General features: G+C 68.0%; 109 protein-coding genes (1 of these 109 cut by a window edge). 58 read left to right on the top strand and 51 right to left on the bottom strand.

The annotated features are described in order from the left end of the window. The 3 genes in view from bchB to bchF are tightly spaced (at most 4 nt apart) and all read right to left on the bottom strand, a layout consistent with a single transcriptional unit that may run on beyond the window. A protein-coding gene (gene bchB, locus CRT23_RS11740; protein ID WP_103709825.1) for a ferredoxin:protochlorophyllide reductase (ATP-dependent) subunit B crosses the window boundary here: on the bottom strand, positions 1-1453 show its 5' portion. 89 nt of this gene lie to the left of the window's left edge; the window shows 1453 of its 1542 coding nt (coding positions 1-1453); it begins with the start codon at positions 1451-1453; the stop codon falls past the left edge of the window. Between the two features lie 4 nt (positions 1454-1457). Beyond that, positions 1458-2750 carry a ferredoxin:protochlorophyllide reductase (ATP-dependent) subunit N gene (locus tag CRT23_RS11735; protein ID WP_055956080.1) on the bottom strand — a complete coding sequence of 431 codons (1293 nt, stop codon included), beginning with the start codon at positions 2748-2750 and terminating at the stop codon, positions 1458-1460. Beyond that, the gene (gene bchF / locus CRT23_RS11730; RefSeq protein ID WP_103709824.1) at positions 2747-3250 is read right to left on the bottom strand and encodes a 2-vinyl bacteriochlorophyllide hydratase; all 504 of its coding nucleotides are present in this window, start codon (positions 3248-3250) and stop codon (positions 2747-2749) included. Before bchF ends, CRT23_RS11735 begins: the two co-directional genes overlap by 4 nt. A 309-nt stretch (positions 3251-3559) precedes the next feature. Here bchF and CRT23_RS11725 point away from each other — a divergent pair, with 309 nt between their 5' ends. The 8 genes from CRT23_RS11725 (at position 3560) to CRT23_RS11690 (ending at position 11962) form a co-directional block, all read left to right on the top strand. Continuing rightward, positions 3560-4444, top strand: a complete 885-nt coding sequence (locus tag CRT23_RS11725; RefSeq protein ID WP_103709823.1) for a cobalamin B12-binding domain-containing protein — start codon at positions 3560-3562, stop codon at positions 4442-4444. 69 nt (positions 4445-4513) lie between these two features. Beyond that, entirely contained in the window at positions 4514-5959 is a 1446-nt protein-coding gene (ppsR, locus tag CRT23_RS11720; protein WP_103709822.1) for a transcriptional regulator PpsR, read from the top strand. A gap of 132 nt (positions 5960-6091) precedes the next feature. Next, complete coding sequence (chlG, locus tag CRT23_RS11715) at positions 6092-6976, top strand: chlorophyll synthase ChlG (RefSeq protein WP_103709821.1); 885 nt, start codon at positions 6092-6094, stop codon at positions 6974-6976. After that, on the top strand, positions 6976-8319 hold the full coding sequence (locus CRT23_RS11710) for a BCD family MFS transporter (RefSeq protein WP_103709820.1): 1344 nt from the start codon (positions 6976-6978) through the stop codon (positions 8317-8319). The genes chlG and CRT23_RS11710 overlap by 1 nt, the downstream gene beginning before the upstream one ends. A 4-nt stretch (positions 8320-8323) precedes the next feature. Then, the gene (locus CRT23_RS11705; RefSeq protein WP_103709819.1) at positions 8324-9520 is read left to right on the top strand and encodes a geranylgeranyl diphosphate reductase; all 1197 of its coding nucleotides are present in this window, start codon (positions 8324-8326) and stop codon (positions 9518-9520) included. 32 nt (positions 9521-9552) lie between these two features. After that, entirely contained in the window at positions 9553-10050 is a 498-nt protein-coding gene (locus CRT23_RS11700; RefSeq protein ID WP_103709818.1) for a TspO/MBR family protein, read from the top strand. 3 nt (positions 10051-10053) lie between these two features. Then, positions 10054-10362 (top strand): hypothetical protein, encoded by a 309-nt coding sequence (locus CRT23_RS11695; RefSeq protein WP_181017324.1) that lies wholly within the window; start codon positions 10054-10056, stop codon positions 10360-10362. A 34-nt stretch (positions 10363-10396) separates the two neighbouring features. Continuing rightward, positions 10397-11962 carry a cytochrome c gene (locus CRT23_RS11690; RefSeq protein ID WP_103709817.1) on the top strand — a complete coding sequence of 522 codons (1566 nt, stop codon included), beginning with the start codon at positions 10397-10399 and terminating at the stop codon, positions 11960-11962. Between the two features lie 104 nt (positions 11963-12066). Here CRT23_RS11690 and map read toward each other — a convergent pair whose 3' ends face one another. Next, the gene (map, locus tag CRT23_RS11685) at positions 12067-12816 is read right to left on the bottom strand and encodes a type I methionyl aminopeptidase (RefSeq protein WP_103709816.1); all 750 of its coding nucleotides are present in this window, start codon (positions 12814-12816) and stop codon (positions 12067-12069) included. A 177-nt stretch (positions 12817-12993) separates the two neighbouring features. On the opposite strand from map, the gene hrpB reads away from it, so the two are divergent. After that, positions 12994-15498 carry an ATP-dependent helicase HrpB gene (hrpB, locus tag CRT23_RS11680; RefSeq protein ID WP_103709878.1) on the top strand — a complete coding sequence of 835 codons (2505 nt, stop codon included), beginning with the start codon at positions 12994-12996 and terminating at the stop codon, positions 15496-15498. Beyond that, complete coding sequence (locus CRT23_RS11675) at positions 15495-15938, top strand: DUF805 domain-containing protein (RefSeq protein ID WP_103709815.1); 444 nt, start codon at positions 15495-15497, stop codon at positions 15936-15938. The genes hrpB and CRT23_RS11675 overlap by 4 nt, the downstream gene beginning before the upstream one ends. A 4-nt stretch (positions 15939-15942) precedes the next feature. Here the strand turns inward: CRT23_RS11675 and lpxB are convergent, their stop codons facing one another. The 4 genes from lpxB to fabZ are packed head-to-tail and all read right to left on the bottom strand — an operon-like array spanning position 15943 to position 19296. Further along, positions 15943-17115 carry a lipid-A-disaccharide synthase gene (gene lpxB, locus CRT23_RS11670; RefSeq protein WP_103709814.1) on the bottom strand — a complete coding sequence of 391 codons (1173 nt, stop codon included), beginning with the start codon at positions 17113-17115 and terminating at the stop codon, positions 15943-15945. After that, on the bottom strand, positions 17112-18026 hold the full coding sequence (lpxI, locus tag CRT23_RS11665; protein ID WP_181017323.1) for a UDP-2,3-diacylglucosamine diphosphatase LpxI: 915 nt from the start codon (positions 18024-18026) through the stop codon (positions 17112-17114). The genes lpxB and lpxI overlap by 4 nt, the downstream gene beginning before the upstream one ends. Then, the gene (lpxA, locus tag CRT23_RS11660; RefSeq protein WP_103709813.1) at positions 18023-18835 is read right to left on the bottom strand and encodes an acyl-ACP--UDP-N-acetylglucosamine O-acyltransferase; all 813 of its coding nucleotides are present in this window, start codon (positions 18833-18835) and stop codon (positions 18023-18025) included. The genes lpxI and lpxA overlap by 4 nt, the downstream gene beginning before the upstream one ends. Beyond that, positions 18832-19296 (bottom strand): 3-hydroxyacyl-ACP dehydratase FabZ, encoded by a 465-nt coding sequence (gene fabZ / locus CRT23_RS11655; RefSeq protein ID WP_055956113.1) that lies wholly within the window; start codon positions 19294-19296, stop codon positions 18832-18834. The genes lpxA and fabZ overlap by 4 nt, the downstream gene beginning before the upstream one ends. 463 nt (positions 19297-19759) lie before the next feature. Here fabZ and CRT23_RS11650 point away from each other — a divergent pair, with 463 nt between their 5' ends. Continuing rightward, positions 19760-21022, top strand: coding sequence for a helix-turn-helix domain-containing protein (locus tag CRT23_RS11650; RefSeq protein ID WP_181017322.1), 1263 nt, complete (start codon positions 19760-19762; stop codon positions 21020-21022). A 3-nt stretch (positions 21023-21025) separates the two neighbouring features. On the opposite strand, the gene lpxD is transcribed toward CRT23_RS11650, so the two are convergent. From lpxD to CRT23_RS11625, 5 genes are all read right to left on the bottom strand, one after another. Further along, positions 21026-22084: a UDP-3-O-(3-hydroxymyristoyl)glucosamine N-acyltransferase gene (lpxD, locus tag CRT23_RS11645; RefSeq protein WP_103709811.1), complete on the bottom strand. Its 1059-nt coding sequence runs from the start codon at positions 22082-22084 to the stop codon at positions 21026-21028. Between the two features lie 45 nt (positions 22085-22129). Continuing rightward, the gene (gene bamA, locus CRT23_RS11640; protein ID WP_103709810.1) at positions 22130-24691 is read right to left on the bottom strand and encodes an outer membrane protein assembly factor BamA; all 2562 of its coding nucleotides are present in this window, start codon (positions 24689-24691) and stop codon (positions 22130-22132) included. 335 nt (positions 24692-25026) lie between these two features. Beyond that, complete coding sequence (rseP, locus tag CRT23_RS11635) at positions 25027-26187, bottom strand: RIP metalloprotease RseP (protein WP_103709809.1); 1161 nt, start codon at positions 26185-26187, stop codon at positions 25027-25029. A gap of 185 nt (positions 26188-26372) precedes the next feature. Beyond that, a complete protein-coding gene (locus CRT23_RS11630) occupies positions 26373-27953 on the bottom strand; it encodes a DHA2 family efflux MFS transporter permease subunit (RefSeq protein WP_103709808.1) in 1581 nt (526 codons plus the stop codon). Between the two features lie 9 nt (positions 27954-27962). Continuing rightward, on the bottom strand, positions 27963-29198 hold the full coding sequence (locus CRT23_RS11625; RefSeq protein WP_103709807.1) for an HlyD family secretion protein: 1236 nt from the start codon (positions 29196-29198) through the stop codon (positions 27963-27965). Between the two features lie 171 nt (positions 29199-29369). Between CRT23_RS11625 and CRT23_RS11620 the strand changes: the two genes are divergently transcribed. Continuing rightward, positions 29370-30014, top strand: coding sequence for a TetR/AcrR family transcriptional regulator (locus CRT23_RS11620; RefSeq protein ID WP_103709806.1), 645 nt, complete (start codon positions 29370-29372; stop codon positions 30012-30014). An 8-nt stretch (positions 30015-30022) separates the two neighbouring features. On the opposite strand, the gene dxr is transcribed toward CRT23_RS11620, so the two are convergent. The 9 genes from dxr to CRT23_RS11575 form a co-directional block, all read right to left on the bottom strand. After that, the gene (dxr, locus tag CRT23_RS11615; RefSeq protein WP_103709805.1) at positions 30023-31186 is read right to left on the bottom strand and encodes a 1-deoxy-D-xylulose-5-phosphate reductoisomerase; all 1164 of its coding nucleotides are present in this window, start codon (positions 31184-31186) and stop codon (positions 30023-30025) included. 12 nt (positions 31187-31198) lie between these two features. After that, positions 31199-32062 (bottom strand): phosphatidate cytidylyltransferase, encoded by an 864-nt coding sequence (locus tag CRT23_RS11610; protein ID WP_103709804.1) that lies wholly within the window; start codon positions 32060-32062, stop codon positions 31199-31201. Between the two features lie 2 nt (positions 32063-32064). Further along, complete coding sequence (locus tag CRT23_RS11605; RefSeq protein WP_244477410.1) at positions 32065-32790, bottom strand: isoprenyl transferase; 726 nt, start codon at positions 32788-32790, stop codon at positions 32065-32067. Positions 32791-32961: 171 nt separating this feature from the next. Then, entirely contained in the window at positions 32962-33528 is a 567-nt protein-coding gene (gene frr / locus CRT23_RS11600) for a ribosome recycling factor (protein WP_055956140.1), read from the bottom strand. Between the two features lie 149 nt (positions 33529-33677). Then, positions 33678-34154: a BLUF domain-containing protein gene (locus CRT23_RS11595; protein WP_103709803.1), complete on the bottom strand. Its 477-nt coding sequence runs from the start codon at positions 34152-34154 to the stop codon at positions 33678-33680. A 153-nt stretch (positions 34155-34307) separates the two neighbouring features. Then, complete coding sequence (pyrH, locus tag CRT23_RS11590; protein WP_055956146.1) at positions 34308-35030, bottom strand: UMP kinase; 723 nt, start codon at positions 35028-35030, stop codon at positions 34308-34310. A gap of 172 nt (positions 35031-35202) precedes the next feature. Then, entirely contained in the window at positions 35203-36123 is a 921-nt protein-coding gene (gene tsf, locus CRT23_RS11585; protein WP_055956149.1) for a translation elongation factor Ts, read from the bottom strand. A gap of 185 nt (positions 36124-36308) precedes the next feature. Further along, on the bottom strand, positions 36309-37376 hold the full coding sequence (locus CRT23_RS11580; protein WP_055956152.1) for a 30S ribosomal protein S2: 1068 nt from the start codon (positions 37374-37376) through the stop codon (positions 36309-36311). 167 nt (positions 37377-37543) lie between these two features. Continuing rightward, positions 37544-37918 carry a PH domain-containing protein gene (locus CRT23_RS11575; RefSeq protein WP_103709802.1) on the bottom strand — a complete coding sequence of 125 codons (375 nt, stop codon included), beginning with the start codon at positions 37916-37918 and terminating at the stop codon, positions 37544-37546. 108 nt (positions 37919-38026) lie between these two features. On the opposite strand from CRT23_RS11575, the gene CRT23_RS11570 reads away from it, so the two are divergent. From CRT23_RS11570 to CRT23_RS11470, 21 genes are all read left to right on the top strand, one after another. Further along, positions 38027-38788, top strand: a complete 762-nt coding sequence (locus CRT23_RS11570; protein ID WP_055956158.1) for a pyridoxine 5'-phosphate synthase — start codon at positions 38027-38029, stop codon at positions 38786-38788. Further along, complete coding sequence (gene acpS / locus CRT23_RS11565; protein WP_055956162.1) at positions 38785-39198, top strand: holo-ACP synthase; 414 nt, start codon at positions 38785-38787, stop codon at positions 39196-39198. The genes CRT23_RS11570 and acpS overlap by 4 nt, the downstream gene beginning before the upstream one ends. Positions 39199-39315: 117 nt before the next feature. Further along, a complete protein-coding gene (gene lepB, locus CRT23_RS11560) occupies positions 39316-40116 on the top strand; it encodes a signal peptidase I (protein ID WP_055956165.1) in 801 nt (266 codons plus the stop codon). Between the two features lie 13 nt (positions 40117-40129). Further along, complete coding sequence (gene rnc, locus CRT23_RS11555) at positions 40130-40954, top strand: ribonuclease III (protein WP_103709801.1); 825 nt, start codon at positions 40130-40132, stop codon at positions 40952-40954. Positions 40955-41033: 79 nt separating this feature from the next. After that, on the top strand, positions 41034-41936 hold the full coding sequence (gene era, locus CRT23_RS11550; RefSeq protein ID WP_156375807.1) for a GTPase Era: 903 nt from the start codon (positions 41034-41036) through the stop codon (positions 41934-41936). A 127-nt stretch (positions 41937-42063) separates the two neighbouring features. Next, a complete protein-coding gene (locus CRT23_RS11545) occupies positions 42064-42984 on the top strand; it encodes a methyltransferase (protein WP_103709799.1) in 921 nt (306 codons plus the stop codon). Positions 42985-42998: 14 nt separating this feature from the next. Then, a complete protein-coding gene (locus CRT23_RS11540) occupies positions 42999-43736 on the top strand; it encodes a pseudouridine synthase (protein WP_103709876.1) in 738 nt (245 codons plus the stop codon). A 60-nt stretch (positions 43737-43796) separates the two neighbouring features. After that, positions 43797-44273 carry a PepSY domain-containing protein gene (locus CRT23_RS29740; protein ID WP_103709798.1) on the top strand — a complete coding sequence of 159 codons (477 nt, stop codon included), beginning with the start codon at positions 43797-43799 and terminating at the stop codon, positions 44271-44273. Positions 44274-44481: 208 nt separating this feature from the next. After that, positions 44482-44958 (top strand): 30S ribosomal protein S6, encoded by a 477-nt coding sequence (gene rpsF, locus CRT23_RS11530; protein WP_055956175.1) that lies wholly within the window; start codon positions 44482-44484, stop codon positions 44956-44958. 3 nt (positions 44959-44961) lie between these two features. Further along, on the top strand, positions 44962-45255 hold the full coding sequence (rpsR, locus tag CRT23_RS11525; protein ID WP_055956178.1) for a 30S ribosomal protein S18: 294 nt from the start codon (positions 44962-44964) through the stop codon (positions 45253-45255). 164 nt (positions 45256-45419) lie between these two features. Continuing rightward, entirely contained in the window at positions 45420-46454 is a 1035-nt protein-coding gene (locus CRT23_RS11520) for a DUF2232 domain-containing protein (protein ID WP_103709797.1), read from the top strand. A gap of 28 nt (positions 46455-46482) precedes the next feature. Next, entirely contained in the window at positions 46483-47046 is a 564-nt protein-coding gene (gene rplI / locus CRT23_RS11515; protein WP_103709796.1) for a 50S ribosomal protein L9, read from the top strand. 291 nt (positions 47047-47337) lie between these two features. Further along, the gene (locus CRT23_RS11510; protein ID WP_055956187.1) at positions 47338-48825 is read left to right on the top strand and encodes a replicative DNA helicase; all 1488 of its coding nucleotides are present in this window, start codon (positions 47338-47340) and stop codon (positions 48823-48825) included. 117 nt (positions 48826-48942) lie between these two features. Continuing rightward, positions 48943-49449, top strand: coding sequence for a DUF29 domain-containing protein (locus CRT23_RS11505; RefSeq protein WP_103709795.1), 507 nt, complete (start codon positions 48943-48945; stop codon positions 49447-49449). A gap of 20 nt (positions 49450-49469) precedes the next feature. After that, complete coding sequence (gene alr / locus CRT23_RS11500; protein ID WP_103709794.1) at positions 49470-50567, top strand: alanine racemase; 1098 nt, start codon at positions 49470-49472, stop codon at positions 50565-50567. 64 nt (positions 50568-50631) lie between these two features. After that, the gene (gene radA / locus CRT23_RS11495) at positions 50632-52068 is read left to right on the top strand and encodes a DNA repair protein RadA (protein ID WP_103709793.1); all 1437 of its coding nucleotides are present in this window, start codon (positions 50632-50634) and stop codon (positions 52066-52068) included. A gap of 395 nt (positions 52069-52463) precedes the next feature. Then, positions 52464-53069 (top strand): CvpA family protein, encoded by a 606-nt coding sequence (locus CRT23_RS11490; protein WP_103709792.1) that lies wholly within the window; start codon positions 52464-52466, stop codon positions 53067-53069. Between the two features lie 107 nt (positions 53070-53176). Further along, on the top strand, positions 53177-54667 hold the full coding sequence (gene purF, locus CRT23_RS11485) for an amidophosphoribosyltransferase (RefSeq protein ID WP_055956201.1): 1491 nt from the start codon (positions 53177-53179) through the stop codon (positions 54665-54667). 7 nt (positions 54668-54674) lie between these two features. Beyond that, complete coding sequence (locus CRT23_RS11480) at positions 54675-55424, top strand: SDR family NAD(P)-dependent oxidoreductase (RefSeq protein ID WP_103709791.1); 750 nt, start codon at positions 54675-54677, stop codon at positions 55422-55424. Between the two features lie 38 nt (positions 55425-55462). Then, entirely contained in the window at positions 55463-55870 is a 408-nt protein-coding gene (locus CRT23_RS11475; protein ID WP_103709790.1) for a dihydrofolate reductase, read from the top strand. A gap of 56 nt (positions 55871-55926) precedes the next feature. Further along, a complete protein-coding gene (locus tag CRT23_RS11470) occupies positions 55927-57054 on the top strand; it encodes a carboxylate-amine ligase (protein WP_103709789.1) in 1128 nt (375 codons plus the stop codon). A 9-nt stretch (positions 57055-57063) separates the two neighbouring features. Here the strand turns inward: CRT23_RS11470 and der are convergent, their stop codons facing one another. The 3 genes from der to CRT23_RS11455 all read right to left on the bottom strand — a co-directional run bounded on the left by der (position 57064) and on the right by CRT23_RS11455 (position 59993). Continuing rightward, entirely contained in the window at positions 57064-58422 is a 1359-nt protein-coding gene (der, locus tag CRT23_RS11465) for a ribosome biogenesis GTPase Der (RefSeq protein WP_055956212.1), read from the bottom strand. A gap of 46 nt (positions 58423-58468) precedes the next feature. After that, entirely contained in the window at positions 58469-59182 is a 714-nt protein-coding gene (locus CRT23_RS11460; RefSeq protein ID WP_103709788.1) for a tetratricopeptide repeat protein, read from the bottom strand. Between the two features lie 202 nt (positions 59183-59384). Next, complete coding sequence (locus CRT23_RS11455; RefSeq protein WP_055956218.1) at positions 59385-59993, bottom strand: NnrU family protein; 609 nt, start codon at positions 59991-59993, stop codon at positions 59385-59387. A 119-nt stretch (positions 59994-60112) separates the two neighbouring features. Between CRT23_RS11455 and CRT23_RS11450 the strand changes: the two genes are divergently transcribed. Beyond that, positions 60113-61297 (top strand): hypothetical protein, encoded by a 1185-nt coding sequence (locus CRT23_RS11450; protein ID WP_103709787.1) that lies wholly within the window; start codon positions 60113-60115, stop codon positions 61295-61297. Here the strand turns inward: CRT23_RS11450 and CRT23_RS11445 are convergent. Beyond that, positions 61281-62192: a LysR family transcriptional regulator gene (locus CRT23_RS11445; protein WP_103709786.1), complete on the bottom strand. Its 912-nt coding sequence runs from the start codon at positions 62190-62192 to the stop codon at positions 61281-61283. The two genes, CRT23_RS11450 and CRT23_RS11445, sit on opposite strands and share 17 nt — an antisense overlap. Positions 62193-62292: 100 nt before the next feature. Here CRT23_RS11445 and CRT23_RS11440 point away from each other — a divergent pair, with 100 nt between their 5' ends. Further along, a complete protein-coding gene (locus CRT23_RS11440) occupies positions 62293-63291 on the top strand; it encodes an aldo/keto reductase (protein ID WP_103709785.1) in 999 nt (332 codons plus the stop codon). A gap of 9 nt (positions 63292-63300) precedes the next feature. Here CRT23_RS11440 and CRT23_RS11435 read toward each other — a convergent pair whose 3' ends face one another. Together CRT23_RS11435 and CRT23_RS11430 are read right to left on the bottom strand one after the other, a co-directional pair. After that, entirely contained in the window at positions 63301-65877 is a 2577-nt protein-coding gene (locus CRT23_RS11435) for an ABC transporter permease (RefSeq protein WP_103709784.1), read from the bottom strand. 4 nt (positions 65878-65881) lie between these two features. Next, the gene (locus tag CRT23_RS11430) at positions 65882-66595 is read right to left on the bottom strand and encodes an ABC transporter ATP-binding protein (RefSeq protein WP_245436147.1); all 714 of its coding nucleotides are present in this window, start codon (positions 66593-66595) and stop codon (positions 65882-65884) included. 161 nt (positions 66596-66756) lie between these two features. Here CRT23_RS11430 and CRT23_RS11425 point away from each other — a divergent pair, with 161 nt between their 5' ends. Together CRT23_RS11425 and thpR are read left to right on the top strand one after the other, a co-directional pair. After that, a complete protein-coding gene (locus CRT23_RS11425; protein WP_103709874.1) occupies positions 66757-67386 on the top strand; it encodes an arylesterase in 630 nt (209 codons plus the stop codon). Positions 67387-67390: 4 nt separating this feature from the next. After that, positions 67391-67930: an RNA 2',3'-cyclic phosphodiesterase gene (gene thpR, locus CRT23_RS11420; RefSeq protein ID WP_103709783.1), complete on the top strand. Its 540-nt coding sequence runs from the start codon at positions 67391-67393 to the stop codon at positions 67928-67930. A gap of 20 nt (positions 67931-67950) precedes the next feature. On the opposite strand, the gene coaA is transcribed toward thpR, so the two are convergent. The 11 genes from coaA to petA form a co-directional block, all read right to left on the bottom strand. Further along, positions 67951-68949, bottom strand: coding sequence for a type I pantothenate kinase (coaA, locus tag CRT23_RS11415; protein WP_055956579.1), 999 nt, complete (start codon positions 68947-68949; stop codon positions 67951-67953). A gap of 20 nt (positions 68950-68969) precedes the next feature. After that, positions 68970-69293 carry a phosphoribosyl-ATP diphosphatase gene (locus CRT23_RS11410; RefSeq protein WP_103709782.1) on the bottom strand — a complete coding sequence of 108 codons (324 nt, stop codon included), beginning with the start codon at positions 69291-69293 and terminating at the stop codon, positions 68970-68972. Positions 69294-69385: 92 nt separating this feature from the next. After that, the gene (hisF, locus tag CRT23_RS11405) at positions 69386-70162 is read right to left on the bottom strand and encodes an imidazole glycerol phosphate synthase subunit HisF (RefSeq protein WP_103709781.1); all 777 of its coding nucleotides are present in this window, start codon (positions 70160-70162) and stop codon (positions 69386-69388) included. A gap of 17 nt (positions 70163-70179) precedes the next feature. Further along, positions 70180-70938 (bottom strand): 1-(5-phosphoribosyl)-5-[(5-phosphoribosylamino)methylideneamino]imidazole-4-carboxamide isomerase, encoded by a 759-nt coding sequence (hisA, locus tag CRT23_RS11400; protein WP_103709780.1) that lies wholly within the window; start codon positions 70936-70938, stop codon positions 70180-70182. Between the two features lie 48 nt (positions 70939-70986). Then, entirely contained in the window at positions 70987-71649 is a 663-nt protein-coding gene (gene hisH, locus CRT23_RS11395; protein ID WP_103709779.1) for an imidazole glycerol phosphate synthase subunit HisH, read from the bottom strand. Next, on the bottom strand, positions 71646-72131 hold the full coding sequence (locus CRT23_RS11390; protein WP_055956250.1) for a DUF2628 domain-containing protein: 486 nt from the start codon (positions 72129-72131) through the stop codon (positions 71646-71648). Before CRT23_RS11390 ends, hisH begins: the two co-directional genes overlap by 4 nt. 37 nt (positions 72132-72168) lie before the next feature. After that, positions 72169-72771 carry an imidazoleglycerol-phosphate dehydratase HisB gene (gene hisB / locus CRT23_RS11385; RefSeq protein ID WP_103709778.1) on the bottom strand — a complete coding sequence of 201 codons (603 nt, stop codon included), beginning with the start codon at positions 72769-72771 and terminating at the stop codon, positions 72169-72171. Between the two features lie 97 nt (positions 72772-72868). Beyond that, the gene (locus CRT23_RS11380) at positions 72869-73744 is read right to left on the bottom strand and encodes an S-methyl-5'-thioadenosine phosphorylase (protein ID WP_103709777.1); all 876 of its coding nucleotides are present in this window, start codon (positions 73742-73744) and stop codon (positions 72869-72871) included. A 102-nt stretch (positions 73745-73846) separates the two neighbouring features. Continuing rightward, positions 73847-74737 (bottom strand): cytochrome c1, encoded by an 891-nt coding sequence (locus CRT23_RS11375; RefSeq protein WP_103709776.1) that lies wholly within the window; start codon positions 74735-74737, stop codon positions 73847-73849. Between the two features lie 22 nt (positions 74738-74759). Next, entirely contained in the window at positions 74760-76046 is a 1287-nt protein-coding gene (locus CRT23_RS11370; protein WP_055956262.1) for a cytochrome b N-terminal domain-containing protein, read from the bottom strand. A gap of 33 nt (positions 76047-76079) precedes the next feature. Continuing rightward, positions 76080-76655: a ubiquinol-cytochrome c reductase iron-sulfur subunit gene (gene petA / locus CRT23_RS11365; RefSeq protein WP_103709775.1), complete on the bottom strand. Its 576-nt coding sequence runs from the start codon at positions 76653-76655 to the stop codon at positions 76080-76082. Positions 76656-77474: 819 nt separating this feature from the next. Here petA and CRT23_RS27780 point away from each other — a divergent pair. Both CRT23_RS27780 and CRT23_RS11355 read left to right on the top strand, forming a co-directional pair. After that, positions 77475-77747, top strand: coding sequence for a hypothetical protein (locus CRT23_RS27780; RefSeq protein WP_146056365.1), 273 nt, complete (start codon positions 77475-77477; stop codon positions 77745-77747). Positions 77748-78406: 659 nt separating this feature from the next. After that, the gene (locus CRT23_RS11355; RefSeq protein ID WP_245436145.1) at positions 78407-80017 is read left to right on the top strand and encodes an ATP-binding protein; all 1611 of its coding nucleotides are present in this window, start codon (positions 78407-78409) and stop codon (positions 80015-80017) included. A 40-nt stretch (positions 80018-80057) separates the two neighbouring features. Here the strand turns inward: CRT23_RS11355 and CRT23_RS11350 are convergent, their stop codons facing one another. The 7 genes from CRT23_RS11350 to CRT23_RS11320 all read right to left on the bottom strand — a co-directional run bounded on the left by CRT23_RS11350 (position 80058) and on the right by CRT23_RS11320 (position 90172). Beyond that, positions 80058-80987 (bottom strand): amino acid ABC transporter substrate-binding protein, encoded by a 930-nt coding sequence (locus CRT23_RS11350; protein WP_055956274.1) that lies wholly within the window; start codon positions 80985-80987, stop codon positions 80058-80060. 309 nt (positions 80988-81296) lie between these two features. Then, a complete protein-coding gene (locus CRT23_RS11345; protein WP_103709772.1) occupies positions 81297-82964 on the bottom strand; it encodes a porin in 1668 nt (555 codons plus the stop codon). A 577-nt stretch (positions 82965-83541) separates the two neighbouring features. Further along, entirely contained in the window at positions 83542-84444 is a 903-nt protein-coding gene (locus CRT23_RS11340) for an amino acid ABC transporter substrate-binding protein (RefSeq protein WP_103709771.1), read from the bottom strand. Positions 84445-84513: 69 nt separating this feature from the next. After that, positions 84514-85791, bottom strand: a complete 1278-nt coding sequence (locus CRT23_RS11335) for a dicarboxylate/amino acid:cation symporter (RefSeq protein WP_103709770.1) — start codon at positions 85789-85791, stop codon at positions 84514-84516. 227 nt (positions 85792-86018) lie between these two features. Continuing rightward, positions 86019-86636, bottom strand: a complete 618-nt coding sequence (eda, locus tag CRT23_RS11330) for a bifunctional 4-hydroxy-2-oxoglutarate aldolase/2-dehydro-3-deoxy-phosphogluconate aldolase (protein WP_103709769.1) — start codon at positions 86634-86636, stop codon at positions 86019-86021. 32 nt (positions 86637-86668) lie between these two features. Further along, positions 86669-88492 (bottom strand): phosphogluconate dehydratase, encoded by a 1824-nt coding sequence (gene edd, locus CRT23_RS11325; RefSeq protein WP_103709768.1) that lies wholly within the window; start codon positions 88490-88492, stop codon positions 86669-86671. Between the two features lie 201 nt (positions 88493-88693). Continuing rightward, positions 88694-90172 carry a SulP family inorganic anion transporter gene (locus CRT23_RS11320; protein WP_103709767.1) on the bottom strand — a complete coding sequence of 493 codons (1479 nt, stop codon included), beginning with the start codon at positions 90170-90172 and terminating at the stop codon, positions 88694-88696. 339 nt (positions 90173-90511) lie between these two features. On the opposite strand from CRT23_RS11320, the gene CRT23_RS11315 reads away from it, so the two are divergent. Then, entirely contained in the window at positions 90512-91762 is a 1251-nt protein-coding gene (locus CRT23_RS11315; protein ID WP_103709766.1) for a diguanylate cyclase, read from the top strand. A 41-nt stretch (positions 91763-91803) separates the two neighbouring features. Here CRT23_RS11315 and CRT23_RS11310 read toward each other — a convergent pair whose 3' ends face one another. Then, complete coding sequence (locus CRT23_RS11310) at positions 91804-92430, bottom strand: L,D-transpeptidase (protein ID WP_103709765.1); 627 nt, start codon at positions 92428-92430, stop codon at positions 91804-91806. Between the two features lie 75 nt (positions 92431-92505). Further along, the gene (locus CRT23_RS11305; RefSeq protein ID WP_103709764.1) at positions 92506-92943 is read right to left on the bottom strand and encodes a globin family protein; all 438 of its coding nucleotides are present in this window, start codon (positions 92941-92943) and stop codon (positions 92506-92508) included. Between the two features lie 883 nt (positions 92944-93826). On the opposite strand from CRT23_RS11305, the gene CRT23_RS27775 reads away from it, so the two are divergent. The 12 genes from CRT23_RS27775 to CRT23_RS11245 all read left to right on the top strand — a co-directional run bounded on the left by CRT23_RS27775 (position 93827) and on the right by CRT23_RS11245 (position 104347). Next, on the top strand, positions 93827-94036 hold the full coding sequence (locus CRT23_RS27775) for a hypothetical protein (protein ID WP_146056364.1): 210 nt from the start codon (positions 93827-93829) through the stop codon (positions 94034-94036). Positions 94037-94325: 289 nt separating this feature from the next. Beyond that, positions 94326-95195: a DUF4336 domain-containing protein gene (locus CRT23_RS11295; protein ID WP_103709872.1), complete on the top strand. Its 870-nt coding sequence runs from the start codon at positions 94326-94328 to the stop codon at positions 95193-95195. A 270-nt stretch (positions 95196-95465) separates the two neighbouring features. Further along, positions 95466-96641: a site-specific integrase gene (locus tag CRT23_RS11290; protein ID WP_103709763.1), complete on the top strand. Its 1176-nt coding sequence runs from the start codon at positions 95466-95468 to the stop codon at positions 96639-96641. Between the two features lie 883 nt (positions 96642-97524). Continuing rightward, entirely contained in the window at positions 97525-97731 is a 207-nt protein-coding gene (locus CRT23_RS11285; protein WP_103709762.1) for a helix-turn-helix domain-containing protein, read from the top strand. A 205-nt stretch (positions 97732-97936) separates the two neighbouring features. Then, positions 97937-98317 (top strand): hypothetical protein, encoded by a 381-nt coding sequence (locus CRT23_RS11275; RefSeq protein WP_103709760.1) that lies wholly within the window; start codon positions 97937-97939, stop codon positions 98315-98317. Beyond that, positions 98314-100935, top strand: a complete 2622-nt coding sequence (locus CRT23_RS11270; RefSeq protein ID WP_103709759.1) for a PriCT-2 domain-containing protein — start codon at positions 98314-98316, stop codon at positions 100933-100935. The genes CRT23_RS11275 and CRT23_RS11270 overlap by 4 nt, the downstream gene beginning before the upstream one ends. Before the next feature lie 348 nt (positions 100936-101283). Next, positions 101284-101592 carry a hypothetical protein gene (locus tag CRT23_RS11265; RefSeq protein WP_146056363.1) on the top strand — a complete coding sequence of 103 codons (309 nt, stop codon included), beginning with the start codon at positions 101284-101286 and terminating at the stop codon, positions 101590-101592. Continuing rightward, the gene (locus CRT23_RS27770; protein ID WP_146056362.1) at positions 101585-101926 is read left to right on the top strand and encodes a hypothetical protein; all 342 of its coding nucleotides are present in this window, start codon (positions 101585-101587) and stop codon (positions 101924-101926) included. Before CRT23_RS11265 ends, CRT23_RS27770 begins: the two co-directional genes overlap by 8 nt. 195 nt (positions 101927-102121) lie before the next feature. Beyond that, positions 102122-102883, top strand: a complete 762-nt coding sequence (locus CRT23_RS11260; protein ID WP_146056361.1) for a hypothetical protein — start codon at positions 102122-102124, stop codon at positions 102881-102883. 11 nt (positions 102884-102894) lie between these two features. Then, entirely contained in the window at positions 102895-103170 is a 276-nt protein-coding gene (locus CRT23_RS11255; protein ID WP_146056360.1) for a hypothetical protein, read from the top strand. A gap of 14 nt (positions 103171-103184) precedes the next feature. After that, positions 103185-104078: a hypothetical protein gene (locus CRT23_RS27765; RefSeq protein ID WP_146056359.1), complete on the top strand. Its 894-nt coding sequence runs from the start codon at positions 103185-103187 to the stop codon at positions 104076-104078. Between the two features lie 11 nt (positions 104079-104089). Continuing rightward, on the top strand, positions 104090-104347 hold the full coding sequence (locus tag CRT23_RS11245; RefSeq protein ID WP_103709754.1) for a hypothetical protein: 258 nt from the start codon (positions 104090-104092) through the stop codon (positions 104345-104347). Between the two features lie 71 nt (positions 104348-104418). Here the strand turns inward: CRT23_RS11245 and CRT23_RS11240 are convergent, their stop codons facing one another. Beyond that, the gene (locus CRT23_RS11240; RefSeq protein ID WP_103709753.1) at positions 104419-104628 is read right to left on the bottom strand and encodes a hypothetical protein; all 210 of its coding nucleotides are present in this window, start codon (positions 104626-104628) and stop codon (positions 104419-104421) included. 261 nt (positions 104629-104889) lie between these two features. Then, positions 104890-105261 (bottom strand): hypothetical protein, encoded by a 372-nt coding sequence (locus CRT23_RS11235; RefSeq protein WP_181017321.1) that lies wholly within the window; start codon positions 105259-105261, stop codon positions 104890-104892. Between the two features lie 397 nt (positions 105262-105658). Here CRT23_RS11235 and CRT23_RS11230 point away from each other — a divergent pair, with 397 nt between their 5' ends. Genes CRT23_RS11230 through CRT23_RS11220 form a run of 3 tightly spaced genes read left to right on the top strand, consistent with a single transcriptional unit; the run spans position 105659 to position 107543 of the window. Further along, positions 105659-106219: a terminase small subunit gene (locus CRT23_RS11230; protein ID WP_103709752.1), complete on the top strand. Its 561-nt coding sequence runs from the start codon at positions 105659-105661 to the stop codon at positions 106217-106219. Beyond that, a complete protein-coding gene (locus tag CRT23_RS11225; RefSeq protein ID WP_103709751.1) occupies positions 106212-106406 on the top strand; it encodes a hypothetical protein in 195 nt (64 codons plus the stop codon). The genes CRT23_RS11230 and CRT23_RS11225 overlap by 8 nt, the downstream gene beginning before the upstream one ends. A gap of 24 nt (positions 106407-106430) precedes the next feature. Then, positions 106431-107543: a hypothetical protein gene (locus tag CRT23_RS11220; protein ID WP_103709750.1), complete on the top strand. Its 1113-nt coding sequence runs from the start codon at positions 106431-106433 to the stop codon at positions 107541-107543. A 487-nt stretch (positions 107544-108030) separates the two neighbouring features. Here the strand turns inward: CRT23_RS11220 and CRT23_RS11215 are convergent, their stop codons facing one another. Further along, complete coding sequence (locus tag CRT23_RS11215; RefSeq protein ID WP_245436157.1) at positions 108031-108597, bottom strand: response regulator transcription factor; 567 nt, start codon at positions 108595-108597, stop codon at positions 108031-108033. 400 nt (positions 108598-108997) lie between these two features. Here CRT23_RS11215 and CRT23_RS11210 point away from each other — a divergent pair, with 400 nt between their 5' ends. Genes CRT23_RS11210 through CRT23_RS11200 form a run of 3 tightly spaced genes read left to right on the top strand, consistent with a single transcriptional unit; the run spans position 108998 to position 109860 of the window. After that, positions 108998-109378, top strand: a complete 381-nt coding sequence (locus CRT23_RS11210; RefSeq protein ID WP_103709748.1) for a hypothetical protein — start codon at positions 108998-109000, stop codon at positions 109376-109378. A gap of 30 nt (positions 109379-109408) precedes the next feature. Continuing rightward, complete coding sequence (locus CRT23_RS11205; protein ID WP_103709747.1) at positions 109409-109672, top strand: hypothetical protein; 264 nt, start codon at positions 109409-109411, stop codon at positions 109670-109672. 2 nt (positions 109673-109674) lie between these two features. Next, entirely contained in the window at positions 109675-109860 is a 186-nt protein-coding gene (locus CRT23_RS11200; protein ID WP_103709746.1) for a hypothetical protein, read from the top strand. Positions 109861-111508: the final 1648 nt, after the last annotated feature.

The raw sequence follows: 111508 nt of genomic DNA, 5'->3' as shown, positions 1-111508 counted from the left end.
CGCGGGCCTTGCCCCGCACGAAGAACGGGATCTTCTTCAGTTCCTTCTCGGCCTCGGTCGCCCAGGTGACGCTGATCGGTTCGGCCTGCGCGGGCAGCGCCTCCGTGTGGGCTGCGGCCGGGGCAGTGCCATGCCGGGGCAGGTGCGAGGGCGCGGCCGCCCCGTGGAACTCGGCATCCTCGCGGAACATGCCGAGCAGGTGCTCCTCCAGGCCCATCATCAGGGGATGGACCCAGGTGTCGAACAGGACGTTGGCGCCCTCGAACCCCATCTGCGGCGCGTGCCGCGCGGGGAAATCCTGGACGTGGATCGGGGCCGAGATCACCGCGCAGGGCAGTCCGAGGCGTTTGGCGATGTGGCGCTCCATCTGGGTCCCGAGCACGAGCTCGGGACCCGCGGCCTGGATCGCCGCCTCGACGTTGAGATAGTCGTCGGTGATCGTGGCCTCGATGCCGTGCAGGGCCGCCTCGGCGCGGACCTCGCGGGCGAATTCGCGGGTGTAGGTGCCCAGACCCACCACCCGGAAGCCGAGCTCCGTGGCGGCGACCCGGGCGGCGGCCAGCGCGTGGGTGGCATCGCCGAAGATGAAGACCCGCTTGTCGGTGAGGTAGGTCGAATCGACCGAGCGCGCGTACCAGGGCAGGCGCGAGGGCGCGCCGGCGAGGACGGGGGCCGGGTCGACCCCGGCGGCGGCGGCCACCGCCTCGACGAAGCGGATGGTGGCCTGGACGCCGATCGGGACGATCTCGACCATCGGCTGACCGAAGGTCTTCTGCAGGTGCTGGCCGGCGGCGCGGGCGATCTCGGGATAGAGCACGACGTTGAAATCGGCCTCGCCCAGGCGTCCGAGATCGGCCGGCGTGGCGCCGAGCGGGGCGACCACGTTCACGTCGATGCCCAGCGCCCCGAGGATCTTGGTGATCTCGACGAGGTCGTCGCGGTGGCGGAACCCCAGGGCCGTGGGGCCGAGGACGTTGCAGAGGGGGCGGCGCCCGGCGCGCGGCGCAGCGGTGCCGCCGGCCAGCGCCCGGACCAGGCGGTAGAAGGTCTCCGAGGCCCCCCAGTTCTCCTTCTTCTGGTAGGCCGGGAGCTCCAGGGGAATGACCGGGATCGGCAGGTCGAGGGCGCGGGCGAGGCCGCCCGGATCGTCCTGGATCAGCTCGGCGGTGCAGGAGGCGCCGACGATCATCGCCTGCGGACGGAAGCGGGCGTAGGCGTGCGCCACGGCATCCTGGAAGATCGCGGCCGTGTCGGCACCGAGGTCCCGGGCCTGGAACGTGGTGTAGGTCACCGGCGGGCGGGCGTCCCGCCGCTCGATCATGGTGAACAGCAGGTCCGCATAGGTGTCGCCCTGCGGCGCGTGCAGCACGTAGTGCAGGCCCCGCATGGCGGTGGCGATCCGCATGGCGCCGATATGCGGGGGGCCCTCGTAGGTCCAGAGCGTGAGCTGCATCGCCTCAGACCTCCAGCCGGGCGCGGCGCTTCAGCGGGCGCGCGAAGAGTTCGGCGAGGTCTCCGGCCTGGTCGTAGCCCTGGATCGGGGTGAACAGCAGCTCGATCGACCACTTGGTCGCCAGCCCCTCCGCCTCCAGCGGGTTGGCGAGGCCGAGACCGCAGACCGTGAGGTCGGGCTTTTCCGCGCGGCAGCGATCCATCTGGGCGTCGAGGTTCTGGCCCTCCACCACCCGGGTACCGGCGGGCAAAAGCGCGAGTTCCGGGGCGAGGTGCTGGCGATGCAGGTAGGGCGTCCCGACCTCGATCAACTCCGCCCCCATCTCGCGGGCGAGGAAGCGGGCGAGCGGCAGCTCGAGCTGGGAATCGGGGAAGAAGAACACCCGTCTTCCGGTCAAGCGCTCGCGGTAGAGGTCGAGGGCGATGGCGGCGCGGGCGCGACCCGGCGCGGTGACGCGGGCGAAGCGCTCGGGCGACACGTCGAAGGTCTCGGCGGCGGCGGCGAGCCAGCCCGTCGTGCCCTCGGCCCCGAGGGGGAACGGCGCCGCAATCCGCTTCGCACCCCGGGCCTCGAGGGCGCGGGCGGTGTCGGCGAGGAAGGGCTGGGCGAGGAGGAAGCGGGTGTTGGGTCCGACCGCCGGCAGCGCCCCGGCGCGCCGGGCCGGCAGGAAGGCCACCGCGGCGAGGCCGAGATCCGCGAACAGCCGGGCGAACTGGTCCTCGACCACATCGGCCAGGGCGCCGACCACCAGGAGTGCGGGCGCCTCGGCCTCCGGCGCGCGGGGCATCTCGGGGACGAGGGCCGCCAGGCAGGCATCCTCACCCTGCGTGAAGGTGGTCTCGATGCCGCTGCCCGAGTAGCTCAGCACCCGCACGTCGGGGTGGAAGGTGTGCGAGAGGCGCTGCGCCGCCCGCGACAGGTCGAGCTTGATCACCTCCGAGGGGCAGGAGCCGACGAGGAACAGCAGGCGGATGTCGGGGCGGCGCTCGATGAGGCGGCGGACCACCCGGTCGAGCTCCTCGTTCGCGTCGGCGAGGCCCGCGAGGTCGCGCTCGTCGATGATGGCGGTGGCGAAGCGCGGCTCGGCGAAGATCATCACACCGGCGGCGGACTGGATGAGGTGCGCGCAGGTGCGCGAGCCGACCACGAGGAAGAAGGCGTCCTGGATCTTGCGGTGCAGCCAGACGATGCCGGTGAGCCCGCAGAACACCGCGCGCTGGCCGCGCTCCTGGCGGATGTCGCAGCCCGTCTCGAGAACGGGGGCGGTGAGATCGGAAACCGGCGCGTGGGCGTTCATCGGGCGGCCTCCGCGACGAGGCCGGACGGCAGCGCCTGGAGGCGGGCGGCCCGCAGCTTCAGCACGAACTGCGCCGCGTTGACGGCGTAGGAGGCGTAGGCGGCCAGGGCGAGGCCCATCAGGCCGGCGGTGTCGAGGACGCCCGCGGCCAGGGCCACGAGGTAGGCCGTGTGCAGGGCCAGCACGAGCATGCTGACCATGTCCTCCCAGTAGAAGGCCGGTGCGAACAGGTAGCGGCCGAAGACGGCCTTCTCCCAGATCGAGCCCGTGATCATGATCGCGTAGAGCAGCAGGGTCTTCAGCACCACGGACGCGTTGGCGACGGCTGCGTCCTCGCCTGTCCACAGGGTGCGGAGGACGAGGCCCAGGCTGACGGCGAACACGAGGAATTGAAGGGGGGCCAGAACACCCTGGACCAGGGTCCAGCGGGTGGCGTCGCGACGGGCGCGCTGATCGGCGTCGTAGAGAGGTCGTCTGGGCCTGTCCGCTCTCCCGATCATGCTGTCCGCCCCCTTGCGGAGACCCCTTGCGACCAGGTCGCCGGGCCTCGTTGAAGGGAGGTTAGGAAGGCGGCCCCGGAGTGTCAAGCCAGCTTTACGTCAAAAGCGAATGACAGATTGAATGCAAAATAGTTATAGGTCGAGTATTGATAAAGCGAGTTTCGGGCGTATCGTGCAGCCTCGTTGCAGGTGCCGGCCAAGCTGGCCCACCCCGGCACCGGGATATTGCGGTGCACGCTCAAAAGTCCCGGAATTCGACGCGCAAGATCGAGCCGACACACAGGCCGTCAGACACATTGGGAGGGACCAATGGATGATGTGAGGCAGTTCGGTGATCGCTTGCGCTACGAACCATCCAGCCGGGATGTTACGGACCTGTGCGAGTCGGAAATCAGTGCGCAGCTCGCGGTCTTCGGACAGGCGATCCGGCTGCAGCGAGACTTGGCCCGCGTCGTCGAAGCCGAGATCATTCCCCGCCTGATGCTGGCGCACCGGATCGAACCGGTCCCGGACCCGACGGACGTACTGCCGAGCGAGGAGCAGATCGCGGCCTTCACGGCCCTCATGCTCGACCCGGCCGGCGACGACGTGGAGGGCCGGCTCGCCGAACTCCTGGCGAGTGGCCTCGGGACCGACAGCCTCCTCCTGGACCTCCTCGCCCCGACGGCCCGGCACCTCGGCATCCTGTGGGAGGAGGACCTCTGCGACTTCGTCGAGGTGACCCGCGCCATGGGACGGCTGCAGCGGATCATGCGCGAGATCACCGGCCGCTTTCGTAGCGAGCCCGCGGCGCCCCCCGTGAACCGGAAGATCCTGCTGCTGCCCTGTCCGGGAGATTCCCACAGGTTTGGCCTGACCCTGGTCGAGCAGTTCTTTCGGGAAGCCGGCTGGTCGGTGACCTCGACGGTCACGCAGCCGGAGATGGACAGCCTCCGCTGCGTCCGGGAGGAGTGGTTCGACGTCGTGGGCCTCTCCCTCGCCTGCGAGGCCCTGCTTCCCGCGATGACCGAGACCGTCGCGGCGCTGCGCCGGAATTCGCGGAACGATGCGCTGCGGGTCCTGGTTGGAGGTCCGGCCTTTGCCGCCAATCCCGACAGCTTCCGGCGCGTCGGGGCCGACGCGAGCGCCGGTGACGCCCGCATGGCCCTGTCCGTTGCCGAATGCTTGCTTGATCTGCCGGTCAGACCCTGCTGAAAGAAGTCCCGATCGACAAACACGCCCTCCCGATCCGACCTGCCCGACCCCATTCCGACCTGGTGATCCGTGACCAGCCTGGCGCTTCCTGCCGCGAGCCATGCGCTTGCGGCGCTTCAAAAGTCCCTCGGACCCCTCGACGCGCAGGCGGCGGGATTGCTGGTGGCTGCCGCGACGGACCTGTCGCTGGTCATCGACGGCGAAGGCGTCATCCGGGAAGCGACCTTCGGCAGCGCCGATCTCGCGGATGAGGGCTGCGACACCTGGCTGGGTCGTCCCTGGGTCGATACCGTGACGGTCGAGAGCCGCCCGAAGATCGCCGCGCTCCTCAAGGACGCCGCGCCCGGCGCCGTCACGCGCTGGCGCCAGGTGAACCACGTCTCGCCCACCGGCACGGACCTGCCCGTGCGCTACGCCGCCATGCGGCTGGCCAAGGACGGCCAGATCCTCGTCCTCGGGCGAAACCTGCGCGCCATGGCCTCGCTGCAGCGGACGCTCGCCGAGACGCAGCAGGCCCTGGAACGCGACTACCTGCGCATGCGCGGCGCCGAGACCCGGTACCGCCTGCTGTTCCAGCTCGGCTCCGAGCCCGTCCTCGTGGTCGATGCCGCGACCCGGCGGGTGACCGAGGTGAACCCCGCCGCTTCCCGGCTGATCGGCCGGGCCGAGAAGCGCATCGTCGGGCAGGACGCGGTCGACCTGTTCGACGGCGCCTGTGCCCGCGACCTCGAATCACTCTTCGCCGGCCTCCGGATGACCGGGCAGGCGGCCGACCTGGAGGCCCGGCTCGGGCATGGCCGCGGTGCCGTGCGGGTCGCCGCCTCGCTGTTCCGTCAGGAGAACGCCACCAGCATCCTGCTGCGGCTGGCTTCCCCCGAGCCCGTTGAGACGAGCGCGGCCCGGACCGGTGCCGGCGCCCTCGACGTCGTGAGGAATATGCCCGAAGGCTTCGTGGTCACCGACCCGGCCCGGCGGGTGCTGACGGCGAATCCCGCCTTCCTGGACCTCGTCCAGCTCGCCACGGAGGAGCAGGTTCGCGGACAGCCCCTCGACAACTGGATCGGGCGGGAGGAATCCGAGGCTGCGGCCCTGTTCGCGACGCTGGCGCAGCATGGCTCCGTCCGCCACTTCCCCACGCAGATCCGCGGCGCCTACGGCAGCGTCGAGGACGTGGAGGTCGCCGCCGTCTCGGTCGCCGGGGGCAGCCAGCCCTGCATCGGCTTCACCCTCCGCGCGACGCCCCGGCGCGCGGCGGCGGTCGCGGGCGGGCGCGAGCTGCCCCGCTCCGTCGAGCAGATGACGGAGCTCGTCGGGCGTGTCTCGATGAAGAACCTGGTGCGCGAATCGACCGATCTCATCGAGCGGCTGTGCATCGAGGCCGCCCTGCGCATCACCCGCGACAACCGGGCCTCCGCCGCCGAGATGCTGGGCCTGAGTCGCCAGGGCCTCTACGCCAAGATGCACCGCTACGGCATCGGCGATCTCGAAGGCCGCGACGCCCCCGACGAAGCCTGACGCCCCCCCGGATACCCGCTCGCGCGCCGGTACTTGCGCGCGATCCGAGACGACGTCGCGCCGGCCCGAACTCACGACAATCTTGTAAATCAAACTTGACACTCGTGGGCGTTAAAATCTAGCGTCATCCCCATGGCAATGCCAGCACCCAGCGCCCTCATCGAGCTCCTGAAGCCGATCACATGGTTCGCGCCGATGTGGGCCTTCACCTGCGGCGTGGTCTCCTCCGGCGCCTCGCCCACCGGGCAATGGCCGGTGATCGCCGCGGGCGTGATCCTGGCGGGTCCCCTGGTCTGCGCCACCTCGCAGGCGGTGAACGACTGGTACGATCGCCACGTCGACGCCATCAACGAGCCGCACCGGCCGATCCCCTCGGGTCGAATGCCCGGGCGCTGGGGCCTCTACGTCGCCGCCGGCTGGACCGTGCTGTCGCTCCTCGTCGCCGCCGCCCTCGGCCCCTGGATCCTCGGTGCCGCCCTGTTCGGCCTCGTCCTGGCCTGGATCTACAGCGCCCCGCCCCTGCGCCTGAAGCGCAACGGATGGTGGGGCAATTCGGCGGTGGCGATCTGCTACGAAGGGCTGCCCTGGTTCACCGGCGCGGCGGTGATGGCGGCGGCCGTACCGGACGGACGCGTGCTGCTGGTCGCCCTGCTGTATTCCATCGGCGCGCACGGCATCATGACCCTGAACGACTTCAAGTCGGTGGAGGGCGACGGCCGGACCGGCATCCGGTCCCTGCCCGTGCAGCTCGGAACCCTCGGGGCCGCCCGCCTCGCCTGCCTCGTCATGGCCGTCCCCCAGATAGCCGTCATACTCGGCCTGTTCGCCTGGAACCGGCCCTGGCACGGAACGGTCATCGGCGTCCTGCTGCTCGGTCAGTTCGTCCTGATGCGCCGGCTCCTGACCGCGCCCCGCGAGCGGGCGGCCTGGTACAACGGCACCGGCACCACCCTCTACGTGCTCGGCATGCTGGTGGCGGCCTTCGCCCTGCGGCCCCTGGTCCAGGGAGGTCCGTGATGGCGAACCCGACCTTCGGATGGCGCGCCATCGTCCGGCTCGGCCTCGTGCAGACCGCCCTCGGCGCCGTCGTGGTGCTGATGACCTCGACCATCAACCGCGTGATGGTGGTGGAGCTCGCCCTCCCGGCGATCGTGCCCGGCGGGCTCATCGCCCTGCACTACGCCGTTCAGGTCCTGCGCCCGCGCTGGGGCTACGGCTCGGATCGCACCGGCCGGCGCACGCCCTGGATCATCGGCGGCATGGCGGCCCTGGCCCTCGGCGGATTCGGCGCGGCCGTGGCCACCGCCCTCGCCGAGACGCACCAGGCCGCCGGCCTCGCGCTGGCGGTGGTCTCGTTCCTCACGGTCGGCATGGGCGCGGGGGCCGCCGGAACCTCGCTCCTCGTGCTCCTTGCCACCGGCGTGGACGCCCGCCGCCGCGGCGCCGCCGCCACGGTGGTCTGGGTCATGATGATCGCGGGCTTCGCCATCACCGCGCCGCTGGCCGGGCACTTCCTCGATCCCTTCTCGGGCGCACGGTTGATCGCCGTCTCCGGCACGGTCTCGCTCGTCGCCTTCGCGATGGCGTTCCTGGCTCTGCGCGGTGTCGAGCCCGCGGCCGGGCCGTCCGCCGGCGCCGAGGCGGCGGAGAAGCGTCCGTTCCGCGTGGTGCTGGCGCGGGTCTGGGCCGAGCCGGAATCCCGGCGCTTCACGGTCTTCATCTTCATGGCGATGCTGGCCTACAGCGCGCAGGAACTCATCCTCGAACCCTTCGCCGGCCTCGTCTTCGCGATGACGCCCGGGGTGACCACCAAGCTCGCGGGCCTGCAGCACGGCGGCGTCCTCGCCGGCATGTTGACCGTGGCCGGCCTCACCATGGGCATCGGCGGCCCGGTGCTGGGCTCCCTGAAAGTCTGGACCACGCTGGGCTGCCTCGGCTCGGCCCTGGCCCTCTTCGCCATCGCGGCCGCTGGCCTCGCGGGCGCCGACTTCCCCCTGCGGGTGCCGGTCTTCGCCCTCGGCCTGTTCAACGGCATCTTCGCGGTGGCGGCGATCGGTTCGATGATGGCGCTGGCCGGGGCCGGCGGCGAGGCCGAACGGGGCACGCGGATGGGCGTCTGGGGCGCGGCTCAGGGCGTGGCCTTCGGAGCCGGCGGCTTCCTCGGCACCGTCGCGGTGGACCTGGCCCGCCTGGTCACGCCGCGGGTGGTCGACGCCTATGCCGGCGTCTTCGCCGCCGAGGCGCTGCTCTTCGTCCTCGCCGCCGCCCTTGCGCTGCGCATCGCGCACGCGCCAGCGACCCCCGTGCCGCGGGGCCTGCGTCGTCGAACACCGTTCGAGGCAACGCTTTCCACGAGGTGAGATTATGGCTGCCGTGCGGGACACCGACCTCGAAACCTACGATGTGGTGGTGGTGGGCGGTGGCCCGGCGGGTGCGACCGCGGCCACCGACCTGGCCCGCAGCGGGCGGCGCGTGCTGCTCCTCGACAAGCCCGGACGGATCAAGCCCTGCGGCGGCGCCATTCCCCCGCGCCTGATCCGCGATTTCGCCATTCCCGACCATCTCCTCGTCGCCCGCATCCGCTCGGCCCGGATGGTCTCGCCCCGGGACCAGCGCGTGGACATGCCTATCGGCGACGGCTTCGTCGGCATGGTCGACCGGGCCGACTTCGATCCCTGGCTGCGGGAGCGCGCCGCGGCCGCGGGCGCGGTGCTCCAGCCCGCCACCTTCCGGCACATCGAGCGTGACGCGGAGGGGGCCGCCGTCCACTATCTCCAGGACGGTTTTCCCCGTGCCGCCCGGGCCCGCCTCGTCATCGGCGCCGACGGCGCGAGTTCCGCCGTCGGCCGGGCCGAGATCCCCGGCCACGCCGCCATGCGCCAGGTCTTCGCCTATCACGAGATCGTCCGCCTGCCCGAGGGCGGTGCGCACGACGTCGAGGCCACCCGCTGCGACGTCTATTACCAGGGCAAGCTCTCGCCGGACTTCTACGCCTGGGTCTTCCCGCACGGCGACACGGTGAGCATCGGCACCGGAAGCGCCCGCAAGGGCTTCTCCCTGCGCGGAGCCATCCGCTCCCTGCGCGCCTCCACCGGCCTCGCGGCGGGCGAGACCGTCCGGCGCGAGGGCGCCCCCCTGCCCCTGAAGCCCCTGCGCCGCTGGGACAACGGCCGCGACGTCCTCCTGACCGGGGACGCGGCCGGCATCGTCGCACCGGCCTCCGGCGAGGGCATCTACTACGCCATGCTCGGCGGGCGCCTCGCCGCCGAGGCCGCGCAGGCCTTCCTCGCCACCGGGCAGGTCCGGGCGCTGGCCGGGGCGCGACGCAACTTCATGCGGCTGCACGGGCGCGTCTTCCTGATCCTGCGGATCATGCAGGCGGTCTGGTACCGCAACGACGGCTTGCGCGAGCGCTTCGTGTCGATCTGCCGGGATCGCGACGTGCAGCAGCTGACCTGGGATTCCTACATGAACAAGGAGCTGGTCCGGGCCAAGCCCGCGGCCCATGCGCGAATCTTCTTCAAGGACCTCGCGCACCTGTTCCGCTGGGTCTCGCCGTGAGTCTCGCCGGGGATCTCGCCGGGGATCTCGCGATGGGTCTCGACGGGGCGGGCGGCTGGGGGCCGGCCGGAATCGCTGCGGGCGCGGCGATCCTGGTGGCGCTGGCGGGCGGCCTCCTGACCACGACGTGGCCCTGGTACCAGGCCCTCCGGCGTCCCGCGTGGAAGCCGCCGGACTGGGCCTTCGGCCCGGTCTGGACCACGATCTTCACGCTGACGGCGATCTCGGCCGTCCTCGCCTGGAACGCCGATGCAAGCCCCGCAGCCCGCGCGTCGCTGGTGGCCGCCTACGCCGTGAACGCCGTGCTGAACATCGCCTGGAGCGGCCTGTTCTTCCGCCTGCGCCGGCCGGACTGGGCCTTCGTCGAGGTGCTGTTCCTCTGGCTCTCCATCGGCGTGCTCATCGTCGTCACAGGGCGCGTGCACGGGATGGCTGCCCTTCTGCTGCTGCCCTACCTCCTCTGGGTCGGGGTCGCCGCCTGCCTGAACCGGGCGATCGTTCGCCTCAACGGTCCATTCCGGAGCGCGTGAGCGATGGAGGCACTTCTCGCCAGCGGTCACCTCGTGGACGCGATCCTGCTCCTCGTCGCCGGCGAGGCGCTGGGCCTGATCCTGTGGACTCGTCGGACGCAGGGCGCCTGGCCGCTCGCGCTCCTGTGCAACCTGACCTCCGGCGCGGCCCTGATGCTGGCACTGCGCGGCGCCCTCACCGGTGCCGGCTGGCCCGTGATCGCCGGATGCCTCGCCCTGGCCGGCCTGGCGCACCTCGCCGAGATGGCGCTGCGCCTCGGCCTCCTCCCTCCGCCCGTCCGCCTTCGCGATCCCCACGACGGGCGCGCCTGACCACCCCCCGACACCACAGCTCCGGAGAGACGCCATGGATTACCGCCGCACCGCTCTCCGACTGGGGACCGGCCTCGTCGTGGGTTTGGCCGCCCAGGGCGCCTCGGCGCAGGATGCCGAGCTGATCAAGCGGGGCGAGTACCTGGCGACCGCCGGGGACTGCGTGGCCTGCCACACGGCGCCGGACGGCAAGCCCTTCGCCGGCAACTACGTGCTCAACACGCCGATCGGGAAGATCCGTACGCCGAACCTGACCCCGGACCCCGAGACCGGCCTCGGCACGTGGAGCGCGGACGACTTCTACCGCGCCTTCCACGAGGGCATCACCAAGGACGGCTCCTACCTCTACCCGGCCTTTCCCTTCGCCTGGTACACGAAGGTCACCCGCGCCGATTCCGACGCGATCTTCGCTTATCTGAAGTCGCTGCCGGCGGTGCGCGAGCCGCGCAAGCCCTCCGAGATCCCCTTCCCGTTCAACATCCGCACCGCGCTCATCACCTGGCGCACCGCCTTCTTCACCGCCGGTGAATTCCAGCCGGACCCGCAGGCGAGCGCCGAGGTCAACCGCGGCGGCTACCTCGTCGAGGGGCTCGGCCATTGCGGCATGTGTCACAACGCCAACAAGATCGTGGGCAACAGCGGCCTGGCCGGCAAGCTCGGCGGCGGCGTCATCGACGGCTGGTACGCCCCCAACATCACCCCCGACGACCATACCGGCATCGGTGGCTGGAGCGACGATCAGGTCGTGACCTACCTGAAGACCGGCGCCGCCCCGGGGAACCAGCCCGGCGTCGCGGCGGGCCCGATGCGCCAGACCATCCAGGAATCCCTGTCGAAGATGACCGACGCCGACTTGAAGGCGATGGTGGCCTACCTGCGCACGCAGAAGGCCAAGGAGAGTTACAAGGTCAAGGACATCCAGGCCTTCAACCAGGCCGACGCCCCCGGCGCGGCGACCTATCTCAGCTACTGCTCCTCCTGTCACAAGCCGGACGGCAGGGGCGTCGAGGGCGCGATCCCGGCGCTCGCCGGCAACACCTCGGTGCAGGCGCAAGGCCCCGAGACGGTGATCCGCGTGATTCTCGGCGGCCTCTCGGCCCAGAACGGCTACGCGCCGATGCCGGCCATCGGCGCCGGCATGACCGACCAGGAGGTGGCCGACGTCACCGACTACGTCCGCAACGCCTGGGGCAATGCCGCTCCGGTGATCAGCGAGCGCGGCGTCGTCGCCACCGCGCGCAAGGCCACGGAGACGATGCTGGCGGGCACCGCGCCCTGCGCGGAGATCGCCCAGCCGGACATCGCCAAGGCCGTGGCCGAGTCGGGCGCGGCCCAGAGCCTCGCCGGGCTCGAACCCGAGAACTTCATCCCGATCGTCAACGCGCTCCTGCCGAAGATCAAGGCGGCGGTTCCCGACGCCAAGGGCGACGACATCGTCAACGGCCTGACGACGGCCTTCTGCAAGGCCGGGCGGAACGACACGCGCTACGACAAGGCCGGGTGGCACGCGGTGATCGGCAGCTTCGCCAGCGTCACCTATGCCCAGCTGAAGAATCCCGAGCTGAAGGCCTCGACCATGGGCACGACGCCCACGCCCTGACGCAATCGCCGCGAGCGGGGCGGGTCGTGGGGCCGTGGCCTGCGGATCCTGACGCGACGGATCAGCCCGCACGGGACCCCGCCGATGCGCCGCCGGCGCAGCCCTCAGCTCGCCATGGTGATAATGAGCGGGCCGTTGCGGGTGGCGACCACCGTGTGTTCGTACTGGACCGTGAGCGCCTGCGGCCGGCTGTAGAGGGTCCAGGGATCGTCGCCATCCTCGGCGAACTCGGCCCCGAGGGACAGGAAGGGTTCGACGGTGAACACCAGGCCGTCCGTGGCGACCCGGCGCTCGGAGGCGTCGGGCCAGGTGGCGATCTCGGTGGGCTCCTCGTGGAGGGAGTGACCGACGCCGTGGCTGGCGAGGTTGCGCACCAGGGTGTAGCCGTTCCGGCGCGCGAAGGCCCCGACCGCCTGGCCGATGGCGGCGATCGGCTTGCCGGTCCCGACCTGCCGCAGGCCGGTCCACATCGCCCGGCGGCCATCCTTGCACAGCCGCTCCACCGCGCGGGTCACGGGCGGCACGGGAAACGAGGCCCCGGTATCGGCGAAGTAGCCGTCCTTCGCCGCGGAGACGTCGATATTGACGAGGTCGCCCGGGTTGATCCGGCGGGCCCCCGGAATGCCGTGCGCGACCTCCTCGTTGACGCTGATGCAGGTGGCGCCGGGAAAGCCGTAGGCCAGCTCCGGCGCCGGCTGGGCACCGGCCGCCTCCAGCAGACGGCGTCCGACGAGGTCGAGCTCCGCCGTCGTCATCCCGGGTTCGATCGCCTTCCCCATCGCTTCCAACGTCTGGGCGACGATGCGCCCGATCCGCTTCAACGCCGCCAGATCGTCGTCGCTCGATACCGTCATGTCGCTGTCCCTCGGGGCCGCCCGGATGGCTGGCCGCTCGCATCGCCGCCCGTCGGGGCATACCCATAGCGGACCTCCGGCTCCGGGACGACGGCCGGTTCGGCATGGCGGCCCTCAGCCCGCACAGGACGATCCCCCGGCTTGCGGATCGCGCCGGATCGCGTCACCAGCACCGGGATGGCCCACCCAAGCTCCGCCAACGCCGTATCGGACCTGCCGATCGAGGACGCCCTTCCGGCCCTGCGCGACGCCCTCGCCGGGGGGTCGGCCGCGGTCCTGGTTGCGCCGCCCGGCGCGGGCAAGACCACCCGGGTGCCGCTGGCCCTTCTCGACGCGCCCTGGCTGCGCCCCGCCGACAAGATCATCCTGCTGGAGCCGCGCCGCCTGGCCGCCCGCGGAGCGGCCGAGCGCATGGCCGCCACCCTCGGCGAGCGCGTCGGCGACACGGTCGGCCTCCGGGTCCGCCTCGGCTCGAAGATCTCCGGCCGCACCCGGATCGAGGTCGTCACCGAGGGCGTCTTCACCCGCATGATCCTCGACGATCCGGAACTCACCGGAATCGGTGCGGTCCTCTTCGACGAGTTCCACGAGCGCTCCCTCGACGCGGATCTCGGCCTCGCCCTGGCCCTCGACACCCAGGGCGCCCTCCGCGAGGACCTGCGAATCCTGGTCATGTCGGCGACCCTCGACGGCGCCAGGGTCGCCGGGCTGCTCGGCACCGCGCCGGTGATCGAATCGGAGGGGCGCGCCTACCCGGTCGAGACGCGGTACTGGGACCGCGACCCGAATCGCCGGATCGAGGACGTCGTGGCGGAGGCCATCCTGCGCGCCCTGCGGGCCGATTCGGGCTCGGTCCTGGCCTTCCTGCCGGGCCAGGGCGAGATCCGCCGGGTCGCGACACTGCTGGCCGACAAGGTCGACGCCGTCACGGAGATCGCACCCCTCTACGGGGCGCTGACGCCCGCCGAGCAGGACCGCGCCGTGGCGCCCGCGCCGCCGGGCCGGCGCAAGGTGGTGCTCGCCACCAGCATCGCCGAGACCTCGCTGACCATCCAGGGCGTGCGCATCATCGTCGATTCCGGCCTGTCGCGCGTGCCCGTCTACGAGCCCGGCCTCGGACTGACCCGGCTCGTCACCGCGCGGGCGTCGCGCGCCTCCGTCGACCAGCGCCGGGGGCGTGCGGGCCGCACCGAGCCGGGCATCTGCCACCGTCTCTGGGCGGAAGCCGCCACCAACGCCCTGGAGCCCTTCACCCGCCCGGAGATCCTCGCCGCCGACCTCTCGGGCCTGGTGCTCGACTGCGCCGCCTGGGGCGTCGCCGATCCCGCGACCCTCGCCTTCCTCGACCCGCCACCCGCCCCCGCCCTGGCCGAGGCGCGGGCGATGCTGCGGGACCTCGGGGCGATCGAGGCCGAAGGCCGTCTCACCGAGACCGGCCGGGCCCTGCGCGCCCTGCCGCTGCCGCCGCGCCTCGCCCGCATGGTGGTCGGCGCGGCAGGGTACGGCACGGCCCGCGCGGCGGCGGATCTCGCGGCGGTGCTGGTCGAGCGCGGCCTCGGCGGGGACGACACCGACGTGACCCATCGGGCCGAGCGCTTCGTCCGCGACCGCGCTCAGCGGGCCGCGGACATGCGCCGCCTCGCCCAGGGCTGGGCCCGGCAGGCGGAGAGCTTCGCCGGGGCCCGGGCCGGCGCAGCCGGGGGCCTCGACATGAGCGAGGCCGGGCCGCTCCTCGCCCTGGCCTATCCCGATCGCGTCGCACGCGCCCGCGGCCGCGACGGCGAGTTCGTGATGGCCAACGGCCGGGCCGGCCGCGTCGATGCGGCCTCCGCCCTGGCCCGCGCGCCGTTCGTCGTGGTGGCCGAGCTGACCGGCACCGCCGCCCAGGGGCGCATCCTCGCGGCAGCGCCGATCACCCTGGAGGCGATCGAGGCCCTGTTCGGATCGACCATCGCGGCGACGACACAGGTCACCTTCGATCGGAGTGCCCGCGCGTTGCGGGCCCGCTCCCTGCGGCGCCTCGGAGCGCTCACGCTGGGCGAGCGCACCCTGCCGGTGCCGGCCGACCTTGCCGCGGCAGAGATCCTGGCGCGGGGCGTTGCCGAGATCGGCCTCCCGGCCCTGCCGTGGACGCCGGCGCTGACGCAGTGGCGGGCCCGCCTGCAGTTCCTGCGGGCGGCCGATCCCGGGACCTGGCCCGACCTGTCCGACGCCCACCTCCTGGACACGATCGAGGCCTGGCTGGCGCCCGAGATCGTCGGGCGCACCAGCCTCGATGCGGTCGGCGCCGACGATCTCGCGCGCGCCCTGCAGGCGTTGCTGCCCTGGACTCTGCGCGCGCGCCTCGACGCCGAGGCCCCGACCCATGTCGAGGTGCCCACCGGCTCGCGCATCGCCCTCGATTACGAGGCCGAGGGCGGGCCAGTGCTCGCCGTCCGGGTGCAGGAGCTGTTCGGGCTCGAGCGCCATCCGAGCATCGCCGGGGGCCGTATTCCCCTGGTCCTGCACCTGCTCTCACCGGCCTCGCGGCCGATCCAGATCACGCGCGATCTGCCGGGTTTCTGGCGCGGGTCGTGGAGCGCCGTGCGTTCGGAGATGCGCGGGCGCTATCCGCGCCATCCCTGGCCCGAGGACCCGGTCGCGGAACCGCCGACCCGGCGGGTGAAGCCGAGGGGCACGTGACCGAACGCCTTCGCGCCACCCTCGCCCTCTACGATCCGCGCGGGCGGCTCGCGGCCCCGGCCTACCGGCACCTGCTGATCCGCACGCTGCTCCTCGGTTTTGGGCTGCTCTGCCTCGGGATCTGGCTCGCCAGCCTCGGCCTGCGCTGGGCCGGGGTCCTGGCGGTCGCCGGCATCCTGCCGGTGATCGGGGCGACGGCGATCCAGACGGTCCGGCGCCTGCACGACCGGAACCGCAGCGGCGGCTGGTTCGGCCTGTATGTCCTGGCCGAAACGGTCGGCGTCCTGCCCCTGGAGCGGGCCGTCGACGCCCATCCGCTCCCGGTCATCGCGCTGGTTCTGGCGATGCTCGGCTTCTTCCTCTGGTTCTTCGTCGAGACGGTGTTCCGGGCGGGGAGCCCGGGGGCCAACCGCTACGGCCCGGTCCCCGCAGAGGCGTGAGCGCTCAGGCCGCCCGGCGGGCGGCGAGGACGATGCGGGCGGCGCTCCGGCTCGGCGGGTCGTCGTCCGGCAGGCGCATCAGGCTGTCGATGCGGGCAAGCGCGGCCACCTGCGCATCCCGTGCCGGCTCTCCCGCCAGGAGCGGTGCCACCGCGTCGGCGAGGCGCGGAGCGGTGCATTCGGCCTGGATGAATTCCGGCATTGCATTCTGTCCGAGGATCAGATTCGGCAGCACGATCGTGGGCACCTGGATGAGGCGGCGGGCCACCGCCTCCTCGATCCGCGAGACCTTGTAGGCGACCACCATCGGCACGCCGGCCAGGGCCAGTTCCAGGGTGACGGTGCCGGAGGCCGCGAGCGCCGCCCGGGCCCGGCGGAAGGTGGCGTGCTTGGCCGCCTCGCCGTGAACGAGGGTGACCGGATTGTCCCAGGCCAGCGCCAGACGCTCGATCAGGGCCCTGTGCCGGGTCACCGCCGGCAGCACCGCCTCGATCGGTCCGAAGCGCGCCGTGAGCCGCGCCAGGGTGGCGCCGAAGACCGGCATCAGCCGCTCGATCTCCGAGCGGCGCGAACCCGGCAGGATCGCCAGGACCGGCCGCCCCGTCATGCGGGCTTCGGCCTCGGCGGCCCCGGGCCGCAGCTCGCCGAGCCGCTCGATCAGCGGGTGGCCGACATAGGTGCAGGCCGGGCCGTTCAAGCGCCGATGGGCCTCCGGCTCGAACGGCAGGAGGGCGAGGACGTGGTCGATGAAGGGGCGCATCTTCGCCGCCCGCCAGGGGCGCCAGGCCCAGACGCTGGGGGAGACGTAGTCGACGATGGGCAGGTCCGGCATCCGCTTGCGCACCCGCGCGGCGACCGCGTGGGTGAAGCCGGGGCTATCGATGATGACGAGGACGTCCGGCCGGGCCTCGACCACGTCGCGCACGGTCTGGCGGATGCGCCGCAGCAGGGTGCGCAGCCGGGCAGCGACGGGCAGGTAGCCCATCACCGCCACGTCGTCGATGGGAAACAGCGAGGCGAAGCCCTCCGCCGCCATGGCCTCGCCGCCGACCCCGCCGAAGCGGATCGGGCGATCCGAAAGCTCGCGCAGGCCGCGCATCAGCTTGGCCCCGAGTTGATCCCCGGAATCCTCGCCGGCCACCAGCCAGATCGTCCGCTCGCTGCGCGGTTCGCTCATGATCCCGATCCCGTTCTGGTCTCCGGACCGCCGACGTCGGCGCCCAGGCCGAGGAGAAAGAGGCCCGCCCGATCCGCCGCCGCGATCGTCGCCGGACGGTCGATGATCAGGGTGAAGCCCGCCTGGACGGCCAAACCGGCGCAGCCCGCCGCCGCCGCGTTCGCCACCGTGCGGGGGCCGATCGCCGGCAGGTCGACGCGCAGGTCCTGGCCGGTCTTGGCGCATTTCACCAGCACGGTGCCGGGCTGTGCGCTGCCGTAGCCGAAGGGCCGGCGTCCGAGCATCCGGGCCCGGGCCAGCATCCGGTCGGTCCCCTCCGGACCCTCGACGGTCAGGGCCCGCTGTCCGACGACGACGGTGGCCTGGCCGACGTCGAAATCCGACAGGGCCGCCAGCAGGGCGCGGCCGGTGGCGATGGAGTCCCGCGCCGCGGCATCGGGGGCGTGCCGGCCGAGCAGGCCCTCGGGACTGAGCAGATCCGGGGCGACCTCGTGGACGCCGACCACGCCGTGGCCGTGCTCCTCCAGGAGCGCCAGGGCGCCGCGCAGCAGGCGGTCGTCGCCGCCGTCGGAGATCGCCTTCAGGGCGTCTCGGTTGCGCAGGGCCGCGGCGGCGTTGAGGATCGCGGCCGGGTTCGGCCGGGACACGCCGCCGGCCGGCACCACGGTGACCGGCCCCCAGGCCTTGAGGATCGCCAGGATGCCGGCAATGTCGAGGAGGTCGACGGTGGCGGCCGCGCGGGCGCGCATCGCCCGCTCGGCGAACCCCCGGATGGCCAGGACGCGGAACGGCCGCCCCGCCCGGTCGAGGGAGGCGGCCACGAGTTCCGGCAGGCGGCCGGCGCCCGCCACCAGGACCAGCGCCGCCGGTGCGGGCGCGATGCGCGCGGCCGGCGCCGGGTTCGCGCTCAAGCGGCGCTCGGCGTCTCGCGCGGTGTGCAGAGCGAACGCTTGCCGCCGGCGCGGATGAAGGCGACGATCTCGGCCACGGCGCGATGGGTCTCGAACTCGGCGGCGACGTCTTCGAGGCGCTCCATCAGCGTGCCCTCGTTGGCGAAGAGCAGCCGATAGGCCCGCCGCAGGGTGTGGATGTCCTCCCGGGCAAAGCCCCGCCGCTGCAGGCCGATGATGTTCAGGCCCGACAGGTAGGCGCGGTTGCCGAGGGCCATCCCGTACGGGATGCAGTCGTTCTCGAGGCCGGACAGGCCGCCGACGAAGGCGTGCGCCCCGACGCGCGCGAACTGGATCACGGCCGCGCCGCCCCCGATGATGACGTAGTCGCCGACGCTGCAATGGCCGGCGAGCATGACGTTGTTCGAGAACACGACGCCGTCGCCGACCCGGCAATCGTGGCCGACATGCGCGTTGGCGAGGAAGGTGCAGTTGTCGCCGACCGTCGTCTCGAGGCCGCCCCCAGCCGTACCGGGATTCATGGTCACGCCCTCGCGGATCAGGCAGTCGGCGCCCACCGTGAGGGTCGAGGTCTCGCCCCTGAACTTCAGGTCCTGCGGCGGATGGCCGATGGAGGCGAAGGGGAAGATCCGGGTCCGGGGGCCGATCGTGGTCCGGCCGGCCACCACCACGTGGCTGACCAGCTCGCAGCCCGCCCCGAGGGTCACGGACGGACCCACATGGCAGAACGGACCGACCCGGACGCCCTCGCCCAGGGTCGCGCCGTCCTCGACCACCGCGCTCGGGTGGATCTCCGCGGCGGCGCTCACTCGGTCACCAGCATGGCGCCGATCTCGGCCTCGGCGACCAGGACGCCGTCGACCCGCGCCTCGCCGCGGAACCACCACATGGTCCGGCGGTGGTTGGTCTTGGTCATGTGGTAGCGCACGGTGTCGCCGGGGACGACGGGCTTGCGGAACTTGCACTTGTCGATGGTCATGAAGAACACCTGCTTGGTGCGCAGCTCGTCGCTCATGATGTGGCGGCAGCAGATGGCGCCCGCGGTCTGTGCCATGCCCTCGATCAGCAGGACGCCGGGAAACACCGGCAGGCCGGGGAAATGCCCGGTGAATTGCGGCTCGTTGATCGTGACGTTCTTGATCCCGACACAGCTTCGGTCGCCGTCGATCTCGACGATCCGGTCGATCATCAGGAAGGGATAGCGGTGCGGCAGGAGTTCCAGAACCTTCTGGATATCAGCCGAGCCAAGTTCACGCGGCATGTCGCTCATCGATTGTCTGATCCTACTGCGCGTCGGCGCCCCGCCGTCCCGCCTCGTTCCCGTTCGCCGCCAGATCTGGAGGAAGCGCCTTCATTCGGCAGATGGACCGCGGATGCAAGCCCTCAGGGCCGAAAGCTGCGGTCGCCCGGCCAGCGGAGCAACGCTCCGGGGCGACCGATCGCCACGTTGTCATTCCAGGGCGGAGGCTAACGTTTGAGTAGAAGTTTCCCGATCTTGACGTCGCCTTCGCGAGCCCCAGAATCCATGAGGGCCGACCCAGAAACGGCGGTTGTCCGAAGACCTCCCTTTCCGAGGACAAGACCTGATGGTTTCACCCGATAAGGATCGGTCCCCTCAAAGCGGGGCAGTGAGACCAGGGAACATCGAAGTTTCAGCGAGCAACAACGTTCAGGCGCTCCGTCCTGGAGACGTCGTCATCTCCGCCGACCTGGCGCATCGCCCCGTTCGGGCGATGGATCTCGCCGGCACGGCCGCGGCCCTCGGCGCGGTCGCCGCGCACTTGGTGCCGGACCCGGCCGCGGCCGGCCAGGCGATCCTCGACGCGATCCTCCGGCTCTGCGGATGCGGCTCGGCAGGGCTCTCCCTGCGCGACGTCGAGGCGGACACGCTGGTCTGGAGCCGCGTCGCCGGCCGGCTCGCCGACCAGGCCGGCCTGCGGTTTCCGCCCGATGGCGATGCGCAGCGTCACTGTGTGGAGACGGGAGAGACCATCCTCGTCAGTCGCCCGTTCGCCGGCCTCGCCGACGAGGCGGGCGCGCCCCTGCTCGAGGGCCTGTTCACGCCCGTGCGGGACACCGCCGGGCGGGTGCTCGGCGTGCTCTGGGCCATCCACCACGACGTGACCGCGCGGTTCGATGCGGAAGACGCCCGGATCCTGCAGCAATTCGCAGGGCTGTTCGTGCTGGCCCTGAAGGGGTCCGGCAACGCGGCACCGGAGCCCGGGGCGAAGCCCGCTCGCGCGGCCCACCGCACCCCGCCGGCGCTGGCCGACGCGAACCCGTTCATTCGTAAGCTGCACGGCTTCGTTCCGCTCACCTCGGCGGATCGGGAGCGCCTGCAGCGCCTGACGGACGAGGCCGTCGCCGTGCCGGCCCGGATCGATCTGATCCGCGAGGGCGATCGCCCCGGAGGCGTCTTCCTGATGCTGGAGGGAATGGCCTGTCGCTACAGGCGGGTCGGTCCGGATCGGCGCCAGATCACCGCCTACCTGCTCCCGGGCGATGTCTGCGACCTCGACGTCGCCCTGCTGAGCCGAATGGATCACACCATCATGACCCTGACGGACAGTCGGGTGGCCCGGCTCGACCGGACGACCGTGCTCGACCTGATCCGCAGCCATCCCAATATCGCGGCGGCCCTGCGCAAGACCACCCTCGTCGACGAGGCGACCCTGCGCGAATGGCTGGTCGGTCTCGGGTCGCGCGGGCCGCTCCAGCGGGTCGCCCATCTCTTCTGCGAGTTGCAGGCCCGGTTCGAGGTCGTCGGGCTGGCGGGTCCACGGGGTTTCCCGCTGCCCCAGTCGCAGTCGGACCTCGCGGACGCGACCGCCCTCTCCGGCGTGCACGTGACCCGGGCGATCCAGGACCTCACGGGCCGCGGTCTCGTCGCCCTGGCCGACGGGATGCTCCTTATCCGCGATCCCGGCGGGTTGAGGGCGCTCGCCGGATTCGGCGGCGACTACCTCCACCTCGAGGATCGGCACCCGCGCGGCTGAGGCTCAGGGCTTGGGCTCGTCCCCGCCGCTGGAACGCTCGGCCAGGCGCGCGAGCGTGGTCAACTCGCGGAACCAGGCTCTCACGGGCTTGGCCGGCGTCCCGCCCCATCGGCTGCCCGGAGGCACGTCGCGGTTCACGTTCGACGACCCGGCGATCTGCGATCCCATGCCGATGCGCAGGTGGCCGACGACGCCGACCTGACCACCCAGGACGACGTAGTCCTCGAGGGTGGTCGACCCGGAGATCCCAACGCCTGAAACGATCACGCAGTGACGTCCGATGACCACGTTGTGGGCGATCTGCACGAGGTTATCGATCTTGGTGCCCTCACCGATGATCGTGTCGCGGCTGGCGCCGCGATCGATCGTGGTGTTGGCGCCGATCTCGACATCGTCCTGAACGATGACCCGGCCGATCTGCGGTACCTTCAGGTGACCCCCCGGCCCCATGGCGAAGCCGAAACCGTCCTGGCCGAGGCGCGCGCCCGGATGGATGATGACCCGGTTGCCGAGAAGCGCATGAGTCAGGGTGGCCCCGGCTCCGACCGCGCAGTCGCGCCCGATCCGGACTCGGGGGCCGATGCTGGCATTCGGGCCGATGACCGTGCCGGAGCCGATCTCGGCACCCGGGCCGATGACGGCGCCCGGATCGACCTGCACGCCGGGTTCGAGGCGCGCCTCGGGATGGATATGGGCTCCCGGGGCGACGCCGGCCGAGCCGAAGAGCGAGGCGGGCCGCATCGCCTCCGGATGGAGCCGCGCCAGCAGGCCGGCGTAGAGCCGGTAGGGATCCCGCAGGACGAGGGCTACGGTCTCGGCCGGGACCCGTGGGGCGAAGCGGGGCGAGACGAGGCAGAGCCCTGCCCGGGTCGCCGCGAGCGCGTCGCCGTAGCGGGCGTTGTCCATGTAGGCGACGTCGGTCGGCGTGGCGGATTCCAGCGGCGCGGCGCCGGTGATCACGCCGTCCGGGTTCGTGCCCTCGGGCAGCGAAACGCCAGCAGCCTCGGCGATGGCGCCGAGGCTGAGGGTGGTGGTCGCGGAGAAGAAGATCGGATCTGACATGCCGTCACAACGCGCTGCCTCCCCGAAAGGAGGCAGCGCTCCGGGTCAGAACCGCGAGCCGCCGGAGAACCGGAAGGCCTGCAGCTGATCCTTGCCGACGCGGCCGAGGTAGTTGCCGGTCGCATCGTAGGCCTTCACGCCTTCATCCTTCGAGAGGGCGTAGGCGTAGTCGAAGCGGATCGGGCCCAGCGGCGAGTTCCAGAGGATCGACGCACCGACCGAGGACCGGATCGTCATCTTGTCGCGCACGTTCACGCACTCGGGTTCGACGCCGATGGTGTTCTGGTTGAAGTTACAGGCGCCGCCCGGTGCGATACCGTTGATGAAGGCATCGCCGTTCACGTTGAACTGCGTCCGGCCGTTATAGCCGAACAGCGTACCGGCATCGGCGAACACCGCGCCCTTCAGGCCCAGATCCCGCGGCACGCCGGGGAGCGGGAACTGAACTTCGACGGTTCCGCCGAAGTAGGTCGAGCCGCCGATGGCGTTCGAACGGCTGTCGCTGATGCCGACGTCGCGCGGACCGATACCGTTGGGCGCGAAGCCGCGGACCAGCGATGGGCCGAGGAAGAACTGATCGGTGATGCGCAGGGGCTGATCGTTCAGGGCCGTGATGTGACCGCCCTGGAAGCGGACGAAGCCGACCACGTCCTCGTAGAGCTCCTTGTAGTACCGGGCATCGCCGGTCACGCGGAAGAACTTCGAGTCGCCGCCGAGGCCGGCGACGTCAGGCTTCAGCTCGGCGTAGAGGCCGTTGCGGGGCGAGCCGAGGTTGTCGAGGGTCGAGTAGGCGAGCGTCAGGCCGGCGAGCGAGGTCAGCGTGTTGCCCTGCGACCCCTTGAGCGCGATCGAGGCTTCGCCGTCGAGGGCACAGGCGGGGTAGGAAGCCTGCTCACCCGGCGCGCCGGTCGCGAGGCCACCCGTCGTGATATTCGTATAACCGACGATCGGGTTCGAACAGTCGTTGTACGGACGCTTGATCGTGTTCGGAACCTTCAGCTCGGTGTTGTAGAGCGAGTACCGCATCGTGATGCCGAACTCTTCGGTGATCGGCAGGCCGACGCGGAGCTGGCCACCATAGACCGTGGTCTCGTAGCGCGAGTAGCGGGTCTGGTCGCTGTACTTGTAGAAGGCGTCGAAGCCGGCGGCGAGACGGTAGCCGAGGAAGTACGGCTCGGTGAACGAGAAGTCGAGGCCGCGGGAGTACTGGCCGCCGGTGCCCGCCACGCGGACGTACTGGCCGCGACCGAGGAAGTTCGACTCCGAGATCGAGACTTCACCGATGATGCCGTCCTGGGTGGAGTAGCCGCCCGCCACCGAGAACGAACCCGTGGGCTGATCCTCGACATCGATGTTGATGATCACGCGGTCGGCCGAGGAGCCCGGCTCGTTGGAGAAGCGCACCTTCTTGAAGAAGCCGAGGCCGTTCAGGCGCCGCTCGGCCCGGTCGGTCAGCACCCGGTTGTAGGCGTCGCCCTCGGTGATATCGAGCTCGCGCCGGATGACGTAGTCGCGGGTGCGGGTGTTGCCGCGGATGTTGATGCGCTCGACGTAGACGCGCGGGCCGTCCTCGACCACGAAGCCCAGGGCCACGGTGTGGGTGGCGCGGTCGCGCTGGCCGGTGGGACGCACCTGGGCGAAGGGGTAGCCCTGACGACCGACCTGGTTGGTGACGCCGTTGAGGGTGCGCTCCACGTCCTCGGCGTTGTAGACGTCGCCGACCTGGGCGCGGATCTCGCCGTCGAGGACCTGGGTGTCGAGGCCCGGCAGGCGGGAATCGATCGCGACCGCGCCGACGCGGTACTGCTCGCCCTCTTCAACGGTGACGGTGACGACCCAGCCGGCATCGCCCTCGCCCTCGACGTAGCGGGCATCGGCATTGATCACGCGGAAGTCGGCGTAGCCGTTCTTGAGGTAGTAGCGCCGGACGATGTCGAGGTCGTTGGTGATGCGATCCGGATCGTAGACATCGGAGGTCTTGATGAAGCTGAGGAAGTTCATCTCCGAAGAGGACATCAGCTCGCGCAGCTTGGACGACGAGTAGGCATTGTTGCCCACGAAGTTGATCGCCTTGATGCCGGTCTTGTCGCCTTCCTCGATCACGTAGATGACGTCGAGGCGGCCGTTCGGCAGGTCTACCGTCCGGAAGGTGACCTTGGCCGTTCCGCGGCCGGCGCGGCGGTAGACTTCCTTAATGCGCTGGATGTCGGCCTGAACCACGGCCTCGCTGAAGGCGCCGCGCGCCTTGGCCTCGACCTCGCCCTCGAGGGTGGCCTTCTCGATCTTCTTGTTGCCCTCGAACACCACCCGGTTGATCAGGTTGTTCTCGCGGACGCTGACGACGGTGCTGGCACCGCTGCGGGAGACCTTGACGTCGGAGAACATGCCGCTCGCCAGCAGGTTGCGGCGGGCTTCCTCGGGCGATCCGGAGGCGGTGCCAGTCACGTAGGACCGGATGGTGTCGGCATCGACACGCTTGTTACCCTGGACGACGATCTGCTGCGCCTGAGCGGCTCCACCGAGAACGAGGCCAGCGGCCGCCGCGGCGACTAGGACGATGGTCTGTTCCGCCGACTTACGCCGGCGCTTCCCCGTCATCGACATCATGTAATCGCCCGTCTCTTTATATCTTCAGCGCGAGTTTGCACCCGCAATCAGGCGCCCGTTTTCCGGGCGTCCTGACACCTGGTCCCAAGCTCAGCTTCTATCGGGATTCCGGCGTTAAGCAAACGCCGGGGGGTCCCGCTCACTGGGGATTTTGGGGAGACGTGGCCTTCCGGTCACTTAACGCCCCGGGCCGATCGTCGAACAGGGTCAACAAACGGTTGCGCGCGAAACCCGGAGGTTCCGCGCGCGAGGGGGATTGTGGTTAAGATCGAGGCGTTTGCATGTCCCGGAACGGGACCGGACGGCGCGTGCCGACCGGTCCCGCTCACGCCCGGTCAGGTTCCGCGGGCGCCCCATGAGGCGCCGAGATTGAGGATATCGTTCCAGGCGGCGAACAGCATGAGGAACAAGACCAGGGCGAGCCCGATGCGGAAGCCGATCTCCTGTGCCCGCTCGCTCAGGGGCCGGCCGCGAACGGCCTCGAAGGCGTAGAACAACAGGTGGCCCCCATCCAGCAGGGGCACGGGGAAGAGGTTGAGGAGGCCGATCGAGACCGAGAGCAACGCGATCAGCCCGACCAGGCCGGCAAGGCCGCCGCTCTGGGCCACGGCACCGGAGACGCGGGCGATGCCGATCGGTCCGGACAGCTGATCGGGGGATTCCCGGCCGGTGGCCAGCTTGCCGATGTAGTCGATCGTCCGGTCGACCACGAAGTAGGTCTCGTAGGTCCCCAGGCCGAGGGACTGGAGCGGGCCGTAATGCACGAGCTTGGCCTCGCTCGCCTTCGGACCCTGGATTCCCAAACGGCCGAAGCGGTGACGTCCGAAGGGGGTCACATCCTCCTTGCGCTCCGGCACGGCCACGAGCTCGCGGGTCTCGCCGCCGCGCTCGACCGTGAAGGTCAGGCTGGAGCCGGCCGCCCCCGACACCGTCCGCTGCATGTCGGTAAAGCTGTTGACCCGCGACCCGCCGATGGCGCGGATCACGTCGCCGGGCTCGAAGCCGGCGCGGGCCGCGGCGCTGTCGGGCATCACGGCCTCGACGCGGGCCGGCGTCTCGTAACGGCCGCCGACATAGATGGCGCCAGAGAACAGCGCGATGGCGAGGATGAAGTTGGCGATCGGCCCGGCGGCCACGATGGCGGCGCGCTTCGGGAGGGACTGCGTCGGGAAGCTCGTGGCCCGCTCCTGCGGGGACATCCGGGCGACGGCCTCGGGGTCCGGAACGCTGGCGCCGTTGGCGTCGCCGTGGAACTTCACGTAGCCGCCGAGGGGGATCGCCGAGAGCTTCCAGCGCGTTCCGTACCGGTCGTTGAAGCCGAAGAGTTCCGGTCCGAAACCGAGGGAGAAGGCGTGCACGCCGACGCCGCACCAACGCCCCACCAGGAAGTGCCCCATCTCGTGCACGAACACGACGATGCTCAGCACGATCAGGAAGGGGATCACGGCGCCGAAGAATCCGCTCGCCGTGCCGCCCATGGCGTTCAGGAAGTCCATTGGTCGATCCTCTCGGCCTCCCCCGGGGCCGTCGCTCCGCTGTAGCAGATCGGATGTGTTGAACGCGAACGCAAACCTTTCGACCGGGTTTTGCGGTCGCAGGGGGGTCGGCGGGCCGGACTATCCCCGCATTCCCGAGGTCACGGTAAAGAACCACGGCGGCTTCGAAGCAGCCAGCAAAGTCCTCAGTGACCGCCACCGGCGCCGGCCGCGGCCCGGGGCCGCCGGATGAAGGGCACGGCGCAGGCCATGGCCACGAACAGGAAGGTCAGGACCAGGAACACGTCGGTGAAACCCATCACCAAGCCCTGAAGGCGCACGGTGTTCATCAAGGCCTTCAGCGCCATCGCGTCGGCATTGCCGCCGAGCAGTTCGAACTGCCGGCGGGTCATCTCCAGGCGCTCGAGGACGGCGGTGTTGGTCCAGGTGAAGCGCTCGTGCAGGCGGGCGAGGTGCAGGTCCCAGCGGTCGTTCAGGACGGTGTTGATCAGCGCGAGCCCGACGGCACCGCCGAGGTTGCGGGTGAGGTTGTAGAGGCCGGAGGCGTTCTTCATGCGCGCCGGCGGCAAGGTGCCGAGGGCGATGTTGTTGATCGGGATCATGCACAGCATCAGCGAACAGCCACGCAGGATCTGCGGCACCAGGAGTTCCCAAAAGTCCCAGTCCTTGGTCAGGCCGGTGACCATCCAGGTGCCGGTGGCGAACCCGAGGAAGCCGAGCCCCATCATCAGGCGCGGGTCGACCTTGCCCGAGAAGCGCCCGGCGATCGGCGCGGTGGCGAACATGCAGAGGCCGGAAACGAACATCGTCTCGCCGATCTGGAGCGCCGAGTAGCCGCGCACGCGCCCGAGATAGACCGGGTAGAGGTAGGTCAGGCCGTAGAGGCCGATGCCGAGGACGAAGCTGAAGATGCAGCCGGCCGTGAAGTTGCGGTCGGAGAAGGCGCGCAGGTCGACGATGGGCTCGGCGGCCGTGAAGGCCCGCCAGAAGAAGGCGGGTCCGGCGGTCAGGCAGATCACCGCGCAGGCGAAGACCGCCTCGTCGGCGAGCCAATCGTGGTTCGGCCCTTCCTCCAGCACGTATTCGAGACAGCCGAGCATCAGGGCCATGAACACGAGGCCGAACCAGTCGAAGCGCTTGAACAGGGCCAGGTTCGGCTCGTCGAAATCGACCAGCAGGTAGGTCGACACCGTCACGAAGATGCCCGGCACGACGTTGACGAGGAACAGCCAGTGCCAGTCGAACAGGTCGGTGAGGTATCCGCCGACGGTGGGCCCGATGGTGGGCGCGAGCGTCGCCACGAGGCCGATCATCGGCGAGACGATGGAGCGCTTCGAGGGCGGGAAGATCGTGAAGGCGGAGGCGAAGACCGTCGGGATCATGCCGCCGCCGATGAAGCCCTGCGCCGCCCGCCAGAGGATCATCTCGTTGATCGAGGTGGAGGTGGCGCACATCAGGCTCATCAGCGTGAAGCCGCCGGCCGAGATCACGAACATCCAGCGCGTTGAGACGACCCGCGACAGGAAGCCGGACAACGGGATCGAGATCACCTCGGCGATGAGGTAGCTGGTCTGCACCCAGGGGATCTCGTCGCCCGAGGCCGACAGGCCGGCCTGGATCTCGGCCAGCGAGGCCGAGACGATCTGGATGTCCAGGATCGCCATGAACATCCCGAACACCATGCAGACGAACGCCACCATGCGGCGGCGGTCCAGCGGCGGCTCGGCGGCCGGTGGGGCCGATGCCAGGGTGGCGGTCGCGGCCATCGGCGGCGCCTAGTGCCGGGAGGCCGTGCGGAGCCGGTCGTCCCCGGCCGCGGTCTCGGCGCTATCGCGTGTGTCCACCCGGACGGTCACCGAAAGGCCGGGCCGCAGGATGCCCTCGCGGGCGACATCGGCCGGCACGTGCACCCGCACCGGCAGACGCTGAACGATCTTGGTGAAGTTGCCGGTGGCGTTGTCGGGCGGCAGCAGGCTGAAGACCGAGCCGGACGCGGGGGAGAGCGACTCGACCTCGCCGACGATGTCGCGGTCCGGGTAGGCGTCCACCGCGATGTGCACGCGCTGGCCCGGATGCATGCGCTCGACCTGGGTCTCCTTGAAGTTTGCGTCGATGCGGACGCTCTCCAGGGGGACCAGGGCGGCGATGCGCGAACCCGGGGAGACATAGGCGCCGGCCTCCGCGGCCTTGTTGCCGATCACGCCGTCGAAGGGCGCCCGGATCGTGGTGAAGTCCAGGTCGCGCGCGGCCCTGGCCTCGGCGGTGCGCAGTTCGGCGGCGAGGCCCTCCGCCTCCTTGCCCTGCGCCCGCAGCACCTCGACATTGGCCCGCATGGCCACGAGGGAGGCCTCAGCCCCCTTCACCGCGGCCTCCGTCCGGTCGCGGTCCGCCCGCGCCTGCTCGATGCGCGCCTTGGCGACGAAATCGACCTTCTCGAGTTGCTGCTGGCGGGCATAATCGGCCGCGGCGCGGACCGCATCGGCCCGGTTGGCGTCGATCTGGGCCGAGGCCTGCAGCATCTGCGCCTGCGCGGCCTCGACCTGCCGGGCGATGCGGGCGATGGCCGCCTGCTGCGTCTCCAGCTTGTCGTGGGCGGCCTGCGCGGCGAGGCGATAATCGCCGTCGTCGATCCGGGCGATCACGTCGCCCTTGTGCATCGCCTGCCCATTCACGACCGGAACCGCCGCGAGATAGCCGGGGATCTTGGCGGCCAGGACCGAGATGTCGGCCTGGACATAGGCGTCGTCGGTGCTGACGAAGAAGCGTCCGACGGTCCACCAGGCATGCGCCTTGTAGGCGCCGCCGCCGAGGGCGGCGAGGAGCAGCGTCGCCAGGACGAACTTGCGCGTCCGCCGGGGTTTGACGCGCGCCTCGCCCAGCGGAGGCACGATGACCGCCGGCGCCATCGCCTGGGCAGGGACGGCCGCCGGAGGCGTCGCCACCGTCCGTGTCTCGACAGCGTCGACCGGAACCGGCTCGGCTCGAAAGCCGTCGTCCTCGCGCAAGCTCATGACTTCGATCTCATGGACGACGTTCTCATGGACTTCGATCTCAAGGCATCGACCCGGTTCTTCGAAGGGGTTGACCGAACCGTTCGGTCATTTTCAGGGCCGTGTGCGCTGGCGCGGCCCGGGGCATTCAGATATTATGACCGAACCGTTCGGTCAATGAGGATCCACACCATGGCGACCGCAGATGCCGCGCTTGATGCGCGGGAACGCACACCGGGCGAGACCGACAAGCGTCGCCAGATCCTCGACGGCGCGCGCGCGGTCTTCATGGCCTCCGGCTTCGACGGCGCGAGCATGGGCGAGATCGCCAAGGCGGCGGGCGTCTCGAAGGGGACCCTCTACGTCTACTTCGACAGCAAGGAAGCCTTGTTCGAGGATCTGGCGCTGTCCGAGAAGCGGGGTCTCGCCGAGGTGCTGTTCCGCCTCGACGCCGACGATCCCGACGTGCGCAGTGTCCTCACCCGGCTCGGGCGGAGCTACCTCGCCGAGATGATCCGGCCGGAGCACGTCACGGTGATTCGGATGGTCATCGGCGCCTGCGAGAAGTTCCCGCGCCTGGGCCAAGCCTTCTTCGAGGCCGGGCCGGTGCAGGGCACGACGCGGCTGGCCGCCTATCTCGACGCGCAGGTGGCTGCGTCGCGCCTGCGCCCGGCCGATACGAATCTCGCCGCGCGCCAGTTCCTGCAGATCTGCCAGGCCGGATTGCTGACGCGCCTGCTCTTCAACGCCGGCGACGGCGTCTCCCAGGCGGAGATCGAGCACAACGTCAGCGAGGCCGTGCGCGTGTTCCTGGCCGGCTACAGCCCCGAAGCTTGAGGCCCGGGTCAGGCCGCCGTGAGGGCCTGGCTGCTCCAGCGACGAACCTCGGCATCGATGGCCAGGGCCTCGTCGACATCCGCGGGCGCGGTCCGGTACGGGCCGGCGAAGTGCGCGCAGGCGCGCTCGACCAGGTCGGCGATGCCGTAGAAGCCGATCGCCCCCTTGATGAAGGCCGCGACCGCGATCTCGTTGGCCGCGTTCATCACCGTGGGCGCGGCGCCTCCGGCGGCGAGCGCCGCCCGGGCGATGCGCAGGCAGGGGAAGCGCGCCTCATCGGCGGCCTCGAAGGTCAGGCTTCCGGCAGCGGCGAGGTCGAGGTGGCGGCCACGGGCGATCGTCAGGCGCTCGCCGAGACCCAGGCAATGCGCGATCGGCACCCGCATGTCCGGCATGGCGAGGCCCGCCGTGACCGCGCCGTCACGCCAGTAGACGAGGCCGTGCACGATCGATTGCGGATGGACGATGACGTCGAGGCGCTCGGGTTCGAGGGCGAACAGGTGGTGCGCCTCGATCAGCTCCAGCCCCTTGTTCATCAGGGAGGCCGAATCGATGTTGATCTTCATGCCCATCGACCAGGTCGGGTGGGCGGCGGCTTCCGTGGGCGAAGCGGCGGCGATGCGCTCGCGGGTCCAGGTGCGGAACGGACCGCCCGAGGCGGTGATGGTCATCTTCGCGACGTCGTCGAGGCGGCCGTCCCCGAGGGCCTGCGCGAGGGCGTTGTGCTCGGAATCGACCGGCAGCAGGGTGGCGCCGTAGCGCTTGGCGTCGCGCATGAAGGCGTCGCCGGCGCAGACCAAGCTCTCCTTGTTGGCGAGTGCGACGGTGCGGCCGAGCTTCAGTGCCGCGTGGGTCGGGCGCAGGCCGGCGGCGCCGCTGACCGCCGCCACCACGATGTCGGCATCCCGGGCGACCGCCTCGAGGACGGCGCCCTCCCCGGCCCCGTTCCGGATACCGGTATGGGCCAGGGCGTCGCGCAGGGCCGGACCGGTGGACTCGTCGGCCAGGGCCACGAAATCGGGCTGCAGGTTGCCGGCCAGCCGGGTGATGGCCTCGACATCGCGCCCCGCCACCAGACCGCCGATGCGGAAGCGATCGGGATGCTGCAGTAGCAGGTCGATGGTCGATTGGCCGATGGAGCCGGTGGCGCCGAGAATGGTGACGGTCAGCAACGGAAGGGTCCTTCAGGCCGCCACGAAGCGGCGGGCGATGAGATAGAAGCCGGCCAGGACGGCCACGGCGAAGAAGCCGTCGAGGCGATCCATGACCCCGCCATGGCCGGGAATGGCGCGGCCCGAATCCTTCACGCCGTAGCGGCGCTTGAGGGCGGATTCGACGAGATCCCCGGCCTGACTCAGGACGGAGGCGGTGGCGCTGATGAGGGCGACGAGGGCGAGCGAGGTGGTCGCGAGATCGCTCCAGCCATGGTCACGCGCGACCACCACCAGGGCGACGCCGGCCAGGGTGCCGGCCGCGAGGCCGCCGAGCGCTCCGGACCAAGTCTTCTTCGGGCTGACCTTCGGCATCAGCTTCGGACCGCCGAAGGTCCGGCCGGTGAAGTAGGCGATGATGTCGGTGGACCAGACCACGGCGAACATCCAGGCCGGTCCCAGGATGCCGATGGCGGGATCGTCGCGCAGGGCGGTCGGGACCAGGGCGATCACCGCCGAGCTCAGGAGGCCCGCGAGGGCCCGCCCCCGTCCCGCCCCGCCACGGGCCACGGCCGTCACGAGCACGGCCCCGAGGGCACCGACCCCGAGGGTCATTCCGGGCGCCGCGTCCCCGTGCAGGCAGAGGACGAGGCCGAACAGGGTGGCGGCCGTGAGCGCCAGGACGAGGCGCCGGGGGACGACCGCGCTCATGCCGATCCACTCGGCGGCGAAGACGATCCCGGCGGCGAGCCAGATCACCGCGAAGGGCCAGCCGCCCAGGACCAGGGCGGACAGCACGATCGCGCCGAGCAGGACGGCCGAGACCAGGCGGGTCTGGAACTCACGGCTGGCGAGGAGGCCGCGCTGCGAGGCGGGTGCCGCCTCTCCGGGTGTCATGGTCAGCCGGCCTTGCCACTGAGGCCGCCGAAGCGACGGTCGCGACGGTGGTACTCGTCGACGGCGGCGCGGAAGGCGGCGTGGTCGAAATCCGGCCAGAACTCCGGCACGATCACGTATTCCGCGTAGGCGGTCTGCCAGGTGAGGAAGTTCGACAGGCGCTGCTCGCCGGAGGTGCGGATCACGAGATCCGGGTCCGGGATGCCGGTGGTGTCGAGGGCGCCCGTGAGCACGTCAAGATCGATGGCTTCGGGCGACAGCCGTCCCGCCGCCACGTCCCGGGCGAGGCTGCGGACCGCCCGCAGGATTTCCTGCCGGCCGCCGTAGTTGAAGGCCACGATCAGGGTCAGGCCGGTATTGGCCCGGGTGCGCTGCTCGGCCTCGTCGAGCAATCCGGCGATATCCGCCGGCAGTCCCTCGCGCTCACCGATGATGCGGATGCGGACGTTGTTGCCGTGGAGATCCGCCAGGTCGCGGCGGACGAAGAGCTTCATCAGACCCATGAGGTCCGCGACTTCGGCGGGCGGCCGACGCCAGTTCTCGGACGAGAAGCTGTAGATCGTCAGGTAGCGCACACCGAGTTCGATGGCGGAGCGCACGGCGCGCCGGACCGCCTCGACGCCACGCCGATGTCCCTCGACCCGCGGGAGCCCGCGATCGGAGGCCCAGCGGCCGTTCCCATCCATGATGATGGCGACGTGCGTCGGGGGCGCCGCCAGGGCTGGCACGGGGGAGCCCGGATAGACCGCCGCAGCGTTCTCCGCCGCGCCCAGCGCGACGTCCGTGCCGTGCACCCTCGCCGTCTCGATCTGACGCGCGCCTTCTGAGCGACCCAACGCGCTTCTCCCCCAACCGTCTCTCGTGCCGATCACACGTGGTCCCGATCCCGATCCTGGATCCTAGACCTGCATGATCTCCTTCTCCTTGGCGGCGAGCACGCCGTCGATCTCGGCAATGAACTGGTCGGTGGCTTTCTGGACATCGCCGGCCTGACGCTTCTCATCATCTTCGCTGATCGCGCCGTCCTTCTCCAGCTTCTTGAGATGGTCCAGACCGTCACGGCGGACGTGGCGGACGGCGACGCGCGCTTCCTCGGTGTACTTGTGGGCGACCTTGACCATCTCCTTGCGGCGCTGCTCGTTCATCTCGGGCACGCGCAGGCGGATGGTCTGGCCCTCGGTCTGCGGGTTCATGCCGAGGTCGGATTCGCGGATCGCCTTCTCGACGGCGGCGATCATGCCGCGGTCCCAGACCGAGATGCTGAGCAGACGGGGCTCGGGCACGCTCACCGTCGCCACCTGGGCCATGGGCATCATCGCTCCGTAGGCGTCGACCTGGATCGGATCGAGGATGCTCGGGGTCGCGCGGCCGGTCCGGAGCGATCCGAGATCACCCTTCAACGACGCCACGGCGCCCTGCATGCGACGCTTGATGTCGTTCAGGTCGAATTCTGGAATGGCTGCCATGCTGGACTATCCCGACGCGAACTTGAGGGAGTGGGTCGGGCCGCCGGGGCCCGTTCGTGGGCCTCAATGAACCAAAATCCAGTGGGTCGCAAATGGCGTTCGCGTCGTTTCGGCAGGAAACCCCCGAGCCGGGCGCGCGCGCTGCGCGCCTAGGCCTTCACGGCACTCGCCGCGGCGGGCCCGGAGCGCTGCACGCAGTGGTTTCCTTCGACTTCGGTGAAGGCCCGGAGGAGCGCGACCGCGCCGGCGGCGGTCATCTGCGTCGGATCGAGCCGCGGCTTCGGGCCGTACCGCAGATAGAGCGTCTCGAGGGGGTCGGTGTGACCGGCATACCCCACCGTCCAGCCGCGAAAGTCGCGCTGCTCGATCGCGCGCGCCGCGACCAACACCATGCCGCTGTGGCGGCTATCCGCCGCAAGAGTCCAGAGCTGATCGGACAGGGCGACCGGGTCCCCCTCCATGGCCTGCAGGAAAAACTTTTCGTTGAAGACCAACGCACCCGTGAATCCGGATGCCCGATCGTAGCGATTGCAGGAAGCCAGGATGTCCCGGACCAGCTCGCGCATGGTCCCGCCGTGCAACGTCAGGAGGTTGTGACTGTAGAAAACAACCTGCGAAAGGGACATGGCCGCGCTCGACGACCGCTCGACCCAGTTGGTGGCGGCTCGTTACGGCAACAGATCCGAAAACTCTCAACAAACATTGAGAGCGATCGGCGGACGTCCAGGCGCGACATCCGCCGTTGTGAACGGTGGCGCAGGCGCCGGCCGGGACGGCGCCTAGGGGACGACCTGGGTCGCCGGCGCCCCACCCGTCAGGATCGCCAGGATCGAACTCGGCGCGTGAACGGACCCGACGACGATCGACAGGCGGCTCTCGCGGGCGAGCGCGAAGGCGGCGGTGTCCATCACCTTGAGGTCGCGTGAGATGGCCTCGTCATGGGTCAGCCGGTCGTAGCGCGTGGCGGTGGGGTCGCGGTTCGGATCGGCGGAGTAGACCCCGTCCACCTGCGTGGCCTTCAGCACGGCGTCGCAGCGCAGCTCGGCCGCCCGCAGGACGGCGGCGGTGTCCGTCGTGAAGAACGGGTTTCCGGTGCCGCCGGCGAGGACGACCACCTGGCCCTTGTCGAGATGATGCAGCGCGGGCTGACGCGCATAGGTCTCGCAGATCGTCGGCATCGAGACCGCGGACATCGTGCGCGCCGGAACGCCCGCGGCGTTCAGGGCGGTTTCCAGAGCCAGGGAGTTCATGACCGTCGCCATCATCCCGAGGGAATCGCCGGTGGCCCGGTCGATCCAGCCGGCCGCCGAGATGCGGGCGCCGCGGATCATGTTGCCGCCGCCGACCACCAGCGCGATCTGCACGCCGGCCTCGCGGGTGCGGGCGATGTCGTCGGCGATGCCCGCCAGGGTCGGGGGATGCAGCCAGTACCCGTCGGGAGCGGCCAGCGCCTCGCCGGAGAGTTTCACGAGGACGCGGCGAAACGGTGTGGTCTCCGGCATCGAGCCAGTCCCCTCTAACCCGGCCTGGATCAGGTCGGGGAGCCAATCGGAAGCGGAGGGGTGTCTAGCCCAAGGGAGGCCGGAACGTCGAGGGGCGGCGCCATCCCTGGCACCGCCCCCCGGTGTTTTCGTAGGGATCGACGCCGATTCGACGATCGGCGCCGGTGACGTGTCAGCGCGAAAGGCTCGCGACTTCGGCCGCGAAGTCCGGCGCCTCGTCCTTCTCGATGCCCTCGCCGAGGGCGTAGCGCACGAAGGCGCTGAGCTTGACCGGCGCGCCGGCCTTTCCCTCGGCCTCCTTCAGCACCTGGCTGATGGTCTTGGAGCCGTCATGCACGAAGGGCTGCTCCAGGAGGGTGACCTCCTTGTAGTAGCTCTTCAGGCCGCTCTCGACGATCTTGGCGAGCACGTTCTCGGGCTTGCCGGCGTTCTTCTCGCGCAGGATGTTGATCTCACGGTCGAGGGTCGCCTGGTCGACGCCGGCCGCGTCGAGGGCCACCGGGTTGGTGGCGGCGACGTGCATGGCGATCTGGCGGCCGAGGGTGGAGAGCACCTCGACGTCGCCCTCGGATTCCAACGCCACGAGCACGCCGATCTTGCCGAGGCCCTCGACCACCTGGCCGTGGACGTAGGATGCGATCACGCCCTTGGTCACGTCGAGCTTGGCGACGCGGCGCAGGGTCATGTTCTCGCCGATGGTGGCGATGAGGTTGGCGAGGCTTTCCTTGACCGTGGTCGAAGCGCCGGGGAACGTGGTGGCCTCGAGGCCTTCCAGCGTGCCGTCGGTGTTGAGCGCGAGCTTGGCGGCCTCGCGGACGAAGGCCTGGAAGCTGTCGTTGCGGGCGACGAAGTCGGTCTCGGAGTTCACCTCGACGATCGCGGCATGATGGCCGGCGGACTCGACGGCGACCAGACCCTCGGCGGCCACGCGGCCGGCCTTCTTGGCGGCCTTGGCAAGACCCTTCTTGCGCAGCCAGTCGACGGCGGCTTCGATGTCACCATCGGTCTCGTTGAGCGCGCCCTTGCAGTCCATCATGCCCGCGCCGGTCTTCTCGCGGAGCTCTTTCACCAGTGCGGCGGTGATGTTGGCCATGGCGGGTCCTTTCCGTGTCTTGTCAGATGCGAAGCCTTCCCGGGGGAAGTCTTCTGAAGCGGACGTTTCGAGTGAAGCGAAGTCTTTTGAAGCGACTGAGCCCGGCGCTCATGGAAAGCACCGGGCTTCAGGAAGCAGTGTCCGATCTGGCGATGGCGGCCCGATGACGGGCCGCCGAAGCGGGATCAGGCGGCAGCGGCAGCCTCGACGAAGCCGCGGGCCTGGTCGACCCAGCCGTCGCGACCGATGCGGCCGTTCAGCTTCAGGTCGGCATCGACCTTGGCGATGTCGTCGGCGCTCATGGAGGCCAGCTGCCAGTAGTGGTAGATGCCGGCTTCGTTGAGCTTCTGCACGATCTGCGGGCCGGCGCCGTGGAGCTTCGACAGGTCGTCGGGTGCGCCGCGGGGAGCCGAGAGCAGCTCGAAGTGCTCGGTGGACTCGACGAGGGCGGCGACGTCGGCCTGGTTGACCGAGCCCGACTCGACGGAGGTCGCCGCATCGTCGTTGGCCGGCAGCTCCTCGGCGACCGGCTCCTCGGAGGCGCCGAGATCGACGCCCATCGAGCCCTGGCCGCGCGAGATGCCGTCGATGGCGGCGCGGGCGATCAGGTCGCAGTACAGGGCGATGGCGCGGCCGGCGTCATCGTTGGCGGGGACGACGTAGGTGATGCCGTCCGGGTTGCAGTTGGTGTCGACGATGGCCGCCACCGGGATCCCGAGGCGCTGGGCCTCCTTGATCGCCAGCTGCTCCTTGTTGGTGTCGATCACGAACAGCAGGTCCGGCACGCCGCCCATGTCCTTGATGCCGCCGAGGGCCTTCTCGAGCTTGTCCTTCTCGCGGCCCAGCATCAGGCGCTCCTTCTTGGTGAGGCCCTGGGCCCCGCCGTCGAGGGTCTCGTCGACCTTGCGCAGGCGCTGGATCGAGCCCGAGATGGTCTTCCAGTTGGTAAGCATGCCGCCGAGCCAGCGGGAGTTGACGTAGTACTGGGCCGAGCGCTTGGCGGCTTCCGCGATGGTGTCGGCGGCCTGACGCTTGGTGCCGACGAACAGCACGCGGCCGCCCTTGGCGACGGTGTCGCTCACCGCCTGCAGGGCCTGGTGGAGCGCCGGCACGGTCTGGGCGAGGTCGATGATGTGGATGTTGTTGCGCGTCCCGAAGATGTAGGACTGCATCTTCGGGTTCCAGCGGTGGGCCTGGTGTCCGAAGTGGGCGCCGGCCTCGAGAAGCTGACGCATGGTGAAATCAACGGCCATGTCTTTGTACTCTCCGGTTGGTACCGCCGCGGAGGAAGCGATCGCGTCTGAGGGACGACGACCACCGGAAACGCCTCATTCAGGCATGAGGCCGGCTCCGCGTGTGGAATGGGCGGGGCCTTAACAGAGCTCGGCCGCCGAGGCAAGGTTTGCCGGCGCTGTCGCCTTCAGCGGATCGAGGCCGCGATCGCCTGCTGGATCGCCAGGATGTTGGCGCCGCGCTTCAGGGTCTTGCGGATCGGCTCGGCCCGGCCCGAAACCCAGATCGCGAGCTCGGAATCGAGGTCGAAGCTGCCCGCCGTCTCCACCGAGAACGACGTGATCGCCCGGTAGGGCACGGTCAGATAGGAGACCTTCCGGCCGGTGATCCCCTGCTTGTCCACCAGGATCAGGCGCCGGTCCGTGAACACGATGAGGTCGCGCAGGATCCGGAAGGCGACCTGGACCGGTTCACCCTCGGTGAGGATGCCGGCCATCTGCTCGTTGACCTGCGCCGGCGAGAGATCGCTGCCGTGGCCGAGCAGTCCATCGAGAAAACCCATCGCGCGCCGTATCCCCCTGAAGCCCCGCATCACCTATGTAGGGGCGCGTCCGCCGTTCCGTCAGGGCGCCATGCCGGCGCCTGATGCCCGCGCCCGGAGTCCGCCTCGATGTCTTCCCCCGCCTCTCGATCGCGCCGCCTCCGGCTCGGCGTCAACATCGATCACGTCGCGACCGTGCGGAACGCCCGCGGCGGCGCCGCGCCCGACCCGATTCGCGCCGCCCGCGAGGCGGTCGCGGCCGGGGCGGACGGCATCACGGCGCATCTGCGGGAGGATCGCCGGCACATCCGCGACGCCGACATGGAGACGCTGGCCCGCATCCTGACGGTGCCGCTCAATTTCGAGATGGCCGCCACCGACGCGATGATCGGGATGGCGATCCGGCTGAAGCCGCACGCCGCCTGCCTGGTGCCGGAGAAGCGCGAGGAGCGCACCACCGAGGGCGGCCTCGACATCGTCGGGGGGCACGATTCGCTCTTGCCCCGCATCGCCCGCCTGTCCGAGGCCGGCATCCGGGTCTCGCTCTTCGTCGAGCCGGACGAGGCCGTGATGGACGCGGCCCGGCGCCTCGGGGCACCGGTGGTCGAGCTTCACACCGGCAGCTACTGCGAGGCGGTGGCCGAGGGCGATGCGGGACGGACGGCCCACGAGCTCGACCGGATCACCCGGGCGGCGGCCTACGGGGCGGGTCTCGGCCTCGAGGTCCATGCCGGGCACGGCCTCGCCCTCGACAGCGTCGGTCCGGTGGCGGCGCTGCCGGAGATCGCCGAGCTGAACATCGGCCACGCGCTGATCGGCGAGGCGATCTTCGTCGGCCTGCCCCAGGCGATCCGCGACATGCGCGCCGCGATGGACGCGGCCCGGGCATGATTCTCGGCATCGGCTCCGACCTCTGCGACATCCGCCGGATCGCGAAATCGCTGGAGCGCTACGGCGAGCGCTTCACCCATCGGGTCTTCACCGACGGCGAGCGCGCCAAGTGCGAGGCCCGCGCGGCGCGGGCACCCTCCTATGCCCGCCGCTTCGCCGCCAAGGAGGCCTGCGCCAAGGCCCTCGGCACCGGCATCGCCCGGGGCGTCTTCTGGCGCGACATGGAGGTGGTGAACCTGCCCGGCGGCCGCCCGACCCTCCGCCTCACCGGGGCGGCGGCGGAACACCTCGCCGCGATGGTGCCGGCCGGCCACGTGCCGAAGCTGCACATCACCCTCACGGACGACCCGCCCATGGCGCAGGCCTTCGTGATCATCGAAGCGGTGCCGGACAGCACGCCCGGGCCTTAGCCGACAGCCCCCCTGCGTTGCGGCGCCTTTCCGCATGGTCTATGCCGCCGGTCGACCGTCAACGACGGAAGCCGCCCGGATTCCGGGTGCAAGCGTCGGACCGGAGATGGCAGCCAGATGGAACGTGCCCGCGTGGACCAGCAGACGAAGCGTGACCTGAAGGCTGCTGACACCGGCACCTGGGCGAGCATCAAGGAGACGCTCAAGGTCGGCGGCCAGGCGCTGCTGATCGCGCTGGTGGTGCGCACGCTGCTGTTCCAGCCGTTCAACATCCCCTCGGGCTCGCTCGTTCCCACGCTCCTGATCGGCGATTACCTGTTCGTCTCGAAATATTCCTACGGCTACTCGAAGTACTCCCTGCCGCTGAGCGAGTACCTGCCCTTCACGGCCGACGGCCGGGTCTGGGGCGCCGAGCCCAAGCGCGGCGACATCGCCGTGTTCAAGCTGCCCAAGGACAATTCCACCGACTACATCAAGCGCGTCATCGGCCTGCCCGGCGACAAGATCCAGATGAAGGCCGGGCTGCTCTACATCAACGACGTGCCGGTGAAGCGCGAGAAGATCGCGCCCTTCGAGACCACCGGGCCGTACGGCGAGCAGGCCAAGGCCGAGCAGTACCTCGAGACCCTGCCCAACGGCGTCACCCACCGGGTGATCGAGCGCGACGGCGACAACGGCTACTGGGACAACACCGAGCCCTACACCGTGCCGCAGGGCCGTTTCTTCATGATGGGCGACAACCGCGACAACTCGACGGATTCGCGCGATCTCGCCAATGTCGGCTTCGTGCCGTTCGAGAACTTCGTCGGCCGCGCGGAGATGATCTTCTTCTCCATCGACGAAGGCACGCCGGCATGGCAGATCTGGAACTGGCCGGCGAAGGTACGCTGGAACCGGCTGTTCACGACCATCCACTAGGACGTAATCCATCGTGACCGAAGAGGCGCGTCCCTCCAACCGGGCGCGGCGCGCGACCCGTCCGAAGCCCAACCTCGCGGTGCTCGAGGCGCGAATCGGCCACGTCTTCGCCGACCCGAAGCTGCTGGTCCAGGCGCTCACCCACGTGAGCAAGGCCGGTGGGAACGGCCGGCTCGGCAGCTACCAGCGCCTGGAATTCCTGGGCGATCGGGTCCTCGGCCTTGCCATCGGCGACCTGCTCTACGAGGCCTTTCCGCAGGCCGACGAGGGTGAGCTGTCGCGGCGTCTGGCCGGGCTCGTCCGGCGCGAGACCTGCGCCGCCGTCGCGACCACCTGGGACGTCGGCCCGCACCTCGCCCTCGGCCCCGGCGAGGTCCAGAGCGGCGGTCGGCGCAACCAGACCATCCTGGCGGACGTGTGCGAGTCGATCCTCGGGGCGGTCTTCCTCGATGCCGGCTACGACGTCGCCAAGGGCATCGTCAACGCGGCCTTCACCCCCGACACCGACACGGCGGCCCCCCGCGGCCGCGACGCCAAGTCGGCCCTGCAGGAATGGGCCATGGCCCGTGCCCTGCCGATCCCGTTCTACGAAGTGGTCGACCGCTCGGGACCCGACCATGCGCCGGTGTTCTACATCGCGGTCCGCGTCGAGGGACTGGAGGCCGGCATCGGCGTCGGCCCCTCGAAGCGCCTCGCCGAGCAGGAGGCCGCCCGCCTCGTGCTGGAGCGCGAGATCACCGGCCCCGATCCCGCGCGAACCCATGATCCCTCGCAAAATCCCTCGCAAACCAAGGAGACGTCGGCGGACGTCGCTGAAGGACATACCCCAGATGCCTGACGACGATGTGCCGGACGACGATTTCGACGGCGACGACGATTTCGCGCCACCGCCGCTGCAGCCGCTGCCCGCGGTGCGGATGCCGGAAAACACCACTGCGGGGTTCGTCGCGCTGATCGGCATCCCAAATGCCGGCAAGTCGACGCTGCTGAACAGCCTCGTGGGCACCAAGGTTTCGATCGTCTCCCGCAAGGTGCAGACCACCCGTGCCCTGGTGCGCGGCATCGTCATGCACGAGACCGCGCAGATCATCCTCGTCGACACGCCGGGGATCTTCGCCCCGAAGCGCCGCCTCGACCGGGCGATGGTGCATTCGGCCTGGAGCGGCGCCTCGGATGCCGATGCCGTCTGTCTGCTGATCGATGCCCGCAAGGGCGTGACCGAGGAGGTCGAGGCGATCCTGGCCAAGCTGCCGGACGTGAAGCGCCCCAAGGTGCTGATCCTCAACAAGATCGACCTGATCCCGCGCGACCGCCTGCTGGCGCTCGCGGCCGCGTTGAACGAGCGCATCGCGTTCGTGCACACCTTCATGGTCTCGGCCCTGAACGGCGACGGGATCGAGACGCTGAAGACGACGCTGGCCGGCATGATGCCGAAGAGCCCGTGGCTCTACCCGGAGGACCAGGTCTCGGACGCACCGATCCGAATGCTGGCCGCCGAGATCACCCGCGAGAAGCTCTACGACCGCCTGCACGAGGAATTGCCCTACCGCTCCACCGTCGAGACGGACCAGTGGCAGGTGCGTCCGGATGGTTCGGTCCGCATCGAGCAGACCATCTTCGTGGAGCGCGAGAGCCAGCGCTCCATCGTGCTCGGCAAGGGCGGCCAGACCATCAAGGCCATCGGCCAGGCGGCCCGCCACGAGATCGCGGAAGCGGCCGAGCAGACGGTGCATCTCTTCCTGCACGTCAAGGTCCGCGAGAACTGGGCGGACGATCCGGCGCGCTACCGGGAGATGGGTCTGGAGTTCCCGCGCGGCTGAGCATGGGCTATGAGAACGGGAGATCGACGCCGCGGCGATTCTTGTCGCGTGCTGGCCGAGCCTCCCGATTTCCTGTCACGCCCTGAGTCGTCGAGGCGCGCGCGTCGTCGCGCCGGATCCCGTTACGATGTCCACCATGCCTGTCTCGGAAGCCGTCTACGGCGCGCCGCCCCTGGAACTAGTGGAGGTGCCCCCGCACGCGGTCCAGGTCTCGCCCCTGAGCCCCGGGGCGGCCCGCCTCGAGGATCTCGAGCCCGGGAGCCTGGAGCGGCTCGACATCCTGGCGCCGGCCGGGACGATCGAGCGGCGCTACGTGCTGGCGCTCGGCCTGAAGGCCCTGCGGCCCGGCGGGCGCCTCACCGCACTGGCGCCCAAGGATCGCGGCGGAAGCCGCCTCGCCAAGGAACTCACCGGGTTCGGCTGCCCGGTGCACGAGGAGGCGCGGCGCCACCACCGGATCTGCGTCGGCACCCGCCCGGAGGCGGTCGGCGATCTCGAGGAGGCGATCCACGAGGGCGGTCCGCGCCACATCGACAATCTCGCCCTCTGCACGCAGGCCGGGATCTTCTCCTACGACCGCCTCGACCCCGGCAGTGCCCTGCTCCTGGCCAACCTGCCGACGCTCGCCGGGACGGGCGCCGATTTCGGCTGCGGCCTCGGGATCCTCGCCCGCGCCGTGCTCGGCTCGGCCAAGGTCACGGCCCTGACCCTCATTGACTTGGACCGGCGCGCCATCGAGATGGCGACGCGCAACGTCAGCGATCCGCGCACCACCCTGCGCTGGGCCGATATCCGCGCCGGCGGCCTCGGCCTGACGCGCCTCGACTTCGTGGTGATGAACCCGCCCTTCCACGACGGGGGCGCCGAGGACCAGGCCCTCGGCCAGGCCTTCATCGCCCGGGCCGCGGAAGCCTTGCGCCCGGGGGGCAGCCTCTGGCTCACCGCCAACACCCACCTGCCCTACGAGGCGCCTCTCAAGGCCGCCTTCAAGAGCGTGGCGCTGAAGGCCTCGGCCGGGGGCTACAAGATCTACGAGGCGCGCCGATGACGCGGCTGGCCAAGATCGCGCAGCTGCGCCTCGACCGGCTCCTCGCCAATATGGGCTACGGCTCGCGGCGGGAGATCGCGCTCCTCACCCGCGCGGGCCTCGTGGTCCTCGACGGCGCGCCCCTGCGGGACGCGGATCAGCGCATCCCGGTCACGCCGGACCTCGCCCAGCGGATGACCGTCGACGGCGACCCCCTCGACCCGCCGCCGGGCCTGACCCTGATGCTGCACAAGCCGCTCGGCGTCACCTGCTCGCACAAGGAAGCCGGCCCCCTCGTCTACGCTCTCCTGCCCGAGCGCTGGCGCCGGCGCGACCCCGCCCTCTCCACGGTCGGGCGCCTCGACAAGGAGACCTCCGGCCTCCTGCTCCTCACCGATGACGGCGCCCTCCTGCATCGGATCATCGCCCCGAAGGCGAACGTGGCCAAGCGCTACCGCGTCACCCTGGATCGTCCGCTGACCGGCACCGAGGGCGCGGCCCTCGCCTCCGGCACGCTGATGCTGGACGGCGAGGAGAAGCCGCTCCTGCCGATCGGGTTCGAGGCCGAAGGCGAGACCGGCGCGGTGGTGACCCTGCACGAGGGGCGTTACCATCAGGTCCGCCGCATGTTCGCCGCCCTGGGCAACCACGTCACCGCCCTGCACCGCGACCGCGTCGGGGGTCTCGATCTGCCGGACGACCTGGCGCCCGGCGATCATCGCGTTCTCGGCGAGGCGGAAATTGCCGCGATCTTCGCCGGCGACGCGCCCTGATCGGTCCGGAACCGGACCCTGCGCGACCGGTTCGATCGGCAAACGCCTACGCGACCCGTGATGCGCCTGAACCGCCTCCCGACGCGGCTCCTGGCGCTGGCCCTCGGCACGGGCCCGGCCAGCCTCGCCCTGGCGGACATGCCGGGCGCCGACTGGATGCCGGCCGATCAGGTCAAGCAGAAGCTGATGGCCGCCGGATACACCCGCATCACCTCGTTCGAGGCCGATAACGGCCACTGGGAGGGCGAGGGCGTGAAGAACGGCGTCAGGATGCCGTTCCATGCCGACCCGAAGACCGGCGCGATCCTCACGGGGACGCCCGACAAGTCAGTCGGCCCTCCCCGCCGCGTCCGGGACGCGTCTCTGCGCCCTGCGGCGGACCGCGTCGACGACCGCAGAGGCGAACCCCGTCCGTCCGGCGCCGACGAGGCTGCGGACGACGGCTTGCACAGCATCCGCGCGCGCGCCCGCCGCCTTGCTAATCCCGGCCGACTCGTTTATGCGCCACCCCTCGCGTTCGCTCCGGCTGGGGGCTGAACGGACGGTGTCGATTCGTTCGGCACAGGGTCAAGCCTTGCGAAGGGCCGATCCCGTCGTCCCGTGTCTCCGCCTTCGATCAACCGCTCGGGCCTTCAAACGGCTCGAAGGGCTTGGCGCCGGGCGACTGCGTATGAACCGGCCCGACGCTTCCTTTCCCGCACGTTCTTCGTGCCGTCGGGTCCCTTTGAATATGAAGGGCCCGTTAATGCCTCTCTACGAACACGTCTTCCTGGCGCGCCAGGACGTGACGGCCCAGCAGGTCGAGACCATGGTCGAGACCTACAAGGGCGTCATCGAAGCCAATGGCGGCAAGGTCGAGAAGATCGAGATGTGGGGCGTGAAGTCCCTCGCCTACCGCATCAAGAAGAACCGCAAGGCGCATTTCACGCTCCTCAACGTCGACGCCCCCCCGGCGGCCCTCGCCGAGATGGAGCGTCAGATGCAGATCTCCGAGGACGTCCTCCGCTTCATGACCGTCCGCGTCGAAGAGCTCGAGTCCGAGCCGTCGGCGATGATGCAGAAGCGCGACCGCGACGACCGCAAGGATCGTGAGCGCGGCCGTCGTCGTGACGACGAAGGCTTCGGCGGTGGTGGATTCGGCGGCGACCGCGATCGCGGCGACCGTGGTGATCGCGGCGACCGGGGCGACCGCCCCGAGCGCAGCTTCGGCGGGGAGGCTTAAGTCATGGCATTTGGTGCTGGACCCGGTGCACCCGCCGCTGGCGGCGGTGGTGGTGGTGGTGGTGCAGGTGGCGGACGCCGCCCCTTCTTCCGTCGTCGGAAGACCTGCCCCTTCTCGGGCGCGAACGCGCCCAAGATCGACTACAAGGACGTCAAGCTCCTGTCGCGCTACGTCTCCGAGCGCGGCAAGATCGTGCCGTCGCGCATCACGGCGGTCTCCGCCAAGAAGCAGCGCGAGCTCGCCCAGGCGATCAAGCGCGCCCGCTTCCTCGGCTTCCTCCCCTACGTGATCAAGTAAGCGCCCCGGCGCTCGCCCTGGCCCGTCATCCACGGGCCGGGGCGCCACGCCGCTCGTGCGGCACACGGGTTCGTACCGGCCGATCCGACAGGAGGGCCGGGAGTCGTTGGGGCGCCAGGCGCCTCTAACCCTGCCCGGGACGGGACAGTGGGACAGCGGGATAGATGACACAGTTTCTCGGCATCGGTATCGGCGCGGGTCTCGTCTCCGCCCTCCTCTTCGGCGTCCTGCTGAAAGCGACGGCGCTCGCGATCCTGCTCTACCTGCTCGCCCCGCTCCCGATCCTGATCGTGGGGCTCGGCTGGAGCCACCGCGCCGCCCTGGTCGCGGCCGTCACCGGCGCCCTCGCCCTCGCCCTCGTGGTCCAGCCCTTCCTCGGCCTCGGCTTCTTCGCCTATCTCGCCCTGCCGGCCTGGTGGCTCGCCTACCTGGCCCTGCTCGGGCGACCGGGCGCCGACGGCACGATGGAGTGGTATCCGACCGGGCGCCTCCTCGCCTGGACCGCCGGCACGGCCGGCCTCGCCTTCGTGGCCATCGCGGTGATCGCCGCCCCGAACTACGAGACCTTCCAGTCCCAGCTCCGGGGCATGACCCGGACGCTGATCCAGGTCCGGGCCGACCGCACCGCCAACCCGGCGGCTCCCGTTCCCGGCCCGGCGGCGCCCGCGCCGAAGCCGGACGCCCCCGAGGCCGGCGCCGAAGCTCCAGCCGAGTCCGGGCCACAGGATCCCGCCGAGGCGACGCGGACCGAGGTCGCCAACGCCCTCGCGGCCATCGCGCCGGGGCTCGCCACTCACGGCCTGACGGTCCTGCTGACCTTCTATCTCTGGGCCGCCGCCCGCATCGTACGGATCTCCGGGCGCCTGCTGCGTCCCTGGCCGGACCTCGCGGCCACGATGATGCCGCGCCGCGTGCTGGGCGTGCTCGTGGGCGCCGTGGTGCTCGCCCTGGTGCCGGGCTATCCGGGCACGCTGGGCGTCGCCGTGGCCGGGGCGCTCAGCGCCGCCTTCGCGATCCAGGGCCTCGCCGCCTTCCACGACCGCAGCCGCGGCCGGCCCGGGCGCCTCGCCCTCCTGCTCGGCCTCTACCTGATCCTCTTCTTCACCCAGGGCGTCGCGCTCCTCGCCCTGACCCTGTTCGGCATGGCCGATACCGCCCTCGACCGCCGCCGTCACCGCGACGCGGCCGGACGACCCTGATCCTCCCCCCAACCGAAGGACCAACACCATGGAAGTCATTCTCCTCGAGCGCGTCGCCAAGCTCGGCCAGATGGGCGAGACCGTGAACGTGAAGCCGGGCTACGCCCGCAACTTCCTCCTCGCCCGCGGCAAGGCCCTGCGCGCCACCGAAGGCAACAAGAAGCACTTCGAGACCCAGCGCGCCCAGCTCGAGGCCCGCAACCTCGAGCGCAAGTCCGAGGCGCAGGCCGTCGCCGAGACCCTCGAGGGCAAGAGCTTCGTGCTCATCCGCCAGTCGGGTGAGACCGGCGTGCTCTACGGCTCGGTCTCGACCCGCGATCTGGCCGAAGTCGTCACCGCCGACGGCTTCACCGTGGGCCGCGACCAGTTCGCCCTCAACCAGCCGATCAAGACCCTCGGCCTGCACACCGTTCCGATCGTGCTGCACCCCGAGGTCGAGATCAGCATCACGGTGAACGTCGCCCGTTCGCCGGAAGAGGCCGAGCGTCAGGCCCGCGGCGAGTCGACCACCGAGCGTGAGGCGTTCAACCTCGACGATCTCGGCCTCGAGGTCGGTGCCGCCCTCGCCGAGGCCGGCGACGACCGCGAGTAATCGCGCCACAGGACGGTGAACAATGGGGATGACCGGCCTTAACGGTTGACTAGTTCCGCATTTGTTCCAGCATGGACGCCCGTCATCCCCCCGGATGGCGGGCGTTTCTGCGACCGGTCCCCTCGCCCGCTCTTCCGCGAAGTGCGGACCGGACGGGACGGAAGGCCGCAAACCGCGAATCGGCTAAGGTTCGGCTAACCATGCCGGCGCCATGGTCGGGCGATAGCGACGTGCGGCGGCGGACCCCCGCGCGGACGATTGAATCGACGAGTCGGAGCCTCGAATCAGCCCATGGCCCTGCCCAACGCCCTGACGGCCAACCTTCAGCCCGTCGCGCAGGAATTCCGCGTCGCGCCCCACAACATCGATGCCGAGCAGGCCCTGCTCGGCGCGGTTCTGGTGAACAACGACGCCTTCTACCGGATCTCGGACTTCCTCCTGCCCGAGCACTTCATGGAGGACGTCCACCGCAAGATCTTCGAGGTGGCCTCCCAGCTGATCAAGGCCGGCAAGCTCGCCACGCCGATCACCCTGAAGACCTACCTGGGCGATGCCGATCTCGGCGGCCAGACGGTGATGCAGTACCTCGCCCGCCTCGCGGCCGAGGCCACCACCGTCATCAATGCGGGCGATTACGGCCGCACCATCTACGACCTCGCCATCCGCCGCCGGCTCATCACCATCGGCGAGGACCTGGTGAACGGCGCCTACGAGGCGCCGGTGGAATCCTCCCCCCGCGACCAGATCGAGGGCACCGAGCGGCGGCTCTACGAGCTCGCCGAATCGGGCAAGTACGACGGCGGCTTCCAGAAGTTCTCCGACGCCCTCACGGCCGCGGTGGACATGGCGGCCAAGGCTTACCAGCGCGAGGGCAAGCTCTCGGGCATTGCCACCGGCCTGTCAGACCTCGACGCCAAGATGGGCGGCCTGCAGCGCTCGGATCTGATCATCCTCGCGGGCCGCCCGGCCATGGGCAAGACCTCGCTCGTCACCAACATCGCCTTCAACGTCGCCAAGGCCTACCAGGCCGAGAAGCTGCCGGATGGCCGGACCGAGACGAAGAACGGCGGCATCGTCGGCTTCTTCTCGCTCGAAATGTCGGCCGAGCAGCTGGCGACCCGTATCATCGCCGAGCAGTCGGGCGTGCCGTCCTACAAGATCCGTCGCGGCGACATTCAGCCGGCGGAGTTCTACAAGATCACCGATGCCGCCCGGGACATGCAGACGATCCCGTTCTACATCGACCAGACCGGCGGCATCTCCATCGCGCAGCTCGCCGCCCGCGCCCGCCGCCTCAAGCGCCAGAAGGGCCTCGATCTCCTGATCGTCGACTACCTGCAGCTGCTCTCCGGTTCGGGCAAGCGCAGCGACAACCGCGTGCAGGAGATGACCGAGATTACCACCGGCATGAAGGCGCTCGCCAAGGAACTGGCGGTGCCGATCATCGCCCTGTCGCAGCTCTCCCGTCAGGTCGAGAACCGCGACGACAAGCGTCCGCAGCTGGCAGATCTTCGCGAATCGGGCTCGATCGAGCAGGACGCCGACGTGGTGATGTTCGTCTTCCGCGAGGAATACTACGTCAACAACAAGAAGCCCCGCGAAGGCACCGAGGAGTTCTTCGCCTGGGAAGCCGAGATGAACCGCGTCCACGGCAAGGCCGAGGTCATCCTGGGCAAGCAGCGCCACGGCCCCACCGGCACGGTCGAGCTGCAGTTCGACGCCAACATCACGCGCTTCTCGAACCTCGCGCAGTCCGACCGCCTGCCGGAGCAGATGTAGGCGGGCCGCCCCTGGACAGGTTCGCTTGGCGCGGACGCGCCTCGCGAACGAGTGCGAAATCCCGTATAGTCGACGGGATCCGCGAACCGTCGCACCCGGACGCGAGAAGGAGCGACCGTGGCACATCCCCAGCGCGTCGAGGCCGGTCCGCGCCCCGGCACTGCCTCTGACACCGGCCGCGCAGCCTGGTCCACCGAGCAGGCCGCAGACCTGCGCCGGCGGGCCCGGGCAAAGCTCGACCTTCCCCATCCGATCGACGCGGTGGAAGCGGCGGCGCACGCGGAACGGAATACGCCGACCAGCGCGCTGCGAATCAGCCTTTTCCAGATGCTGAAACGGGATGATCAGCCCGTCCTGCGGACCCGGAACGGGGCGCCATCCATCCGCGTGCAGCGTCTCGCCGTCGAGGAGCGGGTCGAGGACAGCCCCAGCCTCGGGAGCCGGATGGAAGCGCTCCGCGAACGCGCCGATCGTCGTGCCCGTATCGAGGCGGCGGCCGAAACGAACCTTGCGGAGGTGACCGTCCCGGAGGCATCTCCCTACGGCATCGACGCGGTTCTGAACCGCGAGGTTTCCTGGCCCCCGGCGGCCGTTGAGAAGGCGCGCGACCCATCCGAGGCCTGACTGATCCGGAACGGCGCCCGATGCGCGAAGCGACCCACGGCGCCCGCCTCACCATCGATCTCGCGGCCCTCGCGGAGAACTGGCGGCGGCTCGATGCCCAGGCGCCGGAGGCGCGCTGTGCGGCCGTGGTCAAGGCGGATGCCTATGGCTGCGGCTTGTCCCAGGTCGCGCCCGCGCTGTGGGCGGCCGGGTGCCGGACGTTCTTCGTCGCGCATCTGAGCGAGGCGGTGGAGGCCCGGGCCGTCCTGCCCGAGGCGACGATCTACGTCCTGAACGGTCTCCTGCCCGGCCTCGGCCCGACCCTCGTCGCGCACGATCTGCGCCCGGTGCTCGGCAGCCGGGAGGAACTCGCCGAATGGGCCGCCCTGGCGGAGACCGCCGGTCGTCCTCGCCCGGCCGCCCTGCACGTCGATACCGGCATGAACCGGCTCGGCCTCTCCGTGCCCGAGGCCCTGGGGCTCTCGGGCGATCCCCTGATCGCGCGCGCCGGCATCGCGCTGCTGATGACCCACCTCGTCAGCGCCGAACTGGCGAGCGACCCGATCAATGCGCGCCAGATGGCGGATTTCGCGCGGGTCCGGGCCGCGCATCCCGGACTGCCGGGCTCCTTCGCCAACTCCTCCGGGATCTTCCTCGGAGCCGAAGCCCATCACGACCTGCTGCGGCCCGGCTATGCCCTGTTCGGCGGCAACCCGACCCCGTGGAAGCCCAACCCGATGCGGCCGGTGGTCCGCCTGGAGGCGCAGGTCGCGCAGATCCGCGACGTCTCTCCCGGCGAGACCTGCGGCTACAACGGACGCTGGCGGGCCACCGAGCCGCGGCGCCTCGCGACCCTCTCGATGGGCTATGCCGACGGCTATCCGCGGTCCGCGAGCGGCCGCGGCATCGCCCTGGTCGATGGCGTGCGCTGCCCGATCCTCGGGCTGATCTCGATGGACCTCATCATCCTCGACGTGACCGAGGCACCCGAAACCCGGCGCGGCGCGACCGCGACCCTGATCGGCGACGGGCTCGACGTCGACGCGGTCGGACGCGCCGCCGGCACCATCGGGTACGAGATCCTGACGGGGCTAGGTTCTCGCTATGTTCGCGATTATGTGACAGGACACGAGGCCTGAAGCCCGCCGGACGAATAGGCGCCGGACGAATGGGCGCCCAGGCGTCCCTCCCAGCGGAATCGCGATGGCCAAGATCCAACAGACCTTCGTCTGCCAGTCCTGCGGGGCGGTCTACAATCGCTGGCGCGGGCGCTGCGAGGCCTGCAACGGCTGGAACACCATCGTCGAGGAGACCGGCGCCACCGGCCCGCAATCCGGCCCGGTCAAGACACGGCCGAGCCGGGCCCGCGGCCGGGTCTTCGCCCTGGAGGGCCTCACCGGCGAGGTGAAGGAGGCGCCGCGCATCCCCTCCGGCATCAACGAGCTCGATCGCGTCACCGGCGGCGGCTTCGTGCGCGGCTCGGTGATCCTCCTCGGCGGCGATCCGGGCATCGGAAAGTCGACCCTGCTGATGCAGGCCTCCGCCGCCATGGCCCGCACGGGCGAGCGCGTCGTCTACATCTCGGGCGAGGAGGCGGTGGCGCAGGTGCGCCTGCGCGCCGAGCGCCTCGGCCTGTCCTCGGCCGCGGTGGAGCTCGCGGCCGAGACCAACGTGGAGGACATCGTCGAGACCCTGTCGCAGGGGCGCCCCCCGGCCCTGGCGATCATCGACTCGATCCAGACCATGTGGACCGAGACCGTGGAATCGGCCCCCGGCACCGTCACGCAGGTGCGCGGTTCGGCCCAGACCCTGATCCGCTTCGCCAAGACCACCGGCACGGCGGTGATCCTCGTCGGGCACGTCACCAAGGACGGGCAGATCGCCGGACCCCGGGTGGTCGAGCACATGGTCGATGCCGTCGCCTCCTTCGAGGGCGACCAGGGCCACCATTTCCGCATCCTGCGGGCGGTGAAGAACCGCTTCGGACCTACCGACGAGATCGGCGTGTTCGAGATGACCGATGGCGGCCTCGCCGAGGTCCCGAATCCCTCCGCGCTGTTCCTCGCCGGCCGCGACCATGCGGCGCCCGGCACCGCGGTGTTCGCCGGCATGGAGGGCACGCGCCCGCTCCTCGTCGAGATCCAGGCCCTCGTGGCGCCCTCCTCCCTCGGGATGCCCCGTCGGGCGGTGGTCGGCTGGGACCCGAACCGCCTGTCGATGGTGCTGGCGGTGCTGGAGGCCCATGGCGGCATCCGCCTGGGCACGCACGACGTCTACCTGAACGTGGCGGGGGGCCTGCGCATCTCGGAGCCCGCCGCCGATCTCGCGGTGGCTGCCGCCCTGGTCTCGTCCCTGTCCGGGGCGACGCTGCCGCCCGAGACGGTGTATTTCGGCGAGATCGGGCTCTCGGGTGCGGTCCGCCCGGTGGCGCAGGCGCCGGCGCGGCTGAAGGAAGCGCTGAAGCTCGGCTTCGCCAAGGCCGTGACGCCGCAGGGGCGCGGCGAGGGAGGCGACAGCGCCCTCTCGACGGAGGCCCTGCGCCACATCGCCGACATGGTGGCGGGCATCGCCAGCAACGGGCCCCGCCGGGTCGCCCAGCGCCGCGGGCACAATCCGCCGGATTACGGCGACGACGATTAGGGCGTCGGCCCGGACCAGTGGAGCCCGCCCCGGGCCCGGTGCGGGCCCGCTCTGGTGACAGGGCCGGCGATGGTGGAGGATCGACAGTCGATCCCGGCCGCGCAGAAGGTCTGGCCCGCCCCCAAGATGAATATTCCGGCACGAAACAAGTCGTCGGCCGGCACGCCGCTGAACAGCCCGACGGGTGAGAGGCCGGATGCCCGTCCGAAACGGGCGGACGACGGCGTGAGGCCGCGCCCGCGTCACGCCGGACCCGCGCGAGCACCGGGCGGGAATGGGCCTCCACGCCAGGGTGACGGCCGAGTTTCCGCGCGATATACAGGGCCGCGGCCGGGGGAAGCCGCACGATCCGGTCATCGTCGCCGCTCCGCCCCATGAAGTGACAATCGTCAGAGATGCCGTTCTCCGTTCTCGATCTCGTTGTGCTGGGTATCGTTGTCGTCTCGGCGCTGTTGGCGGCCGTGCGCGGCGCGACTCGCGAAGTGCTCGCCATCATCGCCTGGGTCGCCGCCGCCGCCATTGCGTGGAAATTTCATCCCTACCTGCTGCCCACGGTCAGCCAGCACGTGTCGAACGCCACCGTCGCCCTGGTGGCCTCGATCGCGGCGATCTTCCTGGTGACGCTGATCGTCGTGTCGATCATCACCGTGAAGGTGTCGGACATGATCCTCGATTCGCGCATCGGCGCGATTGATCGGTCGCTGGGTTTCCTGTTCGGCGCCGGCCGCGGCTTCCTGATCTGCGTCATCGGCTGGGTGTTCCTGGCCTGGCTCGTCCAGGGCAAGATGCCCCCGTGGGCGTCCGAGGCGCGCAGCCGCCCGATGCTCGAGAAGTCCGGCGAGGCCCTGGTGGCCCAGCTGCCCGAGAATCCGGAAGGCTTGTTGAAGCAGTTCAAGAAGCCCAAGACCGACGTGCCGGCCGATCCCGTCGAGCCGCCGGAGGGAGAAATCCCGGCCCAGCGCCGGACCGAAGCACCAGCCACGCCCGCTCCGCGACGCTGATCTGCGTCTCTGCGCGCTTGGTTGCAGCGCGAAGGCCGACTACATGACGGCTTCTTGACGGTACCCGCCCGGGATTCGCGCGGGACCAAGCAGGGATCGACATCATCATGTCTGTAGCCAAGTCGAGCGCCCGCCCCCCTGTCGAGGTCGTGGACGGGCTCGACCGCGACGGCGACACGCTGCGCGAGGAATGCGGCGTCTTCGGCATCTTCGGCCATCCGGATGCTTCCGCCATCGTCGCCCTCGGCCTGCACGCCCTGCAGCATCGCGGCCAGGAGGCGGCCGGAATCGTCTCCTTCGACGGGGCGGTCTTCCACTCCGAGCGCCGGCCCGGCCTCGTCGGCGATTCCTTCTCCGACCGCTCGACCATCGAGCATCTCGAAGGCCCGGCCGCCATCGGCCACGTCCGCTACTCCACCACCGGCGGCACCATCCTGCGCAACGTGCAGCCGCTCTTCGCCGAGCTCGCCAGCGGCGGCCTCGCCGTCGCCCATAACGGCAACCTGACCAACGCCCTGTCGATCCGCCGCGACCTCGTGCGCGACGGCGCCATCACCCAGTCGACCTCCGACACCGAGGTGATCCTGCACCTGGCCGCGCGCTCCCGGGCGCCGCGCATCGTCGAGCGCTTCACCGAGGCCCTGCGCCAGATCGAGGGCGCCTACGCCATCGTGGCCCTGACCAACAAGAAGCTCATCGGCGCCCGCGATCCCATGGGCATCCGCCCCCTGGTGCTGGGCGAGCTCGACGGCCGCTACATCCTGGCCTCCGAGACCTGCGCCCTCGACATCATCGGCGCCAAGTTCATCCGCGACATCGACAACGGCGAGATCGTGGTGATCTCGGAAGAGGGCATCGAGTCGATCCGCTTCGCCCCGGCGCAGCCCATGCGGCCGTGCATCTTCGAGTACATCTACTTCGCCCGGCCGGATTCGGTGGTGAACGGCAAGAGCGTCTACGCCGTACGCAAGAACATCGGCCACGAGCTCGCCCGCGAATCCGCGACGGCGGCCGACGTGGTCATCCCGGTGCCGGATTCCGGCGTTCCGGCCGCCCTGGGCTTCGCCCAGGAGACCGGCCTGCCCTTCGAGATGGGCATCATCCGCAACCACTACGTCGGGCGCACCTTCATCCAGCCGACCCAGTCGGTGCGCGAGCTCGGCGTGCGCATGAAGCACTCGGCCAACCGCGCGGTGGTGGAGGGCAAGCGCATCGTCCTCGTCGACGACAGCCTCGTGCGCGGCACCACCTCGGTGAAGATCGTGCGCATGATGCGCGAGGCCGGCGCCCGCGAGGTGCATTTCCGGATCGCCTCGCCGCCGATCACCTACCCGGACTTCTACGGCATCGACACGCCGGAGCGGGAGAAGCTGCTCGCCGCCACCCACGACCTCGAGGGCATGCGCCGCTACATCGGCGCCGATTCGCTGGCCTTCCTGTCCATCGACGGCCTCTACAAGGCCATGGGCGAGGAACGGCGCAACGAGGCCTGCCCGCAATACACCGACCATTGCTTCACCGGCGACTATCCGACCGGCCTGACCGACCTCGCCATCGCCGGACCGCGCCGCCTCGCCATGCTCGCCGAAGCCGATTGAGCGCACGATGAGCAGCCCGACCCAACCGCTCGCCGGCCGCCTCGCCGTCGTCACCGGCGCCTCGCGGGGAATCGGCCGCGCCGCCGCCCTCGCGTTGGCGCAGGCCGGCGCCCACATCATCGCCGTCGCGCGCACGCAGGGGGGCCTCGAGGAGCTCGACGACGCCATCCGGGGCGTCGGTGGCAGCGCCACCCTGGTGCCCCTCGACCTCACCGACTACGACGCCCTCGACCGCCTCGGCGCCGGCATCCACGAGCGTTGGCAGCGCCTCGACATCCTGGTGGGCAATGCCGGCATCCTCGGCAACCTCACGCCGATCGGGCACGTGACGCCGAAGACCTGGGCGCAGGTGATGGATATCAACGTCACGGCGAATTACCGCCTGATCCGCTCGCTCGATCCGCTGCTGAGGGCCTCCGATGCGGGCCGGGCCATCTTCGTGACCTCGGGCGCCGCGCAGAAGTGCCGGGCCTATTGGGGACCCTACTCCGTCTCCAAGGCCGCCCTCGACGCCCTGGTGCGCACCTACGCGGCCGAGACCGCCACCACCGCGGTACGGGCGATGCTGCTCAATCCCGGCCCGCTGCGGACCGCGATGCGCAAGGCCGCGATGCCGGGCGAGGACGAGATGACCCTGAAGACCCCGGGCGACCTCGCGCCGCACTTCGTGCGCCTCGCGCATCCGGACTTCGACGAATCCGGCAAGATCTACGACTTTCCGAGCGACCGGATCCTGACGCCGCAGATGGCGCGCTGACGCCGGACGCCGCCCTCCCCCCGTTTCCCGAGACGCCCATGATCGACGTTCGCTGCATCTGCGCCATCGGCCTTCGCGGACAGCTCGGCCTGAACGGGCACCTGCCCTGGGAGGGCAACACCGATCCGCTCTTCGTCGAGGACGTGACGCGGTTCTTCGCCATCACCATGGGCCACGTCCTGATCGCCGGCCCGAAGACCATCGCGTCGGTGCCGGAATTCGCCTTCAAGGACCGGACCATCGACGTCATCCGCAGCCACGAGGACCCGGAGGCCGTGCTGGCGCGCTATCCCGGGCGGCGCATCTTCGTCGGCGGCGGCATCGCGGTCTGGAACGTCTACGCCCCGTATATTCAGCACTGGGACATCACCCGCCTGCCCTATGACGGCGAGGCCGATCGCTGGTTCGACCCGGCCTGGCTGGTGGGCGGCGCCCTGCGCGCCTGAGGGCACAAACCCTCCGCTGGGGGGTTGAGGGGAGCAACCCAACGACAAGGCTCCCGATGACGTCCGCCCCCTTCCGCTTCGGCATCGAGGAAGAGTATTTCCTGGCGGATGCCGAGACGCGCGGTACGCCGCGTCGCTCGGTGAAGCCCTTCCATGTCCAGGCCGGCGAGGAACTGCCCGAGATCGGGCGCGAATTGCTCCAGTGCCAGGTCGAGGTCTGCACCCCGCCCTCCACGGACTTCGCCCAGGCGCGCGACGTCCTGACCCGACAGCGCTCGGCCCTGGGCAAGCTCGGTCGCGAGCACGGTCTGCTGGTCTTCGCGGCCGGCACCCATCCGGTGGCGGACTGGGCCCGCCAGCTCCCCACCAAGGGCGACCGCTACCGCGGCATCCTGCGCGACGTCGGCCTCGCCGGGCGCCGCAGCCTGATCTGCGGCATGCACGTCCACGTGGAGGTGCCGGAGCCCGACAGGCGCGTCGACCTGATGAACCGGCTCCTGCCCTACCAGCCGCTGCTGCTCGCCCTCTCGGCCTCGTCGCCGTTCTGGCAGGGCAAGCCGACGGGCCTCAGCGCCTATCGCCTCAGCGCCTTCGGCGAGCTGCCCCGCACCGGCCTGCCCGACCTCTTCGCGGACAATGCCGCCTACGAACGCTACGTCCGCATCATGACCCGGGCGGGCTCGATCCAGGATGCGAGCTTTCTGTGGTGGTCGCTCCGGCCGTCGATCAAGTTCCCGACCCTCGAATTGCGGATCGCCGATTCCTGCACCCGGCTGGAGGACGCGCTCACCATCGCGGCCCTCTACCGCTGCCTCGTCCGCCTCGCGGTGCGCCGGCCGGACCTCAACGCCGACCTCGACGGCGTCTCGCGGGCGCTCGCCCAGGAGAATCTCTGGCGCGCCCAGCGCAGCGGCACCGAGGCGGAGCTGATCGACGAGGCGAGCGAGGAGGCCCTGCCCTTCGCCCAGGCTCTCGAAAACGTCCTCGCGCTCATCGCCGAGGACGCCGCCGCCCTCGGCTGCGAAGCGGAGGTCGCCCGGGCCCGCAGCATTCTCGCGAACGGCACCAGCGCCGAGCGCCAGGCCGCGACGTTCGAGGGCGCCCGCGACGGCGACACCTCGAACCGCCAGGCCCTGGATGCGGTGGTGGACTGGCTCGCCCAGACGACCTGCGGCGCGGCCTGATCCCAGGCCTCAGCCCTTGTTCTCGCGGTCGAACGGGTTCTTCGAGGTCCGCAGCGACAGCCGGATCGGCGTGCCGGGCAGCTCGAACGACTCGCGCAGGCCGTTGACGAGGTAGCGGGTGTAGGATTTCGGCAGGGCGTCGAGCTGGTTGCCGAACAGGGCGAAGTGCGGCGGGCGGCTCTTCACCTGGGTGGCGTAGCGGATCTTGATGCGCCGGCCGGAGACCGCCGGCGGCGGGTTGCGCTGGGTCGCCTCGCTGAGCCAGTCGTTGATCCGCGAGGTCGAGACACGGGTGCTCCAGATCGACTCGGCGTTGGTCACCGCCTGCATCAGCTTGTCGATGCCCTCGCCGGCGAGGCCGGAGAGCGGCACCACGGCGACGCCGCGGACCTGGGGCAGCAGGCGGGTGCAATCCTCGCGCAGCTTCTTCAGGAGCCCGTTCTGGTCGGCGACCAGATCCCACTTGTTGAGGCCGATGACGAGGGCGCGGCCCTCGCTCTCGATCAGGTCGACGATGGTCAGATCCTGCTTCTCGAACGGGATCGTGGCGTCGAGGAGCACCACCACCACCTCGGCGAAGCGCACGGCGCGCAGGCCGTCCGAGACCGCGAGCTTCTCGAGCTTGTCGTCGATGCGCGCCTTGCGGCGCATGCCGGCGGTGTCGTGCAGCTTGATCCGGCGGCCGCGCCATTCCCAGTCGAGGGAGATCGAGTCCCGGGTGATGCCTGCCTCGGGGCCGACGAGAAGGCGCTCCTCGCCGAGCATCCGGTTGATCAGCGTGGACTTGCCCGCATTGGGGCGGCCGACGATGGCGACCTTGAGCGAGCGATTCGACGGATCGTCGTCGTAGTCTTCGTCCTCGTCGTCCGGCTTCGGCAGCGACTCGATCAGCGCATCGTGCAACTCGCCGATGCCCTCGCCGTGCTCGGCCGAGAACGGAATGGGATCGCCGAGGCCGAGGGAGAACGCCTCGTAGGCGCCCGACATGCCGGCGCCCCCCTCCGCCTTGTTGGCGATGAGGATCACCGGGCAGCCGGCGCGGCGCACCATCTCGGCGAAGGGCTGGTCGGCCGGCAGTACGCCCGCGCGGGCGTCGATGACGAACAGCACCACGTCGGCCTCGAGGATCGCGGCCTCGGTCTGGGCCCGCATGCGGCCGAGGAGGGAGCCGGGATCGGCTTCCTCGAGACCGGCGGTGTCGATGATGCGGAAGACGAGACCACCGAAATTGACGTCGCCCTCGCGCCGATCGCGGGTCACGCCGGGGCGGTCATCCACCAGGGCGAGCTTCTTGCCCACGAGGCGGTTGAACAGGGTCGACTTGCCGACGTTCGGCCGTCCGACGATCGCGACGGTCGGCATATCCATGGTGTGCTCGTTTCGATCAGGCGTCCGTGAGAAGCGGGTCGAGGGCTCAGCGCGTGACGGGTGGGGGAGCGGCCGGGGCGGCGGGGGCCGCAGCGGTCACGGTGATGGGTCCGCCGGCCACCAGGGCCGCGTAGACCTCGATGCGCTGGCGCAGGTTCTGCGGCGTCTGCGCATCGGCGTTGATCTGGTCGAACCAGCGGCCGGCGCCGTCGTAATCGCCGCGCTTCAGGGCGACGAGGCCGAGCATCTCGCGGGCGGTGTGGCGGAAGGGGCCGTTCGGTGCGGCGAGGCCCTGGAGCGTCGCCAGGGCGGCGTCGGGCTCCGTGCCGTCGACGCGCAGCAGGGCCGAGCGCAGGCGGGCCAGGTCGCGCAGGCCGGTGCTCGCCTTGGTGTCGTTGGCCAGCGCGTCGTACGCGGCGGCGCCCGCCTTCGGATCGCGCTTGGCGGTCTCGGTGGCGGACCGGAAGCGGGCCAGGAGGGCGTAGCCGGACGGCGCGTCGCTCTCGATCGCCTCGAAAGCCTTGTCGGCCTCCGCCGACTTGCCCTCGCGGGCCAGGCGGTTGGCGACCTCGAAGCGCTCGGAGGCGGCCTCGGCGCGCACCCGCTGGTCATGCTGCCAGTAGCGCCAGCCACCGACGGCGGCCACCACGAGGATCGCCAGGGCGATGATCACGCCGCTGTAGCGGCGCCAGATCTCGGCGACCTGATCGCGGCGATAGTCCTCGTTGACCTCGCGGATGAACTCGTTGTTTTCGGCCATGTCGTCTCACGCCGATCGGGAACCGAGCGGCCGCTGCATGAAGAGGAAGGCCTGCGCCTATCACAGGCGCGGGCCGTTGGCGACCGGCTTCGACGCGGCGCGACCGGCTTACGACGCGGCGCGACCGGCTTACGACGCGGCGCGACCGGCTTACGATGCGGCGCGCCCCGCCTCGACGCGGGGCCTCCGGTGCGGATGCGCCTCAGGCCTGGCCCGGCCAGGCGGCGACGCCGATCAGGAGCGGATGCAGGTAGCGGGCGAACGTGAACCAGACCGCGAGCCCGATCACCACCGCCAGGGCGTCGTTGCGCCAGCCGGCCGGCGCGGCGGCCGGGCCGGCATGCTGCGCGACCACGGCCCCGGGGGCGAGCGCCCGGCGCTTCGCGCTGATCCGGGCCATGACCGCCCAGGCCAGGAAGCTGCCGAACAGCAGGATGGAACCGAGGTCGCCGTTGGCCAGCAGGTGCGCGGTGGCCCAGATCTTCACGGCCAGCAGCATCGGGTGCTTGGCCCGGGCGCGGATGTGGCCCGGCAGGTAGGCGGAGGCCAGGGCGACGAAGGCCAGGGCGGTCAGGAGCAGGGCCAGGTGGCGGGTCCAGACCGGCGGGTCCCACACGGCGATGTAGCCGGACTGGCGATAGAGGTGGAAACCGTAGGCGATGAGCACGAGGCCCAGGAGGGAGGACAGGGTGTAGGCGAGCTTGTAGCGGCCCTCGCCGACCTGATCGATCATCCGCGCCCGCCGCGCCCGCGCCATGGAGAAGGCATGCGTGCCGAGGAAGAGCACGAGCCCGAGGATGAGGAGGAGCATGAAAGGCCTTCGCGGACGGTCGACGGGGACATGTGGACAAGGCCGGAATCGGACGCGTGCGCACAATCCAACTGTAACGGTTCAAAACGCAAACTGCGGCCGATGTCCAGGCACACCCGATGACGCGCCCCCTTCACCTCGCGGCCCGGCTCCTGCTCGGTCTCGTCGGCCTCGCCGGCCCGGCCCGGGCGGCGCCCGAGCCGCCGCTCTCCGCCCTGACCCTGGTCGGCCCGCCGGTGGTGATGTTCAAGGCGGGTCGCGACGCCTGCGACGGGGTCGACGTCCCCGACGCCTCGGCCCGGGCCTTCCGCGAGGCCTCCGGGTCCGTCGCCCTGTTCGGCATGCATTACCGGAATCGCGCCTTTCGCGGTCCCCGCCTGGACGCCCTCAAACTGGACTGCGCGGTGGTCCTCGAGTCCGGGGGCAAGGCCGATCCGGCCGCCTACGACGACGCCTCGTGGATCACCGCGACGTGGACCGAGGACGGTCGTGCCGTCGCCGCCCTGGTCCACCACGAGTACCGGGCCAACGAGCACCCGGGCCGCTGCCGCGCCAAGGACTACATGGCCTGCTGGTACAACAGCGTAATCGCGGCCGCCTCGACCGATGGCGGACGCAGCTTCCACCGCGCGGCGCCGCCGGTGGTCGTGGCCGGCGCGCCCTTCCGCCAGGAGGTCGGGCAGGGCAGCCATCGCGGTTTCTTCAATCCGTCCAACATCGTCTCGGACGGAACCTGGCGCTACTTTCTCGCTTCCACCACGGGCTGGACCCTGCCGGGCAGCGATCAAGCCGCGGGCGTCTGCCTGTTCCGCACCCGCGATCCCGCCGACCCGACGAGCTGGCGCGCCTGGACCGGCGCGGGCTACACGGCGGCCTTCCCGGATCCGTACGCGAAGCCCGTGAAGGCCGCGGCGACCTGTGCGCCCGTGGCACCGTTCCCGACCCCCGTCGGCGCCGTCGTGCGCCACCGGGGCAGCGGCGCCTGGATCGCGGTCTTCATGGCCAAGGCGGGCGCGGGCTTTCCGCAATCCGGCTTCTACTGGACCACCTCCCGCGACCTCCTGGCCTGGGACAGCCCGCGCCTCCTCCTGGCCGGCGCCACCCTGTACGACGATCCCTGCCACGCGCCCGACGGGCTGATCGCCTATCCGTCCCTGCTCGATCCCGACGCCCAGGGCCGCAACTTTGACGACACCGGCGACACGGCCTTCCTCACCTACGTGACCCTGCGCACCGAGGGCTGCCGCATCACCTCCGACCGCGACCTCCTCCGGCGCAATCTCGCGATCAAGGTGTGGCCCTGAGCCCGGCCTCCGGCCGCCGCACGAGGTCGATGAAGGCCTGCAACGGCGGGGGGATCTGACGCCGGCCGGCGTAGTACAGGAACAGCCCGGGAAAGCTCGGGCACCACTCGGGCATCAGGCGGATGAGCCGGCCGGACGCCAGGTGATCGCCGACGCTGTCCTCGAAGACCAGGCCGAGGCCGAGGCCCGCCAGGGCCGCCTCGACGATCATCTCCTGGTCGTTGACGGTGAGCGGGCCGTCGACGGACACCGCCACCGCCCGTCCGTCCTTCTCGAGTTCCCAGCGATACACCGCACCGCCGGGAAAGCGCTGCCGGATGCAGAGGTGCTCCACGAGATCGGCCGGGCTCTCGGGCCGCGGCCGCCCGTCCAGGTAGGCGGGGGCGCCCACCAGGGCGAAGCGCTGGGGCCCCCCGAGCGGCACCGCGATCATGTCGCCGGCGAGGTGCTCGCCGAATCGGACGCCCGCATCGAAGCCGGCGGCCACCACGTCGGTCAGCGCATCGTCCGCCGCCACCTCGACGCGGACCCCGGGATATCGCGCGAGGTAGCGCGCCACCAGCGGCATCAGCACGAGGCGGCAGGCCGAGCGCGGCGCGTTGATGCGCAGGGCGCCCCCGAGGGTGGCGCGGAACGCGCCCGCAGCTCCGACCGCCGCGGCGATCTCGGTGAGGGCCGGCGCGATCCGGGCGAGCAGGGCCGCGCCCGCCTCCGTCGGCGCGACGCTGCGGGTGGTCCGGTGGAGCAGACGCACCCCCATCCGGGTCTCCAGGCCCCGCAGGGCATGGCTCAGCGCGGAGGTGGACACCCCGAGATCGCGTGCGGCCCGGCGGAAGCTGCCGTTCCGGGCAATGGCCGCGAACGCCGCGAGATCCGCCAGATCGCCACGCCGCATTGATGCGCCTCGCTCAACGGTTCGTCCCGGAGTGTTGAGCTTATCGCCGATCCGGCGCCGTGGCACACCGGGGCGGCGAACCCCGAACCCAGGCAGCGCGATGCGACAGCAGCCCCTCGGCCAGACCGGCCTCACCGTCTCCGTCCCCGGCCTCGGCTGCATGGGAATGTCCGAATTCTACGGACCGTCCGACGAGGCGGAGTCCCTCGACACCCTCGCGGCGGCCCTCGACCTCGGCTACGACTTCCTCGACACCGCCGACACCTACGGCCTCGGCCACAACGAGACCCTGCTCGGCCGCTTCCTCAAGGGCCGCCGCGACCGGGTCGTGCTCGCCACCAAGTTCGGCATCGTCCGCCCCTCCAACAGCCCGGACGACAGCGCGAAGCGGCGGATCGACAACACGCCGGCCTATCTCACCGCGGCCTGCGAGGCCTCGCTGACCCGGCTCGGGGTCGAGACCATCGATCTCTACTACTGCCACCGCCGCAACCCGGAGACCCCGCTCGCCGAGATGATCGGCGCGATGGCCCGCCTGGTGGACCAGGGCAAGGTCCGCGCGCTCGGCCTGTCCGAGGTCTCGCCGGAAACCCTGTGGGCCGCCCATGCGATTCACCCCATCGCGGCGGTCCAGAGCGAGTATTCCCTCTGGAGCCGGACGCCCGAGGACGCGATGCTGCAGACCTGCCGCGACCTCGACGTCACCTTCGTGGCATACGCACCGCTCGGACGCGGCTTCCTCACCGGGGGCCTCGATCCGGCGCAGCTCGCCGCCGACGATTTCCGCCGGGGCAACCCGCGCTTCCAGGCCGATGCCCTCGCGCGGAACCAGCGCCTGCTCGACGGTCTCGTCGCCATCGCGGCCGCGCGCGGTGCCAGTCCGGGCCAGATCGCCCTCGCCTGGCTCGTCGACAAGGCACCGAACGTGGTGCCGATCCCGGGTACGCGGCGGGTGGCACGTCTCGCCGAGAACGCCGCGGCCATGGACCTCGCCCTCACCCCCGGCGAGATCACCGAGCTCGATGGACTGTTCCGAGCGGGCGCCGTCGCGGGCGCCCGCTATGCGGAAGGGGGAACCGCCGGCATCGAGACGCTGTGACGCCCTCGCTCAGAACTGCCGCAGATACGGCGCCGGCTTCTGGCCGAGGATGCGCCAGGTTCCGGCGAGGCCCAGGATGATGGCGAAGGCGACCGCGAGGCCCGCCGCCAGGATCGCCCCCGACAGGTCGAGGGTGAAGTCGAGCTTCATCACCCGGGTGACGATGACCCAGGCCGCGAGGGTCCCGGCGGCGAGCCCGAAGATCGCCGTGGCGAGGCCGAGGGCGCCGTATTCCAGGGTGTAGGCGGCCAGCAGCCGACCCCGCGTCGCGCCCAGGGTCTTGAGCACGACCGCGTCGTAGAGCCGGGCGCGGTGACCGGCGGCGAGGGCTCCGGCCAGCACGAACAGACTCGCCACCACGGCGATGCCGCTGGCGCCCCGAATGGCCAGGACCAGCTTGGAGACAATATCGCTCACGGCCTCGAGCGCCTCCTTCACCCGCACGCTGGTGACCGACGGGTAGGTCCGGGCCACGTCCCGAAGGATCGCGGCTTCGGCCTTGGCGTCGGGGCCGTTCGGCAGGGTCAGGGTCGCCAGATCGGAATGCGGCGCCCCCCGGAAGGTCCCGGGCGAGAACACCATGACGAAGTTGATGCCGAGTGAGCGCCACTCGACCTTGCGCAGGTTGGCGATCCTGGCCGTCAGCGTCCGCCCCAGGACATTGACGCTCACGCTGCTACCGACGGCGAGGTTCAGCTTACCCGCCAGTTCGGCATCGAAGGACACGAGCGGCGTCCGTGCTTCCTCGGCGGTCCACCAGTGACCGGAAACCAACGATGAGCCTTCCGGGAGGTCATCGGCATAGGTGATGCCGCGGTCGCCATCGAGCACCCAGGCGGCGTCCTCGGGCGCCTTGATCTCGCCGGCCGGAACGCCGTTCAGGGCGGTGATCCGCCCGCGCATCATCGGAACGCGCTCTATTTTTGCGCCCGGCGACAGCCCGCCGAGGAAGGCGTGGAAAGCGTCCGCGTCGCTCGAGGGGATGTCGAGGAAGAACAGGTTCGGCGCCTTGGCGGGCAGGGAATTCGTCAAGGTTCGCCGCACATTGGCGTCGATGAGGCTCAGCGTGACGAGCAAGGTCACGCCCAGGCCGAGAGAGAGCACGATCGCGGGGGTGAGCGCCCCTGGCCGATGCAGGTTCGCCAGGGCCATGCGGGGGGCCGCCATGCGTGGACGCGGGAGACGTCGCGCCACCGCCATGAGGCCGAGGGCGACGACGCGCAGCAGCCCGAAGGCGAGTCCGGCGGCGACGATGAAGATGAGCGCCAGGCGCCGGTCGAAGGCGGTGACCAGCGCCAGCCCGACCAATCCCGCGAGGGCGGCCGCCAGGATCAGGCGATAACGCAGACGGGTGCGGGCGGAGCCCGGATCGACCACGTCGCGGAACAGGCCCGAGACGGGAATGTCATGGGCGCGCCCCAGGGGCAGGATGGCGAAGGCGAGCGCCGTCAGGAAGCCGTAAGCCGCTGCAAGGGCCAGCTCGCCGGGCGCGATGGTCGGATTCAGCGGCAGCGGCAGGGCATCGTGGAACAGGGCGTCGAGGCCGAAGGGCAGGAGCGCCCCCACTGCGAGGCCGATCGCGATCCCGAGGCCTGCGATCAGGAGGACCTGGGTGAGGTAGAGGACCACCACCTGCCCACCCGGCGCGCCGACACTCTTCAGGGTGGCGATGGAGCCGCGCTTTCGCTCGACGAAGGCCGCTACCGCGTTGGCGACCCCGACGCCGCCGACGATCAATGCTGTGAGGCCGACGAGGGTCAGGAACTGCGTGAAGCGCTCGATGCTCTTGGCGAAGCGCGGATCGGCGTTGGTGCGCGCCCGCATCTCCCATCCTGCATCCGGCGCGGCCTTGTCGATGGCGGCGGCGCGCGTCTCGAGGTCGGCATCTCCGGCACCGGGGATCTGCAGGCGGTAGCTCCAGCGGTTCAGGCTGCCCGGCCGGATCAGGCCCGAGGCGGCCAGCGCCTCGTGCATGATCAGCACCCGAGGGCCGAAGCCGATGCCGTTAGCGATGCGATCCGGCTCCGACACCAGGGTGGCGCGGATGACGAACGGCTTGCCCGCAATGGTGATCCTGTCCCCGACCTTCAGATCGAGGCGGGTGAGCAGGGCCGGATCCGCAACCGCACCGGCAGCGCCTTCGCGTTCGGACAGGAGATCGGCCAGGGGTTCGGCGGGATCGGTGACGAGTTCGCCGGTGGTGGGGTAGTCGGCGCCCACCGCCTTCAGCTCGACCAGGGCCGCGCCGGTCTCGCCGGCCACGGCCATCGCACGGAGCGTGGTCACCACAGAAACGCGCCCTTGGGCGTCGAGGGCCGCGCGCTCTTCGGGCGTCGCCTCCCGGTTGATCAGGCTGTAGGTGAGATCGCCGCCGAGGATGCGCGCGCCCTCCCGCCCGAGACCATCGGTGAGCGAGCGCGAGATCGAGGCGACGCCGGCGATGGCCGCGACGCCGAGGGCGATACAGGCGAGGAACACGGTGAAGCCCGCCAGGCCGCCGCGCAATTCGCGAAGCGCGAGGCGCAGGGTGAGCGGAACAGGCCGACGTGAGGAACGTGCACTCGGCTTGGAAAGGGTGCCATGCATCGGATCAGGCCTGGACCGGCAGCGGTGCTTCCACCCGGCCGGAGCGGAGGCGAACCGTGCGGTCGCAGAGGCGTGCGAGCCCGGGGTCGTGCGTGACGAGGACGAGGGTCGCGCCGCGGTCGCGCTTCAGGGCGAAGAGCAGGTCGACGATCTGACGGCCGGTCGCCTCATCCAAGTTGCCCGTCGGCTCGTCGGCCACCAGAATTGCGGGGTCCGGTGCAATAGCCCGCGCAATGGCGACGCGCTGCTGCTCGCCGCCCGAGAGCTGGGCCGGATAGTGATGCAGGCGGTGGCCGAGGCCGACCGCCTCCAGCTCGACCTGTGCCCGGCGGTGCGCATCGGGCTGGTCGGCGAGTTCGAGGGGCAGCGCCACGTTCTCCAGGGCGGTCATCGTCGGGACGAGATGAAAAGCCTGGAACACGATACCGATGCGGCGCCCGCGGAAGCGCGCCAAGGCATCCTCGTCGAGACTTCCGAGATCGGTGCCCTCGACGAAGATGCGCCCGGAATCGGGCCGCTCCAGGCCGGCCATGACCATCAGCAGCGTCGATTTGCCGGAGCCGGAGGGACCGACAAGCCCCACCGCCTCGCCCGGCGCCACATCGAGAGAAATGCCGCGCAGGACATGGACGCGAGCGGCCCCGCGACCGAGGCTGAGGTCGATATCGGAGAGAGCGATGGTCTGCGCCGTCGGCGCGGAGGGGTTGTCGGACTTCAACGGGCGACCGATCTGTGAGCAGGTGGCGTCAGCGTGACCGCCGGCAAGGTGGATGCAAGGGTCGGGGTTGTGATCGAATGGGTCTGTGTGGAGTCTCACGCCTCACCGATATGGTCCGCAAGAGGGCAGCGCACCATGCCGGTCTCGGCCTCGTCGCTCTGATGACACTCTTTGCCGCACTGGGCCTCGGCACCCGTCCGTCGAACGCGACACCGGACGCGTCGCCGGTGAAGCTGGTCGCCTTCGGCGACAGCCTGACCGCTGGCTATCGCCTCCCCACGAATGCGGCCTTCCCGACGGTGCTGGAACGGGCCCTGAAGGCACGCGGACGCGCGGTTACGGTGGCGAATGCCGGGGTCTCCGGCGACACCACCACGGGCGGCCTCGATCGCCTCGACTGGTCGGTTCCGGACGGAACAGACGGCGTCATCCTTGAACTCGGCGCCAACGACATGCTGCGCGGCACCGACCCCTCGGTGACTCGCAAGGCTCTCGATGCGATGATTGCGCGCCTCAAGGCACGCGGCATCCCGGTGCTTCTCGCGGGGATGAAGGCCTCCCCCAACCTGGGACCGGACTACGCAACGCGCTTCGACGCGATCTACCCGGATCTGGCCAAGCGCTACGATCTCGTCCTCTACCCGTTCTTCCTCGACGGCATCATCGGCGACCGGCAGGCACACCTGGACGACGGTTTGCATCCGAACACCCGCGGCGTGGAGACCATCGTGGCCGGCATCTTGCCGACCGTTGAGACCTTCCTCGATCGCATCAAGCCGCAGGCGCGCTGAACCCGTGCCGCGCCTGTTCACCGGCATCGAGATTCCCCCCGACATCGCGCAGGCGCTGGCTCTGAAGCGCGGAGCCCTGCGCGGGAGCCGCTGGATCGAGCCTTCGGATTATCACATCACCCTGCGTTTCCTCGGGGATGTCGAGATCGAAGTCGCTGAGGCGCTGCATGAGCGGCTGATCGAGGCGCGCGCGCGAACCCCCTTTCCCGTAACCCTCGACGGCTTGGCGAGCTTCGGTGGCGACAAGCCGCGCGCGATCCTGGCCACGGTGATCCCGGCTCCGGAACTGGTCGACCTACAAGCGGAGCAGGAGCGCCTGGCCCGGCAAGCGGGCGCGGAGCCAGAACGTCGTAAATTCACGCCACACGTCACGCTCGCCCGCCTGCGACGCGAGGCGAGATCGGAGGACGTGGCCGCCTATCTGGGCGAGCGCGGTCTGTTCGAACCGCTCACCTTCATGGCCGAGCGTGTGGCGCTGTTCTCGGCACGGGAATCGAAGGGTGGCGGTCCCTACGTCATCGAGGCAGCCTACCCGCTCGGGTAGAAGGCAGACCCGCGGAGCGGTCAGAGGCGGCGCAATGCCACTGACTCGATGCGGTGGCTAGCGCCCTTGGCGAGGATCAGGCTGGCCCGCTGCCGGGTCGGCAGAATGTTGTCGCGCAGGTTCGGCAGGTTGATGGTCGTCCAGAGCGTATCGGCGATCTCGATCGCCTCGGATTCCGTCACCTCGGCATACTTGCGGAAGTAGGAAAGCGGATCGCGGAAGGCGGTCTGGCGCAGGCGCAGGAAACGATTGACGTACCAGCGGTGCAGGTCGTCCTCGTGACCGTCGAGGTAGATCGAGAAGTCGAAGAAATCCGAGACGAACGGAATCGCGGTGCCGTCGCGCGGCAGGCGTGCCGGCTGCAGGACGTTCAAGCCTTCAACGATGAGGATATCGGGCGATTCGATGATCCGCTCCTCGCCCTGCACCACATCATAGACGAGGTGGGAGTAGAGCGGTGCCGCAACACGCTTCTTGCCGGCCTTGATGTCGGTGAGGAAACGCAACAGCGCGGCGGTGTCGTAGCTCTCGGGAAAGCCCTTGCGCTCCATCGCGCCCATCCGCTTGAGCTCGGCATTGGGCAGCAGAAAGCCATCTGTGGTGATCAGGTCGACCTTCGGGGTGTTGGGCCAGCGCGCCAGCAGGGCGGCGAGCACGCGGGCGGAGGTCGATTTGCCAACGGCCACCGATCCGGCAAGGCCGATGATGTAGGGCACCTTGGTCTCGTGCTCGGCGAGAAGGAAGCGTTGAGTTGCCTTGAACAGCCCTTGGGTCGCCGCGACGTAGAGGGAGAGCAGCCGCGAGAGCGGCAGGTAGATCGCCTCCACCTCTTCGACAGAGATCGGATCGTTGAGGGATTGCAGGCGTGCCACCTCCTCCGCCGCCAGGGTCAGGGGCGTATCGGCCCGCAGCTGCGCCCATTCCTCGCGGGTGAACAAGCGGTAGGGCGAGAGTCGCTCGGAGCCCTGGCCGGTGACCGGATCCTGGCCCGTCGGGCGTACGGATCCCACGGGCGGCATCGTGAAGGGCGATTCGGCGTTCACGCGGGGCTCCGAGAGGCCTTCTCGGCGATCCCGCTCTGCACTGTGCGCCGCTCGAGCTCCGCCATCACCTCGTGCAGGGGCACACCGCCGCCCCGCAGCACGACCATGAGATGGTACAGCACGTCTGCCGCTTCACCGATGAGGCCTGCCCGGTCGCCTTGCACGGCGGCGATCGCCGCCTCGACGGCTTCCTCACCGAGCTTCTTGGCGGGTCTAGCCGGGCCGCCGGCCAGGAGCTTTGCGGTGTAGGAGGTCTCGGGAGACGCTGCCGCACGATCCGCGACAAGGGCTTCGAGATCGCTGAGGGTGAACTGAGTCATACAATCCTGGTCCCGGCGAACCGGGCTTATCATGCCGTGCAACCAAGCGTGCGGCACGATGGATCATGACGCAAGGGCTGCGAAGGTCAGCCTCAGAGATCGAGGCGCATGGAGAGACCGGCCGCGGCCATGTGGGCCTTGGCCTCGGATACCGTGTGCTGCCCGAAATGGAAGATCGAGGCTGCCAGAACCGCGCTGGCACCGCCTTCGCGGACTCCCGCTACGAGATCGTCCAGGCCGCCGACACCGCCCGAAGCGATGACCGGCACCGAGACGGCATCTGAGATGGCCCGCGTCAGGCCGATATCGTAGCCGGAGCGCATCCCGTCCCGATCCATCGACGTGACGAGCAACTCGCCGGCGCCGCGGGCCGTGACGGTGCGGGCGAAGGCGATGGCGTCGATGCCTGTGGGCTTGCGTCCGCCATGGGTGAAGATCTGCCATTCAGGCGCCTCGCCGGGACCGGAGGTCCGCTTGGCGTCGATGGCGACGACGATGCACTGACTGCCGAACTTCTCCGCGCCGCGGGCAACGAAATCGGGATCGTTGACGGCCGCAGTGTTGATGGAGACCTTGTCGGCGCCGGCCAACAGGAGGGTGCGGATGTCCGCCACCGTGCGGATGCCACCGCCGACGGTGAGCGGCATGAAGCAGGCTTCCGCCGTGCGGCTGACCACGTCGAGGAGCGTGCCGCGATCTTCGTGGCTCGCGGTGATGTCGAGGAAGCAGAGCTCGTCGGCACCAGCCGCATCGTAGGCTTTGGCCGCCTCCACCGGATCGCCGGCATCGCGCAGCTCCAGGAACTGGACGCCCTTCACGACGCGACCGTCCTTGACGTCGAGACAGGGGATGATGCGGGTCTTGAGCACGAGCGGCCTCGGATTTGTCAGGCCGCCGGAGCGGCGTCGGGCGTACCGGTTGCGCGCCGGATGGCCGCCAGGGCCTCGCGCGGGTCGATCCGCCCGTCGTAGAGGGCCCGGCCCGTAATGGCGCCGGCCAGGAGCGCGCAATCCGGCTCCAGGATGCGGTGGACGTCCTCGATCGAGGCGAGACCGCCGGAGGCGATCACGGGGATCGTGACGGCGCGTGCGAGACCCAGGGTCATCTCGATGTTGAGACCCTTCAGGATGCCGTCCCGGGCGATGTCGGTGTAGATGATGGCCGCGACTCCGGCATCCTCGAACCGGCGACCGAGTTCCTCGGCCGTCATGCTGGATGTGGTGGCCCAGCCCTCGACCGCGACCCGCCCGTCCTTGGCGTCGATGCCGACGGCGATCTTGCCGGGGTAGAGGCGGGCCGCCTCCCGCACGAAGGCCGGGTCGCGAACGGCCGCGGTCCCGATGATCACACGGCTGACGCCCTTGGCGAGCCAGGCTTCCAGGGTTCGCATCTCACGGATGCCGCCGCCGAGCTGCACCGGGAGCTTGGTCCGCGCCAAGATCGTATCGACGGCGTCGGCATTGATCGGCGCGCCCGCAAAGGCGCCATCGAGATCGACCACGTGCAACCAGGAAAACCCCTGCTCCTCGAAGACCGCGGCCTGGGCGGCAGGATCGTCGCTGAACACGATGGCCTGGGCCATGTCGCCCTGAACGAGGCGGACACAGCGCCCTTCCTTGAGATCGATGGCCGGAAACAGGATCACGCGCGGGTTCGCTTTCGGGTGGGACGGTTCGAAGGTGGGGACTGCGCCTCAGGGACGCCAGCGCAGGAAGTTCGCGAGCAGTGCGAGCCCAAGCCGCTGGCTCTTCTCCGGGTGGAATTGGGTGCCGGCAACGTTGTCGCGCGCCACCATCGCGGTGACCGCTCCGCCGTAGTCGCTGTGAGCGACACGATCCTCCATCCGCTCCGGCGACAGTGCGTAACTGTGCACGAAGTAGGCGTGCAGGCCGCCATCGCCCGTCGGAATGTCACCCAGCAAAGCGTGCGGCCGGTCGATCGCGAGCGTATTCCAACCCATGTGGGGCACCTTGAGGCCGGGATCGGTCGGTTGGATCGGACCGACATCGCCCGGAATCCAGCCAAGGCCGGCCGTGGTCTCGTGCTCGAGGCCACGCGTCGCCAGGAGCTGCATGCCGACGCAGATTCCCAGGAAGGGACGACCGCGCACGTACGCCGCGTGGGTCATCGCCTCGACCATGCCAGGTACGGCGTCGAGGCCGCGCCGACAATCGGCGTAGGCGCCGACCCCGGGCAGAACCACCCGGTCGGCCTTGGCCACCGTGTCGGCCTCGCTCGTCAGCACGATCCGGGTCTCGTCGAGCCCTGCCTCCCGCGCCGCCCGCTCGAACGCCTTGGCGGCGGAATGCAGATTGCCCGAGCCGTAATCAATGATCGCGACGGTCTCAGCGCTCACCGCCGCCCCTCGCTGAACGGGAACATGCCGATGGCAAGGTCACTCGGTGGCACCGACAGCCCGGCATGGAGCGCCGGTCCGCTGCGCCCCATGGGCGCGCCATCCAGCCAGCGCGCTGCCGCCTTCATTTCGGCTTCCTCGGCATTTCCAGCCGTCACGGCGTCCCGCACCGGACTCCCCGCCCGGGCATAGGTCCAGCGGCGGAGGGACGAAGCCTCCAGGCCGATCAGGAGCGACACGAGAAGGGTGATGACGAAACCGGCGATCGGCGTCAGCCCGAGGAACCGCCCCCCGAACGCCACCACCGCCAGCAGGGCCAGGACCCCAAGGCCGGCGAGCCAGAGTCGGTGGAAGAAGAACCAGAGCGGTCCGAACGCGAAGGCCGCCCAGGAGAAGGCGTCCGGCACGAGGTGTGCCCGCTCGAGACCGTGAGCCTCGCCGACATGGGCCCCGCGCGCGGGGTGCAAGGTATAGGTGCGCATCACGTCTCGCATCCTCCCAGTCGATCCGACGGGCGGATCAGAGCGATCCCTTGGTGGAGGGAACGCGGCCTCCTTCGCGGGGATCGATCGACACCGCCTGCCGCAAGGCGCGGGCCAGGCCCTTGAAGCAGCTCTCCGCAATATGGTGAGCATTCTCACCGTAGAGCGTCTCGACATGCAGCGTGATGCCGGCGTTCATGGCGAAGGCCTGGAACCACTCGCGAACCAGTTCCGTATCGAACTGTCCGATCTTTTCGACCCGAAACTGGGTCCGGAACACGAGGAACGGCCGACCCGAGATGTCGATGGCAACTCGCGTCAGGGTCTCATCCATCGGCAGGTGGATGTCGGCATAGCGGCCGATGCCGCGCTTGTCCGCCAGAGCCTGGGCGAAGGCTTGTCCCAGCGCGATGCCCGTATCTTCCACCGTATGATGGTGATCGACATGAAGATCACCCGTCACCGCCACGTCGAGGTCGAACAGCGCGTGACGCGCGAACAGCTCGAGCATGTGGTCGAAAAAGCCGACACCCGTCGAGACCTGGGCCCGACCCGTCCCGTCGAGGTCGAGGGCGACCTGCACGTCGGTCTCCGCCGTCTTGCGGCTGATGCGGGCGGCGCGCTTGGCCTCTTGGGTCACGGTTCGGTTCCGGTTCGGGGATGAGCCCGCCTTCTAGAGGGAAGACCGGGTCGCGGGAAGGGCGGATGGCGCCGAATTCACTGGCGCTCCCGGCGACTCAGCGGTTCAGGACCCGGCCCGCCACCGCGTCGAGCTTGGCGAGCAGAGTCGGGTCGCGCTGTGCCGGAGCGGTCATGATGGCGCCGTCGAGGGCGCGTTCCGTACCGACGGGGCACGGCTCGCGCTCGGCCGGAAAATCGCGGGCGAGGCGAGCAACGAGGCGCGCGGCCTTATCGGCATTGGCACGCGCCACCGCCACCACGGCCGCCACGTCGACGGCATCGTGGGTCGGGTGCCAACAGTCGAAGTCGGTCACCATCGCAATCGTCGCATAGGTGATCTCCGCTTCGCGGGCGAGCTTTGCCTCGGGCATGTTGGTCATCCCGATCACGTCGTAGCCCAACGCCTTGTAGGTGGTAGACTCGGCATAGCTGGAGAACTGCGGTCCCTCCATGCAGACGTAGGTTCCGTCGCGATGAATCGCGATATCCTCCGCCTGCGCCGCCGCCGCGATGCGCGCTTGCAGCGCCGGACCGACAGGATGCGCCAGGGAGACGTGCGCCACGCAGCCATTGCCGAAGAACGAACCGGCGCGGCCGTGGGTACGGTCGACGAACTGATCGACGAGCACGAAGAGCCCGGGATGCAGCTCGGCCTTGAACGAACCGCAGGCCGAGAGCGAGACGAGGTCGGTGACACCGGCCCGCTTCAGCACGTCGATGTTCGCACGGTAATTGATGCCCGACGGCGAGAAGCGGTGCCCGCGGCCGTGGCGGGCCAGGAACACGACTTTGGTGTCGCCGATTCGGCCGATGCGGAGGGCATCGGAGGGCTCACCCCAGGGGGACGCGATCCGCTCCTCACGGACATCCTCCAGTCCGGGAAGGTCGTAGACCCCGGACCCGCCCATCACGCCGAGCACCGCTGCCGTCATCGTTGTCTCCATAACATTCGCGCCGGTCGCCCCTCATTGGGACGCCGGCGCGGATCGTGTCAACGAAGGGCGGGCGGTCCGATGGGGACCGCCCGAACCGACTCAGTAGGTCTTGTGAAGCTCGGGCTGGAGGCCATGCACCTCGCCGCCGACCTTCGCCCAGATCTTCTTCTTCACGTAGTAGAGCAGCCCGGACAGCACGAGCAGGAACAGGATGACCCGCAGGCCGAGGGCCTTGCGTGCCATCATGTGCGGCTCGGCCGCCCACGCCATGAACGCCGCCACGTCCCGGGAATACTGGTCCACCGTCTCGGGTACGACCGGCTCACCCTTGTCGTTCTTGGCGTAAGTGACCTGACCATCGCTGATGGGCTTCGGCATCGCGATCAGGTGCCCGGCATAGTACTTGTTGTAGTAGGTCCCGGCCGGGATCTCCTTGCCGTCCGGTGCATCCTCGTAGCCGTTCAGGAGGGCGTGGATGTAGTCGACGCCCTGCTCGGAGAAGCCGATGAACGGCATCGCGTCGAACACGAACCACGGGAAGCCGCGCTCGTAGGTTCGGGCCTTCGCGAGCACCGAGAAGTCCGGCGGGGCCTTGCCGCCGTTGGCGGCCGCGGCCGCCTTCTCATTCGGGAAGGGCGACGGGAAGGCATCGGCGGCACGGGCGGGACGGTCGACGTCCTCGCCGGCATCGTTCTGCTCCTTCACCTTGTACTGGGCGGCGAGCTCCTTCACCTGGCCGGTGGTGAAGCCGGGGCCACCCTCCTCCGAGAGATTGCGGAAGCGCACCAAGCTCATGCTGTGGCAGCTCGAGCAGACCTCCTTGTAGACTTGGAAGCCGCGCTGGAGCTGGGCCTGGTCGAAGCGGCCGAAGGTGCCGGCGAAGCTCCACTTTTCTTGGGGCGGATGGGGCGTGCCTTCATCCGCCGACGCGACGGTGACGCTCATGACAGCCGCGAGCAGGGACGCGGCGAGGACGCGGGTCGTTTTCATGGTTCTCAAAAGTCCCCTGCCCTCAACCCTTGGATGATGGTGCGGCTGCAGCGCCAACCGGCATCCCTGACCCGCCCACCTGCTTGCCCGGACCCGTCACCGTCTCGAGGATCGAGCCTGGAAGAGCCTTCGGCGTCTCGAACAGCCCGACGAGCGGCATCACGAGAAGGAAGTGCAGGAAGTAGTAGGCCGTGCAGATCCGAGCGGCGATGACGTAGCCACCCTCCGGCGGCTTAGCACCGAGCCAGCCGAGTACGATGCACACCACCACGAAGAGCCAGAAGAACTGGCGGTAGATCGGACGGTAGTTGCATGAACGAACCCGGGACGTATCGAGCCAGGGCGCCAGCGCCAGGATCAGCACCGCGCTGAACATCAGGATGACGCCGCCGAGCTTGTCGGGCACCGCACGCAGGATCGCGTAGAACGGCAGGAAGTACCATTCCGGAACGATGTGGGCGGGCGTCACTGCCGGGTTGGCTGGCACGTAGTTGTCGGCATGACCCAGATAATTCGGTTGGTAGAAGATCCAGTAGGCGAAGAAGGCGAAGAACACGACCGAGGCGAAGACGTCCTTGATCGTTGCGTAGGGCGTGAAGGCGACCGCGTCCTTCCCCGACTTGATCGGGATGCCGGCCGGGTTGTTCTGGCCCGTCACATGCAGCGCCCAGACGTGCAGGACCACGACGCCCGTGATCATGAACGGCAGGAGGTAGTGCAGCGAGAAGAAGCGGTTCAGGGTCGGATTACCGACCGAGTAGCCGCCCCAGAGCAGGCTCTGGATCGTGTCACCGACCACGGGGATCGCGGCCAGGATGTTGGTGATCACGGTGGCACCCCAGAAACTCATCTGGCCCCACGGCAGGGTGTAACCGAGAAAAGCAGTCGCCATCATCAAGAGGTAGATGATCACGCCGAGAATGTAGAGCACCTCGCGCGGAGCCTTGTACGATCCGTAGTACAGCGCCCGGAAGATGTGGACGTAGACCGCTACGAAGAACATCGATGCGCCGTTGGCGTGCATGTAGCGCAGCAGCCAGCCGTAGTTCACGTCGCGCATGATGTGCTCGACGGAGTTAAACGCGTTGGCGGCGGACGGATCGTAGTGCATCGCCAGCCAGATGCCGGTGACGATCTGCGACACCAGCATGGCGATGAGAATCGCGCCAAAGGTCCAGAAGTAGTTGAGGTTCCGGGGCACCGGGAAAGAAACGAAGGACGAATGCACCAGCCCGATCAGGGGCAGGCGCGATTCGAACCACTTCGCCAAGGCGCTCTTGGGAACGTAGGTATTGCCGTGTCCGCTCATGGGGCGTACCGCTCCAAATCCTGTTTCAAGGTGTCAGGCGACGGCCTTGCCGCCCTCCTCGCCGATCCGGATCTTGGAGTCCGACTCGAAGACGTAAGGGGGGATCGGCAGATTCGTCGGGGCGGGACCCCGGCGCACCCGGCCCGACGTGTCGTAGAGGGAGCCGTGACAGGGGCAAGACCAGCCCTCGTACTGTCCCTGATGGCCGATCGGCACGCAGCCGAGATGCGTGCAGTTACCGTAGACGACGAGCCACTTGGCATGGCCCTGCTTGACGCGCGCCGAGTCGGGCTGCGGATCGATGAGATCGGAAAGCTTCACCTCGGACGCTTCCTTGATCTCCTTCTCAGAGCGACTGCGCACGAAGATCAGCTTGCCGCGCCAGAACACATTGACGATCTGGCCTTCCTGGATTGGCGTCAGGTCGACTTCCAGGGGTGCCCCGGCCGCGATGGTCTCGGCATCCGGCGCCATTGAGGCAACGAAGGGCCAGGCCAGGGCACCGGCTCCGACGGCCAGTCCCGCACCCGTCGCGAGGAACATGAAGTCGCGACGCGTGCCGTCCGGCGCGCCGTGGGAGCTGTCGGGATCGGCTGCCGTGTTCGCCAAGTGTCAAACTCCAAGCATGATTGCGCCGGGCGACCCTGATCCCAACCCTACGGTCAGGGCCGGCCGGGACCTTAGAGGCTTTCAAAGGAATGTCATCCCGGCGGGACGGAAGCACCATCCCACATGATTGTGCAATGCGACCCCGCGTCACCCGAAGTCAAGGCGCGAAGCCTTTCAGAACGTGCGGTTTCTATCCGTGGAACGACCCCGTCGCGGGGGTGGCGCAGGAAGACCACAGAAGACATGCGCACACGGGCAGACGGGGTCGAATCTTGCCTGGGGCCATGCGCATGCCGGGGGAATCGACATCAGGATCCCGCGGGGTTTGGTTCGAAAGATATTGCCGATCGCGCGGATGGCGGGTCTCGCCTGATCCGGGATCAAGCGCGGCGACATTTCGACCACAAGACGTTCAGGACAGCCAGAGCCGGCCCCGGATCCGACGTCACTTGCAGCCATACCCGCTTTGGTTGCATGACGTCCGCCGATCCCCTACCTTTTGCTGCCTGGGCGTAATCGATTGGATAGAGTATCGCGGCCAGACTCGCTCGACCGCTCTGTCACGATGTTCGGTCATGGCAGAAGAGCCGAAAGGTCCGATGCCCCCCGATGCGCAGCTCCGACCGGCCGTGCTGGCTTCGCATCGTCTTCGCCCCGGCACTCCCATCCTTGCGGCCCATGCCACGTTTGCGGGTCGGCGGCGGGCCCGGCCCGAGCAGGATCGCGATCAAACGCGAAGCGAGCCCGGACGAGCGGAAATTGACCGTACCAGCGAGCCCGATCCGCCGGTACAGGGTCCGAACCACCGCCAGGACTGATATGAGGAAGCCCCTCGAGCATAACGACGCGTTGATCGCGACACCTGCACCGTGGATCGCCCTGTTCCTCCGCAGCCCCGTGCGTCCGTTTTTCCTCACCGTGTCGGAAGCCACGAGGCCGGTTTCGATCGCCGCTGATCCGCGTGCCACAGGTTTGATCACGACAGCCGGCCAGGCAATGATCTTGGCAGAAGCCGCAGGCATGCGTTTGGCAGACGATGTAAGCTGGGCCCGTTCGCGGCATCGAACGGCGCAAGTGGGAGATGCGGCGTGAAGGCAGCCCTCCTAGGGCTTCGGACGATCGCACACTTAACACGGGTGCTCCTGCGCGGAGGACGTGACACTGTGGAGCGAGGGCTGATCGACGCCGATCTGCTGCGCGACATGTTCGAAGCGGCTCCAGACCCGCAGTTCATCGTCGCGGTCGGACCCGGTGGAGAGATGCGGCTCGCGGCCTGGAACGCGGCAGCGCGTAGTCACCACGGCAGTGCCGGCGCCCTCGGTGGCCCATTCGGCGATCTGCTGCCTGCAAGCGAAGTGGCTCTGTTGCAGCGCGGCGTCGAGCAGGCAGCCGCGGCGGGTGCGAGCCTCCGGATCCAGGTTAAGTCCGCGCGCACGGGCGTGGAAAACGCGTACGAAGCGACCTTCATCCCGCTACGGGCGAGGGGCACAAACGCGATCCGACGCGTTCTGGTCAGCCTGCGCGACCTCGGGCCTTCGAGGGTAGAGGACATTGCGCCGCCGAGGCCCGGTCATCTCACCACCGAAGCCGGATCGGCGGTCCTTGAGGGACCGGAGGAGCTCGACACCGATCTCGACCAGCCCTCTATCGAACACGTCTCAAGACGGGTCCGATCAAATGACGGGCCAGCTGAGGCGTCCTTGGTCCCGGTTCAGGCGAATTCCAACCCGCAGCGTGCCGCGGACGAGCGCGTGCGGGAAAGCGAAGCGCGCTATCGCCTGCTGGCCGATTATACCTCAGACCTCATCGTCCTCGACGATGCCAGCGGGCGCCACCTCTACATCTCGCCGGCGGTGACGAGTATGCTCGGCTACACGGTGGAAGAGGCCAACCGCATGGGTCTGCGGACCCTCGTGCACCGGGAGGACATCGCAAACCTCACGGCCATTCTGCACGCGCTCGGTCCCGAGCAGCCGACCGGATCGGTGATCTACCGGATGCGGCACCGTTCCGGCCAGGACCTCTGGGTCGAGGCCGCCTTTCGGAGAATTCAGGCGCAGGGCGAGACCCAGGTCATCCAGGCGATCCGCGACGTGACGCAGCGGCAGAGACAGGAAGCCGACCTGCACAGCGCCCGCATCGAAGCCGAGGCCGCCGTGCGCGCGAAGGCGGAATTCCTGGCCACCATGAGCCACGAGTTGCGGACGCCGCTGGCGGGCATCCTCGGTGTGCACGATCTTCTGCAGGGTGATGCCAGCCTCAACCAGAATCAGGCACGCCTCGTCGGTCTCGCACAGGAAGCCGGGCGCTCGCTCCTGACCATCGTGAACGACATCCTCGATGTTTCGAAGATGGAGGCAGGCCGCCTCGTGATCGAGTCGCTCCCCTTCAGCCTGGTCCGGCTGATCGAGGGCTGTCGGGAACTCAGTGTCGAGATCGCACAGGGCCGCGAGGTTCGCATCGTGACCGAGATCGGACCGGACGTCCCGGATTGGGTCCTGGGCGATCCGACCCGATTGCGCCAGGTCATCCTCAATCTGACCACCAACGCCATCAAGTTCACGCCGCACGGCTCCGTCACCATGCGGGCAGCCTGGAAGCCGGCTCCGGACATCGGTTCGCGGCGCCGTTCGGCCTTGCGGATCGAACTCGTGGATACGGGGATCGGCATTCCGGAGGATGCCCTGCCCCACCTGTTCGAGCGCTTTGCGCAAGCGGACGGATCGATCTCGCGCCGTTATGGCGGAACCGGTCTCGGTCTCACCATCTGCAAGCGGCTGGTGCACCTGATGGGCGGCGAGATCGGCGCCCAGAGCCAGGTCGGCGAGGGCTCCACCTTCTGGTTCGAGGTGCCGCTGCGGCTCGCTGAGACGGAGAACGAGACCGAACGCGCGCGACTCGCCACCCTCGGCCGACCATCGCCGCAGCGCTGGCGCATCCTGCTGGCGGAAGACAATTCGATCAACCAGGAGATCATCGGAACGGTGCTGCGCCACAAGGGTCATACCGTTACGGTGGTGGATGATGGAGAGCAGGCGGTAATGGCGGCCTTCGCCGCCGAACACCCCGACCTCATCCTGATGAACGTGCAGATGCCGGGACTGGACGGTCTCGCGGCGACTCAGGTGATCCGGGCCGGGGAGCGGCTACAGGGGTCTTCTCCCATGCCGATCATTGCGCTGACCGCCAATGCGATGCCCGAGGAGATGGAGCGGTGCCGCGCCGCCGGCATGGACGCCCATGTCGCGAAGCCGATCGAGTGGCCAGTGCTGTTTGCCACCCTGGAGCGCCTCGCCGTGCGAGTCGGACCAGCAGACGGTGAGGAGAGGCCCTCCTCCACAGAGGAACGCCCCGCCCCGTGAGGGGCGAGGCGTCCGAACGCGCGACGATGGTGCGTCGAGTCTAGTACGCAGCCGGGTCCGCGCTGTCGCTCGGCGAGGCGAATGCCTTCACCATGGCCTCGCTCATCGGCAGGTTCAGGTTGATGCCGCGCGGCGGGATCGGCTTCGTGAACCACTTGTCGTAGAGCGCCTTGCCCTCCGGGCTCTTGTAGAGCTTAGCGGTGGCTTCGTCGGCGACGGCCTTGAAGGGCGCGTCATCCTTGCGCAGCATGATGCCGTACGGCTCGGGCTTCGACAGTGCTTCGCTGGAGATCGCGTAGGCGCCGGGGTCCTTCGAGCTGGCGGCCAGGGAGGCCAGCAGCACGTCATCCATGACGAAGGCGACCGCGCGGCCGGTCTCGACCATCAGGAAGGCCTCGGCATGATCCTTGGCCGGCAGGATGGTCAGGCCAAGGTTGCGCGCGGTGTTCGCTTCGTTGATCTGACGGATGTTGGTGGTGCCCGAGGTCGAGACCACGGTCTTGCCCTTCAGATCCTCAATCTTGTCGAGATGCGCCGACTTCTTGGCGACGAAGCGGGTGGCGGTCAGGAAGTGGGTGTTGGTGAAGGTGGCCTGCTTCTGACGATCGGCGTTGTTCGTCGTCGAACCACACTCGAGGTCGATCGTGCCGTTGGCGATCAGTGGGATCCGGGTCGCCGAAGTCACGGGGTTCAGCTTCACCTCAAGGTTCGGAAGCTTGAGGTTCGTCTTCACGGCCTCGGCGATCTTCTGGCAGATCTCGAGGGCGTAACCGACCGGCTTCTGGTCGCCGTCGAGGTAGGAGAACGGAACCGACGCATCCCGGTAGCCGATGGTGATCGTATTCGTTTCCTTGATCTTCTTCAGGGTTCCGGTGAGCTCTTGCGCCTGGGCGCTCCCTGCCGCGAGCACCGACAGCGCAAAGCTGACGGCGACAGCTGACAGGGTGGATCTCTGGTGACACGAACGCATCTGCGGGCTGGCTCCGGGAGGTCGATCACGCTTCGGCGATCGACGGGACTGACCTGGGCAACGTAGCAGCGGGACGAGCCGCCGCAATCGTTGATTTCGCGCTGTCCAACCTGACAACGCTCCCGCCCCTGGCAAAGCTTGTGCCGAACGGCTCAGCTGCGGAGGTGTCGCTCACTTTCGCTTACGACCATCGGTACACGACACGCAAAAAGGCCCGACTTTTCAGCCGGGCCAGTTCGCATGTCTCGAAGGTTCGAAGTCGTGAAGACCCGGGCTCGCACGGAGCCCGGATCAAGCCGTTCCGTCGACTTAGAAGTCGCGCTGGACGCGGGCGCGCAGCTGGAAGGTGTCGTCAGCCGTCACAGTCCGAACGCTTCCGTTGGCGATGTTGGCGGCCGTAACCGCACCAGTCGACTTCGTCATGTCGACAACGCGGCCGTTCTGGACGCCAACCTTGGTGTAGAAGCCCTCCAGACCGATATCGAGATCCTTGACCGGCGACCAGATGATGCTGGCGCCCGCAACAATCTGGTAGTTATCACGCAGCACAGGGCTAACAGCGAAAGAGACCTGTCCCGGAACACCCGTGAACTGACCGGTCGACCCAGTCGTCTGGAACACAGCAGCGTTAGCGGCACGAGCACCATTGGCGAAGTTCAACTCACCGTAGCTGGCGAACACGGCCGAACGCCACTCAGGCGACCAGTAGTGCAGCAGCGAACCGACAACCGTGAAGCTGGTGGACAGCTCGATCTTGCCCGTGAAGGGGTTGAGCGTGGCGTCAGACATGTAGGGGTCGAACGCAGCGCCGTTGATGGTGCTGGCGCGGGAGGCGTAGCTGCCGTTGTACGAGGAGTAGCCGGTGTAGAGGGTCGCGCCCTCGCCGTAGGCGCCCTGCAGGTAGAGGGTGTCGCCCGGAGCGATGAAGGGCAGGTTGATCTTGGCACCAGCCTGGATGGCCCAGCCGTACTCGCTCGCAACACGCCCTGTGACGGGAGCCAAACCGGTGAAGCCGGCGAGAGCAAGGTTCGGGTTCAGTACGCCACCAGATAGGTTGCCAGCAGCGCCTGAAATCGTGTTGCCGGTGTTCAGCTCCTTGACGGCGGCCGAGAGCTGCAGCGAGCCCCAGGCGGCGTCGTAGCGCATTACGCCGACGAAGTCGGGCATGCGGTTGCGCTGAGCGACGTCGACGTTGGTGAACGGGTTCGCACCGCCCGTAAAGATCGGCGACGGCGCGCCGGTCACTGCGACGTTGAAGCCGACCTGCGTTCCGGAGGGGCCGAACGCGTTGTTGGCGCCGAAGGCCTGAGAGTAAATTGTATTGCGGCGGAAGGTCGGGTCTTCCAGCGAGATGGTGGCCGAGAGACCGCTGTCGCCGAGCTTGCTCGTGTAGGCGAGCAGGTTGGTGGACTGCAGGTCCGAGTTGGCCGTCGCGCCGGCGAACTCGAAGTCGTGGGCGTAGAAGTCGAAGAACGAGGAGGCGCGACCGGCGGTGAGGCCGGCGAACTGGATGAACGCCTTGTCGGTGTTCACGAACTGCTGGGCGCGACCGTTCTGATCCTGGCCAGTAGCGCCGAAGGCGTTGCCGATACGTTCCTGAGTGCCGGAGCGGAGACCGCCGGTGGCGCCGGTGCGCGAGGCGAACTGGAGGCGCACGAAGGCGCGCAGGGTGCCGTAGGCCGTCTGCGTGCGGGCATCGACGTTGATACGGGCGAGGCCGATGTAGCCGGTGGTGTCACCGTTCGAGCCCGAGCGGCTACCGGTCGGCTGGTAGCCGACGTCGAGGCGGGCGCGACCCGAGAGACGGATGCAGGTGTCGGTGCCCGGGATGTAGAAGAAGCCGGCGCCGTAAGCGGAGCAGACGCGGACGTATTCGATCGGGACAGCCTTCTTGACCGGGAGGTCGGCTGCCTGTGCTCCGGCGACCGCAGCAAAACCTGCCGCGGAGGCGAGAAGCGAGCTCTTCAAGAGCTTCATTGATATCTCCAAAAGCTTCGAGACCCGAGGGAAGGCTTACTGCGCCCGAGATCTCAGTGGATCTCGGTGTCGCGTGGCCCTTTGTTTTTAAATGACCAAGCGTTGACCGCTGGAAATTGTCTTGCTGCCCTGGCGTTGCCCCCAGCGCAGGATCACTCTGTGCGAGGCGGTTCCCGGCGGCAACTCGGAATCGTGATCGGCGTGGCGGTTCCAAGACGCTGTTGCGGCGTTGCAACGCTCCGCAGACGGCTAAGTGACTGTTTCGAGGGCAGGTTTTCAGCCTTCCCACCGTCGATCTAAGGTCGGACCCGACGGGCCAAGACAGGGGCAAGTGCTCGAAAATACGGAATAATCCGTGACCTTTGACACATTCCGACAGCGGGGAACTCGAGGAGAATTTTTCCAAAATCCTTCAACTCGCGCCATTCTGCGAGGCATCTTGCCCGGAATGCTGCGGATCCCTGCCTGGGACGTCCCAACCGCTGCGACACGCAGCGAACGCGTCCTCACACCGCGCACCGAATCGGGCCGAGCGACGAAGGACGTGCGCGGTCGCCGCTCGAGACTGACCGGACCGTCAATCCTGCAGGCCGATCACCTGGAAATTGGTGTGAAGCTCATCCGACATCGGCACGTTGAGGCGGATGCCGGTCGGCAGGCGCTTGAGAAACCAGCGCTCATAGAGCCAGCGCAGCTCGCGGGACTCGGCGAGGCGCTGGAAGGTCGCGGCGACGAGGCCCGCGAGTTGCGGATCATCCTTGCGGAACATCAGCCCGTAGGGCTCGAACGACAGCTTGTCCGGCAGGACCGTGTAGGCGGAGCCGTCCGGCCTCGCCGCGGCAATCAGCCCATAGAGCAGGACGTCGTCGAGACCGAGGGCATCGGCCCGTCCGTCTCGGACCATCGCGAAAGATTCGGCGTGGTCGCGCCCGGTGACCACGGTGGCGGGGATGCTGAGACGGGCGAAAAGCGCCCGCAGGACACCCTCGTTGGTGGTGCCCGCGGTGACCGCCACCGTCCGGCCGGCCAGATCGCGGAACGAACCGACCGGAGCACCACGCTTGACCAGGAGCTTGGTTGCGCTGAAAAAAGTCACGGGCGAGAAGGCCACCAGCTTCCGCCGCTCGGCATTCGCCGTGGTCGAGCCGCACTCGAGGTCGATCCGGCCGGAGGTCAACGCCGCGATGCGCGTCTCCGACGTCACCGGCTCGTACACGACCTTCAGATCCTTGCGCCCGAGTTCCTTGCCGATGTCATCGGCGACCTCCAGGCAGAGGTCGAGGGCGTAGCCGACGGGCTGGCCGGAGGGGTCCTTGAAGGAGAAGGGCAGGGAATTCTCTCGGTAGCCGAGACGGACGATGCCGGTCTCGCCGATCGTCTTCAGGGTACCGGAGAGAATGTCGATCGCCCATGCCGATCCGCCGCTCGCCAGCAATCCGATACTGGCCAGAGCCCCGATGATGGCGCGACGTGCTGACATATGAGACCTCGCCACGAAGCAGTACCCGGGGCACCGAACGTCGCCGCACGACGCCCGCGCGGCCGCTTGCTACTCGGCCGGCTCCGGCAGCGGGCTGACGTCACGGTCCAGGCGCTGGTCGGTGAAAGTCAGCTGACCCTCCCACTTGGCCACCGCCACGGTCGCCACGCTGTTGCCCAGCACATTGGTGGCCGAGCGGCCCATATCGAGGAACTGGTCGATCCCGATGATGAGGAGCAGCCCCGCTTCCGGAATCTGAAAGGTGGTCAGCGTCGCCGAGATGACCACGAGGGAGGCCCGGGGCACGCCTGCCATGCCCTTCGAGGTCACCATCAGGAGCAGGAGCATGGTGAGCTGCTGCCCGAGCGTCAGGGGGATGTTGTAGGCCTGAGCGATGAACATCACTGCGAACGTGCAGTACATCATCGACCCATCGAGATTGAAGGAATAGCCCATGGGGAGCACGAACGAGGTGATCTTGTTCGGCACGCCGAAGCGCTCGAGATTGGTCAAAGTCTTCGGATAGGCCGCCTCGCTGGAGGCGGTGGAGAAGGCCAGGAGGAAGGGCTCCTTGATCAGGTCGAGCAGGCGCTTCATCGCCGATCCGACGAGGGCGAAACCGGCCAGGGCGAGGAGACACCACAGCATCGCCAGGCTGATGTAGAACTCCAGCATGAACTTGCCGTAGGTCACGAGCACGCCGATGCCCTGGGTTGTGATCGTGGCGGCGATGGCGGCGAAGACGGCGATCGGGGCGAAGCCCATCACGTAGCCGGTGATCTTCAGCATCACATCGGCGAGCCCCTCGATCACCTGCGCGAGCAGCTTGCCCTTCGTACCGAGGGCCGCGAGCGCGACGCCGAAGAAGATCGAGAAGACCACGATCTGCAGGATCTCGTTGTTGGCCATCGCCTCCACTGGGCTCTTGGGCACGAGATGGGTGACGAACTCCTTAAGGGAGAGTGAGGCGGCCTTGAGATTGGTGGTGGTGCCGGCATCGGGCAGCGGCAGGTTCAGGTTGTCGCCGGGCCGCAGGATGTTGACCATCACCAGGCCAAGGAGAAGCGAGCAGAGCGAGGCCCCCACGAACCAGAGCATCGCCTTGCCGCCGACGCGTCCCACCGAGGCCGTATCGCCCATATGTGCGATGCCCACGACGAGGGTCGAGAAGACGAGCGGCGCGATGATCATCTTGATCAGGCGCAGGAAGACGTCGCTGATCAGGGCGATGTATCCAGAGATCTCCTTGGAGGTCTGCGGGTCAGGCCAGGTGATGTTGCACAGGTAGCCAACGGCAATCCCGAGCAGCATCCCGATGAAGATGTACGTGGTGAGCCTGGACTGCATCGCTCTCCCCCACCGCCGCGCCTGACGGCGCTCTGCACCGGGAACCAAGCTTTTGGTTCACCTGGAACAGGTCTGCACGAGGCATGCCAGGCTTGAGGTCGCGTATCGGCCGGAGGCTGAAACTCTGGGCCGGAACGTCCCCCTCCAAGCGCTCGTCCGGCCAGGCTAGCCTTTTTCCGGCCGCAATCAAGCACGGCCTTCGGGAGCGTCGACCGGCCGGGAAATCGTCAGGCGGCCGGCAGGCGACTGGCCGCTTCGGCCGAGCGCCGGATGAGATCCGGCTCCGGAGCGCCCGGCGGAACGACCCAGCTTCCACCGACGCAGAGCACAGGCTTCAGGGCGAGCCAGTCCGGGGCGGTTGCTTCGGAGATGCCGCCGGTCGGGCAGAATCGGACCTGCCCAAAGGGACCAGCCAGCGCCTTGAGTGCCTTGATGCCGCCGACGGCCTCGGCCGGGAAGAACTTGAACCGGTCGAGGCCGTGATCGAGCCCGCGCATGATGTCCGCCGCATTGGCGACACCCGGCAGGTAGGGCACCCCACGCGTGAGGGCGGCGCGGGTCAGTGGATCGGTCAGGCCGGGACTCACGATGAACTGTGCACCCGCCTCCATCGCCGCGTCGAGGTCGCGCGCGTTCAGGACCGTCCCGGCTCCCACCACGGCGCCCTCCACCCGCGACATGGCGCGGATCACATCGAGGGCCGCGGGCGTGCGCAGGGTGACCTCCAAGGCGGTCAGGCCGCCGGCCACCAAGGCCCGGGCAATCGGTTCGGCCTGAGCGAGCTCCTCCACCACCAGCACCGGGATGACGGGAACGGAGCGCATCAGGGCATCGATGGTGGTCATGGGCAACGTCCTTGGCAGCGAGGGCGGAGAGTTCAGAGGCCGGCAGCGGCGAGCATGGCGGAGGCGCCCTGCTCGGCCCCGTCGGCACCGTGTCGCATGAAGGCGAAGAGCTCACGGCCCGTGCCGAAGGCCGGTGGCGGCGCGGCGGCCTCTTCCCGAGCCTCCCACTCGGCCGGGTCGACGAGGACCTCCAGGGCGCCGTCCTCCGCGCTCAGGCGTACGACATCGCCGTCACGAATCCTCGCCAGCGGACCGCCCCCGAGGGCTTCGGGGCTGAGATGGATGGCCGCCGGAACCTTGCCGGAAGCGCCCGACATCCGTCCGTCGGTGACGAGGGCCACGCGCAAGCCCCGATCCTGCAGAACGCCGAGCTGCGGAGTCAGCTTGTGCAATTCGGGCATGCCGTTGGCCCGGGGGCCCTGGAAGCGCACCACCACCACCACGTCCCGATCGAGCTCGCCGGCCTTGAATGCGGCCATGACATCGTCCTGATCGTCGAAGACGCGGGCCGGCGCTTCGATCGTCCAGCGTGCCGGGTCGACCGCGCTGGTCTTGAAGGTGGCCCGGCCGAGATTGCCCTTCACCAGACGCATGCCGCCGTCGGGCTGGAAGGCATTGGCCGGGCTGCGCAGGATACTCTCGTCATGCGAGCGCTCCGGGGCATCCTCGAAGACGAGCTCGTCGTCGATCAGCTTCGGGTCGCGGGCATGGTCGCGCAGACGCGTGCCGGCCACGGTGAGGATGTCGTCGTGCAGGAGCCCGGCATCGATCAGGCTGGCGATGACGTAGGCCATGCCACCGGCGGCATGGAAGTGGTTCACGTCGCCCGAGCCGTTCGGGTAGACCTTGGCCACCTGCGGCACCACGGCCGAGAGACGATCGAAATCCGCCCAGTCCAGGATGATGCCGGCTGCCCGCGCGATCGCCGGCAGGTGGATGGCGTGATTGGTCGAGCCGCCCGTCGCGAGCAGACCGACGACCGCATTCACAATGGCCTTCTCGTCGATGCAGCGCCCGAGCGGCCGGTAATCGTTCCCCGAGGCGCCGATCTCGGAGAGGCGGTGTACCGCCGCCCGGGTCACGGCCTGCCGCAGCTTCGTGCCGGGGTTGATGAAGGAGGCGCCGGGCATGTGCAGGCCCATCACGTCCATCATCATCTGGTTCGAATTGGCGGTGCCGTAGAAGGTGCAGGTGCCGGCCCCGTGATAGGACGCCGACTCGCTTTCCAGCAATTCGTCGCGGCCGACCTTGCCCTCGGCGTAGAGCTGGCGGATGCGCTGCTTCTCCTTGTTGGCCAGGCCCGATGGCATCGGGCCGGCCGGGATCAGGATCATGGGCAGGTGGCCGAAACGGAGCGCGCCGAGGAGGAGGCCGGGCACGATCTTGTCGCAGATGCCGAGCAGGGCCGCGCCGTCGAACATGCCGTGGCTCAAGGCCACCGCAGTGGAGAGCGCGATGGTGTCACGCGAGAACAGCGACAACTCCATGCCGCGCTGGCCCTGGGTGACCCCATCGCACATCGCCGGCACGCCGCCCGCGACCTGCGCAGTTGCGCCGACCTCACGGGCGAACAGCTTCATCTGCTCCGGATAGCGGCCGTAGGGCTGATGCGCCGAGAGCATGTCGTTGTAGGCGGTAACGATGGCGATGTTCATCGCTCGACCGGACTTGATGACGGCCTTGTCCTCGCCGGACGCCGCGAAGCCGTGGGCCAGGTTGCCGCAATTCAGCATCGGGCGCTGAACGCCCGAGTCGCGCTCGCGGGCGATGAGGTCGAGATAAGCCTTGCGGGTCGGTCCGGAGCGTTCGACCACGCGCGCCGTGACGGCAGCGATTTCCGGGTGAAGCGCGCTCATGGCCAGTTCCTCCTCGAATCCGGGCGATGCCTGCTGCCGGCTCGCGCCGGCTGCGGCGCCCGGCGCCAGTATCAACCTAACGCGCCAGCGCGACAGCCGAGCGATAGCGGGGCCTGATCGCAATCCGACCCACGCGCCGTCAATGGCATCCGGGCTCCGGCCTGACCAGTTCCGCCTGCAGGTTGCGGGCCAAGCCGTCCGTCAATGACTGCCTGCCGCGAGGGCCGCGCCGGGCTTCTGGTGGTTGCCCAGGCGCTCGACCATCGTGGCGGTCGCGGCGTTCATGCCGACGATCTCCACCGCCACACCGTGGTGGCGGTACTTGAGCACCACGCGGTCGAGGGCGTTGACCCCGCTGATATCCCAGAAGTGGGCCGCCGTGAGATCGAGAACGATCCCCGTCAGACCGGCCTCGCGAAAATCGAACGCGCCGTGGAAGGCTTCCGCCGTCGCAAAGAAGATCTGCCCGGTCACCCGATAAGTCCGCACGGTGCCGGTGCGCTCGGAAGCCACGGAGAAGTAGCGCGTCACCTTGTGAGCGAAGAACAGGCCGCTGAGCACCACCCCGAACAGCACGCCCTTGGCGAGGTCGTGCGTTGCCACAACCACGGCGACGGTCCCCACCATCACCACGCTCGAACTCTTCGGATGCGTCACGAGCGTTCGCAGGGAGCCCCATTGGAAGGTGTTGATCGACACCATGATCATCACCGCCACCAAAGCCGCCATGGGAATCTGTGCCACGTAGGGGCCAAGGACGACGATGAGGAAGAGCAGGAAAACCCCGGCCCAGAGCGTGGAGAGCCGGCCCCGGCCGCCGGACGAGACGTTGATCACCGATTGTCCGATCATGGCGCAGCCCGCCATTCCGCCGAACAGGCCGGCGCCGATATTGGCAAACCCCTGCCCGGCACATTCACGGTTCTTCTCGGACCCCGTATCGGTCATCTCGTCGAGGATCGCCGCCGTCATCAGGCTCTCCAGCAGGCCGACCATGGTCAGCGTCAGCGCGTAGGGCAGGACGATCCGCAGGGTCTCCCAGGTGAAGGGGACCTGCGGCAGGGCGAAGACCGGCAACTCGGTCGGGAGAGCCCCCATATCGCCGACCTTGTGGATCGGCAGGCCCATGACCATCGAGAACGCCGTCAGGACGAGGATCGTGATGAGCGGCGATGGTACCGCCTTGGTCAGGTAGGGCAACCCGTAGATCAGGCCGAGGCCGACCGCCGTCATCAGGTAGACGCTGGTCCCCTGCCCGATCAGCTCGGGCATCTGCGCCAGGAAGATCAGGATCGCCAGCGCATTCACGAATCCGGTCACCACGGAGCGCGAGACGAAGCGCATGAGATTTCCAAGACGCAGGAGACCGGCCGCGATCTGCAGCAGCCCGGTCAGGATCGTCGCGGCAAAGAGGTAGCCGACGCCATGCTCCTTCACCAGCGTCACCATCACCAGGGCCATAGCCCCGGTCGCGGCTGAGATCATCGCCGGCCGTCCCCCCGCAAAGGCGGTGATGACCGCGATGCAGAACGACGCGTAGAGGCCGACCTTCGGGTCCACACCGGCGATGAGCGAGAAGGCGATCGCCTCCGGGATCAGGGCCAGGGCAACCACGGTGCCGGCCAGGATTTCACGCGTGATATTGGGAGCCCACTGGCTCCGCAGGTTGGTCAGGGTCATGGAAATGGGAGATCCAATCGTTCCCGCGCGCGGTCGGCGGCTGGGAAGCGAGACAGGGGATTCGATACAGGCCTCCCGACACGCGTCGAGGAATGGCCACGATGGAGCCTGAACGGAAGGCAGGCGCCGAGGAGAGCGGAGCTACGGCGGCGTGGGCCGTGCGTACAATCTGGCTCGAACCTTCAGCATGCGCTGGGTCTTAACAGGATCAGGCCGCGATGCAATGGGACCCGTGGCGGCGATGCGAGGGACCGGGGCTGCGAGCGGCCCGTGGAAGTTGTTTACGCGCGTGCAAGCAGGACGCGTATAAACTCCCGGGATCGTTGGTGAACGAGCCCCATGCCCGAATCGAAACCCAGCCTGATCGAGGCTGCACGCCACAGGCCCTGGTATCGCCTGCGCCTGCCTGAAGACCTCGAAGCACAGTTCTTCGAGACGATCCGCTGCTCTCGGGCGACTTACCTCCAGTCCTGGATCCTGATCTTCATCGTCTTCAATGTTCTGTCGCTGAAGATGGATTTCGACCTGTTCGGTCCCGAGCAGTTCGCGGTTCCGGCTTTCCTGACCTTGGGCGTGTTCCTGCCGGCGGGGCTGATGGCGATCGCCGGCCTGCACGGCATCACCACAGCCCGGCGCCAAGCCGGGATCGTCACCGGGATCGCACTGCTGGACATGATGATCGTCCTGAACAGCGCCCGGATCGCACCGCAGCCCCACGCGGGCACCTACCTCATCCTCGCGGTGATCGTCCCGATGGTGGTGGGCATGATCGCGCCGCTCTCCTTCCGGCACAGCCTCCTCCTCTGCGGAAGCGCATTCGGTCTCTACGCGGTCTACATCGTCGGATTTGTGCTTCCGCGCAGCGAAGCGATCGGGCTGCCGCTGTTGATCGCCAGCCTCACCCTCGTGCCCCTCAAGCTCGCCTATTCGCGCGAGTGGACCTGCAAGGAGGCCTTTCTGCTCACGTTGGAGAAATCGGCGCGCGACAGGGACCTTGCAGATGCCAATGCGCGGCTGACGATCCTGTCGGAGACCGATAGCCTGACCGGACTTCGCAATCGGCGCAGTGCCGCGACGCAATTGCAAACCCTCTGGGCCGAGGCCTGCGCGGGCAGCACCTGGGCCGTGCTGATGCTGATCGATATCGATGCCTTCAAGCGCCTGAACGATACCGCAGGCCATCCCGAAGGCGACCGCTGCCTGAGACAGGTCGCCCAGGCGCTCGCTGCGACGGCGGCTCTCCACGGCGGGCAGGTGGCGCGCTACGGCGGCGAGGAGTTCATCGTCTTCCTCCCGGGGGCAGACCCTTCGGCCGCCGGGCGGATCGGCGAGAGCTTGCGCCTAGCGGTCCAGGCCCTGGCCTATCCCCATCCCGGCCTCCGCGACGGGGCTCACGTCACCGTCAGCATCGGCGTGGCCACGGCGCATGGAAGCCTCGGATCCCTTGCGATCGCCTCCGCCGATCTCCTCAAGGCGGCGGACGATGCTCTCTACCGGGCCAAGCACGGCGGCCGGAATCGGGTCGAGGCCGCGACCCTGGCATCTGAATCGGCCAATTTCGACGGGGTGCGGGCCAGCGCATTCGGCTAACCGCTCCGCTGCGGCGGAAGACGGAGCCTGCTTCGATCCGCTTAATAGAAATCGTCACCCACGAAATAGGCGTCACCGTCGCCGGCCGGATCCCGAACTTCGTAGACGGGGGCCCGACGCGGGACCGATCGCACCGCGGCCGCCCGATAGGCCCCGTACGGCTCGCGTCCCATCTGCATGCCGGCCGACATCACGCCGACATCGTCGCCGCGACGGCGCCGCGAGGCCATCACGGAACTGCCCTCGATAACCACCCGGGTCTTACCCATGCCCTGAGCCTTGACCAGGCTGAACAGGGTCGCGGCATTCTTCGGGGCGAGCCGAACACAGCCATGGGACGCCGCGCTGCCGAGGCGACGGGTGTGATTGGTCCCGTGAATTGCGTGGCCCTGCCCGGTGAAGAAGATTGCGTTCGGCATCGGTGCGTCGTCGAACTCGCGCGAAAAGTGCGTGCGTTCCATCCGGAACGGCCGATGGGCTCCGCCGGGTGTGTCGTAACCGTCCGCCCCCGTCGAGACCGGCCAGTCGTAGCGGGGCTGGCCGTCGACGGTGACGGTCATGCGTTGCGCGTCCTTGTCGACGGCGATCAAGACCTCGGCCCAGGCGGGACAGACCAAAACCGTCGCCAGGGTCAATCCGGAGACAAGGGGCGTCAGGCGGGCGCGCATCGGGGTCCTCGGAAAACACGAACGAATCTGCAACGCCTACGCTTGCCGCGCGCGTTGGTTCCAGCGCCGCGCAGATCAGGCGTCCGCGCTGGGATCGGGCCGCCGAACCTCGGCAGCGGCCGACTTCATCACGTTCGCCACGAGCGTATAGGTTTCCACCCAGGCCTCCCGCACCGCGGGCGTGAAATCTGGGCCCAGGCCCTGCTCCAGCGTCCAGAGCAGGGCGGCGCCCACGGGTTCGTAATGCGCGGCCTGCGTTCCGAACGAGACGTGCTGTCGGCCCAGCGTCTGCAGCGCCGGCACTACCATCTCGGGCTTGTGCAGGTTGGTGACCGCAAGACCCAGCATCGCCATCAGTTTTTTCTTCTGCTCACGCATGTCATCCGGAAACATCGTCCGAACCTGCGGGGCGATGTCGAACAGACGTCCGTAGAAGAGATCTGCCGCAGTGTCAGCGATCGGCCGAACCTTGGCGAAACTGTCCTGGACGAGGACAACTTGTTCCGGGGTCATGCGGGGCTCTGAGCAGGAGGAAGGGACTGCGGCGCGAACGGCGTGCGTGACGCGCGAATGCGCCCAACGTTTTTGCCCCGGCAGCGATATCCCACAAGAGGGAATCCTATCCGAGCGTTCGAATGGTGCGATCCGTCCGGCGGGATACCCAGCGACGCCCCCAAGAGCATCTGAACGGCGGCTGCCGACACGCTTCAGCTTGGGTGCAGCGCCGCTTCGGCATTCTCCTTCTCGGCAGCCGGGACAAGACCGGGTGGGCCACTGAGACCGCGCACGATGCCGGCCTCCTCGATGAACACAGGGGATGGGCGATGAAGACGTTGGCAGCTTTGACGGCCGTTGCGCTCGTGGCGATGGGAACATTCGGAGCACCCGAGGCGCAGGCCCGCGGTCAGGGTGGCGCTCTCGTGGCCGGTGTCATTGGGGGACTCGCGGCCGGCGCGCTTCTGGGAGGCGCCATCTCTGAGGCTCGCGACGCTTCTGCCTACGGCTACGGCTATGGACGTCCCGAACCCCGCTATGTCGACGACGATGCGGGTCCCGTCCTGCCCTACCGCCGGGCACCGGTGGTCGGCGAGTCCGCGTACGACGCCGTTTCGGTCTATCGAAGCCCGCGGGCGGTAATCCGACCCTATGGTGAGGGATTCGGCGGATACGCCTACCGCCGCGCCAGGTACGGGTATCGGCCGGATTGCGACCATGCCTACGGCCCTCGCGGCTGGTAGTCGGATCCCTCACCGAGGCCGGCCGGGCAGGCTGGGCGGCCTCTTCCTTAATCCGTCATCACGCAAGCCGGCGCAACCGTCTCTGCCGACTCGCGTTAGCACTATTCGCGGGTAGATCGACTATCCGTCAGCGAACGGCGCCGTAGCCGACTGTTGAGATGCATTTCGAATACCCATATTTCTGCTTTCCTCGTCCTGACAATTGCAACCGAACACCTTTTCGTGTCGGCGTCGATCGCGCATTGGCCCTCTCGTTTCCGCCCCAGATCGACGAAGACCTTCCCGATCGCCTGGCGGATGCCCTGGAAGCGCTGATTGCGGCCCTCGCGCATCCGCACGATGCGGGCAGCCGATCGCGACCGAATTAGCGTTCGGGCGACGCCGACGGCTTGCCGCCATGCGCCGTGACGCTCATCGCGGCCGCCTGCCACGGATGGGAGACCGTGCCACGGCACGGTACCCGCCCATCGAATCACCAGACCTGTCGGCATGTTTGGGGCGCCGTGTCCTTCGCATCGCGGCCGGCCGGAAGGTGGCGCGACGACATCGCATCCCGCCGTCCGCAAGCGACCGCCGTGATTGTGCACGACGGACGGACCTTCGGGTTCCGCCCCGGCGTTCTCCCGGGTGTTCGTCGTCGATGCGGAGTGCCGGATTTTGGCGCATGACCTGAGTTACCCGCCCCTCAATCAGCCCAAGGAGGTGGCGGACGGCGTCTGGATCGTCGACGCGGCGCCAATCCACGCCGGGGGCATCCCCCTTCCCCTCCGAATGACGGTGCTGCGACTGAGCGGCGGCGAGCTGCTGCTCCATTCGCCCGTTCCGTACCACCCGGGCCTTCAGCGGGCCGTGGAAAGCCTTGGGCGCATCGGGCACCTCGTGGCGCCGAGCATCGGACATTGGCTGTTCCTGAAGGACTGGCAAGCCGCCTGCCCCAACGCGATCACCTGGGCCGTGCCCGGCCTGGAAGACCGGAGCCAGGTGCGCCGATCAGGCCTCGCGATCGATGCGGAATTGTCGGACCGGCCACCCCGCGTCTGGGCGAACGAGATCGATCAGGTCCTCGTCGCTGGCCCCGTGTTCAAGGAAATCTGCCTGTTCCATCGTCCGAGTCGGACGCTTCTGCTCACGGACCTGATCATCAACCTCGAGGGTGACCTCCTGCCGGTCTTCGCGCGCCCCCTGGCCCGCCTGCTCGGCATCGTTGCGCCCGAGGGTCGGGCGCCCCTTTATCAGCGGCTTCTCCTGCGCCTGAACCATCGGGACACGGTCCGGGCCGCACACCGCCTCGTCGCTTTCAATCCAGACCGGGTGATCTTCGCCCACGGCCATTGGTTCGACCGCGATGCCGCTGGCGAACTCCGGCGCTCGCTCGCCTGGATCCTGGACGAACAAAGCGCCTCGCGCCGACCGTCTGCGGCCAGCGTAACGACCACCCGAACGCCACTGCGTTCGACGGCGCTGGCGGGCCTGGCCCTCGTGGGTGTCTGGGGGCTCTTCGCCTATCTCCGCCGGTCGCGGCGCTGATCGGCGAGCCGATCCGACAGGGGTCGGGACGCGATCGACAGGATTGGTGCGGACGGCGGGACTCGAACCCGCACAGCCAAAGGCCGCAAGATTTTAAGTCTGCCGGATACTGGTGCATCAAGATGCACTCAGTTGTTCGGAGATGCACAAGCCACTGAAAACATAGAACTTCGTTCGAATTGGCTTGCTTCAGGTATCACCGAGTTGCAGATTTGGTGCCGACACGGTGCCGACACCAGCACCGTGGATGCACACGGTGGGTGCTGTCGTATGCCAAAGATCACGAAGCGGTTTGTCGACGGGCTGAGCGTCGCAAACGCCGGCCGCATAGTGCGAGACGACGACCTGGCCGGCTTCGCTATCCGGCGCAACAATGATGGATCGGTCACTTACCTCGTTGAATACCGCGCCGGTCGCGGGCGCTCGTTTCCAACGAGACGGATCTCCCTTGGTCGCCACGGCGCGCTAACGCCGGATGAAGCCCGGAGAGCGGCCAAGCAGATGCTGGCCCGCGTTGCCGGCGGCGAAGACCCGGCGGCCGAGCGTGCAGGCCGGCGCCGAGAGCCAACGGTGCGCGATGTGCTGATCACGGCTCTGGAACAGCATTGGAAGCCAAAACGACGCGCGAGCACCGCGAAGGTGTTCGAAGAGATGATCAACCGAACCCTGATCCCGGCGTTTGGCGCGATCCGAGTGACGGACCTCTCGCGTCCCCAAGTTCGCGGCTGGCACGCCGCTCAGACCCACCGCCCCCGTGCTTCGAACCACGAGCTGGCGGTGCTCCGGAAGGCTCTCTCACTGGCGATCAGTGATGAGTTGATCGTCGACAATCCAGCCCGCGGAATTCCACTTCACCCTGAGGGATCGCGCGATCGCATTCCGAGCGATGAGGAACTTCGTGCGATCTGGCTGGAGCTTAGCGGAACGGCACTGCGGCTTGAGGCCAGGACGCTGATCAAGCTGCTCATTCTGACAGGCTGCCGGACTGGTGAGTGGCAGACAGCGCGGTGGAGCGATGTCGACCTTCAGCGTGGAATCCTAAGCCTGCGTGCTGAGAACGCGAAGGCAGGCGGCAGACACGTCCCGCTCTCAGAACCAGCCTTAGCTCTCATAGGCGCCCTGCCCCGCCGCTCCGACTTCATCCTCTGCAACGATGTCGGCAATGGCCCGATCACCAAGGATGTTATTCGCCGAACGTGGGAAGCGGTGCGGGGTAAAGTCGGCGCGCCCGACCTACGCCTTCATGATCTCCGCCACGGCTTTGCGACGAGGGGCGCATCATTGGGAGCCAACGCCCTGATCTTGCGTGACGCTCTAGGTCACAAGACCCTGGCGATGACTGGACGGTATGTTTCTCGACAGAATAGCTCAGTAAAGACACTATCTGACAATGTCGCTAGCGAGATCCTGCGCATCACAGCCGTTACAGAAATCTCAAATGTCTAAGGTAGAACTCCCTGCCGATATAGAAAACAGCAAACTTTCTGCTTTGCTCGCGAGCTGTTTCGAACGGGAACTAACCCCCGAATTTCTGACTCAGACTGCTAACTCAATCCGCGTCATGTGCGCTCAGATACGCGCGGACCTAGTTTATGGCGTCTACGATTTACATAACGACATCAACGCGGACACGACTAGAGCAAGCGTCCGCGAAAGCCCTAAAAATGCTCTCCTGCGTCTTCGAGCAGTAGCGCGGAAAAGCAGCAAAAGTGGCGAATGGCAGGAGTTCGTGAAGGCTTGGGCCTCAGTTCCTTCCACAGTTCATAAGAGGATTTGGAGCGCCGCGCCTGCACGATGGAACGTTCTTCAGCAAACCGCGCCCGAGAACTTTGTGGCTTTTCAGTCGGCGAAAGTTGCGTTTCTTGCACCTCGGCCAGGAATTGCGCTCCCGTGGATTGAAGACGCATTGCTCCTAATTCAAAAAGGACGAACTGGGCAGCAATCCCGAACAGACACTGACGAGCTTATCGTATATCTAATTGCGATCTATCGTGCCGTCAGCGGTGATAACACATGTCGCACGTACTCAGATGAGAACGGGTCATCTGGCGGACTTCACAACTTCATCTTGACAGTCTCAACCGGCGTAGACATCGGCGTCGACCAGCAAGGTCGCCAGCGCATCCTTTTGGGGGCTACCGACGAGCGTAGACTTAGGCGCATCACTCGGGAGGTGCGTGCAGGCAACCGATTATATGAAGCCTACACAAAACAGCAGGCCATACTCTTCGGTCAGATCGCACGTATGACAAAGCTCCCATAAGCGCCCTTAGCTTCATATAACAGCATCACCGAACATGCTCGGACAACTCCACGGGAGCCCGAGCCAATGTCAGCAAAGAGCGTTGAAGAGGCCGCCCAATATCTACGGGTAAGCGTCTCTTTTCTGAACCATTCTCGCATCCGAGGCGACGGTCCGGCCTTCTACAAGATGGGTCGCCGCGTCCTCTATGAACCGGCAGATCTCGATCTCTGGAAGGAGACTCGACGCCGCCGTTCCACGTCTGATCTCAATCAGGAGGCAGCGGCAGCGTAATGCCCCAGAACGTCAAAACCCCCGCCGGCCAGGGCGAGGGCTTTGGAAGAATTGTCGCTTCGCAGGCAGACATCCATTCCATAGCACCCTCCCTCCTCGAAATCCAGATGCGGCGCCTTCGGGCTCGCTACGGCCTGAGCCTCGCTCACGCCAGCGTTGTTGCCGAGCAAGCCTATGCGGTCCCTGAGACTTGGGGGTGCCGCGTATGACCCCCGCTCAGGCACAGGCCCTTAGCAAAGGGCTCGACCGGGTACGCGCGGCTGACGACCTGTTCTTCAAGCGCCACCCGCATCAGCACGACCGCATCCGCCGCGCCTACGCCGAGGAGATCGAGCTGGCCCGATATCGCGGCATCATCACCAAGCCAATTCCGGACTGCATCCGCGTCTTCGTTGGCGTGCGCTCCAGCAGCCCGAACGGGAAGGTGATCGGGTTCCTGGCCGCCGACACCGAGACGGACCTGAGCCAAGAGGATGCAGCGATGATGTTTTGCGTCCTCAAGAGCCATTCCGACGAGACCCTGAGCAAATTTGCCGCGCGGAAGCGTGCGGTGCCTTCGTCCTCAAAGACTGGAGGCGTCGCATGACTGCCCACCAGACCCTCAGTCCGACTGACCTGCGCCTCGCCATCCGTGCTCGCGGCTTCCACCCGGTGCCTGTTTCCGGTCCGGCCATGAACGTGCCGTCCGCTGGAAAGCGCCCCATGATGCCTAAATGGGAGCAACGCTGCCTCAACGCCTCACTGGAAGAAATCAGGCGCTGGGGAATTTCAGAGCCCGCCTGCACGAACACTGGCTTGCTCTGTGGTCTCCTCGTCGGCCCGGATATCGACGTTCTCAACCCGGAACTTGCCGGAGCGATTGAAAAGCTGGCGCTAGATCGACTTGGCCCGACTCCCCTCAGGCGCATCGGGCGGGCGCCGAAGGTGCTGCTCGGCTATCGAGTGGCTGTGCCTGTCGACAAGATTCAGACAAAGGAACTCTTCTTCACAGACGACCCTAGAGAGAAGGGCACGAAGGTCGAGGTGCTCGCGCGGGGCCAGCAGTTCGTCGGCTTTGGCACGCACCCGGACACCCAACAGCCCTACAGCTGGGACGACGCCTCGCCGCTCACCATCAACTTCGACGAGCTGCCCGCAACGACAGAGGACGCCCTTCGCCAATTCGTGGTGGAAGCCGAGGCGATCCTGCGCGCAGCCGGTGCTTTGACCCGCGCCGAGCGCAAGCAGGAGATCCGGAAGCGCGAGAGAGAGAACAAGACCCGCGAGGCTAAGGGCCGGAAAACTGCCGGCTTCGGTTTGCATGAAACGCCTGATCGCGAAACGATCGCAGAGGCCTTGGAGCACCTCCCCAACGACTTCGACTATGACGGCTGGGTCCAGATCGGCTTTGCCCTCTACGATGGCTTGGGCGAAGGAGGCCGCGATCTGTGGGAGTGGTGGTCGGCGACCTCGCCAAAGGATGATCCTGGTCTGACGGCCAAGAAGTGGTCGAGCTTTGCCGGCGGGCACTCGGTCAAGATTGGCACCCTGTTCTGGCACGCCTTGCAGCATGGCTGGAGGAGCAAGGGGCGCTCAAGCGCACCGACCCACAATCGCGCTGAAAGGGAGGCTGGCGAAGAGGCAGAGCAGGACGAGAACGACGATCGTCCGACCGTCTTCGTTGTGGCTGGGAAAACGCCTGAAGCTGCCGACCGGGCGGAGGCTCTGCTCCTCGAATCCGGTGTTTGCGTCTACTCCCGCGCCGGCACCCTGGTGCGGCCCATCACGGAGTCGGTTCCTGCCTCGAAGGGCCGGATGACTCAGGTCGCGCGCCTGAGTTCGCTCTGCACGACCAGCTTGTCCGACATCGCGGCGCGTAAAATCCGGTTCCAGAAGTACGACAAGCGCGAGAAAGACTGGATCAACATAAATCCGCCGATTGAGCTTCTCTCCACACTCCTGAAGCGGGAAGGCGAGTGGGGCTGGCCACCGGTCTCAGGGGTGATCACGACCCCGACGCTTCGGCCCGACGGGTCGGTGCTCTCCCGGCGAGGGTACGATCCAGAAACGCGCCTCTTCCTAGCGCTCGACCCGTCTTTTCATCTGCCGCCACTTTCAGAGCACCCGACCAAGACGGATGCCCTGGCCGCGCTGCTCTTGCTGGAGGCTCTGCTCTCCGGCTTCCCCTTCGTCACCCCGGTCGACCGCGCTGTGGCATTGTCGGGCATTCTGACGGCGGTGGTGCGCGGCACGCTGCCGGTGGCGCCGCTACATGCCATCCGGGCGCACAGTCCCGGCACGGGTAAGAGCTTCCTAGTGGATATCGCGTCGGCCATCGCCACCGGCCGGCTTTGCCCGGTGATCGCCGCCGGCAAGACGGAAGAGGAGACCGAGAAACGCCTCGGCGCTCTGCTACGCGACGGAGTGGCGGTGGTCTCGATCGATAACGTCAACAGTGAACTCGGCGGCGACATGCTCTGCCAGATGACGGAGCGCCCTCTCGTGCGGGTTCGCATCCTCGGCAAGAGTGAAGCCCCCGAGATCGAGGTGAAATCGACCACGTTCGCTACGGGCAATAACCTCACCCTTGTTGGCGACATGACCCGCCGAACGGTGCTGTGCACCCTCGACGCCGGGATGGAGCGCCCTGAGCTGAGGGTGTTCGACTTCAATCCTGTGGAGCGCGTGCTCGCCGATCGCGGCACCTATGTTGCGGCAGCCATGACGATCATCCGAGCCTATCGAGCGGCCGGGCTTCCGAGCGTGTGTGGTCCCATCGGTAGCTACGAGGAGTGGTCCGAGGCAGTTCGGGCTCCCCTCATCTGGCTCGGCCACGCCGACCCAGTTTCCAGCATGGAGACGGCTCGTGAGGAAGATCCAGAACTGTCCGCCATCCGCGAGTTGTTCACCCATTGGCAGGAGCACCTCTCGCGGTCATCCGGCTACACCACCAACGCGATCATCAAGGCGGCCTGCGAGAAGCGAGCTGGCACGAACTACGATTACGGCGTGCAGGAGTTCGTCGCTCCCGAGTTCCGAGACCTATTGCTGCGACAAGCCGGTGACGGCGGTGCCGTGAACAGCCGGCGCCTGGGCAAATGGCTCTCGCGGATTAAGGGCCGAGTGGTCGACGGTCACCGGATTGAAATGCGGGAAGACAACAGCAACGGGAACAGGTTCTCGCTCTCTAAAATCGGGGAGCGCAACGATGATCCGCATTTTTAGAGCTGGCGCCCGAGTTTTAGGGGTTTCAGGGGTTTTAGGGGTTTGTTTCAACCGACGCGTGGAAACTGTCAGTGAGATTACGCCGCCTGTAGACGGGCCACCCCCCCCAAGCGCTTGCGAGTGTGTGCATGACAGTTTGGCTGGAGCGGTCAAAACAGACCCCTTAAACCCCTCAAACCCCTATTCGCTGGGGCAGGCGCCCCGCCGTGCTGCGCGCACCAAGCCCCTCACCCTCGGCGTCGGAGGTCCTGTTCGGCTGGTGACGGCTGACGAGATCCGATTCGGCCATCTCACGCATCGCAGGTTGCCAGGCCAGCCGCATGGCGTGCCGATCTGGGAGTTCGGCCGATGATCCCGCCCGATCCACTACCCGAAGGCACAGCCATGACTGACCGGGCCAACGACCTCGCCCGCTACCTCGTCGTGGAAACGGCTCGCCGCTCCACGGCGCTGCAGCAGCACTTCATTGAGGCGCTTCCCGAACCCGAGTGCATCGCCGAACCATCCCCGCTCCCGCCGCCCGGCTCCTGGCCCACGCTCGCGCCGGACGAGATCGCCTTGGGCTTCCAGGCTGCAATCAACGTAATCCGCAACGCCGGCTTCCCTGCCGAGGCCGCTCAACTCTCCGTTCTCAGGGAGGTGCACGGCCATGGCTGAACCGCAGAAGGGCATCCCGGACCCGACGCTCTCAGCGCTGCTCGATGAAGCGGAAGCGATACAGGCTCGCATTCGAGAGTACCTCGTTGCCTGCGCAGCACCGCCCGTTCAACCGTTGGACAATTGGAACAACTGGCCTGCTGACGCTGGCCACGCGGATCATGTGAAGCCATCCAAGATGGCACGCCGCGAAGGCTGCTCGGTCACAACGATCACGCGACGCTGTGAGCCGAAGGCGTCGGCAAGAAGTACGATGGCAAGCATTGGCGCGTTTCGCTTTGGCGCAATGAAGCCTGGAAGAAATCCAGCTCAAAATAACGACCTGCTGCATTGATTGCAGCAAATGCAGCGTTGCGCGTGCACGACTTGCTGCCTTTAATCATCTAACGACGTTGGAGCAGCCGAGATGATCGCGCCAGCGGCTCCGTGAGACAACGGGAATTCGGCCTGCGAGCTTCAACGTTTAGGCGTCAAATCGTTCAAGGCCGATGTGAGCCGCACAGAATTTGGGATGAACGGGCGAATGTTGATGAGAGCACCCAAGCGTCCGAAGGAAAAGGCTGCCACTGCTGGCAACAACGTCGAGGATCTTCGTCGTGAGCTTGCGACGGTCGATGCCGAGCGCGCGGACGCGATCCGCACGCGTTGCGATCTTGAGGACGGCCGCGCCGATACCGTTGAGGCCGGCGACTTGGACGCGCTTGAGGCGCTGGACCGGGACATTGAGCGGGCCAAGCGCCGAATCGACATTGCCGAGAGCCGCCATGCTCGCATGACGCTCGATCTGCAAGCCGCCGAGATCGAGGCCGAACAGACCCGCCGCCGCGCCCTGCGCGCCGAGGCCGAAGCCGCCATGGCTGAGATGCAGCGGCTGATCCAAGAGGAGTACCCGCCGGCCGCTATAAAACTGGCAGCGCTCCTGAACCGCGCCAAGGAACTCCGCACAGTCGCGATCCGCGCGAACAACGAGCTGCCTGAAGGCGCCGAGCCTGTCTCGACCATCGCCGAACCGGAATTCAATGGCCGTTGGCTGAAGGACTCCAAAGACCTGACGGTCGAGCGGACTTACTACGTCAACAAAACGACCGGACATCGCGCCGGCCCGCATGATTGTCCGATGCTTCATAGCGAGCGCGGCAAGTGGGATGCTGTCACGGAAACTGTTGAGCTACCACGTCCGATTTATCCTGACGTCCCGCATCAGTCTGTCGTGGACTTCACCAACCTGCCTGGTCTGAAGCGCGACGCGTACATCTACGGAGCCCCGTTCTGGGGCCAGCCGCGAGCCTAAAAGGACCAACTATGTTTTCCGAAAAAGCATTTCAGGACTGGAAATCACGGCAGGGTGCTGTGGCCGAGCGCGAGCGTGCTCGCATCCGCTCTGAGATCGAGGCCGAAGTGGACGGTGCTCTGGATGAGATCCGCACCAGGACCGAAGTCGAGCGCAGCCGCGAGAACTTCCTGCACGCGACTCGTCATGCCCGCGCGGTCGCCGCTGTCCGCGATGCCGATCCGAAGAACCCTGTCGGCACCGAGCGCCGAACCGCAGACGGCACCGTGTGGGTGCGCAAAGCCTGATCAAAGGAAGTTCAATGTCAGCCAATCACCCGACCTTCAGCGCATCCGGCCCGGATGCCACCTACACGCCAGCAACGTTCAATGACGTGGACGGCAGCTATCAAAAGGGCGTCACGCCGGCCGTGCTCTTGGCAGGCCAAATTGGCGCTGTCAGTGTCGGGCTCAACAACGTTGTCTCGGCGAGTACAGGATACGCCATCGGTGATATCGCCGGCCTTGTGACCCGATACGATGCTGCAAGCAAGCAGCTCTTCACCTACTGGCAGAACTTCACGTCAGGCACGCTTCCTAGCGGTGCACCGGCCGCCGGTAGCTACACCCCGTCTCCTCTGATGGGCTTGCCGCAGGGCGAGGCCCACCTCGGCGCGATCAGCGGCGGCTCTCAGCTCGTGAAGCTTCAGTGGAACCGCCCTGCGAACACAACGCCCTATGACAACGGTGATCTGATCGGGAAGACGACGACCGTCACCAGCCCGTCTGACGGCACCGGCAACGCCCTGATCGCGTTCGGCGCCCGCATCGCCAACGCGCCGATCAACCTCGTCCGCGCCCGCATGTGGAAGTCGAGCCCGTCGCTCACTGGCGCCACCTTCCACCTCCACTTCTTCGAGGAAGTGCCGACCCTGACGGTGGGTGACAACGGCGCTTTCAACTCCACCCCGACCGGGACCGGCGGCACTCTCGCCTGTGACCGGGTGCGCTTCTACGCCGGCAAGCTGACGGTGGTCATGGACAGCTCGCGCTCTGACGGCTGCACGGGCATCGCCACGCCGCAGATCGGCAGCCAGATCATCCTCAACCCGGCCTTTGGCACCAAGGCGTTCTACGTCGTGGTGGAAGCGGGTGCAGCCTACACGCCGGCCAACACCGAAGCCTTCGGCCTCACCTTCGAAATCTATCAGGACTGAGGGAGACCAGCATGGCAACGACCTTCCTCGACCTCACCACGGCCTGGCAGCAGATCAGCACGACCGCCACGGCCGTTCAGATCACGTCTGGGACCATCCTGGTTCAGGTGCAGACGGCATCGCCCGCAAGCAATGACACTCGCGGTCACGTCTTCTTCAACGGCGATCTCCCCGGCGTCAGCTGGGAAGCAGCGACAGCCGGTGAGAAGCTTTATGCGCGAGCGCGTGAAGGCGTTGCGACGCTCGCGCTGACGCCGGACATCGGGTGAGAAGGCGCGAGCACGTGGTTCAGCATGGCGTCCATCTTGAGAACTGTGGGACGGCCTCGTGCTGGACAGCCCTAGCCGGAGAACGAGCCGAAGCCCTCGAAGTCGGATGTCGAAGGAACGACCTTGCTCGGCACGCTGAAGTGCTTCTGCGATGCGTCCCGGATGCGGTCGTCCTGAACCAGCTCCAAACGCTGGTTGCTGTTCGCGACGCTGGAGACATGACGCTTCTCAATCGCGGCGTCCGACAAAGGGCAATGCTTGGGCGTGATGTAGTTGCGCATTCGGGTAATCCCGCTGGTATGCCACGGCTGTCTGGATGTGAGCAGAGAATGCATTGCATCGCACCGTGTTCCTCGCAAGTGCGAAATCACGAGGTCGCAGGGGCAGCGCTATGCGCAAACCGGCGCGAGCATGTTCAAGACCGACCGCCTACAATGATCAAAGGGGCAGGTCGCACCCTATCTCGGAGGTACGCAGGTGATGCAGATACACGAACGGCGGGACTTTCGCCCCGCCGTCTGCCGTCTCGAAGATCGATAGTACTAGTAGGCGGCGCCACGGCGGCTGCCGCGATCCTGATACATCATCTCTTCGTTCTGCTCGTCCTGCTCATAGCGAGCCGAACGATCGCCACGACGCGGAGCAATCGTGCCCGTCACGATGTCATCGGCTGCGCCGACAGTCCCGCCAACCACGCCACCGACTGCACCGGTCACGCCGCCAACGACATTGCCAACGCCGCCGAGGAGACCGCCCTGCGAACGCGGCGGGTCAATGTGAGCGCCCCATACATTGAGGGTGCCGTCACGGTTGTAGCTGGAGCTGTCCGAGTTGAAGTTCTGGGCGAAGCTCGGGGACGCTGCAAAGCCGATGGCGAGCGCGATACCTGCAACGATCTTGGAAGAGGTCTTCATAATGGATCCTTTCGTCGTTCACGCGATCAGGGAGCGAATACGCAGCTCTATAATCAGGTGAAGGATTGGCGTTGGACCCTACTTCGTGCGCCTATTCTGGTACACAACCTGATCTGCACATCAGGTCGCGGGCGTATAGTTCTAGTTCGAGGAGAGCGCCTGGACATATTGCGCCGCGACATTGCCAGCGAGCGAAAAAGCCCAACGTGGGCAGATGGTTCCGTTCTCTGGCCCAAATGGGCGGTGCAGCGCAGCAATCCACCTATGCACTCAGGTCAGCGCGAGTTCCAGGGTCCTAGATTGCCCCCGCCAGGGACACGGGTCCGCCCGAGTGCAGTAGCTCTCTAGGTGCAGACTTCTGAAGTGGGTTGTTGTTGTTTCTTTCGAGGATTAATAGATGGCTGAGACCCTTAACCGGAAGCAGATCGCAGATCTCTGCAAGGTCAGCCTTCCTACAATCGACGCATGGGTTGGTCGCGGCTGTCCAGTCGTGGAATACGGCAGCAATGGACGATCCTACAAGTTCAACGCGCGCGACGTGTTGGGATGGCGCAGGCGGTATTCCTATCAGCCTAAGCGTCGGAATCCCGTTTTTGTGGAAGTCGTCGGACGATTGGTGCGTGAGGTTGCCATGACGGTCGGTCCGGCAGCGGTAAAGGCCGGAGCATCGATCCGAACAGCCTATGGCCTTGAGTCCCTGCTGACCATCCGGCTGGCGACGTTTGCGCAGGACTCTCTTGCTCGCAATGGACACCACGGCGTCAGCCTCCTCGAAGACTACCTCACCATTGAGGACGAGACGGATTGGCAAGGCATCGCCGACGAGGCGGGCCAGAGCTTCGATCAGGACGAATGCACGCAGTTCGCTGACGACCTGATCTTCCCGCCGGGCTGGAAGCCGCCGCAGGGGTCTCCCGCCGCTCTCGCGGCGGAGCAGCAGGAGAAGCCCGATGTCTGAGCCGCCTCGCGTCACGCTCACAGACGAAGCGCCAAAAGTCGTCCGCATCCCGAAGGCCGAGCGGCTGTTCGTGGATGCGCCGGAGCCCGGCACCTACCGCGATCCCTTCACGGGCAAGCTGATGCGGCTGCGCAAGCGCCAGGGCAGCGAGTGGTGGGGCACCCTGCTCGACCGCATCCACCGCTAAGCCAAAGCCAGAGAGGTATGATCTATGTCTGACCCCGATCTGATCTGCGAGGTTCGCACCACGGATGGCACCTACCGCAACTGGCTTTCGGTTGCGATGACACAGTCTTTCGATGATCGAAACGGCTTCCGCAATTTTCGTCTGATCTGTGCCGAGCCGAGCGCAGTCGCCAACCTCAGGCTGAAGCCCGGCGACAGGGTGGACATCGCCTTGGCGGGACAAGTGGTCGTGAAAGAGGGCTACATCGTCAATCGTCAAGCAGCCTATGATGCGAACCGCCACGTCGTGCAGATTGATGGCTACTCAAAGGGTGGGCAAACCACGCGAGCGTCAATCAACGAGGGCACGGGTCAGTTTCGCGGCTACAAGCTCGAAGCAATCGCGAACTCGGTCCTCAAGCCGCACGGAATCAAGTTCAAGGTCGTCAACCCGCCGGACGGCGCGGACGAGCCCTTCACAAACGTGCAGGTTCGGTTCGGTGAGACGCCGTTTCAGCTGATTTCCCGGCTGTGTAATCAGCGCGGGCTCTGGATCAGCTCCGAGGCGGACGGCACGATGGTGGCCGGCGCGGACACGAAGGGCGGTGGCGTGACCTTCGAGGAAGGCGTCAACATCCTTTCGGCGAACTGCTCCATCGCGATGCCCTCGGTTCAGGAGGTCATCGTCAACGCGCAGAAGCCCGGCTCGGACAGCTTGTTCGGGAGGAAGGCGGCCGAGATCCAGGCCAAGGCCACGATGCAGGGGCCGAAAGGGCAGGTTCGTAAGGTCCTAGCCGAGATGCCGCTGAACGAAAAAGAGCTGAAGCTGCGCACCAACATGGAAGTCCAGGCGATTGAGGCTTCGCTCGTCCGGGTCAGCATCACCTACCAAGGCTGGCTGCGGCCCGGTATAGGCGGATTGTGGGAGCTTGCGCACGACTACGCGACCATCAAGTCGCCGATGCTGTTCCCGACCGAAAGCGGGCAGATGAAGATGAAGCTTTGGAGCTACGTCTACTCGCAGTCCGAAGCCGGAACGACCACGACGTGCGAGTTCGTGAGCGAGAAGGCGTTCGAGCAGAAAGCCGCCGATGCCACAAAAAACGATGGGTTCATCAGCAATGGTGCTTCGCTGGCTGTGCCAGAGGCGGTGACGTGAACGTGTCCAAGAGCCGTCAGATGTAAAAGACGGGCATCTGACGGGCGTCCCTTTTCAATCCAAGCGGGTCAAATGCCGGTCCTGCGCCTCCCAAAACTAGCTATTGCAGCCGCCGCCAAATTCAGATCACCTCGTCATGGCCACTGGGAACGCCCGGTAGCCCAGGACGAAGGGCCGCCCGTGGAAGTCGGGAACGCCTCGGATGCGTGATCAGCTGGTGGCGGACGACGGAGTCTCCGATCAATCCGAGGAATTCGTCACGAGGCCGGGGCGGGGGGCGAGAGCGCAGCCTCAGCCGATACCGCCCTGGCTCGGACGCGCCGACGTAGTCCTAAGCAGCGGAATGCGCCGTTCGGCCTCTGACAGGATAAGGCTGGAGCGACGCATTCCGTTGGTCGTTCGGCTTCTGACAGGATGAAACCGCAGCGACGGCTCACCTATGCGACGATGCCCGCACAAGACAAGCGTTTGAGACTACCTGAGTGGCTCACCGCGCAAGCCGAAATTTCCTGGGCGGTTTAACATCGTCAACAGGGACGAGCCTCAGCCTGCCGGCGAGCGCAATCAAATCCTTCAGGCGTCCCGTCTGGGTTTTACGGCGTAGGTTGAGACGGTGGGACTCCACAGTGCGGACGCTGAGGTCCAGCCGGCGCGCCACATCCTTATTGCTGAACCCCGCACTCAGCATGCGCAGGATCTCTGTCTCTCGATGCGTAAGGTCGAGACCAAGGGGCTCCGTGGCGACAACAGGAGGTGTGCCAGCCTCGTGGGGCAGGCTCTCACCACAGAGCGTCAGCGCTGCTCGGAGATCGTCCAACGAGGGGCGCCGTGTGACAAAGCTATCTGCACCAGCGTCCACCAGCTGCCGCAGTTTGACCGCGTCCATAACTTGAATGGCCACTACGATGCGCAAGCTCGGCCATTGCTTCTTCAGCGTGGTGATCCGCACGAGTGCAGACGCAACCGTCGCGTCTTGCACGCCGATAAGCGCTGCTTTGCACTGCGGCTTAGATTGAGCCAGCTCCGCGTCGGATATCATCTGAAGCGAGGGCATCTGCTCCACGATCGATCGTAGCGCCGGATCAGTTGCCGCTAACTGGTCCTCGTAGAGAACGCCTACAGCCGCACTCATATCGTTTGCCTGTCCCAACCCCGCTTGAAACGCTCAGGGGAACTCGCAACGGCAAAGTCACAGATTCCGTTCCACCGCCATCTTCTCGCTTTGGATCAAGCCGGGCCACGCCACATCTTGATCCTGCCCAACGCAACAACCTGGCCTGAGAGCAACGCAAGACGACGCCACAAAAGATGGCGGGTCCTTCAATCTCGGGAACTCAGCGGCACAGCCGGAGGCGGCGACGTCGAGGGATCAATCGAACCTGTGGCCCGCCAGCCCTAGGCGCCTTCTTCGCGATCCTTCACTCCATCCGGCCCCCCACCACTCGCCGGATCCCATGCCAGCCTCACCGAAGCCCAAGCTCGTCCCCGCCGACCCACAGCTCTGGCGCCAGGGTTTTCTCGACCTCCGGCCCAGCGTCGTTCCGTGCCCTGGCTTCACGCTTCAGTCCTGGGGCGGCGCGCACGAGGCGTGCATCGACTTCTTGGACCGCTGGGCGGATCAGGCTGTTGCCCTGGGTTGGACGACGCTGGACGTGTTCGGCGTCCATCCTGAGGCTGGCACTGTTCGCCCCGACTTTTGCGGCGCGATGGTGCTCGGCACCGAGCGAGTGTCTGGAATCGACGAGACCCGCATGCGCTTCGTGAACACGACCTACTACCGGAACACGCCTGGCCGCCCCAGTGGCGCGGTGCCGCTGTGGGCCTTCGGCCGGTGATGCTGGCCCGCTGCGTGCTATCTCTGCCGAATGGCTGAGAACCCCACGACCGGCGACCTCTACAAGGCGAAGGCCATCCTCGATGCGGACGTGGTCGCCGCTGTCGAAGCCTTTATGGCCGACCCAACGACGACGGCCTTTCTGTTCAGTGACGGCTACCGAATCGATCTCGCTGAGGCCGTGAGCAGTCACGAGTGGGCGAAGGTCACTGTCGCGAACAGAGATGCCACTGAGCACTTGAAGCGTGTCGCCGTGCGTACCGCAATCCTGCTGGCCCGTCCGGAGAAGGTATAACGATGGCCGACAACGAAGTGGACGATGCCCTGTTGAGGCAGGCGTTTCGCTACCTTCTGGAGCAGGGTGAGCCGATCAAGCTGATTGGCGAAGCTGAAGTGCTGGCGTTCGAAATGGCAGGCCGATCCGTCAGTGCAAGCCAAGTCGTCTTGAAGGCTTATGCGGCAGGGATGGCCGGCACCGCTTAGGCATCGAGGGTACATAGGAGTTCCAGGCTTGAGCGACGCGGTAGCGCCCTGGCGCGAGATCACGACTGACGACTATCACCCACGCATCTTCCCAGCGACGATAGCCAGCGCCCCTTGAATCGCATCCAGCGACCGCGTGTACGAACTTCTATACGAGCAGCACGAAGGCAGGTGTCGACTCCGGCTGATCCTGCGTGAGGCCATCGACCTGAAGCGCGGGCCAAAGGCAGATCCGCTCTGGTACTGGGATTATGACGCCGGGCCGCCTGCGATCACCTGCGTGGCCGAGACGTGGATCCTGACGAAGGATGGGCGCCGACGGCGGGTGGGTGAGAACGGGTACGCGTCGAAGTGATCACCGGCGGCTTTTTCGCCGCCGCATGCCTTCGAGCATTTGGATCATTGAGTTGCCTTAAGCTGTTCGATTGACTCGGCTTCTCGGCGCTGATTCCTTAGCGAGACATGTCCCTAGAGTTGAGTCGCCTGCAAGGATTGAGATGCGGTCCGAAGGATGTCTCAGTCCACGTCGGCGATGTTCCCCAGCAAGTCGCTGTCCATCTCCAAACGGCGTTCCGCGCCGTAAATTTATCGCGGGCTTCATACGAGAAAATTTGCGGCCACCATCCCGACTTAGATGACTATGACTTCCTTCAGTTGGCGTTCGTACTGCGCCATGGGCTGTGGATCTCCGAGTCGAAAAAGCCGAACTGCGCGATCGGCGTGTCTACTCTTCCAACCTCAGAAATCCGGTACAAGGCCGTGGTAAAGCGTCCTGCCGAAGGGCCTGAGCTTTGGCTTACTGCCTTTCACCGAATCAATCCGCGAGCCACAGCGACGCTCCTAAAACGCGGATCAATCCTGAGGGCTTACCTTCCATAAGGAAGGGGCGCCCTGAAGGCGCCCCTTAAGCCTCTGTCACGGTAGGGCCTGCCAGAAACCCTACAAAGCGCTCCGATCTTACGATCGTGCTACGGCCGGCAGATTTTCACCGTGTCGCGCAACAGAAGCAAACTAGACCATACGCGGGTTAAGCCCGAGTTCGCCTGCTTGGTTAGCGAATTGTGCATGCTGGAGGCCTGGTTGGCAAGCGGGCGGCTTTTGTCAAGCAACCAAACGCTAAACGTTTTGAGACTCGCTCTCTCGTTCCGACGTCTCGCGCAATGCTACCCATTGACGTATCGTTGATGTCAGCAGGAGACCAATCATGTTTATGATGCGGCTATACCGAAGCAACCCGGGTGATATCGCTAAAGGCGACGTTCCTTGCTCAGAGAGCGATGTAGATAAGGCTGAGGCAGAGCTAGCAGACTATCTCGCCGCTTGTCATGCATCAGCAAGCGTTGCGCGAGTTAAACCTCTTATGAGACAATTGATCGATGATGATGGTCAGGTTGCAGCAACCTATAGCATGAGGCCCGGCGGTGCGGTGAAGGTTCCGTAATCGGCGCTTGATGGGGCGGTAGGCTGGAAACACCCCGCCTACGCGATAAGATGGCGGCCGCAACGAGCGCCCACTTCAGACAAGTGACGCTCTTGCTTTTCGCAGGCGGAGGGGCGGCGTAGACACGAAAAACCCGCCTCGGATTGCTCCGGGCGGGTGAAGGTATCGGCTCGATCAAAGGCTGAGACCGCGCATCCGCCGCTCATC

The organism is Methylobacterium sp. V23 (genome assembly GCF_002917135.1).
Lineage (GTDB): Bacteria > Pseudomonadota > Alphaproteobacteria > Rhizobiales > Beijerinckiaceae > Methylobacterium.
The sequence above is the reverse complement of the archived record's forward strand: the minus strand, read 5'-3'. Positions and strand labels throughout refer to the sequence as shown.

What these genes read in the sequence shown, in the direction of transcription:
- CRT23_RS11735 (WP_055956080.1), bottom strand. Translation starts at nt 2,750, where the DNA reads ATGAACGCCCACGCGCCGGTTTCCGATCTCACCGCCCCCGTTCTCGAG.
- bchF (WP_103709824.1), bottom strand. Translation starts at nt 3,250, where the DNA reads ATGATCGGGAGAGCGGACAGGCCCAGACGACCTCTCTACGACGCCGAT.
- CRT23_RS11725 (WP_103709823.1), top strand. Translation starts at nt 3,560, where the DNA reads ATGGATGATGTGAGGCAGTTCGGTGATCGCTTGCGCTACGAACCATCC.
- chlG (WP_103709821.1), top strand. Translation starts at nt 6,092, where the DNA reads ATGGCAATGCCAGCACCCAGCGCCCTCATCGAGCTCCTGAAGCCGATC.
- CRT23_RS11710 (WP_103709820.1), top strand. Translation starts at nt 6,976, where the DNA reads ATGGCGAACCCGACCTTCGGATGGCGCGCCATCGTCCGGCTCGGCCTC.
- CRT23_RS11705 (WP_103709819.1), top strand. Translation starts at nt 8,324, where the DNA reads ATGGCTGCCGTGCGGGACACCGACCTCGAAACCTACGATGTGGTGGTG.
- CRT23_RS11700 (WP_103709818.1), top strand. Translation starts at nt 9,553, where the DNA reads ATGGGTCTCGACGGGGCGGGCGGCTGGGGGCCGGCCGGAATCGCTGCG.
- CRT23_RS11695 (WP_181017324.1), top strand. Translation starts at nt 10,054, where the DNA reads ATGGAGGCACTTCTCGCCAGCGGTCACCTCGTGGACGCGATCCTGCTC.
- CRT23_RS11690 (WP_103709817.1), top strand. Translation starts at nt 10,397, where the DNA reads ATGGATTACCGCCGCACCGCTCTCCGACTGGGGACCGGCCTCGTCGTG.
- map (WP_103709816.1), bottom strand. Translation starts at nt 12,816, where the DNA reads ATGACGGTATCGAGCGACGACGATCTGGCGGCGTTGAAGCGGATCGGG.
- hrpB (WP_103709878.1), top strand. Translation starts at nt 12,994, where the DNA reads ATGGCCCACCCAAGCTCCGCCAACGCCGTATCGGACCTGCCGATCGAG.
- lpxB (WP_103709814.1), bottom strand. Translation starts at nt 17,115, where the DNA reads ATGAGCGAACCGCGCAGCGAGCGGACGATCTGGCTGGTGGCCGGCGAG.
- fabZ (WP_055956113.1), bottom strand. Translation starts at nt 19,296, where the DNA reads ATGAGCGACATGCCGCGTGAACTTGGCTCGGCTGATATCCAGAAGGTT.
- CRT23_RS11650 (WP_181017322.1), top strand. Translation starts at nt 19,760, where the DNA reads ATGGATCTCGCCGGCACGGCCGCGGCCCTCGGCGCGGTCGCCGCGCAC.
- lpxD (WP_103709811.1), bottom strand. Translation starts at nt 22,084, where the DNA reads ATGTCAGATCCGATCTTCTTCTCCGCGACCACCACCCTCAGCCTCGGC.
- bamA (WP_103709810.1), bottom strand. Translation starts at nt 24,691, where the DNA reads ATGATGTCGATGACGGGGAAGCGCCGGCGTAAGTCGGCGGAACAGACC.
- rseP (WP_103709809.1), bottom strand. Translation starts at nt 26,187, where the DNA reads ATGGACTTCCTGAACGCCATGGGCGGCACGGCGAGCGGATTCTTCGGC.
- CRT23_RS11630 (WP_103709808.1), bottom strand. Translation starts at nt 27,953, where the DNA reads ATGGCCGCGACCGCCACCCTGGCATCGGCCCCACCGGCCGCCGAGCCG.
- CRT23_RS11625 (WP_103709807.1), bottom strand. Translation starts at nt 29,198, where the DNA reads ATGAGCTTGCGCGAGGACGACGGCTTTCGAGCCGAGCCGGTTCCGGTC.
- CRT23_RS11620 (WP_103709806.1), top strand. Translation starts at nt 29,370, where the DNA reads ATGGCGACCGCAGATGCCGCGCTTGATGCGCGGGAACGCACACCGGGC.
- CRT23_RS11610 (WP_103709804.1), bottom strand. Translation starts at nt 32,062, where the DNA reads ATGACACCCGGAGAGGCGGCACCCGCCTCGCAGCGCGGCCTCCTCGCC.
- frr (WP_055956140.1), bottom strand. Translation starts at nt 33,528, where the DNA reads ATGGCAGCCATTCCAGAATTCGACCTGAACGACATCAAGCGTCGCATG.
- CRT23_RS11595 (WP_103709803.1), bottom strand. Translation starts at nt 34,154, where the DNA reads ATGTCCCTTTCGCAGGTTGTTTTCTACAGTCACAACCTCCTGACGTTG.
- pyrH (WP_055956146.1), bottom strand. Translation starts at nt 35,030, where the DNA reads ATGCCGGAGACCACACCGTTTCGCCGCGTCCTCGTGAAACTCTCCGGC.
- tsf (WP_055956149.1), bottom strand. Translation starts at nt 36,123, where the DNA reads ATGGCCAACATCACCGCCGCACTGGTGAAAGAGCTCCGCGAGAAGACC.
- CRT23_RS11580 (WP_055956152.1), bottom strand. Translation starts at nt 37,376, where the DNA reads ATGGCCGTTGATTTCACCATGCGTCAGCTTCTCGAGGCCGGCGCCCAC.
- CRT23_RS11575 (WP_103709802.1), bottom strand. Translation starts at nt 37,918, where the DNA reads ATGGGTTTTCTCGATGGACTGCTCGGCCACGGCAGCGATCTCTCGCCG.
- CRT23_RS11570 (WP_055956158.1), top strand. Translation starts at nt 38,027, where the DNA reads ATGTCTTCCCCCGCCTCTCGATCGCGCCGCCTCCGGCTCGGCGTCAAC.
- acpS (WP_055956162.1), top strand. Translation starts at nt 38,785, where the DNA reads ATGATTCTCGGCATCGGCTCCGACCTCTGCGACATCCGCCGGATCGCG.
- lepB (WP_055956165.1), top strand. Translation starts at nt 39,316, where the DNA reads ATGGAACGTGCCCGCGTGGACCAGCAGACGAAGCGTGACCTGAAGGCT.
- era (WP_156375807.1), top strand. Translation starts at nt 41,034, where the DNA reads ATGCCGGAAAACACCACTGCGGGGTTCGTCGCGCTGATCGGCATCCCA.
- CRT23_RS11545 (WP_103709799.1), top strand. Translation starts at nt 42,064, where the DNA reads ATGTCCACCATGCCTGTCTCGGAAGCCGTCTACGGCGCGCCGCCCCTG.
- CRT23_RS29740 (WP_103709798.1), top strand. Translation starts at nt 43,797, where the DNA reads ATGCGCCTGAACCGCCTCCCGACGCGGCTCCTGGCGCTGGCCCTCGGC.
- rpsF (WP_055956175.1), top strand. Translation starts at nt 44,482, where the DNA reads ATGCCTCTCTACGAACACGTCTTCCTGGCGCGCCAGGACGTGACGGCC.
- rpsR (WP_055956178.1), top strand. Translation starts at nt 44,962, where the DNA reads ATGGCATTTGGTGCTGGACCCGGTGCACCCGCCGCTGGCGGCGGTGGT.
- CRT23_RS11520 (WP_103709797.1), top strand. Translation starts at nt 45,420, where the DNA reads ATGACACAGTTTCTCGGCATCGGTATCGGCGCGGGTCTCGTCTCCGCC.
- rplI (WP_103709796.1), top strand. Translation starts at nt 46,483, where the DNA reads ATGGAAGTCATTCTCCTCGAGCGCGTCGCCAAGCTCGGCCAGATGGGC.
- CRT23_RS11510 (WP_055956187.1), top strand. Translation starts at nt 47,338, where the DNA reads ATGGCCCTGCCCAACGCCCTGACGGCCAACCTTCAGCCCGTCGCGCAG.
- alr (WP_103709794.1), top strand. Translation starts at nt 49,470, where the DNA reads ATGCGCGAAGCGACCCACGGCGCCCGCCTCACCATCGATCTCGCGGCC.
- radA (WP_103709793.1), top strand. Translation starts at nt 50,632, where the DNA reads ATGGCCAAGATCCAACAGACCTTCGTCTGCCAGTCCTGCGGGGCGGTC.
- CRT23_RS11490 (WP_103709792.1), top strand. Translation starts at nt 52,464, where the DNA reads ATGCCGTTCTCCGTTCTCGATCTCGTTGTGCTGGGTATCGTTGTCGTC.
- purF (WP_055956201.1), top strand. Translation starts at nt 53,177, where the DNA reads ATGTCTGTAGCCAAGTCGAGCGCCCGCCCCCCTGTCGAGGTCGTGGAC.
- CRT23_RS11480 (WP_103709791.1), top strand. Translation starts at nt 54,675, where the DNA reads ATGAGCAGCCCGACCCAACCGCTCGCCGGCCGCCTCGCCGTCGTCACC.
- CRT23_RS11475 (WP_103709790.1), top strand. Translation starts at nt 55,463, where the DNA reads ATGATCGACGTTCGCTGCATCTGCGCCATCGGCCTTCGCGGACAGCTC.
- CRT23_RS11470 (WP_103709789.1), top strand. Translation starts at nt 55,927, where the DNA reads ATGACGTCCGCCCCCTTCCGCTTCGGCATCGAGGAAGAGTATTTCCTG.
- der (WP_055956212.1), bottom strand. Translation starts at nt 58,422, where the DNA reads ATGGATATGCCGACCGTCGCGATCGTCGGACGGCCGAACGTCGGCAAG.
- CRT23_RS11460 (WP_103709788.1), bottom strand. Translation starts at nt 59,182, where the DNA reads ATGGCCGAAAACAACGAGTTCATCCGCGAGGTCAACGAGGACTATCGC.
- CRT23_RS11455 (WP_055956218.1), bottom strand. Translation starts at nt 59,993, where the DNA reads ATGCTCCTCCTCATCCTCGGGCTCGTGCTCTTCCTCGGCACGCATGCC.
- CRT23_RS11450 (WP_103709787.1), top strand. Translation starts at nt 60,113, where the DNA reads ATGACGCGCCCCCTTCACCTCGCGGCCCGGCTCCTGCTCGGTCTCGTC.
- CRT23_RS11445 (WP_103709786.1), bottom strand. Translation starts at nt 62,192, where the DNA reads ATGCGGCGTGGCGATCTGGCGGATCTCGCGGCGTTCGCGGCCATTGCC.
- CRT23_RS11440 (WP_103709785.1), top strand. Translation starts at nt 62,293, where the DNA reads ATGCGACAGCAGCCCCTCGGCCAGACCGGCCTCACCGTCTCCGTCCCC.
- CRT23_RS11435 (WP_103709784.1), bottom strand. Translation starts at nt 65,877, where the DNA reads ATGCATGGCACCCTTTCCAAGCCGAGTGCACGTTCCTCACGTCGGCCT.
- CRT23_RS11425 (WP_103709874.1), top strand. Translation starts at nt 66,757, where the DNA reads ATGACACTCTTTGCCGCACTGGGCCTCGGCACCCGTCCGTCGAACGCG.
- coaA (WP_055956579.1), bottom strand. Translation starts at nt 68,949, where the DNA reads ATGCCGCCCGTGGGATCCGTACGCCCGACGGGCCAGGATCCGGTCACC.
- CRT23_RS11410 (WP_103709782.1), bottom strand. Translation starts at nt 69,293, where the DNA reads ATGACTCAGTTCACCCTCAGCGATCTCGAAGCCCTTGTCGCGGATCGT.
- CRT23_RS11390 (WP_055956250.1), bottom strand. Translation starts at nt 72,131, where the DNA reads ATGCGCACCTATACCTTGCACCCCGCGCGCGGGGCCCATGTCGGCGAG.
- CRT23_RS11380 (WP_103709777.1), bottom strand. Translation starts at nt 73,744, where the DNA reads ATGACGGCAGCGGTGCTCGGCGTGATGGGCGGGTCCGGGGTCTACGAC.
- CRT23_RS11375 (WP_103709776.1), bottom strand. Translation starts at nt 74,737, where the DNA reads ATGAAAACGACCCGCGTCCTCGCCGCGTCCCTGCTCGCGGCTGTCATG.
- CRT23_RS11370 (WP_055956262.1), bottom strand. Translation starts at nt 76,046, where the DNA reads ATGAGCGGACACGGCAATACCTACGTTCCCAAGAGCGCCTTGGCGAAG.
- CRT23_RS27780 (WP_146056365.1), top strand. Translation starts at nt 77,475, where the DNA reads ATGAGGAAGCCCCTCGAGCATAACGACGCGTTGATCGCGACACCTGCA.
- CRT23_RS11350 (WP_055956274.1), bottom strand. Translation starts at nt 80,987, where the DNA reads ATGCGTTCGTGTCACCAGAGATCCACCCTGTCAGCTGTCGCCGTCAGC.
- CRT23_RS11345 (WP_103709772.1), bottom strand. Translation starts at nt 82,964, where the DNA reads ATGAAGCTCTTGAAGAGCTCGCTTCTCGCCTCCGCGGCAGGTTTTGCT.
- CRT23_RS11340 (WP_103709771.1), bottom strand. Translation starts at nt 84,444, where the DNA reads ATGTCAGCACGTCGCGCCATCATCGGGGCTCTGGCCAGTATCGGATTG.
- CRT23_RS11335 (WP_103709770.1), bottom strand. Translation starts at nt 85,791, where the DNA reads ATGCAGTCCAGGCTCACCACGTACATCTTCATCGGGATGCTGCTCGGG.
- eda (WP_103709769.1), bottom strand. Translation starts at nt 86,636, where the DNA reads ATGACCACCATCGATGCCCTGATGCGCTCCGTTCCCGTCATCCCGGTG.
- edd (WP_103709768.1), bottom strand. Translation starts at nt 88,492, where the DNA reads ATGAGCGCGCTTCACCCGGAAATCGCTGCCGTCACGGCGCGCGTGGTC.
- CRT23_RS11320 (WP_103709767.1), bottom strand. Translation starts at nt 90,172, where the DNA reads ATGACCCTGACCAACCTGCGGAGCCAGTGGGCTCCCAATATCACGCGT.
- CRT23_RS11315 (WP_103709766.1), top strand. Translation starts at nt 90,512, where the DNA reads ATGCCCGAATCGAAACCCAGCCTGATCGAGGCTGCACGCCACAGGCCC.
- CRT23_RS11310 (WP_103709765.1), bottom strand. Translation starts at nt 92,430, where the DNA reads ATGCGCGCCCGCCTGACGCCCCTTGTCTCCGGATTGACCCTGGCGACG.
- CRT23_RS11305 (WP_103709764.1), bottom strand. Translation starts at nt 92,943, where the DNA reads ATGACCCCGGAACAAGTTGTCCTCGTCCAGGACAGTTTCGCCAAGGTT.
- CRT23_RS27775 (WP_146056364.1), top strand. Translation starts at nt 93,827, where the DNA reads ATGCATTTCGAATACCCATATTTCTGCTTTCCTCGTCCTGACAATTGC.
- CRT23_RS11290 (WP_103709763.1), top strand. Translation starts at nt 95,466, where the DNA reads ATGCCAAAGATCACGAAGCGGTTTGTCGACGGGCTGAGCGTCGCAAAC.
- CRT23_RS11285 (WP_103709762.1), top strand. Translation starts at nt 97,525, where the DNA reads ATGTCAGCAAAGAGCGTTGAAGAGGCCGCCCAATATCTACGGGTAAGC.
- CRT23_RS11275 (WP_103709760.1), top strand. Translation starts at nt 97,937, where the DNA reads ATGACCCCCGCTCAGGCACAGGCCCTTAGCAAAGGGCTCGACCGGGTA.
- CRT23_RS11270 (WP_103709759.1), top strand. Translation starts at nt 98,314, where the DNA reads ATGACTGCCCACCAGACCCTCAGTCCGACTGACCTGCGCCTCGCCATC.
- CRT23_RS11265 (WP_146056363.1), top strand. Translation starts at nt 101,284, where the DNA reads ATGATCCCGCCCGATCCACTACCCGAAGGCACAGCCATGACTGACCGG.
- CRT23_RS27770 (WP_146056362.1), top strand. Translation starts at nt 101,585, where the DNA reads ATGGCTGAACCGCAGAAGGGCATCCCGGACCCGACGCTCTCAGCGCTG.
- CRT23_RS11260 (WP_146056361.1), top strand. Translation starts at nt 102,122, where the DNA reads ATGAGAGCACCCAAGCGTCCGAAGGAAAAGGCTGCCACTGCTGGCAAC.
- CRT23_RS11255 (WP_146056360.1), top strand. Translation starts at nt 102,895, where the DNA reads ATGTTTTCCGAAAAAGCATTTCAGGACTGGAAATCACGGCAGGGTGCT.
- CRT23_RS27765 (WP_146056359.1), top strand. Translation starts at nt 103,185, where the DNA reads ATGTCAGCCAATCACCCGACCTTCAGCGCATCCGGCCCGGATGCCACC.
- CRT23_RS11245 (WP_103709754.1), top strand. Translation starts at nt 104,090, where the DNA reads ATGGCAACGACCTTCCTCGACCTCACCACGGCCTGGCAGCAGATCAGC.
- CRT23_RS11240 (WP_103709753.1), bottom strand. Translation starts at nt 104,628, where the DNA reads ATGCGCAACTACATCACGCCCAAGCATTGCCCTTTGTCGGACGCCGCG.
- CRT23_RS11235 (WP_181017321.1), bottom strand. Translation starts at nt 105,261, where the DNA reads ATGAAGACCTCTTCCAAGATCGTTGCAGGTATCGCGCTCGCCATCGGC.
- CRT23_RS11230 (WP_103709752.1), top strand. Translation starts at nt 105,659, where the DNA reads ATGGCTGAGACCCTTAACCGGAAGCAGATCGCAGATCTCTGCAAGGTC.
- CRT23_RS11225 (WP_103709751.1), top strand. Translation starts at nt 106,212, where the DNA reads ATGTCTGAGCCGCCTCGCGTCACGCTCACAGACGAAGCGCCAAAAGTC.
- CRT23_RS11220 (WP_103709750.1), top strand. Translation starts at nt 106,431, where the DNA reads ATGTCTGACCCCGATCTGATCTGCGAGGTTCGCACCACGGATGGCACC.
- CRT23_RS11215 (WP_245436157.1), bottom strand. Translation starts at nt 108,597, where the DNA reads ATGCCCTCGCTTCAGATGATATCCGACGCGGAGCTGGCTCAATCTAAG.
- CRT23_RS11210 (WP_103709748.1), top strand. Translation starts at nt 108,998, where the DNA reads ATGCCAGCCTCACCGAAGCCCAAGCTCGTCCCCGCCGACCCACAGCTC.
- CRT23_RS11205 (WP_103709747.1), top strand. Translation starts at nt 109,409, where the DNA reads ATGGCTGAGAACCCCACGACCGGCGACCTCTACAAGGCGAAGGCCATC.
- CRT23_RS11200 (WP_103709746.1), top strand. Translation starts at nt 109,675, where the DNA reads ATGGCCGACAACGAAGTGGACGATGCCCTGTTGAGGCAGGCGTTTCGC.